The organism is Promicromonospora soli (assembly GCF_014653785.1).
Lineage (GTDB): Bacteria > Actinomycetota > Actinomycetes > Actinomycetales > Cellulomonadaceae > Promicromonospora > Promicromonospora soli.
Window position 1 is genome coordinate 288607 of record NZ_BNAS01000002.1, and the last position, 113632, is coordinate 402238.

A 113632-nucleotide genomic window follows, 5' to 3' on the forward strand; every position below is an offset into this window, starting at 1 on the left:
CGCGCTGTAGTCCGCGTAGTCGACGACCAGTTCGGACTCTGCGGTCGTCACTGTTTCTGGCGTGGGCAGGACCGTCACCCTACCCACCCACGATGTCGAAGCAGCCGGCCCCTCGGACAGATAGTCGACACGAACCCGCTGGTTGCCACCGACGGGAAGAACGCTCGTATCGATCTTCAGGCGCCCCAGATAGGAGCTTGTGCTCAGTGCCTCACCGGTGGCCTCGGCGATCACCCTGAGCGAGCCGCCCTCGGTCGAGGCACCGCCTTCGGCCGTCACGTGGGTCTGCACGTAGACACCGGACTCACCCACACGCCAAGACTCGGGCATGTCGACAGTGAGCGTTGAAGGCTGCTGCGGACGCACGACGAAGTCGACGGGGAGCTCGGTCGTCGTGAACGGCGGACCGTCGAACCTGAGCATCCTGTGGTAGGTGCCCTCGGGGTACGCCTTGAAGCTGAACGTCACACGACCGTCCACGACACGCTGCGGAGCGTCCTCCCACCACGTCGTACCGTCGTCGAGCAAGTAACCGAGTCGCACCACGCCCGTCGGAGAGACCTGCCCCGCCATGACCCTGACCTCGACGTCCGTCCGCTCGTTGTAGTTCACGGTGGTGGACGACGTGACCTCCATCTCGACCGAGACGGGGTTGCCCCTTCGGATCAGCCACTTCTCCGAGCTCGAGCTCGAGAGGGCGGCGAAGCCCGGCACACCCGGGATCTCGGGCGGCAGATCGGATTCCGCACCGCCCCAGGTCATGACCGTTCCGTCGTCGAGCACCGCAGCCCCGCCAGGAATTGGCTCCCCGTTGGTGGAGCGCTCGTACGCCGCCAACCCGACGACGGTTCGTCCCAGCGGCACCTGGGCGGGCGCAGGAGCGAAGCCGAATGCGGTGATCGCGCCGTCGTCGCGTGCCGCATAGCCATAGTTCCGAGTGGTGTCGTTGGCGCCCCGGGTGACCTTGACACCCGTGTATCGAGTCCCGACGTCCGGCACGAGCACCTCGGCGGCCGAGCTGCCCCAGAAGCAGTACACGACTGCGCCATCGGAACGCAGAGCGGCCCAGCTGAGATGGTCGACGTTGATCGCGGTGTACTTGAGACCTGCCGGGGGAGAGAACGCGTCAGCGCAGGTCAAAGGAAGTGAACTACTCCAACCTGCCTTGAAACCTACGATCTGACCGTCAGAACGGACCGCATACGCACCGGCAAGGCCGGCGTCAACCGCGACATAGGACATCCCAGCGGGTAAGGCTGGGATCTGCGGGACGGGCACCGTCCCCCGAAGGACCGTGATGAGCTCGCCGTCTGACCGAAGAAGGAAGCTCGCGCCGCTCTCGCCGGCGGAGACTGCCGTGTACTCGAGGCCGTCGGGAAGCGCAGGGATCACCGGCTGGGAGAATCGATCATCGTCCACCATGCCGACGACCTGGCCGTCACTGCGCAGCATCATCGCCAGACCAGCGGAGCCCGCGCTGCCCGTCGAGATCGCTGTGTGCGTCACACCGGAAGGCAGCTCCCATGCGTACCTGGTGTCGCCCTCGCCCCTGAGTCCGAGACCGGCTCCCCAGGGCACCGCCTGGCCGCCGACCTCGACCGGGGTGCCCTCCTGAACGAACCGGGGCGCATCCGCAGAAGGAGCCACTACGACAGGTACGGCCGTCGCCCCGGGTCCCAGCCCGACGACCAGGGCACTTGTCGCGCCGAAGGCAACAAGTGACGAGAGCGCCCGTCGCGACAGCGACGGGCCTTCGAACGAGCGTGACATGACTGCACTCCGAGGATGTACGTGAGGGGTGCTCGGAATGTATCGGCTGAGAAGCCGCAAAACCGTCGAGGACGGGTGAATCAGCGGGTGAAGTGGGTCGCCCTCAACGGAGCATCATCGGGACCCGGCCCCACACGCCCCTTGAACGGCACCGGATACGAACCGGTCTACGCGCCGCCGCACCCCGGTGCGACACTGTCCGCGTGCCCGACGTCTCCACCCACCCCCTCCTCGAGGTGCTCCTCGCGGGTGAAGCGCGCGCCGGCCGGCTGACGGCGTCGCGCATCTTCCCGGAGCGCACGGCGGAGCACGCGGCCTGGCCCCGCTGGGCCGACGCGACGGTGGTGCAGGGGTACCGGCGGCTCGGCGTCGACCGGCCGTGGACGCACCAGGCCGTGGCCGCCGACCTCGTCCACCAGGGCCGGCACACTGCCCTGGCCACGTCGACGGGGTCGGGCAAGTCGCTCGCGTTCTGGCTCCCCGCGCTGTCCGCGGTCCGGTCCGCTGCCGCCGCCGCGGCGCTCGACCCGGGGAACATCGAGTCGGCGCACGTCCGCCCCACGACCATCTACCTCAGCCCCACCAAGGCGCTGGCCGCGGACCAGCTCAACGCGCTCGAACGAATCCTCGAGGCGGCCGGCACGCGGGACGTCCGTGTCGCCACGTGCGACGGCGACACCTCGCGCGAGGAGCGCTCCTGGGTGCAGGACCACGCCGACGTCGTCCTCACCAACCCCGACTTTCTGCACTACGCCCTGCTGCCGAACCATCGGCGCTGGTCGCGGTTGTTGAAGGGGCTGCGGTACGTAGTCGTCGACGAGGGGCACGCCTACCGTGGCGTCTTCGGCGCGCACGTCTCGCTGGTGCTGCGGCGGCTCGCGCGTCTCTCGGCGCGGTACGGAGAGGGCTCGCCCACGTTCGTCGTCGCCTCGGCGACGACGGCGGAGCCAGCAGTCAGCGCGGCGCGCCTCATCGGCGTGCGGCCCGACGACGTCGCCGCCGTCACCGAGGACGCCTCACCCTCCGGACGCCGCACCGTTGTGTTGTGGCAGCCGCCGGAGATCGTGGGCTGGCGCCCGCCCGCCGACGTCGGCCCCGGCGCCGAGGTCGGTGCTTCGCATCGAGATCGGCCCACCGATGGACCGATCTCGATGCGACCTGCCGATCTCGCCGAGCCGGATCCCTGGGCCCTGCCCGCTGCCGAGCCGGATCCCGAGGCCGACGCCGTCGCCACCGAGGCCCCGCCGGAGCACCCTCGCCGGTCGGCGACCGCCGAGGTCGCCGACCTGCTCGCCGACCTCGCGGCGGCCGGCGCCCGGACCCTCGCGTTCACCCGGTCGCGGCGCGGCGCGGAGTCGGTGGCCCAGCAGGCCCGCGACCACTTGCGCCACGCGGCGCCCGACGCCGCCCGCAGGATCGCGGCGTACCGCGGCGGCTACCTGCCGGAGGAACGCCGCGAGCTGGAGCAGGCGCTCCGCACGGGTGACCTCCTCGGCCTGGCGACGACCAACGCGCTCGAGCTCGGTGTGGACATCTCCGGCCTCGACGCGGTGCTCATCGCAGGGTGGCCGGGCACTCGCATGTCGCTGTGGCAGCAGGCGGGCCGCGCCGGGCGGGCCGGTGCGGACGGCCTGGTCGCGTTCGTAGCGCGCGAGGACCCGCTCGACACCTATCTCGTGACCCACCCCGAGGCGGTGTTCGACGCCCCGCTCGAGGCCACAGTGTTCGACCCTGCGAACCCGCACGTGCTTGCGCCCCACCTGTGTGCGGCGGCCCAGGAGTCGCCGCTGCGGTCCGAGGACCTTGCGGCGTTCGGCGACCCCGCCCATGTGCGGGGGATCCTTGACGTGCTGGTCGCCCGGGGTGCGCTCCGGCGTCGGACTTCGGGGTGGTACTGGACCCACCACCAGGCCGCCGCGAGCCTCACCGACCTGCGCGGCGCGGGCGGGTCGCCCGTGCGGGTGGTGGAGCAGGGGACGGGCCGGATGCTGGGGACGGTCGACGCGGCGTCCGCGGACGGCCAGGTGCACGACGGCGCCGTCTACGTGCACCAGGGCACCACCTACGTGGTGACGCACCTCGACCTGGCCGACCACACCGCAGTCGTGCAGCGGCGGCGGCTCGACTACGGGACGTGGTCGCGCTCGGTCATGTCGGTGGCGATCGAGGGCTGGGACCAACACGCCGAGGCGCCCGACGAGGCCGCCGCGCCCCGGGGCGAGGACGGCCCGGGCCACGACCTGGTGACCCTGGAGTGGGGGCCGGTCACGTGGGGCCTCGGGCCGGTCGAGGTGACGTCGCAGGTGGTGAGCTTCCAGCGGCGGCGCATCCCGGACATGCAGGTACTGGGCACGGAACAGCTCGACCTGCCCGAGCACACCCTCGGCACCGTCGCCGTGTGGTGGTCGGTGCCCGAGTTCGTGCTGCGGGCCGCCGACATCTCCCCCGAGCAGGCGCCCGGCGCGCTGCACGCCGCGGAGCACGCGTCGATCGGGCTGCTGCCGCTCCTGGCGACGTGCGACCGCTGGGATCTCGGTGGGGTATCGACCGAGCTGCACCCGGATACGGGCGAGGCCACCGTGTTCGTCTACGACGCGTACCCCGGCGGAGCAGGCTTCGCGGAGCGGGCCTACGACCTGGGCGCGACGTGGCTCCGGGCCACCCGCGACGCGATAGCGGCCTGCCCCTGCGCCGACGGGTGCCCGGCATGCGTGCAGTCGCCGAAGTGCGGCTCGTACAACGCCCCGCTCGACAAGGCAGCGGCGGTGCGACTCCTGGAGGCCGTGCTCTCGCACGCGCCCCAGGGCACGCCTGACGGCAAGGCGCACGGCTAGCTCTTGGCTATTCGCCGAGCCGCCTGAACGGTGTCGTCGAGAACACGACCTCGACGGCGACGCCGAAGTACTCCGCTATCCGCAGCGCGAGGTGCAGCGATGGGCTGTACTCGCCCCGCTCGAGATACCCGACGGTCTGGTAGTGGACCCCGAGCGCCTCGGCGAGCTCACGCCGCGAGACGCCGCGCTCGGCACGCAGCATCGCTATGCGGTTGTGGACGACGTCGGACTGCTCTGCCACCACTCAGTACCCCTTGGCCATGTAGCGCTCCCGGGCCGCGGCCACCGTGGAACCCGATTCTCTGCGGGCCATCTTGCGGAGCACGATCGGCGCGAGCACCATACCCACGACTGCCCAGACGCCGAGCACCGCGAACATCTCGAACGTGCGCCACGACTCGCCGATCTCCGCCGTGACCATGCTCTCCGGGAGCATCGCCGACCGCGCACCCAGCCCGAGCCAGTAGTACGGGAACGCCTGCCCCACCCACTGCAGCCACTCGGGAAGCGCGGTGATCGGGTAGAAGATCCCGGAGGGGACGATCAGGAGCATCGACGCCAGGAACAGCAGTCCAGTCTGTCCAGCGGTCTTCAACAGCGAACCGAGCGCGACGCTGATCGGTACGGTCGCGAGCATTCCGACACCGAAGATCAGTACCAGCAGGAGCCAGGTGCGGGCGTCCAGCCGCAGGTCGCCCGCGACCGTGACGGCGGGGATGACCAGCGCGACCAGGCTCATCAGCGTGGTGAGTGTGAACATCAGGATCTTGCCGACGAGATAGCCGACCATCCCGTTGGGTGTCGCCTTCGCCCGTAGCAGCGTGCCGTCCTCCCGGTCGACCGCGATGGTGCCGGCCGGTCCCTGCAGCCCGCCGAACGCGATCGACATGCCGACCAGGCTCGGTAGCACCATGGCCCCCAGCGCGAAGTCGGTGCCGGGTACGGTGCTGCCCCGCATGAACAGCATGACCACCACGTAGATGACAGGGAACGCCAGGTACCAGATGAAGTCGCTCGGCTCCTGGATCGAGTACTTGGTCTCGAGCAGACCTCGAGAGACCCCTGCGCGCACGGCCGCCCATCGCGCGTCGGGCTTTGTGGTCGTGGTCATGACTGCACCTCCTCGGCCGGTTCGGCCTGCTCGATCTGCCCCGTCTGCTGTGCCTGCTCCGTCTCGGCTCGGTGGACGAGCGACATGTAGGTGTCCTCGAGGCTTGCCCGTCGGACCTCAAGCTCCGTGACGCCACGGTCGTCCGCCAGCAGCTGGCGGACGAACCCAGTGGGGTCGCCTTCCATCACGGCGTGGACGTGCCGGCGCCCCTCGGACGTCCAGCGCACCTCCGCCTGAGTGGTCAGCTCGCGCGCGAGCTGCTCCGCGGAACCGTTGGCGACGATCGTGCCCTCGTCGAGCACGAGGATCCGGTCGGCCAGCTTCTCGGCCTCGTCCAGGTCGTGCGTCGTGAGCAGGACCGTTGTGTTCTCGAAGTCCGCCAGGCGGTGCACCAGGTCGTGGAACTCCCGCCGGGCGTGCGGGTCGAAGCCCGCCGTCGGCTCGTCGAGGAACACGAGCTCCGGCCGGCCGACGATGCCGATCGCCACGTCCAGGCGCCGCCGCTGGCCGCCCGACAGCGTCTGCACCTTGGCGTTCGCCTGCTCCGTCAGGCCCACCACCGCGATCAGCTCGTCCACGTCCCACGGCCGCGAGACCTCGGGAGTCGCGTACGGCGCGTAGAACCGGGCGAGGTACCCGAGCAGGTCCCGCACCCGCCATCGGCCGTGATCACGCCACGACTGGAGGACGACACCCAGCCGCGCGCGCCACGCCTCGTCACCGTGTGCCGGATCGTGCCCGAGCACCGAGACCGAGCCGGCCGACCGCATGCGGAAGCCCTCGAGGATCTCGATGGTGGTGGTCTTGCCCGCTCCGTTCGGCCCGAGCAGGGCGACGACCTCGCCCCGGTGCGCCGTGAACGACACCCCCGTGAGCACGTCCTTCGTCCCGTACCGCATCCGTAGGTCACGCACGTCGAGCGCCACCTCGCCCGTCGGCGGAGGCGCACTGGGAGCCATCATCGCATCCTCCGTACTGTCCATAGCAGAAATACTACAAGTCGTAACGGAGCCATGTCATCCCATTTCCGCTCCCGGTCCATGTGTCCCAACGACCCGCGGCCCGGCTCGCGCAGACGCTCGCGCCTGGCCCAGGGCGCCGCTGAGCTCCCCGCCCGGTCCGGGCGCCTCCCGCGTAGCCACGACCCGCACCACGCCGCCGTCAAACACTTCACACGACGCGATCTCGGCACCGTTGCGGGCCACCGCGGCACGCGCCGTCTCGCACGGGTCGAACCCGTCACGCAGTGCGGTGGCACCGGCGAGCGCGCCGAGGTCCGCCGCGGCCTGCGTTGCGCCGCGGACGTTCTGGGCAGTGCCGAGCGCCGCGATCCCGAGCGCGAGCAGCAGGATCGCGGCAACGATCCCGAGAACCAGGACGGTGCCCGCGCCGCGTTCGGGATCACGCCGCCCGGCCCTCACGGCTCCACCCATGTAACCGCTGTGCCCGTGGCCCGCAGCGGCCCCGACAGCCAGCCGCCGGCGACCGGCCGCACAACTGTCACGCGGGCCCACTCGCCCTCGTGCACGAGCGACATCTCGGCCTCGGGTCCGCCGACCTGCGCCACAGCCGCTGCTACCGCCGACTCCGGCTCCCCGATCGCCACCGCCCGCGCCCCCGCACGGGCCGCGTCCAAGGCGCGCATCTGCGCCGTGGACGCGGCCGCGAGGGTGAGCACGGCAACCAGCACGAGGACCACGACGGGCAGGCCGATCGCCAGCTCCGCCGTGACGGTGCCCCGGTCCGACTCACGCTCCGCCATGGGTCAGCCGGTCGAGAGCGCCGACTGGATCAGCGACGTGAGCATCGCCTTCACGTCACCACCCTTGAGGATCGCCATCAGTGCGCCCGCAAAGGCGGCAGCACCGAGCGTCGCGATCGCGTACTCGGCGGTAGCCAGCCCTCTCTCCGACTCGCGCTCGTCGACCTCCGCCTGCGACCGCTCCTCCGGTTCGGGGCAGGCCACCACCGTCGTCATCGTCATGTCTCCTCCTTCTCCGCCCGTGTCCGGGCATCCCGGCCCGCACGCAGGCACCTTGTACGGCCCGCACGGCGGGCCCCGCCCGCCGTGCGGCGGGCGGCATCGGCGCACGCGGGGCGCGCGCCGAAGTCCTCTCTCCTGGGCGGCGTCGGACGCCGCCGTGCGACGCCGACGTCCGGCGCCGGCTCAGCCCGTGAGCAGGTCGATCCCCAGCGCCAGCAGCACCGGAACCAGGCCCACCAGCACGAACGCCGGCAGGTAGCAGGCGCCGAGCGGGAGCACGAGCCGCACCCCGAGCCGCGCGGCCGCAGTCCGTGCCGTGGAGCTCCGCTCGTGCCGCACCTCCTCGCCGGCAGCCCGGAGCGCCTCGCCCGGTGCGGCGCCGTCCAGCCAGGCACCCCGCAGTGCCCGGACCATCGGGGCGAGCGCCGCCGGGGCGTAGGCCCACGACCGCTCCCACGTGGCGCCGAGCACGAGGGCGTGGGCCGCCCGGGTGAGCACCTCGCCGTCCGGCCCACCGACCGCGGTGCCGGTCGCCTCCAGCGCCCGCGGCACACCTGAGCCGGCCCGCATCGCGGCAGCCACCAGCTCCAGCACCACCTGGACGTCCACACCGGGCGGATCGGCGCCGCGTGCGGCCGCCACCAGCCGGTCCGACCAGACGCGTCCCGCCACGAGCAGCACCACGCCCGCTCCGACCGCCGCCGTGCCGACACCACCGTCCGTGGCCGTCGCCACCAGGTCGGCGCCGAGGGCCCACCCGAGGAACCCGCCGGCGATCGGCAGCCACATGAGCAGCCGCCCCGTGGTCCGCGGACCGGCGAGCACCGCGTCCCGTTCGGCACGCGCCTCGGCCTCCGCCACCAGCGTTCCGGCCACCTGCTCCAGCACCCGCCCGAGCGGGGCACCGACGTCGAGCGCGAGCCGGGTCGCGGCCACGACCGCCTCCGCATGCCGGACGCCGAGCACCCGGGCCAGCGCCTCGACGTCGGGCACGCCCGTGAGGTCCACCCCGACGCCGACGGCGCGCGACCATGCCGCCCCGGGCGGCGACCCGGCCCTGAGCAGCGCGACCACCTGCAGCACGACCACCCGGACGTCGCCGCCGGGACCTCGTGCGGCCGGTCGACTGCGGACCCACGGAGCCGTACGCGTGCTCGGCACCGGCTCGGCGCCGGGGACCGCGCCGAGGACAGGGTCTGCGACAGCACCCCGAAGAGGACCCGACGGAACCAGCACCTCCCGTAGCCGGCGACCACCGCGCGCCAGCACCAGCCAGGCCCCGACCGCGACGAGCAGGCCCACGCCGAGCGACTCCGCGACCCTCACCACGGCCCGTACCTCCCGGCCAGCTCGCCCCACGCGTGCGGCTCGATCTCCCAGCCGCCGCTCCCGTCCCAGCGCGCGGCCGTCCGCACCTCCAGCTCCCCGCCCCGGGCGCGCCCCACCAGCCCGATCTCCGCCAGGTACCGGGCCCCGCGCGATCGCCTGAGGTGCAGCACCACGTCCAGCGCACCTGCGGCCTGCGCTGCCACGGCCTCCCGGGTCATCCCGGCCAGGCCCGCGAGCGCCTCCAGCCTCGCCGGCACCACGGCGACGGCGTTGGCGTGCAGGGTCGCGAAGCCGCCGTCGTGGCCGGTGTTCATAGCCATGAGGACCTCGCGCACCTCGGCGCCACGGCACTCGCCGAGCACTATCCGGTCGGGACGCATGCGCAGCGCGTTCCGCACGAGGTCGGCGAGGTCCACCGCCCCAGCGCCCTCGACGTTGGCGCGTCGGGCGGCGAGATGGACCACGTGCGGGTGCGCCGGTCGCAGCTCGCGCGCCTCTTCGACGGTCACCATCCGCTCGTCGTCGGGCACCAGGGAGAGCAGGGCGGCGAGCAGCGTCGTCTTGCCGGTGCCTGTTCCCCCGCTGACCAGCACGTTCGCCCGCCGCCGGACGAGCGACCGCAGGAGACCCGCCCACTGGTCGGGCAGGGCGCCACCGGCCACAAGCTCCTCGAGCGTGAACGCGCGGGCGCGCAGGACCCGTAGCGAGACCACGGCGCCTGTTTCGGCGAGCGGTTCCAGGACGGCGTGCAGGCGCGTGCCGTCGGGCAGGCGCGCGTCCACGGTGGGGCAGGCGTCATCGAGGCGCTGCCCGCCGAGCGCGGCCAGCCGGACGGCGAGCGCCCGCACCTCGGAGGCCGATCCGAGCTCCACCGGGACCCCCTCGAGCCCCGCGCCACGGTCGACCCACACGTCGCCGGGACCGTTGACGAGCACGTCGGTCACGTCGGGCGCGTCGAGCAGCGGCTGCAGCGGCCCGGCGCCCGTGAGCTCGGCCCGTGCGGCGCGCTCCAGGTCCTGCAGCGCGTCCGACCCGAGCACCCGCCCGCTGTCCCGCACCGCGTCGCGTACGGCCGCGCCCGCGCCGGTGCGACCGGACGCGAGCCGGGCGCGGACGTCGTCGAGCAGGGAGATCTCGACCGCCGGCGCGCTCACAGGGCGGCTGCCATGTCGGCTGCGAACCGGCCGAGCGTGGTCCGGTGTGCGATCGCCGGGCCCTCGCCCCGTTCGATCGCCCGGGCCAACCCTGCGTCCCGACCAACGGCCGCGACGACGGGCAGTCCCAGGGCTGCGGCGACGTCGTCCTCCTCGACCGCCCCGGGCGCCGGGCCGCGCGCAACTACCCGCACGTCGGGCACGCCGACTCGGCGCAAAGCGTCGCGAACCCGTTGCGCGCCGACGGTCGCCGGCAGCGTCAGCGGCACCACGAGCAGCACCGTCTCGCACTCCGCCAGCAGGGTGCGGACGGCGAGGCCGGCGTTGCCCGGCGCTTCGGCCGCCGGCCCGACGCCCCGCCGGGTCGCGGTACCCCAGGCGCCGGGACGCGGCAGGTCGAGCACCAGCGTCTCGCCGGCTCGCACGAGCCCGCGACAGACGTCGAGCACTACATCGTCGTCCGGTGGACCGCCTGACGCGGTACCGCTCAGCACGGGAACGACTCCCCATCGGGGCAACGCCGCGACCACACCGACGCCCTCGACGTCGCCGCGCGCCTCGACGAGGTCCGGCCAGCGCGCGCCGCTCCCGCCGTCGGACCCGAGCAGCAGGTCCGTCCCCGGCGCGTGAGCGTCGAGATCCACGAGGGTGGCGCGCTCGCCGCTCCGGCGCAGCCCATGGGCCACACATGCGGCCACCACGGACGTACCCGCGCCGCCGCACGCCCCGACCACGCCGATCACGCGCCCCGGCTCGGGCTGGACGCCGTCCACTGTGCTGACCATCGCGCCTCCTCCGCCTGGGCTGCCCCGGGCATCCGCCGGGCACCCGCCCGGCACGACCCGGGCACTCCACCCGGGCTCCGGAATCAGGTTGGGCGATCGGTGTCCCACCGCGATGGCCAGGCCGGCGCAGCTGTGCACAGACGGCGGAAAGCGGTGCCTGTGGTCGGACTCGCCCGCCTGTCCCGTCGTGGGCAGGGACCGCCGTTCGAACGGACGAGTTCATCCAGGTGCCCGAAAAACCTGCAAAGTGATGTCCGACGGCGAGCCCACCCCGTTAGGCTCGGGTGGTGACCGAGCAGGTTCCCCAGATCGCTCCCCGACCGCTGTCGCGGGCACCGCGCACCGCCGCGTTCTTCGATCTCGACAAGACGATCATCGCCACCAGTTCGTCGGCCGCTTTCTCCAAGCCGTTCATCGCGGGCGGGCTGCTCTCGCACGCCGATGTGCTGCGCAGTGCGTACGCCCACTTCGTCTTCATGATCGGCAACGCCGACGCGGACCAGACGGAGCGGATGCGCGCCCACCTCTCGTCGCTCGTCACGGGCTGGGACGTGGAGAAGGTCCGGCAGATCGTGACCCAGACGGTGCACGAGCTCATCGACCCGTACGTCTACGCGGAGGCGGTCGAGCTGATCGACGAGCACCACGCGGCCGGCCGGGACGTAGTGGTCGTGTCGGCGTCGGCCGCCGTGCTGGTGGAGCCCATCGCCGCCGCGCTCGGCGCGGACCATGTGCTCTCTACCGAGATGACGGTCCGGGACGGCCGCTTCACCGGCGGGATCGACTTCTACAACTACGGCGACAACAAGGCGGTGGGCGTCCGCCGGCTCGCCGCTCGCGAGGACTACGACCTCGCGCGGAGCTTCGCCTACTCGGACTCCATCACGGACGCCCCGATGCTCGCCGCCGTCGGCCACGCCTACGTGGTCAACCCGGACCGGGTGCTCAGGCGCCGAGCGCTGCGGTCCGGCTGGGGCGTGCTCGCGTTCACCCGCCCGATCGCCCTGCGTCCGCGCATCGAACCCGTCCCGCTCCTCGCGGTGGTGGGCGTGGTGGCGGTGGGCGTCACGGTCTGGCTGGTCTGGCGTGCCGCCCGGCGCCGGGCACGGCGCCGCTGAGGTCGAACCGCAAGACGGTGGTATTCCGGCTGCCGAACCAAAGCGCCGTATCCCAAGCCATGGGGTCGACCTAACTACCGCATCAGGTCAAGCCAAGGCAAGCCGAAGATTTTCCCCGCCAATTGCAGACATGACAGGAATTGGCAATTGTGAAGATCGGTCCGCTCAGGTTGCTTTTGTTTGCAGAAGGCAGTGTGATTGTGTTCACAGCAAGAATTCAGGGCGGAAGGGATCGTGCCCTGGGGTCGAAAGGGTCTAGGCCCTTCGGCGGCGAGCGAAGTGCACGGTCACCCCGCCAACTGGTGAGAGCGGTATCCGGCTTGAGGATGCTCCCGGACACCGTACTCGTGGGCCGAGATCTCGCCACCGCGGTGGCCGGGCCCTCGCACTTCCGGATAGCTGTCGGAAAATGCGAGGAGCCCGGCCGCACGGCGAATCGTTTCGCGGAATGCACGCCGGCTGGAAAAGAATCACCGGCTCGACATTCCTCCCGGCGTGAAGCGCCGCCGGACGGGATTCGCGCTCACCGCACAGCCGTCACCACCAGTCACCGCCACTGGGCGCGGTTGTACTGAGGCTGCATCCCAACCCCGGAATCCACGGGCAGCGTCCCTATCTTTTCGCCCAGAGTGTGCGCCGCGCGCAGCGGCCAGTACGGGTCGCGCAGGGCCTCGCGCCCGAGCATGACGGCGTCCGCCGAGCCCTCCACGAGGATCTGCTCGGCCTGGGCCGGGTCACTGATCAGCCCGACCGCGCTGACCGGCAGCCCCGTCAGCTCGCGCATCCGGCGCGCATGCGGCACCTGGTAGCCCGGACCGACGGCGATCGTCGCGGGTGCCACGCCGCCGGTCGAGACGTCGATGAGATCCGCACCCAGCCTGCCGAGGCGACCGGCCACGGCGGCGACGTCGTCCACGCCGAGCCCGTTCTCGAGCCAGTCGGTCGCGGACAGCCGCACGAGCACCGGCAGCTCGTCCGGCCATGCCGACCGCACGGCTCCCACCGTCTCCTCGACGAGCCGCGAGCGCCCCTCCGGCGAACCGCCGTAGGCGTCGGTGCGGAAGTTCGCGAGCGGCGACAGGAACTGGTGGAGCAGGTAGCCGTGCGCGGCGTGCACCTCGACCGCGTCGAACCCGGCCTCGCGGGCCCGGCGTGCGGCTGCCGCGAACTGCTCGGGAACGTCCGCCACCTGCGCAGGTGTCATCTCGTCGGGGGCGTCGTAACCCGGGTATGCGGAGGCCGACGGCCCGACGGTCGGCCATCCGCCGTCGGACGCCGGGACGGTGCCGTGCACGGGCGACCACGGGCGGAACGTGGACGCCTTGCGCCCCGCGTGGGCGAGCTGGATGCCGATTCGCGCCCCGCGCTCGTGCACGAAGTCGACTATGCGCTTCCATGCGGCGGTCTGCTCGTCGTTCCAGATGCCTGTGTCCTCCGGGGCGATGCGCCCCTCCGGCACGACGGCGGTGGCCTCGGTCAGGACCAGCCCGAACCCGCCCACCGCGCGGGACCCGAGATGGACGAGGTGCCAGTCGTTCGGGACGCCATCGACCGCGGAGTACTCGCACATGGGCGCGAGCCAGACGCGGTTGGGGAGGGACAGGCCGCGCAGGGCCATCGGTTGGAAGAGGAGGCTCACGTCAACCCGCAACGTGGCCGGTCGCCCGGCCATTCCGCGGCGGGCGCCCCCATCTCAGGACGTGACATCGGGTTGTGAGGGGTGTCACTGTCCGGGACTACACTCACCGGGCAGAGAGAACGCCAAGGCAGCGCCATGCACCTGCCCGTACGAACGCGAAGATGCGCACCGGAGGTCACCGTGACAGACACCAACCCGACGTCGGGCTCGGCATCCAGCCCCAGCCTCGAGAACCTGCTGCACGAGACCCGGAGCTTCCCGCCGAGCGAGGAGTTCGCGGCTCAGGCGAACGCGAAGGCCGACCTGTACGAGAAGGCTTCGGCCGACCGTCTGGGGTTCTGGGCCGAGCAGGCCCGGGAGCTCGTGACCTGGAACAAGCCGTTCACCGAGACCCTCGACTGGAGCGGTGCCCCCGTCGCGCGCTGGTTCGCCGATGGCACCCTGAACGCCGCGTACAACGCGGTGGACCGCCACGTCGAGGCCGGCCACGGCGACCGGGTGGCCATCCACTTCGAGGGCGAGCCGGGTGACACGCGCACCGTCACGTACGCCGACCTGCAGCAGGAGGTCTCCCGCGCGGCGAACGCCCTGACCGCGCTGGGCGTCAGGACCGGTGACCGCGTGGTCATCTACCTGCCGATGCTCGTGGAGTCGGTGGTGGCGATGCTGGCCTGCGCCCGTATCGGCGCCCCGCACTCCGTGGTCTTCGGCGGCTTCTCCGCCGATGCCCTGCGCAGCCGGATCGCCGACGCCGAGGCCACCCTCGTGGTCACGGCCGACGGCGGATACCGCCGGGGTGCGCCGTCGGCCCTCAAGCCGGCGGTCGACGAGGCCCTCGCGCCCAAGGAGGGCGCGCCCGCGACGAGCGTGCAGAAGGTGCTCGTCGTCCGGCGCACCGAGCAGGACGTGGACTGGGTCGAGGGCCGCGACGTGTGGTGGCACGAGGCGCTGGAGGCTGCGGACCCGGTGCACGAGCCGGTGGCCGTCGAGGCGGAGCACCCGCTGTTCATCCTGTACACGAGCGGCACCACCGGGAAGCCGAAGGGCATCCTGCACACCACGGGCGGCTACATCACGCAGGCCGCATACACCCACAAGAACGTGTTCGACCTGAAGCCGGAGACCGACGTCTACTGGTGCACGGCCGACGTGGGCTGGGTCACCGGCCACTCCTACGTGGTCTACGGACCGCTCGTGAACGGCGCTACGCAGGTCCTGTACGAGGGAACGCCCGACACCCCGCACCGCGGTCGCTGGTGGGAGCTGATCGAGAAGTACAAGGTCTCGATCCTGTACACGGCGCCCACCGCCATCCGGACCTGCATGAAGTGGGGCGACGACATCCCGGGCGGGTTCGACCTGTCCTCCCTGCGCGTCCTCGGTTCGGTGGGCGAGCCCATCAACCCCGAGGCGTGGATGTGGTACCGCCGCGTCATCGGCGGCGACAAGACCCCGATCGTCGACACGTGGTGGCAGACGGAGACCGGCGCCATCATGATCAGCCCGCTCCCGGGGGTCACCGCGACCAAGCCCGGCTCGGCGCAGGTCGCGATCCCCGGCATCGCGGCGACCGTCGTCGACGACGAGGCCAAGCCCGTGCCCGACGGCGGTGGCGGCTACCTCGTGCTGTCCGAGCCGTGGCCGTCGATGCTCCGCGGCATCTGGGGGGACCTGGAGCGCTACAAGGACACGTACTGGTCGCGGTTCGACGGCCTCTACTTCGCCGGCGACGGCGCCAAGAAGGACGAGGACGGCGACATCTGGTTGCTGGGCCGGGTGGACGACGTCATGAACGTGTCGGGCCACCGACTGTCGACCACCGAGATCGAGTCGGCCCTGGTCTCGAACGAGATCGTGGCGGAGGCCGCCGTCGTCGGTGCGGCCGACGAGACCACCGGCCAGGCCGTGGTCGCGTTCGTGATCTTGCGCGGCAGCCACGCGAACCGGGCGTCGACGGCGGAGGGCGCCGCCGAGGTGCAGAAGGAGCTGCGCGACCACGTCGGCAAGGAGATCGGCCCGATCGCGAAGCCGAAGAAGATCCTCGTGGTGCCGGAGCTGCCCAAGACCCGGTCCGGCAAGATCATGCGCCGCCTGCTGCGGGACGTCGCCGAGGACCGGGCGGTGGGCGACGCCACCACGCTCGCCGACTCCTCCGTGATGGACCTGATCACGGCTGGTCTGGCGGCGCCGACGGCCGCGTCGGAGGACTGACACCGCGCACGCCGAAGTAGAACTGTGGCGAGATAGAACCCTGGCGACGTAGAACTACAGCATCCCGCCGCGGTTCTATCTCGCCAGGGTTCTATCGCGCCAGGGTTCTATCGCGCCACAGTTCTACTTCGGCAGAGGGCTATCGCTGTTCCTCGGGCGCGCCGGCCGCACCGAGCTGATGGAACGCCCGGTCGAAGTGCACCAGCGCACGCCCCTGGTCGGACCTGGCGGAGTGCACCCGGACGACCCGCCCGACGAGCAGCACGTGGTCGCCGGCCTCGATCTCCTCCCAGGTCTCGCACTCGAGGATGTGGCGCGCGTCCTCGGGGAGGACGGGAATACCGCCCAGGCCGGGGCGGACCGCGAGGCCGGCGAACTTGTCCGGGGCCTTGGAGGCGAAGAGGGTCGCCACCTTCTCACGGTCGTGCGGCAGCACGTGCACGGCGAACCGCCGAGCCTCGCGCAGCGGCGCGAGCGTCCGGCTGGACGTCCCGACGCCGACGGCGACCAGCGGCGGCTCGAGGCTCACGCTCATCACCGCGGTGGTCGTCAGCCCGGCGGGGACGCCGTCCGCCGCCGTCGTGACCACGCAAACCCCGCTCGCCAGCCCGGCCATCGCGTCCCGGAAGCCGTCGGTGACGGAATCGCGAGGCGATGTTGATGACATCAACATATCTCCATCTTCGGTGCTCGATGTTTCGCCGGGATCACCCCCGCGCGCGGGTTCTGTTACGGGTACCGCGACGGCGGCAAAACCCCCGGTGGCACCCCCGTCCGGACGCCGCGTTCCCCTAACATCGAGGAATGGACGCGCTCATCGACGAGGACACCGACCCCCTCGGTCGCTCGGTCGCCCGCCTCGGGCGGAAGATTCGCGCGCTGCGGCGCGACCAGGGCCTGACCCTCGTCCAGCTCGCCGAGGCGACCGGGCTCTCGCACTCGTTCCTGAGCCAGGTCGAGCGGGGCCGGGCACGACTCAGCATGTCGTCGTTGTTCCGCGTCGCGACCACGCTGGGCACCACCCAACAGATCCTGCTCACCGAGGGCACCGCGCCCGCCGCCGGCGGCACGCCGGTGGTGCGCCGTACCGACGACGCGTCGGCGGCTTCGCCGGGCGGCGGCACGGTTCGCGCCCTCGCGCCGGCCGGCGACCGCCCGTTCGACCCGATGGAGTTCACAGGCACGTCGCGCGAACCGGGCCCGTACTGGGCGCACGACGAGGACGAGTTCGTCTACGTCGTGGAGGGTGACGCGCTGCTCGACCTCGACGGCACCCTGGAGCGCATCGGTCCAGGCGACTCCGCCTTCTACCGCGCCGGGACCCGCCATCGCTGGTCGAGCGCCGACGGAGGCCCCTACCGCCTGCTGGTCGTCAAGCAACGACTCGCGCGAGACGCCGGCTGAGCCCGCGGGCGACCTCGCGCTCGTCGGCCGCTACGAGGCGGCCGTCGCGCACGACGACGCGACCGCCGACGACCACATGGCGCGGCCGGCGGCCCGGCGAGGCCCACAACAGGCCCGCGACCGGGTCCGCCACCCCTGCGTCGGCGACCCCGCCGACGTCCCAGACGCACAGGTCCGCCGCCGAGCCTGGCTGGAGCCTGCCGAGCTCGGGCCTGCCGAGCCCGTCCGCAGAACCGGCGGTCGCGGCGTCGAGGAGCTCGCGCGCCGTGAGCTGGCGGCCGACGAGCGAAGAGACCTGCATGGCCAGCCGGGCGTCGGCGAGCAGGTGGCCGGCGTCGTTCGACCCTCCGCCGCTCGTGCCCAGGCCCACCACGACGCCCTCGGCGAGGAGCCGCGCCACCGGCGCGACGCCCCAGCCCATGGGGACGTCGCACCCGGGCGCATGCGTAGCGTGCGCGCCCGACGCCGCCACACGCGCGATCTCCTCGTCCGTGACGTCGCACAGGTGCGCGACCGTGACGTCGGGGGCGAGCCAGCCCCACTCGTCCAGCAGGTCCAGGGGGCGCCGGCCGTAGCGCTCGCGCGCCGCGGCGACGTCGACCTGCTCGTTGGCCTGGGTGCGGCGCCGCAGCCCGCGGCGCGCCGCCACCTCCCCCAGCAACCGGAAGGTCGCCTCGCCGTCGCTGTGCACCCCCGCCGGGCCGACGGCGACCTGCACGCCGCCGTCGGGCCGCACCCCGCCGGGCACGTCGCCGACCAGCTCCGCCGCGATGGCGTCGGCGCTCAGCGCCGCCGTCTCGGGGTCGTCCCCCGCGGTGCCGCGGACGACGACGAGGCGCGCCCCGAGCTCGTCTGCCGCGCCGGCGGCCGCCCGAGCGAGGTCGACCGTCTCCGCGGGGCCGAGCGAGACCGGCCAGGTCAGGTGGTGGTCCGCGACGGTGGTGACCCCGCTGAGCAGCGCCTCGGCGAGCCCGGCCCGGGCCGCGACACCGACCAGCTCGGCGTCCACCGAGGCGCGCCCGTACGCGGCGGCCATCAGTGCGAGCCACCGGCTCATGGGGACCCCACGGGTGCCGGGCAGCGTCCGGAACGCCGTCTGGAGCAGGTGGTGGTGCGCGTTCACCAGTCCCGGCGTGACGACGCATCCCGTCGCGTCGAGCTCCGGAACCCCCACTCCGCCGAGCGCAGCGGGTGCAGCCGCCGCCGCTCCGACGCTCACCACCCGCCCGTCGCCGCCGACGACGACGTCACCACCCGGCTCGTCCTCGCCCGCACCTGGCCCGGTCCGCACAGCGAGCGCGCCGCGGACGACCAGCAGCGGCGCCGTTCCGTCGACCTCGGGCATGTCGGCCTCGGGCGCGCTCACGCCCGGTCCCGCGCGCCCAGCGCGCCCGCGCCGTCGGCCGGTGTCGTGAACCGGGACGCCTCGACCAGCGTGCGCGCCAGCTGCTCGACCGCGTGCTCGAACAGCTCCTTGCCCGCCTCGGCGGTCGCGGTCGTCGGGTCGCCGATGTGACCTTCGGGACCGAAGTCGCTCGACAGCCAGCCGAACGACGTAGCGCGGCCGAACCCGATCTGCTCGTACGCGAGCAGGTCTTCCGGCACGCGACGCTCTGCGAGGTCCATGCGGACCAGCCCGGGGCGAAGGTGCAGCATGAGCGACGTCTCCCCGTGGCCCCCGTGCACGCCGAGCCCGTGCTCCGCACCCGAGGCAGGAACGCCGCCCTGGTCGCGCGGTGTCGCGACGTGCGCGAAGAACGTGCGCAGCCCGAACCGGCGGCGCAGCTCACGGTTCGCCACCTGGCCGAGCGCGGAGTTGCCGCCGTGGCCGTTGACGAACAGCAGCCGCGTGATGCCCGACGCCGCCAGCGACCGCCCGACGTCGATCAGGACCCGCATGAGCGTGTCCCACGACAGCCAGATCGTGCCCGGGAACCCCGCGTGCTCGTCCGACTTGGTGTACGCGAGCGGCTCCAGCAGCACGACGGAGGCCGCGCCGGAGGCGGCCACCGCCCCGGCCGCCGCTGTCGCCGCCTCCGTCGCGGTCACGAGGTCCGTCGAGACCGGCAGGTGCGGGCCGTGCTGCTCGACGGCGCCGAGCGGCAGGACCGCCACCGTGTCCGCGGGCAGCGCCTCGATCTCGCGCCATGTCAGGTCCGCGAACCGCGGGACCCGGGCCGCACCCATCAGCGCACCCCGATGTTGACGCGGGTGTCCACCGGCGGTGCGTCCACGAGCTTGCCGGGGTTGAGCAGGCGCTTCGGGTCCGTGGTCCGGGCCACCTCGCGGGCGAGGTCCACGTGCCGGTCCACGTACCACTGGTGCGGCGAGTGCACGCCGAGGCCGAGCGCCTCGAGGCGCGGTATCCCCGCGAGCGCCTCCTCCTCGGAGACGTAGTCGGCGACGACCATCGCGAGCGGGGCGCTGCCCATGAGCTCCAGATGGAGGTGGACGTCGCCGTCGTAGACCGCCCGGACGTCGTCCGGGCGCTCCCAGTGCGCGAGCCCGCCGGTCTCCATGTGGAACCACGTGCGGTCGGGATGCGCCTTCTGCAGGAAGTACACGGGGTGGTTGTACGACATCGACGACAGCTTGTCCGTCTCCGCGTAGTCGGCGAGGCTCGCGACGACGACGCCGCCCGCGGCCACCACCAGCGCCTCGATCTCCGTCGCGGTCGAGGCCTCCGCGATGATCCGCAGGCTGTGCTGCGCGGGGTCGAGCGCCACGGCGGCGGGCAGGCTGGGCACCAGAGCGGGCGGGTCGGCGGACGCGAGCCGGGGCAGGACCGGCAGGTCGAGCAGCGCGCGGTGCACGCCGGCCATCGACGCCCAGTCCTCGAACGCGGCGTAGACCGCTACCCAGTCGCGCGCGGGGTCGGTGGCGATCTCCAGCTCCACGATCACCCCCGTCACCCCGTACACGTGCACGTAGGGCATGACGTCCGGACCGGAGACGGTGAACGTAGTGCCGCTGCCGTCCATGGGCGCCACGGTGAGCGAGAGCACGAAGCCGTCGGAGGTGGACCCGTGCTCGACGGTCCCCGTCCCGGCCGACCCGCCGCCGACGAACCCGCCGATCGTGGACCCCTTGGTGGACGGGTAGATCCAGATGTCCCGGCCTACGGCCCGCGCCGCAGCGTCGATCGCGGTGATCTTCGCCCCGGCGCCCGCTGTCACGGTGCCCGAGTCGTTCACCCGGATCGTGTCCAGGCCGCGCAGGTCGAGCACGAGACCGCCGTCGAAGGGCGTCGCCTGCCCATAGTTGCCCGTGCCCGACCCGCGGGGCGTCACGGGGACGTCGTGCTCGTAGGCGATCCGCAGGACCCCGGCGACCTCGGCCGCCGAGCGGGGGCGGACGACGGCGTCGGGCAGGTACCGTCCGGCGGGCACCTTCTCCTGCAGGATCGGCGACATGCGCGACCAGTCGGAGGAGGTCTTGAGCAGCAGCTCCGGCTCGGTGGAGACGAGCTCCGGCCCGAACCGGGCGGCGATCTCCGTCGCGGCCCGCGCGGCCCGCTCGGGGGTGGTCGGCGTGGTGCTGGTCATCGGTCTCCTCCTCAGCTGCCCATCGAGATCGCGTCGTCGATGAACTCGTTCGTGTACAGCGACTCGGGGTCGATGTCCGCGGACTCGATCTGGCCGGCGTCCACGAGGATCGGGGCGAAGGTGTCGACGATCTCCGTCATGCGCTCGGGGTCGAGGCGGCCGAACACCCCGGAGGCCGGGTCGTCCGAGACGATGTCGAGGTCCTTCTGGGCCTGGACGGAGTAGTCGGCCACGCCGAGCGAGTAGGTCCATCCGGTCTGGTACTGGTCCACGAGGTCGACGATCAGCTCGTTCGTGGCCTGCGGGTCCTCGAGGTAGTCGATCTGCGCCTGCTGCATGATCGGCACGAGCTTGGCGAGGCAGTCGGCGTTCTCCTCGACCTTGTCCGCGCGCACCGCGAGCGCCTCCGGGTACACGGAGTAGCCGACGTCGGCAAGCAGCTGGTACCCGATCGGCTTGCCCCACTGGGGGATCTCGTTCTCGTAGATGTACGGCTCGGCCGTCGCGAAGCCCTGCTGCAGGATGCTCGGGTCGGAGACGAACCGCTGCGGCGTCCCCTCATAGCTGAGGTCGATCTGCGAGTCGTCGATGATGCCCTGGGAGGCGAGCAGCTGCGGGAACACGTCGCCGGAGGACACGATGGGGTCCCCCGCGGCGGCGGCCTCCTCGATCGTGGCCGCGCCGTCGTGGCTCTCGGGGTCCCACATGACGATCTGCGGGCTGTTGGTGAGCTGGGACGCCACGGTGACCACCGGGTTGTCGGCCAGGCCGGCGATCTGCGCGTCGGACGTCACCGCTCCGAGGAGGATCGACTCGTCCAGGTACATGAGCGACGGCACCGGCTGGAAGTTGACGTTCGGCCCGCCGGGACGCACCTCGACGTCCACCCCGGTGTCGAAGCCCTGGGCCACGAGGGAGCCGGTGACCGACTTGGCCTCGGCGTCCACCGTGTGGTCCGACCCGACGAGCGAGTACATCGACCCGTGCTCCGCCTCGGGCTGCCAGTCCTGCTGCATGACGACGGTCGCCGGGCACACGCCGGCGAGATCGAGCGGACCGTCCGCCTCCGCCGCCGGTACGTCGAGCTGGGTCGTTCCGCCCGCCTGCTCGTCGGCGCCGCCGCACCCGGTCAGGGCGACGAGCGGGACGACGGTCAGCGCGGCGAGGGCGAGTCGTCGGGGCCGGGAGAGGGACATCCGGGATCTGGAAAAGGACATGAGGACTCCAAGGTGTGGCTGGGGGTGGGGTTCAGGGGTGGTCAGGGTGCGCCGCGCCAGGCGGCGCCGTGGTCAGGGTGTGCCGCGGCCGTACCAGCGGCCGATGACCGCCCGGTCCAGCGCCGCGAAGACGGAGAACATCGCTACCCCGAACAGGGCGGTGAGGATGATGGCCATGAACAGGGCGTCCATGTTGAGCCGCAGCGTGTAGATGCGCAGCAGGCCGCCGACCCCAGGCAGGCCCTGCTGGAAGAAGAAGTCGCCGACTATCGCCCCGATGACGCTCAGGCCGGCCGCGTTGCGCAGGCCCGTGAAGATCGACGGGAGCGCCGCCGGGAACTGGAGCTTGAAGAGCCGTTGCGCGCGGGTGGCCCGGCTCAGCGTGAACAGGTCGTGCGCCGCGGGCCGGGCGGACTGGAGCCCGAACAGCGTGTTCGCGATCATCGGGAACAGGGCGATGATCACGCACACCACGATGCGGGCGCCGAACCCGTAGCCCATCCAGATCCCGATGAGCGGCGTGAGGGCGAGGATCGGGATGGTCTGCAGGATCACCGCGTACGGGTAGAGGACCTTTTCGGCCCAGCCCGACTGCGCCATGACCACGGCGTACCCGATGCCGAGGGCGACGGCGATCGCCAGGCCGGAAAGGGCCACGCCGACGGTCTGCCCCAGCGCGTCGAGCATGGGCGCCATGACGTTCGGGTTGCCGAGCGTGGTGCCGAGGACCTGGTGCAGCGGGGGTAGCAGGAAGCGGCGTTCGGGGCTGAGGACGACGTAGGTGACGAGGTACCAGACGGCGACGATGCCCGCGACGGCCGCGAGGAGCGGACCGACCTTGGCGCCGGCCGCGACCAGCCGGCGTCGGGCGCCGGTGCCGTTCTGGGGGCGTCCGTTCAGGTCGGCGGCGCTCACGAGTGCTCCCCGAGCGCCGCGGAGACCTCGCCGGTGAGCGCCGCGAACTCGGGCTCGTAGCGGAGCTCGGGCGGGCGCGGGTAGGACCAGGGGACGGGGATGTCGGCCACCACCCGGCCTGGGCGTCCGCTCATGACCACCACCCGCGTCGACAGGTAGACCGCCTCGGAGACGGAGTGCGTGATGAACAGCCCGGCGAAGTTCTTGAGCGCGAAGAGGCTCTGCAGCTCGGTCTGCATCCGCAGCCGGGTGATCTCGTCGAGCGCCCCGAACGGCTCGTCGAACAGCGCGAGGTCCGGCTCCGCGACGAGCGCGCGGGCGATCGAGACCCGCATCCGCATGCCGCCGGAGAGCTGCCGGGGGTGCTGCTTCTCGAAGCCGGACAGGCCCACGAGGTCGAGCGCCTCCTGCGCGCGCCGGCGTCGGTCAGCCTTCGGCGCGCCGCGCAGCTCGCCGACGAGCTCGACGTTCCGCAACGCGCTGCGCCACTCCAGGAGGGTCGCCTCCTGGAACACGTAGGAGGTCGAGGTGGCGTTCACCTCGATGCCTCCGCCGGTCACCTCGTCGAGCCCCGAGGCGAGGCGTAGCAGGGTCGACTTGCCGCACCCGGACGGGCCGACGACGGAGACGAACTCGCCGGCCGCCACAGAGAGGCTCACCCGCTCGAGCGCGACCGTGCCGGTGGGGAATGCCTTCGTCACGTCGTCGAGCACGAGCGTGCGCGTCATGGACTTCGGTCGTGGGGTCGTCGTGCTCACTGTGCTCACCGGTGTCACCTCACGAGCTGGTCGGGTTCAGGTACTTCCGTGGCGGCCGGCCGGGAGGCCGGCCCGAGGGCGAGGCTGCGGTGCACGCGCGTGTCCGCCACGACGCGGCCGCCGGCGAGGACCACGCGTGCGTGCTCCCCGCCGGCGAGCACGTCGCCGAGCGGCACGTCGGGCACGAGCACCAGGTCGGCCTGGTCGCCGGCGGACAGGCCCGCCGGCGGCAGGCCGAGCACCGTCCGCGCCCCCGCGGTCACGGCGTCGAGCGCCTCGCGGGCTGACAGGTGCGCCGCGGTCATGAGCAGCGACGTCGTCTCGAACGGGTCGCCGCTGCCTGCGGGGTTGAAGGGGTCGCGCATGTTGTCGGCCCCGGCGGCCAAGGGGATCCCGGCGTCCAGCAGGGCGCGGACGGCGGTCAGACCCCGGGGTGCGAGGTGCGTGGCGTCGCGACCCTGGAGGTAGAGGTTGGTGATCGGCAGCGTCACGACGCCGAGGCCGGCGCGCGCGACCAGCTCGACGACAGGGGCGAGGCGCTCCGGGGGCAGCGACCCGAGCCGGACGGCGTGGCTCGCGGTCACGCGCTGGGTCAGGCCGCGCGCTATCACCTGCCGGGCGAGCTCCTCGACGTCGAGCGCCCCGGCGTCCGGCAGGGCCGTCTGCTCGTCGGCGTGCAGGTCCACGGGGAGCCCGGTGCGTTCGGCGACGTCGAGCACCCGCGCGATCTCCGCGCGGGGGTCGGGGGCGAGGTGCGGGCAGCCGCCCAGCACGTCCACGCCGCGGGCGGCCGCCTCGGCGAAGACCTCCGTCGGTGTGTGCCACCCACCGAGGAGGCAGACCTGGAGCGTCACGGACCCGGCAAGCTCCTCGCGAAGGCCGAGGAGCGCGTCGAGCATGCGCAGCGGGTCGCCCTCGGCGGGCGCGTCGACGTGGGTGCGGATCGTGGTGATGCCCCGAGCGGCGTAGCGCTCGACGGCCATCCTGGCGCGGTGGAGGACGTCGGCGCCGTCGATCTGGGGCGCCAGCCCGCGCCACCGGGCGACCGCACCCACCAGGTCCTCCCCCGTTCCCGCGGGAGAACGCGCGGCGGTGAGCGCCTTGTCGAGGTGGGCGTGCGGCTCGCACGCGGCGGGCAGCGCGAGCCAGCCGCTCGCGTCCAGCCACAGGGCCGGGTCGCCGACCAGCGGTAGCGACCCGCTCTCCGCCACGGCGGCGACCCGGCCGCCGGCGATCTCGACGTCGACGACGTTGCCGTCGACCGTCCGCACACCCAGCAGGGCGGCGACGTGGACTCCCGCGAGCCGCGCGGCGCCGTCGGGCGGACCGACGGCAAGCGGCGCGGAACTCATGGCATCGTGCTGCACACGTCTCCTCTCAGAGGGCGTCGACCGATGTGAATGTTGATCAGAGGAACATTCCGAACGCTAGGGGCGACCTGTTTCCACCGCGTGTCCGGTGCGGCGCGGACGTGTGAAACGTCGGCACAATGGGCCCATGCGTATCGCCGCCCCCATCGAGATCGGCCCGCTCGACGCCGACGCCCAGCAGGCCGTCCGCGACCTGGCCAAGGCCGCGGAGGCGTACGACGGCGTCGCTCCACTCTCCGAACAGCCCCTCCTGAACCTGGGCACGGACGCGGAGTGGATCACGCACGTCGTCGCGCACACCAAGGCGGGCAGCACCATCGGCTACGCGCAGATCGACCGCTCGGGCGAGACCGCGAGCGCCGAGCTGGTGGTCCACCCGGACCATCGCAGGGACGGCCGCGGCCGCATGCTCCTGAAGACCGCCGAGCGGGACGCCACGCTCCCGTCCCGCTCGGGCGAGCCCGGCCAGCACGGCAAGCAGCTGCGGGTCTGGGCGCACGGCGACCTCGGGTCCGCCCGGGGCTTCGCCCGGGCGTCGGGCCTTCGCCCGGTGCGCGAGCTGCTGTTCCTCGCCCGCCCGCTTGCCCAGGCGCGCCCGCTCGCCCCGGTGGACGCGCCCGGGCTCCCGGAGGCGCCCCCCGGCTACCGCCTGCGCACGTTCCGCCCCGGGGCCGACGACGCCGCCTGGCTCCGGATCAATGCCCGGGCGTTCGCCACCCACCCCGAGCAGGGGCGGATGACTCTCGACGACCTGCGCGCGCGGCAGGCCGAGCCGTGGTTCGACCCTGAGGGCTTCTTCCTGCTCGTCCCCGAGGACGCGGCCGGGACCGCCGAGGGCACGGCCGACGGCGACCCGGTGGCGTTCCAGTGGACCAAGACGGAGCCGGGCCAGCCGGACGACGCCCGTGACGGCGAGATCTACGCGCTGGGCGTGGACCCGGACCACCAGGGCATGGGCCTGGGCCGGCTGATGACCGATGTCGGCCTCGCGCACCTCGCGCGCACCGGTGCCACGCGTGCCGTGCTGTACGTGGAGGGCGACAACACCCCCGCCCTGGCCACGTACGAGCGCGCGGGGTTCACGCGGGCGGCTGTACACGTGCAGTACGCCCGCCCGTGACGATTGCTCTCCGAGAGCGTTACCCCCTGTGTACCGATCAGTGACACCATGAACGACATGAAGGACAGCGCTGCGAACACCTCCACCTGGACCCGGGACAAGAACGGCCGATTCATGAAGCAGAGCCCCCGTACCGCGAGCGCAGAGCCCACGAACGGCAGGCCCGAGGGCAGCCGGAGCCCGGTGGACGAGTCCGCCGACGGCGTGCCCGCCGTCGCGGTCAAGCCCCAGCGGGTGCCGAGGCTGGACGAGTCGTCGGCCGACGACATCCTGGACCCGCACTCCCTGGACCCGAGCCTGGCCGCGCACATCGCGGAGCACATCGCGGAGAGCCCGGGCGGAACCAGCCTGCTGGACCCGCTGCTGGGCGAACCGCTGCCCATGGACCGGTTCGCGGACCGGGAGCTGAGCTGGCTCGCGTTCAACCAGCGCGTGCTGGAGCTCGCGGAGGACCCGCGCATCCCGCTGCTGGAGCGCGTCCGCTTCCTCGCGATCTTCGCGTCGAACCTGGACGAGTTCTTCATGGTGCGCGTGGCCGGCCTGAAGCGGCGCATCGCGACGGGCATCGCGGTCACGAGCGCCTCGGGGCTCAGTCCGCGCCAGGCGTTGTCGCGGATCTCGGACGAGGCGCACGCGCTCATGGAGCGGCACGCGCACGTGTTCGAGAACGACGTGCAGCCGGCACTGGCCGGCGAGGGAATCACGCTGGTGCACTGGGGCGAGCTGGACACCAGGGAGCAGGAGCGGCTGCACAAGTTCTTCCGCAAGCAGATCTTCCCGGTGCTCACCCCGCTTGCGGTGGACCCGGCCCACCCGTTCCCGTACATCTCGGGTCTCTCGCTCAACCTGGCGGTGGTGGTGGCGAACCCGGCCACGGGCAAGGAGCACTTCGCGCGGGTCAAGGTGCCGCCGCTGCTGCCGCGCTTCATCGCGGTGGACGCGTCGGGCAAGCCGCGCCGCCCCGGCACCAAGAAGGCCGACCCGCAGCGCGGGCCGCTCTCGTTCGTACCGCTCGAGGAGGTCATCGCGCAGCACCTCGACTACCTGTTCCCTGGCATGGAGGTGCGGGAGAACCACACGTTCCGCGTCACCCGGAACGAGGACGTGGACGTCGAGGAGGACGACGCCGAGAACCTGCTCCAGGCCATGGAGAAGGAGCTCCTGCGGCGCCGGTTCGGCCCCCCGGTGCGGCTTGAGATCGAGAAGGACATCAGCCCCCGCATCCGGGACCTGATCGTCCGCGAGCTGGGCGTGAAGGACGAGGAGGTCTACGAGCTGCCCGCGCTGCTGGACCTCACGGGCCTCAACCTCATCGCGGACCTCGACCTCACGTCGCTGCACTACCCGCCGTTCGTGCCGTCCACGCACCGGCACCTCGCGGAGGTGGAGAGCTCCAAGCCGACCGACGTGTTCGGCGCCATCCGCCGGCGGGACATCCTGCTGCACCACCCGTACGACAGCTTCTCCACGAGCGTGCAGACGTTCCTGGAGCAGGCGGCGGCCGACCCGCACGTGCTGGCGATCAAGCAGACCCTGTACCGGACGTCGGGCGACTCCCCCATCGTGGACGCCCTGATCGACGCCGCCGAGGCCGGAAAGCAGGTCCTGGCCCTGGTCGAGATCAAGGCCCGCTTCGACGAGGAGGCCAACATCTCCTGGGCGCGCAAGCTCGAGGAGGCGGGGGTGCACGTCGTCTACGGGATCGTGGGCCTCAAGACGCACTGCAAGCTGTCGCTCGTGGTGCGGCAGGAGCCGGACGGCTCCCTGCTGCGCTACTGCCACGTCGGAACGGGCAACTACCACCCCAAGACAGCGCGCCTGTACACGGACCACGGTCTCCTGACCTGCGACGCGGACGTGGGCCAGGACCTGACCCGCCTGTTCAACCAGCTCTCCGGGTACGCCCCGAAGTCGACGTTCCACCGCCTGCTCGTGGCGCCCCGCGCCGTCCGCTCGGGCCTGGTGGAGCGCATCGAGCGCGAGGCGACCGCAGCCCGCGCCGGCCACGTGGCGTGGGTCAAGATGAAGATCAACTCGGTGGTCGACGAGACGGTGATCGACGCCCTGTACCGGGCCTCCCAGGCCGGGGTGCAGGTCGACCTCGTGGTGCGCGGCATCTGCGCGATCCGCGTGGGTGTCCCGGGCCTGAGCGAGAACATCCGGGTGCGGTCCATCCTGGGCCGCTTCCTGGAGCACTCGCGCATCTTCGCGTTCGCCAACTCGGCGGGGCCCGCCATCGCGGAGGGCCCGCAGGCCGGACCTGAGGTGTACCTCGGCTCGGCCGACCTGATGCACCGCAACCTCGACCGCCGGGTCGAGACGCTCATCCGGATCTCCGACCCGAACCACGTAGGCGAGCTCCTCGGCCTGCTGGACGAGTCCATGGCGGACACGACGGCGTCGTGGCACCTCCTGCCGGACGGCCGATGGGAGCGCCCGGCGTCCGGTTTTGAGGGCAACGGCCTGCGTGACCTGCAAGCGGTCCTGATCCAGCGGCAGCGGCGTCGGCTCGAGCCTGTCCGGTGACGGTCCGGAGGCCGGTGGTGAGCACTCAGCCGACGGCGGCGGCCCCACCCGCCGCCACCATGCACACCCCGGTCGTCATGACGGCGGGCGCGCTCGTGTGGCGCCGCCGTGGCGGCGAGCTCCAGGTGCAGCTGGTGCACCGGCCCCGGTACGACGACTGGTCGTGGCCCAAGGGCAAGCTCGAGGTCGGGGAGTCCTTCCAGGGCGCCGCGATCCGTGAGGTCGGCGAGGAGACGGGCAAGGAGGTCGTGCTCGGCCGCCCGCTGCCCGGGCTGCAGTACCTCACGCCCGACGGCGGTGTGAAGCGCGTGCACTACTGGGCGTCGCGCCGCGCCCGCAAAGGTCACGACTCGGCCGCCCTCACGGCACGTGCGCCGATAGCCCCTGTCGACCGCGACGAGATCGACAAGGTGGAGTGGGTGGACATCGCCGAGGCGGGCCGGCGCCTCACCCGGACGTCCGACCGCGGACCGCTGGACGCCCTGGTGAACGCCGAGTCGGAGGGCCTGCTCGACACGCGCACGCTCGTCATCACGAGGCACGGCCGGGCGGTGCCACGCGCGTCCTGGCACGGCGCGGAGCGCGACCGCCCGCTCACGCCGCTCGGGCACGGCCAGGCCGCCGCGCTGGTGCCGGTGCTTGCCGCCTACGGCGTCGAGCAGGTGATCAGCTCCCGGTGGGAGCGGTGCGCCACCACCATCGACCCGTACGTGCGGGCAGCCGGCCTGCGGCCGACGTACAGCGAGCACCTCACCGAGGCGCAGCACGAGCGGTCGCCGTCGCGCGTCGCCGCGACCGTGCGGGAGCTGCTGGAGGAGACCGCGGAGTCGTGGGTGATCTGCACCCACCGCCCCGTCCTGCCCACCGTGCTGGACGTGCTCGCCCATCACGCCCCGCCCGCGGTGGCCAGCGGCCTGCCGACGCGCGACCCGTTCCTCGAACCCGGCGAGGCGCTCGTGGCGCACGTCGCGGACACGCCCACGGGACCGCGAGTGGTGGCCACCGAAAAAGTGAACCCGCCGGTCTGGTGACCGCGGTGGTGGACACACGCTCTACTTCGGCGCACTATCGGTCACCATGAGCAGTGACCAACGGCCGCCGAGACGGCCGGCCATGCTGGACCCCCGGGACGCCGAGGCGCTCCCGGGCGAGGTGGACCCCGCCCTGCGCGACGAGATCGCCCACGCGACGGCACACGCTCTCGTGAACCGCGCCCGCACCACCGAGGACCCGACAGTGGTGGAGCGGCTCATCCACCTCGTCGAGAACGAGGGCCTCGACACGGTGGCCGGCCTGTGGGCGGACGCCGCCGCCGTCTCCCTGCCCGGCTCGCTGTGGCGGCTGTACGTGCTGCGCGAGTGGGTCCGCCGGGACATGGCTACCGTCATGCTCAGGTATCGGCTCGGTGTGGAAGCGGCACCCGTCCAGGAGGCCGTGGCGGGCGTGCCGAGCCCGCCGGAGCCGGCCGACCTGCAGATCCTGGCCGACGCCGTGCTGTCCGGCGTCTTCACCGGCGACCTCGCCGTCGCGCTCGAACGGGCCGGCGCGTTCTGCCGCATCCTGTCGACCGGCGCGGCGTTCGACGCGGACTCCCGCGAGGTCGCCGACCCCACCGGCGCCACCCGGATGACCCGCAGCGCGAGCTCGCTCCTGCGCACCGCGGAAGAGCTGGAACGGGCCGGTGGCCTGTGGAGAACCGGCTCCCTGGAGTAGGCCGGAACGCTGTCAAGCCTGGTCGAACGCATGCCATGTGATGTCCGACCCCCTTGGCAGATCCCAGCACACGATTAGGATGGTGCAAGCGACGCCGGGCTGCGGATGCCCCGGGCTCCACCTCAAGCCGCTACGAGCGGCCCCGCGCCGAGAGGCGCTCCCGGTTCGGCGTCGCTCTCTTCTCCCACCTCCCAGCTGACGATGCCGTTGGCAGAGTCCTGCTCGCAGGTCAGTGGCCATTGTCACGGGTTGCCAAAGTGCGGCCTAGCAAATTGGCGATAGACAGCCACGGCTCTACGCTGAGGCTGTTCCAAAGCCCTCAGAACGGGAGCCCTCGTGCGCCTTACTCCGCGCGACACCAAGTACTTCGATCTTCTCGCCGCCTCGGCCCAGCACCTGGTCCGCGGCGCGTCTTTGCTGGCAGAGCTGCTCGGCGCGGACAGGGCAGGCCGCGAGAAGCTTGCCGAAGAGATGCACGACGTCGAGCACCTCGCCGATGAGGCCACACACTCGATCATGCGCCGCCTCAACCAGACCTTCGTCACGCCGTTTGACCGCGAGGACATCTCCGGCCTGGCGTCGGCACTGGACGACTGCATGGACGAGATGGACGAGGCCGCCGAGCTGATAGTGCTGTACAAGCTCGACGCCCTGCCGGACCGAGTGTCCGAACAGGTCCAGGTGCTGCAGCGGTGCGCGGAGCTGACGGCGGACGCCATGCCTCGCCTGCGCTCGATGGACAAGCTCGCGGACTACTGGGTCGAGGTGAACCGCCTGGAGAACCAGGCGGACAAGCTGCACCGCAAGCTGCTCGCCCAGCTCTTCGACGATTTTGCCGGCGACCCCGTCCAGCTCATGAAGCTGAAGGAGATCGTCGAGGTTCTCGAGAACGCCGCGGACAGCTTCGAGAAGGTGGCGAACATGGTCGAGACCATCGCCCTCAAGGAGTCCTGAGTTGGAGGCCGCTCTCGTCGTCCTCGTGGTGGCGCTCGCCCTGAGCTTCGACTTCACCAACGGCTTTCACGACGCCGCCAACGCGATCGCGACGTCGGTGTCCACGCGGGCGCTGACGCCGCGGGTAGCGCTCGTCATGGCGGCCGCCATGAACTTCACCGGTGCGCTGCTGGGCACCGAGGTCGCTGAGACCATCGCGACGTCCATCGTCAACCTCGAGGGCGTCGGCACGCATGGCGAGCTCACCGTCGTGCTGTGCGCTCTGCTCGGTGCGATCGTGTGGAACCTCATCACCTGGTGGTTCGGCCTTCCGTCGTCGTCCACGCACGCCCTTATCGGCGGGCTGGTCGGGGCCGGCGTCGCGGGCGGCATGAGCGTCTACTGGTCAGCGATCGTGGACAAGGTGGTCCTGCCGATGATCGTCTCGCCGCTGGTGGGCTTCGGGCTCGCCTTCGCGGTGATGGTCGCCATCCTGTGGATCTTCCGCAGCGCGGCACCCGCCAAGACGCACCGCCGCTTCCGGATCGCGCAGACCGCGTCGGCCGCCGCGATGGCACTGGGGCACGGGCTGCAGGACGCGCAGAAGACGATGGGGGTCATCTACCTCGCGCTGCTCACGGTCGGCTGGGCCACCACGGACCAGGGCATCCCGCTCTGGGTCAAGCTGTCGGCCGCGGCTGCCATCTCCGCGGGGACCTACTCAGGCGGCTGGCGCATCATGCGCACGCTCGGCCGCCGGATCATCGAGCTCGACCCTGCCCGCGGCTTCGTGGCCGAGTCCGTCTCGGCGCTCGTGCTGTACGTCAACGCGTTCGCCCTGCACGCCCCGGTCTCCACCACGCACACGATCACCTCGGCGATCATGGGCGTGGGCGCCACCCGCAGGCTCTCCGCCGTGCGCTGGGGAGTGGCCGGGAACATCGCCGTCGCCTGGGTCCTCACCATCCCCGCCGCGGCGCTGGTGGCCGCGCTCGCGACGTGGGCGCTCTGGCCCTTCCTCACCTAGCCGCCCTTGATGCACCTGCCCGGCCGCGGGGGGCCGCCGGCGTCGCCCTGACTAGGCACGTCACGCGGACCGTGTCGCGCGGATCACACCCCGGCCCTCGAATCGATTCCCGCAAAACCCTTGCAGTGGGCAACAATGGGGATACAGTTGCCTTAAGCAATCAATGCGAGGCAGCAGGAGTGTGCATGACCAGCCCCCAGCTCGAGTCCACTGTGGTCGAGCCCGACCACCTCCAGGGCGAACCACCCGCCATGACGCACAGCGAGGTCCTCCGGGCGCTGTCCGGGATCCTGCTCGGCATGTTCGTCTCGGTCCTGGCTATGTCGGTGGTGTCGTCGTCCCTGCCGAGGATCATCACCGACCTCGAGGGCGGGCAGTCGTCGTTCACGTGGGTGGTGACGGCCACGCTGCTGACGTCGACGATCTCCACCCCGATCTGGGGCAAGCTCGCCGACCTCACCAACCGCAAGACGCTGATCCAGGTCGCCCTCATCATCTCCGTGCTGTCGGCCGCCGCCGCCGGTTTCTCGCAGGACGTCGGCCAGCTCATCACGTTCCGCGCCTTCCAGGGCATCGGCGCGGGCGGCCTGCAGTCGCTCGCCGCCGTGCTCATCGCCGACATCATCAGCCCACGCCAGCGCGGCCGGTACATGGGCCTCATGGGCTCGATCATGGGTATCGGCATGGTCGGCGGTCCGATCCTCGGCGGCTTCCTCACGGACGCCATCAGCTGGCGCTGGAACTTCTTCGTTGGCCTGCCGTTCGCGGTGGCCTCGATCATCGTGCTGCAGCTGACGCTCAGGCTCCCGCAGCGGCCGCGCGGCTCCGCGAAGATCGACGTCGTCGGCGCCACGCTGATCGCCGCCGGTATCGCGTCCCTGCTGCTGTGGGTCACGTTCGCAGGCACCGAGCTCGACTGGATCTCGTGGCAGACGGCGGCCATGGTCGGCGGCTCGCTCGTGCTTCTCGCCATCGCCGTGCTCGTCGAGCTGCGGGTCAAGAACCCGCTCATCCCGATGTACCTGTTCAAGAACCGGACCCTGGTGCTTGCCGTCATCGGCTCGGTCGCGGTGGGTGTCGCGATGTTCGGCTCGTCCGTGTTCCTCAGCCAGTACATGCAGCTCTCGCGCGGCAAGACGCCCACCGAGTCGGGCCTGTACACCATCCCGATGGTCGTCGGCCTGTTCCTGTCGTCCACGGTCGGCGGGCAGCTCATCTCCAGGACCGGCAGGTACAAGCCCTTCATGGTCACCGGCGGCATGCTCCTGACGGGCGGCCTGCTGCTCCTGTCGACGCTCGACTACCACACGTCGTTCGTGCTGGTGTCGATCTACCTGTTCGTCCTGGGTGCCGGCGTCGGGCTGCTCATGCAGAACATGGTGCTGGCCACGCAGAACACGCTGCACATCAAGGACTCGGGTAGCGGCACGTCGACCGTGACGTTCTTCCGGTCGCTCGGCGGCGCGATCGGCGTCTCCGCGCTCGGCGCGATCCTCGGGCACAGCGTGAAGGTGAGCCTGCAGGACGGCGTCACCAAGATCGCGCCGCAGCTGGCGCAGCAGGGGATCGACCCCTCGACTGTCCAGTCCGGGGGCGGCACGCTGCCCGACCTCGCGGCGCTCCCGCCCATCCTGGTCGAGGTCGTCGAGAAGGCGTACGCGAACGGCATCGCCGAGATCTTCCTCGCCGCCGTCCCGCTCGCGCTGGTCGCCCTGCTCTGCGTCTCCCTCATCAAGGAGGTGCCGCTGGGCCACCGCTCGGGCATCGACCAGCTCAAGGACCTCAAGGCGTAGCCAAACCTGGTTGTGGGCGCGATCGTTGCGCCTAAGACGGACGAACAGTCGCAACGATCGCGCCCACAACCAAGGCGGCTCAGCACTTTCGGGTCAGCCGATGGTGACGACGACCTTGTCCGCCGCGCCGGGCGTCGCCGCGGTCACCAGAGCCTGCTGCGCGTCGTCGAATCCGAAGCGGTCGCTGATGATGACCTCGAACTTCTCCCAGTTCTCGGCGATCTCCTTGGTCACCTCGAAGATCTCCGTCGGGTACCCCATCGAGGTCACGATGTTGACCTCGGCGTCGAGGATCGCCCCGAAGTCGACCTCGACGGGCTTCTTGTGGACGGCGACGACGCCGATCGTCGCGTGATGCTTCGCGTTGGCCAGCGCGGTCTGGACCACTACCGGAGCCCCGGCCGCGTCGAGGTAGATGTCGGTGCCGGCGCGGGGCTTGCCGAACGCGGTCGTCCCGGTGCCGTGCAGCTCCGTGAGCCTCGTGGCCACGTCCTCCTTGCTGGAGTTGATGACGGCGTCGGCGCCCACGGCGAGCGCCTTCTCGAGGCGCGAGGGAAGCAGGTCGACGACGACCACGCTCTGCGCCCCACTGAGCTTGAACCCGATCGCTGCTCCCAGCCCGATCGGTCCGGCGCCGAACACCACCACCTTGTCGCCCGGCTTCACGCCGGTGCGGTTCACCGCGTGGCGGGCGACGGCCATCGGCTCGTTGAGCGCGGCGACGTCGAACGGAACGTCGTCAGGGATGATCGCGAGGCTGGTGCCGACCTCGGCGTTCTCGACCAGCAGGTACTCCGAGAGGGTCCCCTGAGGTCCGCCGCTGCCGATCATGCCGCTGCCCGGCGCGATGGGGTTGATGACCACGTGGTCCCCGACCGCGACGCCCTGTACCTCGGCGCCGACCTCGACGACCTCACCGGCGCCCTCGTGGCCGAGCGGAGTCTCCCCCTGGCGCGGTGGGATGCCGCCGATCGAGATGTAGTAGCTGTCCGAGCCGCAGATACCGCTCGCGCGCATCCGTACCAGGACGTCCTTCGGGCCGGCCGACGGCGTCGGCACCTCCCTGACCGCCGTGGTCCCGGGACCTGTGACGATTACCGTCTTCATGGCGACGGCCTCCCTCCGTGTTGTTGTGCTCGCTATCGACTATGATTACTAAATCGAATTAGTGCAACCATGCTGCGAACCGGAGGAGGGCGAATGGGTGAGCGTCGGGTCACCATGCGCGACGTGGCGAAGGCCAGCGGGGTCTCCCCCGCCACGGTCAGCTTCGTGCTGAACAACGTCACCGAGCAGCACATCTCGCCGGCCACCCGCGATCGGGTGACCACCGCGGCGCGGGAGCTCGGCTACGTCCCGCACGCGATCGCCAAGGCCCTGCGCGAGGGCACGTCACGGATCGTCCTGCTGGCTCTGCCCGCGGGCATCCGGGGCCCCGGGCTCGACGCCTATACCCGCGGGCTCGACGACGAGCTCGCACGGCACGGCCACGTGCTCCTGGTGCGGCACGGGTCCTCGCTCCACGGAACGCTGGCCTCGGTCATCGCCACGGTCTCGCCCCGCGCGGTCATCGACCTGTCCGGGCTGTACCGCGAGGCGGCCGATGGCCCCGCGGCCGAGCCGGTGACCTCGAACGACGGCGGCTGGATCGACGGCCTCGCGGCACACACCCTGGTCCAGCTGCGCCACCTGACTCGTGCCGGTCACACGTCCATCGCGGTCGCGCTGCCCCCCGACGACTCGGGCTGGGCGCGACTGGCCCGGGTGCGGCTGCACTTCGCTCGCGAGGCCGCAGCCCGGATCGGGCTGGCGGAGCCACCGACGCTCACGATCCCGGAAGACGCGGCGGAAGCCGCCCGGGCGGTACGGGACTTCCGGCGGGAGTTCCCGTCGGTGAGCGCGGTTGCGGCATTCGACGACGCGGTGGCCATGCACCTGCTCTCGGTGCTGCACGGGCTCGACGTCGCCGTGCCCGGCCAGCTCGCCGTGATCGGTTTCGACGCGGTGGAGTACGGCTCGTTCGCCACGCCGGCCCTCACGAGCGTGCACATCGATGCCCAGTCCTACGGCCAGCGGGCCGCGCGCACCGTTCTCGGCCTCGAACCGCCGTCCGAGCCCCCCGCGCCAGCGACAGTCATCGTGCGCGAGTCGGTGTGACGCCACCCCGGGTGGTCGACCTTGTCGAGACCCGGGTCTCGACCAGGTCGACCACCCGGGGGAGCAGCGGGGGAATTCCGGCCCGAGGCCTGTGATCCAGGCGCTCGACCCGTCATCATGGGCGCATGCTCTCGAGTAAAGGCAGGTCCGGCGCGGGCACGTCCCAGGACCATGGCGCCACCGGCAAGGGTGCCGAAGACGCGGTCCGGGACGACGGGGCCGGCCCGACGCCGTTCGAGGGCCTGGAACGCGAGCTCCGCCTGGTGATCCGCCGTGCGCAGTCCAGCGGGGCGTCCATCGCGCGGCGGGTGCACCCCGAGCTGGACGCCAGCGCCTACCCGCTGCTGGCGCACATCGCCGAACGGCCGGGCGCGCGCGGCTCCGACCTTGCCACCTTCTTCGGCGTCGGGCGCGCCACCGTGTCGCGACAGCTCAGCCGCCTGGTCGAGCTCGGGCTCGTCGAGCGCACCGTCGACCCCGACGACAGCCGCGGGCAGCGCATCACCCTGACGCCCGACGGCAGTGCCCGCTTCGAGCGGGCCCGCACCAGCCGGGTCGCCATGCTGGAGGGAGCGCTGGCGACCTGGGACCCCGAAGACGTCGCCCAGCTCGCCCGGCTCCTCAACCGCTACTCGTCGGACATCGTGGCCTGGAAGCAGAACGGGCGCTGAACCGGCCCGCTCGTCGTCACTTCTCCTCGAACGTGAGGCTCACCGAGTTCATGCAGAACCGGTCGCCCGTGGGAGTCTGCGGCGCGTCGTCGAAGACGTGCCCCAGGTGGGACCCGCAGTTCGCGCAGCGCACCTCGGTGCGCACCATGCCGACCGAACGGTCCTCGATCAGCTCGACGGCGTCACCCGCGAGCGGGCTGTAGAACGACGGCCACCCGCAGTGCGAGTCGAACTTGGTGTCCGACCGGAACAGCTCCGCATCGCACGCTCGACACCGGTACACGCCGGTGCGCTGCTCCTCGAGCAGCTCACCTGTCCACGGCCGCTCCGTACCCGCCTGGCGCAGCACCGCGTACTCCTGGGACGAGAGCTGCTCGCGCCACTCCTGGTCAGACTTGGAAACCTTGTAAGTCATCTCGACACCTCCGCGCTTACCAACCTTCCGCTGACCCCCAGTGTTCCCCACGCTGTCCCGAGCACGCGAGAGCCCCCGGCCCTGACGGGACCGGGGGCTCTCGCTCGTGCTACGAGGCGTCAGCTTGCGGCGGAGGCGTTCGGGTTGCCCGCGCCACGGCCACGGCCGCCACGCCGACGACGGCGGGGCGCGCCTGCACCGTCCGTCCTCGGGAAGTGGTCGGCGGCGCGCCCGCTGCCCGACGCCGGACGCGCGACCCCACGCTGTCCGGCCGCCTGGCCGCTGCCCTGGCCGCGCGCCTGGCCCTGACGGCCGCCGCCCTGGCCGTTGCTCTGGCCACCGCCCTGGCCGGAGCGCGAACGTCCGCCCTGGCTCCGGAGCTGGCCCTGGCGGCCCTGCGGCTGCGGGGCCGGCGGGACGTACTCGACGTACGGCGCGACCTCGCCGACCAGGCTGGTCACCGTCGCGTCGCCGGGGCGGACGTCCTGAGGGCGAGCGGTGATCTTCGCCTTGCGGGTCAGGTCACGCACGTCGCCGCGCTCCTCGGGCAGCATGATCGTCACGACGTCGCCGCCGGAACCGGCTCGCGCCGTCCGCCCGGAGCGGTGCAGGTACGCCTTGTGCTCTGCGGGCGGGTCCACGTGCACCACGAGCTCGACGTCGTCCACGTGGATGCCGCGCGCGGCGATGTCGGTCGCCACCAGCACCCGCACCTCGCCGGACGAGAACGCCGCGAGGTTGCGCTCACGCGCACCCTGGCCGAGGTTGCCGTGCAGGTCGACGGCGGGCACGCCCGCGGCGGTGAGCTGCTTGGCGAGCTTCTTGGCCTGGTGCTTGGTCCGCATGAACAGCACACGCCGGCCGGTGCCCTGCGCGAGCTGGTGCACCACGTTCTTCTTCGCGTCCTTGTCGGCCACGGCGAGGATGTGGTGCGTCATCTGCGGGGGCGGCGCGGCGGCGTCGTCCACCGAGTGGGTGACCGGCTGGTGCAGGTAACGCTTGACCAGCACGTCCACGCCGTTGTCCAGCGTGGCCGAGAACAGCAGGCGCTGGGTGCGCGAGGACGTCCGGTCGAGGATGCGCTTCACACCGGGCAGGAACCCGAGGTCGGCCATGTGGTCGGCCTCGTCGAGCACGGTGATCTCGACGTCGTCGAGCGTCAGGTGCCGCTGGCCGAGCAGGTCCTCGAGCCGGCCGGGGCAGGCGATGACGATGTCGACGCCCGCACTCAGTGCGGTGACCTGGCGCGACTGCGCAACGCCGCCGAAGATGGTGGTGGTCTTCAGGCCGAGCGCCTGCGCCAGGGGTGCGATCGACTCGTCGATCTGGTTGGCGAGCTCACGGGTGGGAGCCAGGATCAGGGCGCGGGGACGGCCCGCCGCACGGCGGGGCTGCCCGGACGCGGCGGAACGAGCGCCGGACGTCGCGAGGCGCGTCACGACCGGCAGCGCGAACGCGAGGGTCTTGCCGGAGCCGGTGCGGCCGCGGCCGAGCACGTCGCGACCGGCGAGGGAGTCCGGCAGCGATGCCGTCTGGATAGGGAACGGCGAGGTGATGCCGCGGTCCGTCAGGATGCGCAGAACGGGCGCAGGCAGACCGAGGTCGGCAAAGGTAGTCAAAGGAGATGGGCCTCTCGGGCTCGGTGGCGGCGCGTCTCGCGCCGGTGGTCCGCCGTGCTCACACCAGGCGGCGGGGTGCTAACCCGGGCCGGGGCCACGACGTCGGGCGGCTGAAGTCGCCCACGACCACCCACTATCTCACGTCATCGTCACCATTGGCTGCGGCGAACGTCACGTTCGGTGTGGTTCGGTGTGGTTCTATGTGGCGCATGATTCCCGCAGCGACCAGCTCCGCCGGCCCGTTCGCCGCCATCGGCGACGTGCTCGGCACCATCTGGACCAACGCGGTCACCCCGGTCGACCCGCCGTCGAACCTCATGGTGCTCGGCATGTGCGCGATCGCCCTGGTGGTCGTGCTCTTCCGGCCGCTCTGGCACACGACGCGGCACGTGATCACCATCGCTCACGAGGCGTCGCACGCCCTCGGCGCCCTGCTCACGGGCCGCAAGCTCGAGGGCATCCGGCTGCACTCCGACACCTCAGGCCTCACCGTGTCGCGCGGCAGGCCCCGCGGGCCGGGCATGGTCATCACGGCGTTCGCCGGGTACGTCGGGCCGGGCATCATCGGCCTCGGCGCGGCATGGCTCCTCAAGCTCGGCTACGCCGTCGGGCTGCTGTGGCTGCTCGTGGCGGTGCTCGCCCTGCTGCTCCTGCAGATCCGCAACTGGTTCGGCCTCTGGTCGATCCTCGTGAGCGGCACTGCGCTCGTGTTCGTCACCTGGTTCCTGGAGCCCGAGGTGCAGAGCGCCGTCGCCTACGCCGTGACCTGGTTCCTGCTGCTCGGCGCGGTGCGCCCCGTGTTCGAGCTGCAGGTGCAGCGCTTCCGGGGACACGCCCGGACGTCGGACGCCGACATGCTCGCCCGCCTGACCGGCGTCCCCGGCCTCTTCTGGGTGGCGATGTTCCTGCTGGTCACTCTCGGTGCGCTGACGCTGGGCGGCGCGTGGATCCTCGGAGTGGCGCTGTAGTTCCGGAGACAGCGAACGAGCCCCCGAGAGACCGCCTGGCCGGCGGTTTCTCGGGGGCTCGTCGCTTGTCTCGGCACCCGCTCACGGGTGCCGGATGTCACGCCTTGGGCGTGAGAACGAAACCCGGACCCTCGGCACCGGGGTCGGTGTCCAGGGTCAGCGCGTCCAGAGCAGGTGCGGCCTGCGCCTCGACGAACACGTTGGTGGCACCCGAAGCATCGACGACCTGGTCGTCGGGCTGCGGCGCCGGAACCAGCGCGAGCTCGAAGTTCCCCGGCTGTCCGGAAGCCTGCGCGATGCGCAGTCCACCCTCGACCGGCACTCCAGCCTGCTGGGCGAGATCCTGGACGGCCGTACGGGCGTTGTCAGTCACGGTGAGCACGTTGAGCTCCTCACATTGGTTCTCCGCGGTCCCGTCCACCGAACCAAGCCCGCACGCCCAACGCAAGCGTGAGACGCATTTAACCCGATATCTCCCACTGGCTGGGACAGCGCGTGACAGCCGCGATCAAGAGACGTATGGTGCCCCGCTCGGAGGGCTCCACCACATTGCAGTACCTGACAGGTAGGCTTTCTACTCGCGCCGCCCGGACTCCGGGCACGCGGGCCTCTAGCTCAACTGGCAGAGCAGCGGACTTTTAATCCGCGGGTTCCGGGTTCGATCCCCGGGGGGCCCACCCTGACAGCCCCGTCACCAGGCAATTTGCACCCAGCGCCTCGGCCAGATCGCTTCCGAACCACCGTACGGGTGACAACGCGGGTGACGACGTCTCCCCCGATCACGCAGCGTCCCCGTCCGTATCGGCATTCCTGGCCGGGCCTTCTTCGTTGGTCGACGCGAACAGACCATCGAGCGGACTCGTCACCTGCCCCACGATCTTGCGACCCATGTACACGTCCTGCGTCATCGACGGGCGCGCGTGTCCGAGCTGGTCAGCGATGGCCCGCGCGCTGAGCCCCTGGACGTCGAGCAGAGTCGCCACCGTTCGCCGGGCCGTGTGCGACTTGACCCAAGCAAACTCCTCGCCGCGAGCCTTCCGCAGGTCCTTCCCCGTGTTCCCGACATCCCGAAGCCCACCCTTCGCATCGGTAAACACGAGGGCGTCCGGGGCCTGGCCCACAGCACGCCGGCGCAGAATCTCCACGCACCAGATCGGCAACTGAAGCGAACGCTCAGACGTCTCGGTCTTGACAGGACTGCGCACCAGCCCCCGCCCCTTGACCCGCGTGACCGTCCAATCGATCTGGACCACCTGCGCTTCGAGGTCAACTTCGGACCACTGCAACGCAAGCGCCTCACCGATCCGAACCCCGGTCGCCAACAGGAAACGCATCAGGTCCGGAAGGTCGCGGCGCCGGGCGAACTCGCTGCCATCGAGCATCGCAAGGAATCGGGCAGCTTCATCGATACTCAGCGCACGCGGGGCCTGCCGGCGGCCCTGTTCGAGGCGCGCAACATCTCTCACAGGGTTGTACCGAAGGACGTCCCGGCGAACGAGCATCCCGCACGTCCCGTTCAGGATCGAACGAACCGCCTTTGCAGTCGCGAATCCCTTGCGACCACGCAGGTCAGCGATGAACTGATCGACCCGGCCAGTCGTCAGATCCGAGATGCGCGTTCGTCCGATCGTCTTGTAGATCTCAACGCGCGCGTAGCGCTCGTATTGGTCGAGCGTCGTCGGCGCACGTGAGCCATCAGCCACGAGCGTTCGATATGTCTTCAGCCACTCCCGGACCGCGACCTCCAGGAGAGTGCCCTTCTTGAAGGTCTCGCCGTCCGATGCAATGGCAGCATCGATGTTCCGTTTCGCCGTTCGCCGGGCCGCGTCCTTTGTCTTTCCGACGCCCGTGCCCTTACGTCGGCGCCCCGCGTTGTCGCGGTAGTACTGCACTGCACGCCACCCAGCCGAAACAGCCTCGTAGTAGACCTCACCGCGCTCCCCCGGCTCCAGTCGCTGCTTCATGACGCCACCCCGACGGGAAGAGCCGCAACCCATGCACGCACGTCATCAGGGCGGTAGCGCACATATTTGCCGATGCGACGAGCATCAGGACCCTTGCCGGTGGACCTCCAGGCGTAGAGCGTGCCGACGGGCACACCGAGAAACGCCGAGACGTCCTGCACTGTCCACAGGCGATCAGTGATTGGCGTTGCCTTGTCCGTAGTCATCTCCCTGCCCTTCCTCCCTGTCGGTTCTGGTCGGCTTTCCACCTGGCGTATTCGCGTGCTCGAGCTGCGGCAGCCTCGGCGAGCTCCTTCTCGCCGTTGGTGGGCCAGCCGGTCCCGACGTAGGACCACGAGCCGTCGACCACGAGGGTTGTTTCGTCGTCGTCGGCCAGCAGGCGGCGTTCCAGGTCGGTCACGTCCAGGGGTTCGCCAGCGCGTTGGGCGTCTGCCTGGAGGCGGGCGAACCGTGCCCGTGCCTGCCGCAGCCGCCCGAGCGTGACGGAGTAGCGCCGGCTCTTGGTGGAGAAGTGGCCGCGGAAGCCGAGCATGTGTGCCCACTTCGCCAGCAGCCGATACGGCGACTCGATACAGGTCCCGCAGACACAGCCGTCTTCGTCCTCTTCGGGCTCCCACCCGGGCAAACGGCAGGCGGTGACGGCCCGGTCTGCCAGGCGACGGCACTCCCTGGTGAGCCGGGCCAGGTGCGGCCGGGGCGATGCCGGGTCGACGTCGGTCGACTTCGTGGCGTACTTGGCGAGGTAGCCGGCGACCTGTTCGGGCACGAGCGTGTCGGAGGTGCGGGCGTCCTCGGCAGGGCTGTCCGGTAGGCCAATGCGCACGGTCCGCGCGTCGAGCTGGGACCCGAAGGCCAGCACGCGCGGCACGTCTGCACCATCGACCGGAGGAACGTCAACCCGCACACCACGCGCCGCCGACCCGATCAACTCAGCGAGCGTCACCCCATCCACAGGCGCCGGCGAGCCGGGACCATCGGGGCCGTCGAGGCGGACCAGGGCGTGGAAGTGGATCAGGCCGCGGGCCTGGTACTCCCCGACCTTGGCGTACTGCACCGACGCGGCACGCTTCAGCTCCGAGTCGGTCAGACCGAGGTAGCCCGCTAGGGCACGTCGGAGCGCGATCGTGAAGCGGCGCCAGAGCTCAGGGGCGTGCCACTGCCACACGACGGCGGAGGTCCAGTCGTAGCAGTCCCAGCACAACGGCGAACCCACCGCGGTATCCGTCTCGGTGTGGGCCCCCATGCAGGACTTGGACCGGCCGTGCTCGCACACCTTGTTGCGGTCGTAGGGGCGGCACATCCCGCCGGCCTTGTGCCCGTTCTTGGCGCGGATGCCGTGGACGTGACCGAACGAGGGAGCGGTCAGGGTGGCGAACACCAAGGGGTTGTCGGCCACGGTCTCGGGCACGGTCTTGCCGCCGAGGAGCCCGGATCGGATCATCGCGAACGTGTCCCGGGCATAGACCCGGGAGCAGGCCGGGCAGACGTCCTCACGCCGGTTCCCGCACGGGCGGTACAGGAGGCCCATGGGGGCGTCATCGGAGGAGTACTGCCCGACGACCTCGCCGGTGGTGGTGTCGATCGTCATGGACGAGCCGGAGAGCTTGACCGGGTGGGAGCAGTACCCGACCGCGGCGGCAGTCTCGGAGAACGCTTCGAGGGCCCCGCGCAGGGACCGGCCCCGGGCGGACTGGGTAGCGAACCCCAGTGCACCGGGACCGACCTCCAGCGGAGCGTGATCCCCGTACCCGGGAAACGTCGGTTCGGAGTTCATGCGGCCACGCCAGCCACGAGGGCCAGGTCTTCGAGGAGCTGGGCACCGATGAACCGGGTGTAGGCGGGCGGGACGGCTTGTGCCTGGCCGTGAAGGGTCATCCAGTCCACGCCCCCGAGCAGTTCCGAGCGAACGGGCTTGGTCGGGGTGTATCCGCCGTTGCGGCCTCCTGCGCGGCGGTGTCGGCCGTCCTGGCGGCGGTCGGTGGGTCCGCTGCCGTAGACGCCGGCGACCTGCACCCGCCGGGTGTGGCGGCATCCGCCTGCACCGAGGAGGAACACGTTCGACTCGAACAGGCGGTGCCGCTCCAAACGGAGGGGTGTGCCGTCGGTGTCGGTCGCGGTCAGGTCGAACTCACTGCCGCACAACATCAAAGGCTCGACCAGGGGCGCCCCCACGACGTTCTCGATCACGTACGGCAGGCCCGTCGCGACCAGGCCGGCGCGGGTGGGCTCGACCAGCTCAGGGTGGGCGTTGTCGTGGGTGTGCTTGGTAATCGAGTACGCCTGACACGGCGGCGAGGCGTGCACCGCGGCGAAGTCGGCCAGCGTCAGCCACTCGACACGGCCGTCACGGTGGTGGAAGTCGAGCGCACCACCGGTCAGCAGCGTGGTCAGGGCAGTGAGGACGTCGCCCTGGTGGAATGCGAACGGGTAACGCGGCTGGGGCTCGATGTCGATGCCGTAGACCGTGTAACCCGCCTGGTGGTAGCCCATGCCGGCGCCACCCTGGCAGCAGTACAGGTCCAACATCTTCGGCCGATTCATGCCGCCACCCCCGCCACAACGGAACGGGGCAGCTCCAGGCCGGGCAGCGTGTCCTGGACAGGTTCGAGCGCCTCGCGCCAGGCGGTGCGGTCGTGACCGGCCCAGAACCCCGCCGTGGTCTCCGTCGTCGCCACTTCGAGGGCGCAGGTAGCCAGGACCGGGCAGGAGGTGCACACCCGGGCCATACGGGCCCGTGCCAGGGCCGAGGCGTCCTCAGCGGTCCAGGGCAGGTCTTGGTTCTCCGGGCGGGCGCAGGCGGCGCCGAGCATCGAACCGGTCGAGGCGATCATGCTTCGGCCCCAACCGTGTTCAGACCGAGGTCCAGGGCGTCCTGGGTGACCGGACGGACCCGACCCAGACGCGGACGACGAGCAGCAGGAGCGGCACCGACCGAGGCACGCGCCGGCACGGGCTCCACAGCAACGGGCGCAGCGGGGACGGCAGCAGGTTCGATAGCGGCCGGCGCCGGCGTGACCGCGACGGGCTCAGCAGCGGCCGGGACCGGCTCTGCCACGGGGACGGGCTCCGGCTCGACGGCGGGCCCGTCCGCGACCACGAGCGAGGCCAGGGCGTGGGTCGAGGTGAGCACCGACAGCGGGGCCAGTGCCACCAGGACAACGCCGACGAGGACCTTGACCTCTTGCGGGACGTCGTAGGCGTGGGCGGCGTTGGCGCCGATGGACACGACCGTGAAGAAGAACATCAAGGTCCAGGCCCAGACGCTGGAGCGCCCCCGAGCCCGCAGCACCAGGGCCACCAGGCCGTAGACGAGCACCGAGGCATCGATCACGACCGGGACGAGGAACGCCAGGGCCTCCGGCACTCGACCCCACAGCGCCGCATCCCGCAGGGAGGCGAACGACAGGGCGAACGAGGCCAGGGCGACGGCCACGGTCAGCACGACGGTGAACGTCAGCACCGGGCGGGAGTCGGCAGCGATCCGGACGACGGGCCGGGCGGTGGGGCGGGTCATGACGGGACCTCCTCAGTCGCAGGCGCCTTGGCGGCGGCTTGGCGGGGTGCGCGCGGCGCACGAGGCTTACGGGGAGCGCGAGGCTTGCGCTGGCGCGGTGCCGGAACCTCGTGGTCGTCGCCGGCGGGCAGGCGTACGGCAGCCTTGGCCGACGCGGTAGCCCAGGCGTTCACGGCGTCATCCCCACCACGGGGCAGCGGCGCGGTGTGCTCGGCCGGTGCGGCGTAGTGCAGCGCCGTGAGCCGGATCAGGTCGTCGGGCCAGTAGTCGAACCGGACGAGCTGCGGCGTGCCGTCCTCGGTGACGAGGTAGGCGGTGCCGGGGTCGTTCCGGTTGATCGTGTGCGCCGGCGCCAGGTCGACGAGCCCGCCGAGCACCATTTCCGTCTCGCTGTCACTGTCGAGGCGGAGGGCGATCTTCTGGGTGTAGAGCGACCGGGTGCCGCCCAGGGAGTCCTGCCGGGGGTTCTGCACACAGGCCACGACCACCACACCCAGCGCTCGGCCCTGGGTCAGGATCTTGGACACCAGCCGCTCAGCCTCACGCCGGATGTCCGAGTCGGAGTACGCCATCAGGTCGGCCAGCTCATCGATCACCAGGACGTGCAGCGGGTCACCCGCGGCCGGGACATGCAGCCGCGAGACACCACGCATCGCCGCGCCGCGCTCATCGATCACCCGCAGCAGGGCACGCAGGACCTGCAGGGCGTCCTCGGCGGAGTCGGCGGCGTGACCGAACAGCGCTCGACCGGTCCAGACTTCCAGGCCCTTCTTCAAGTCGACGCCCCACAGGCGGACGATCCCGGCGTGGATCGCGGGGGCGAGACCGCCGACGACGGACCAGAGCACCGAGCCCTTCCCGGCACCCGAGACACCGACCACGAGCGTGTGTCGGCCGATGATCTGCATGGTGCAGGGCTCACCGCCCCGGGTGCGACCCACCGGCACGACATCGGTCGTGACCCGGGCGGGATCGGGCAGCACCGCGTCACGCCGGGCAAGGCGGGCCGTGCTGAACAGCACCAGATCGATCACTCGAGGCTTGACCGCCACGGTGTCGTACCCGTACGCCCCGTACGCGGTGGCGATGGCCGGCGCGGCGCGGCGCACGGTGTCCAGGGTCTGGCCGGCGAACGTCTCCACGCGGAGGACGACGGCGCCGGCCTGGTGAGTCACCTTGCGGAGCTTGGAGAGTCGGAGCGTGCCGTCGCGCTCAGTACGGCCCAGACCGCAGTCGTTGGCGTTTGCGGGCCAGGCCCGGCGGATGTCCCGGGCGTTCATCGTGCGCCGGTAGTGCCGGGGGAACGATGCGGCCCACACCCCGAGGAACAGGCCCGGGACCATGGCGGCGACCAGGAGCAGCAGCGGACCCGTGGTCCGGTCCCCGGGCCACTCCGCCAGCGTGAGAACCCCGTACCAGAGCATCGCCAGGACCAGGCCGATGACCGGCAGGCCGGGGTTCTTGACCGCCCACGTGCCGGACGCCCTAGTGAACATCCACGACCGGCGCGCGGTGAACGCGACGACGCGAACCAGGACCCGCCAGGCGAGACCAGCCCTGCCCGGTCGGCCGGTCGTAGCGGCGATGATCCGGGCCCGGGCCCGAGCGTCGTAGTCACGGAACGCGGCGGCGGGGCTCATCGGCCGTCCCCGTCCCGCTCGGCGGCCAGGCGGGCGCGCAGCTCGAACCCGGCATCAGCCGCGCGAACCCACGCGTGGTTGACCTGGTCGGCCAGGTCGTCGTGCAGACGCGTCTCTGCCTGCACCGCGTCCATGGCCTTTGCTGCCTGGCGCAGCTCGTCGGTGCCGCGCTCAGCGGCGCGAGTCGCAATCTCCAGTGCTTCCACGACACGGCGGTTAACCCGTCGCGTGGTGCGCATCGTGCGTGCCATCAGTGCTTCTCCGTCCCATCCGTGCGCCCGACCCACCGGCCGGACTCGTCGTAGAACTCGGGGCGTTCCGCCCGGTGCGCGACCGAGGCCGCGAGACTGATTTCCGTATGCAGGGACTTGGTCCCGTCGTGCAGGCGCTGTGCCTGATCGGATGCGCCGAGGACGCCGGCGCGGTCGAGGACCCTGGCGGCGCCATCCAGGCCGCGCACGGCGTCGGACAGGTGCTGGGTCGCGACGCTCAGCGACTCGGCGCGCGTCATCAGGCCACCGCCTGCGCGTCGTCGGCCGTGTCCTCAGACCAGCGGTACGGGCGGCGGTGCGGCATGCCGCCCAGGGCCAGCGGCGCCCTCAGGAACACCGGCACCAGGCCGGACTTGCCGGTCCAGCACGAGAAGCCCTCCGGCCGGTGGCCCGGACCGTGGTCCGAACGCGGGTCCAGGCCGAGCAGATGCGCGACCGTCTCCCCGTGCGCCGTGTCGAACACCTCCACGTAGAGCTGGGGCTTGTCCGCGTGCCAGGACACGTCACCCACACGGTCGTCCCCGATCAGCTCCGCCACGTACGCGGCGAACCGGAGCACATCCCCCGCCGAGGGGGCGGGAACCGAAGCCCCCGCCACCCCCGACGTACGCAGGTCCGCGGTCATCACGCAGCCGCCGACCCGGCGTCGGGACGGGCCGAGGTGGGCACGTCGGCCTTGCCGGGCTCGCACAGGTCGTCCGCCTTGTAGGACCAGGCCAGGCGCGGCCGGGTCCCGTTGTCGTCCACGTACGGCAGCGCCGTCAGGCCGACGAACTCGATCGGCGTCCACGGGAACGGCGTCTTGTTGGCCGGCGGGACCGGCTGGAACTTCGCCGCGATCTTCACCGTCACGGCCGTGTCCTTCTTGCCCGCCTCCTCGTCAGCGTCCAGGACCACCACCTGCCACAGCGGCAGACCCGTGTCCTTGTCCAGCTGCTGCGGACGCGACCCGTCCTCCCGCTTCGGACCGTTGAAGTCGGCCACCGGCTCGACCTCACCCTTCAGGAACGCCCCCTTGGGGAACACGTCCTCGTGAGCCACCGCAAACCGTCGCTGCATCGCCATCGTCTTCTCCTCTTGTCGTGAAGTCCTCATTAGGACTCTCGGTGACCAGAGAAGCACGGCGCCAGGATGTAGTCAAGTCCTCATGAGGACTACTGTGGGATCAGCAGAAATTTGCGGATAGCGACACGAACGTGTGGATCGACTCACGAACATGCGGCCGAGCCGCGAGAACTCGAACCGGATACAGGACTGGAAGAGGAGAGACTCGAGATGGCAGACGGCGGTTCGCGCGCGAAGAAGTACCACCAGATCGCAGACGCGATCCGCGCACAGATCAGGGCAGGAGACCTGCCCGTGGGTAGCAGGCTGCCCGCCGAGACCGCGATAGCTGTGGACCACAACACGAGCGTCCCGACCGTGCGTCAGGCGATGGGCGTGCTCCGAGCCGAAGGGCTCATCGAGTCCCGCCACGGCGTCGGGACGTTCGTCCGCGAGACACAGCGGTTCGAGCGCAGATCGCGTCACCGGTACGGCGCGGCCCGGGCGCGCACAGGTCTGATGAACAACACATTCCGACACGACATCGTCGGCGCAGGCCCGGAGCCTGCCCCCGAGCGGATCGCATCCGCAATGGGCATCCCCGCTGGAACCGAAGTGATCGTGCGCCGGCGCGACTTGTACGACGACAAGAGCGAGCTGCAAGAGATCGGGGCGTCCTACCTCCCCGCCGACTTCGCCGCGGGCACCTATCTCGCAGAGCCGAAGGTCGTGCCCAAGGCACTGTTCCGCTGTGTCGAGGAAATCACCGGACGGCGATACGCCTATGCACTCGACCATTGGATCGCGCGACCGGCAGCCGTCGAGGAAGCGGAAGCGTTCGGGCTCCCGCTCGGCGCTTACGTCGTGCACATCGTCCACACCGCAACCGACGAGAACGGAGACGTGCTAGAAGTCTCCGAGAGCATCTGGCCTGCTGACCGGCTGGCCTTCATCGATGAGTACGAGATTCCGGCCGAGGCCGACCCCGACGCGCTGAAGTCCGACATCTGATGACCGACTACGCCGCGCTCTACGCAGACCACGACACCATGACCAACCACTGGTGGTGGCGCCCGGGCTGGCAAGTCGGAACCAGGTTCTACGCCTGGCACATCACCCAGGACGACCAGCCCAACGTGTGGGACCTGGTGCGCCGGTACCGCGACGCCGTGGGCACCTTCGACACTCTCGATCCGATCCCGGATAGCTGGCTACACATGACCTTGCAAGGCGTCGGCCACGTCGAGAACATCGACACCGCGACGCGCGACCGCGCGACCAACAGCGTGGCCCAGCGACTGCGCACGCTCGCGCCGATCACCACGACCTACACGCGCGCCCACATCGTTGGCGAAGCCGTGATTCTCCCGCCGGACAACCCTGAGGCGTTCGCTGACGTACGCCGAGCCATCCGGGCGGGCATCACCGACGCACTTGGAGAGTGCCCGGAGTCCGAAGACGGGTTCCGAGCTCACATATCAGTGGCGTATAGCAACGCCACCACAGACGCCGCACCGATCCGAGCCGCCCTAGACCGTGCCGAGCCGACGACCCCCGCGCCCGCGACCTACACGCATGTCTCGCTGATCCGCATGCACCGAGACCACCGGATGTACGAATGGGACACCATCCGCACGGTGCCGCTGGGCGGTTCGTGACGGCAATGTCGCCCTCGCGCGAGGCTCCAAACTCGAACGCATGTTCTATGCTTGGCCGATGGGCAGACGGCAGGCCACTACTCCACTCCCGAACGCCGAGGCGATCGCGTGGACCAAGCGTGGCGCACCCACCCGCTACATCGACCGCTCGGGACGGCCGGACGACGCATGGCTGCGGGTTGGCGCCCCGATTCGGGGAACCGCTGAACCAGGCAGGCCGGCTGGGGCCTTCACCGGGGTACCCACGGTGACGCACGGGCCGGCGATACCAGGACTTCGCCCACCTGCCCAGCGCCGAAACACGGTGTCGTGCCAGGAAAGTACGACGTGCGCGGATAGTGTTGCCCGCGTGACGGAGCCCCTGCCTACGGACCTGCCAACGATGACGGACGACGACGGCTACGAGCTCAAAATCTCGCGCCTTACGATCGACAAGCTCGGAGTGAAGCTATACGACCGCGTCAGCGCGGTTGTGGCGGAACTTGTCGCCAACAGCTACGACGCAGACGCCACGCAGGTCAACGTTATGTTGCCGCTGGCAACAATGCTCAACGTCAACCACGCCGACGGATCCGAGTGGACGGTATCGGTGGAAGACAATGGGCACGGACTGACGCCCGCTGAGGCGCGAGCCTTTTATCTCCGCGTGGGTGCGGACCGCAGAAAGACCGGCGCCGGAGCGCTCAGTCGTCACCTCCGGCGGCCGGTGATGGGGCGCAAGGGGATCGGAAAGTTGGCCCCATTTGGAATCTGCCGACGCATTGAAGTCATTTCGTCTGGCGGCGACGAGACTCCCAATGGGTACCTGACAAGCCATTTCATCATGGACTTTAAGCGAATCGTCAGTGAAGACACTGACATTCCGGTGCCGCTAGATAAGGGTGATCTGGACGGCACCTATCGGCCTAGATCTGGAACGGAAGTCATTCTCTCTGAGTTTCTGCCGAAAAGGGTCCCAGATGGTGACACGTTCATGCGCCAGCTTGAGCGCAGATTCGCCCTGGCCAGTCCAGAGTTCAACGTGGTCGTATTCAACTCGCGCGACTCGGATTTGCCGTCGCGACCCATGGAGAAATTCAAGATCGAGATCGAGGAGACCACTCGAATCGAGCTCGCCACGCGGCCAGTCCCGATGCTGGACGGGACATATATGCCCGTGAGCGGGTGGGTGGCAATGGCCAAGGAATCGTACCGAAACGAAGAGATGGCCGGGGTGCGCATATATGCACGCGGGAAGATTGTCGCCACCACTCGTGACTTCGAACAGCCAGCGGGCTTTACCGGAGAATTCGCGACCCGCTCATACATGGTTGGCGAGATTCACGCCGACTGGCTCGATGACGACAGCGACGAAGACCTAATCCGCACCGATCGTCAGTCCATTCTCTGGGAATCGGATAAGGGTTCGGCACTGCGTTCCTGGGGAGCGGAGATCGTCAAGCAGATCGGTCGTAAAGGGCGGCAGCCGCGGCGCGCGAAGCTTCGACTCCAATTCCGGAAGGTCGCAGACCTTGAGCGTCGTGCACGCGAGCGATTTGTGGACGAGTCAGTCGTTGAAACCGTTATGCGTCTGGGCGATGCAATCGGTGGCTTTGCCGCCGAGGATGAATTGAGTGATAGCGACTATGTGGAAGGCCTGGCGAACGTAATCCTATCCGTGGCTCCACACCAAGCGATTGTGAGCGCGTTCCAAGACTTTGAGCGCACCCGCACCGGCGGCGAAGAACCGAGCCTGGAAGCGCTATTTGATCTGTTTGGAAAAACGCGAGTCGCTGAGGCGGCTTCCTACGCCCAAATTGCCAGCGAACGCGTCCAAGTGCTGGAAGAGCTCGACAGTATCGTATTCAGCACATCTCGCGACGAGGAAGCGCTTCAAAGAATCATCACCGAAGCGCCTTGGCTAATTCAGCCTGACTGGACGGTCATAACTGCTAATCAGACACTGAAGACGTTCAAGACAGCCTTTGAACAATACCTTCAGCGCGAACTAGGGATTCAGGCCGACCTCGCCATCGAATACGAGAGGAAGCGCCCGGATTTCACGCTCGTTTCCGTTGGAGGGATGCTGCATTTCGTAGAGATCAAGGCATCCGGACACGCTCTGGATAACGAAGATTTCAAAAGGCTCTACCGCTACGTTGAAGCTCTAACGAACTTCTTCAAGGCAAATCCGGGCATGGCGGCCGAATTTCCAAGGAAGTGGCGCATCGATCTCGTGGTGGACAGTGTGAACTTGACGGACGCCATTTCCGCGCGCGCGTTCCGCGAAGCCGTCGAGGACAACGAGATTTCGCAGTACTCGTGGGACGATTTTAGGGCCCGGGCACGTAAAGCCAACGAGGCATTCCTTCAGGTGAGAGACAACGCACAGGCGGCGGCTAAGGCGGCTGGTCAGCAGAACAAGGGCGATGACCATGTTGAAGGCAGTTAGTCTTTTCTCCAACTGCGGCGCCGGCGACGTGGGATATCGGCAGGCGGGCTTCGAATTTCGAGTGATGGCAGAACTGGAATCGAAGAGACTCTCCGTGGCCCTCGCAAATCACCCTACGGCCGTGGGCGTGCCCGGCGACCTGCGCCACACATGGCAGACGGCGGTCACAAAGTGGCGTGAGCTGGAAGGAGATCGGCAGCCCGATCTACTGGCGGCCTGCCCTCCATGTCAGGGAATGAGCAGCGCTCGTGGCGGACTTGGCCGCCACGACGACGCCGCCGCGGGAGGCAGGGATCCGCGCAACCTCCTGGTTTCTGTGATCCTCCTGGTGGCGGCCGAGCTGAAGCCGCGTGCGATCGTGGTCGAGAACGTCCCAGCCTTCTTGACTCGCTCCGTGCCCCACCCCGAGACAGGGGGACCGGTTAGTGCAGCCCTCATCCTTCTGGAAGGGTTGCGTGCGGACTATGAGGCATTCTCGATGGTCGCCGATCTCGCAGACTGGGGCGTTCCACAGACGCGAAAGCGGTCGTTCATCACATTTGTCCGCAAGGGGGAGCCGGGTCTGCAGGGCAACGGCGGTGCGGTTGCATTCCCTCAGCCCACGCACGCAGCGGACTGGGGCGGCACTCCTACGACAATCACCGAAGCACTCCATGACTTGTCGCCGAGACCCCTAGACGCTGCTTCGCCCGATACGGCGGCTGACGAGGAAAATCCGATGCACTTTGTTCCCGTCTGGGGGGATCGTCAGTACAGGATGGTTTCCGCTATTCCTCCCAATTCCGGCAAGGGTGCTTGGGCCAACGAAGTCTGTTCGTCGTGCTCGGGGCGGACGTCGGATTTAAGCGTCGCCGTATGTGCGCATTGTGGAGACCCACTGTTGCGACCAGTTGTAAAAGACGACGAAGGTTGGAGACTGGTGAAGGGGTTCCGGAAGTCGAGCTACACCAGGATCCGGCCAAATGCGCCGGCTGCAACGATAACAACGGCCAGCGGTCATGTAGGTAGCGATAATACGGTTCATCCCTGGGAGAACCGGGTGCTGAGTCCGTACGAATGTGCATACATTCAAACGCTTCCCGAGGACTTCAATTGGGGGGATGCTCTCCGGCAGTGGGGGCACACAAACGTTCGTGAGATGATCGGGGAAGCCGTTCCACCACGGTTCACGCGGCTCCACGGTTTGGCAATTCGCGCGTTCCTTGGCACGGAGGCAGACGCGCGCTTGCTTCCGAACAATGATTCCCGCGTGGTGAAGGCTCATCAGTATCTGGACCGGGCACGTGCGCGAGCCGCCAAGATCGGCTTCGAGCTATCACCCACGGAGGCTCCAGCCGCCTGACGGCCAAGCCTCGCTTTGAGCCGTCGCTTGTGAGGACTTTCTTTACTGGCTCAAGGCGCCGCTCCGCGGCGCGGGGCCATGCCGGCGGCGGGGCCCCGCGACGGGGACCCCCGCGCGGCACTCGCATACGCTCGCACCGCGCACCCCCGTCGCACCCCACCACCGGCACGGCCCCAGACATGACGGAGACGGTCCCGGTTTCAGCACCAGGACCGTCTTGTTCTTCGCGAGGCCGAGTCAGGCCGGCGTGTGCAGCTCGTCACCGCTCGTCGGGCGGTCGACGCCGCACGTCGCTCTTGTCCACCCAGACGCCTTTGCACTCGCTGCGGTGGTCGAGCACCGTGACGTGGACCAGGTCACCCGACCATGCGTTGGCCGTCGTGTCGAGCAGCTCGACGCCGTCACGCTCCCAGACCAGCCGCGCGGTGACCGCGATCCTGCAGTCTCGCTGTGAGCGACGCGGCGGGATGTCGTGCGAGTTCGTGATCGTCTGCCAGACGTCGCGGTACTGGTCCCACGAGCCCATGCCATCGCCTCTGCCTTCCACGGTTCGATTGTATGTTCGAACAGACAGTGCTTGATCAGGTCCGTAAGTCGCGGACGGTCACGGCGGGCGGCGCCCGTAGGCGAACCGGCCGAGCACCCGCCTAACAACCGCCCGCCCGACAGCGACGAGGTTGCGCCGAGCTGAGGCCCGGCAGCTCTCACGAGACAGGCAACGACCGGCTCTCGGAGATTCTTATCGACGCCGGACCGCATCAAGGGCGCTACGCGTCGCACGCGATGGGCTCCGCCCACCCTTGACCCGATCCGACGTCGACAAGACGTGGCAGGGAGCCGGGCGATGCCCACCCACGGCCGCGGCGAGAAGGGTGACGTCGCGGGTGACGAGTAACCGCAAACGTCCATGACGAACCGCAGCACACACCGAGCGATCACCGGCCAAAAGTCCTCACGTCCGCACTTCGACAGGACTCCGCGGGTTCCGGGTTCGATCCCCGGGGGGCCCACCGTCACCCAGGTCAGGACTAACTTCCGACCTGAGGTGACCGCGTTATTGGGTTCGGATCCAGCGGAAACCCATCGCTAGCGCGCGGTAGCGGCCAGGCACCCTTCCCGACGACGAGGGCACGGTCTTCACCTCTGGAATCAGTGCGGTGGGACGCGCGGGTCGTTAGCGTGGCGAGCGTGCGTAGACACTTCGATCCGGAGCCGCCAGCACTCCCCGATCCAGTGACGTTCGTCAAGACGGCAACCATCGTCGTGGACACGAGCGCTCTCCTGGAGCCGTACCGCTACAGCGTCGGCACGCGCGACACGGCGCTGGAAGCCCTTGAGGCCGTCCAGGACCGCCTGTGGATGCCGTACCAGGTGGGCGTGGAATTCTTCCGCAATCACGAGAAGAACAGATCGGCGCTTTCGCAGGCGTACGACCAAGCCCTTGCGATCCTGGAAGAAGCACGGAGGGACGTGCGTGAGGTGTTCGGAACCGGCAAGAAGTTCCAGGAGAGTCGCGGGGCGGTCGGTAAGAAGGTCGACGGCTCGCTCAACAGGCTGAAGACCACGCTCGGAAAATTGCGGGACCGGGATCGGGCCATCATCGACGAGGACGATGACCCGGTTGTCTATCGCCTCACCGAGCTGTACGGCGATCGGTTGGCACCAAAGCCCGACCCGCTCACGTTGCGTAAGCGCGTGGAGGACTTTCACCAATGGCGCGTGCCCAACCAGATCCCCCCAGGGTTCCGTGACATCGAGACCAAGACTCACCCGACTCGTGCGGCGGGCGACTACCTGATCTGGGCGGAAGTGCTCGAACACGCCGCGCAGTCAGAGTGCGATGTCCTTCTCGTGACTAACGATTCGAAAAACGACTGGTGGGAGCAGGTTCCGGGTGGGCGTCCGCGCCCGAGACGGGAACTTGTCGAGGAGTTCGCCGAGCAGACCGGGCATGCCTACCAGCAACTGAGCCTGCTCGAGTTCATTAAGACCGTCAAGGCTGCATATGGCGTGACCGTCGAGGCAGGGGCTGTCGACGAGATCGCCGAGATTGAGGAGCAGGATGCTCAACGCCGAGCAGTCGAGTTCGCCGAGAAGAGTCTTGCGGACAGCGAATCCTCGCGTCGCGCCCGGGAGCCAATCCGCAGGGTCTTGGAGTGGGAAGGCGGGCTTCCACTTTCTGCACTCGCTGGCTACACGTCCGAGCAGGATCGCATCTTAAAGGCGCTCGACTCGGTAGGCGGACTGTCCAAGGTCGCTGGCTACACGTCCGAGCTGGAACGCATCCAAAAGGCGCTCGACTCGGTAGGCGGACTCTCCAACCATGAACCTGGTGGTCAAGCGCGCGGTACGACCCTCGACGACGAGGGCGCCGACGACGATTGACCCGGGCCGCTGTGGCTTGCTTCGACTTGAGAGTAAGTCGGTGCACGTACAGCGACCCGCGATGTGGATGGACCTATCGAACGTGCGTACGGGCCCCACCACACCGACGGCGATTCGTCAAAACATAAACCTGACCTGCAGGGACGCCAATAACCGGGGACGGAACTGCAGCTTGCGGATAGGTGCATGGGGACAAGATCACAGGGGTTATCCACAGGTCTACAGGTCAATACACAGATCCATGGGCGAGCGTGCGGGCTCGGGCGGCCGGGTCCATGTCGGCGCGGACATGGACGGTGCGCTTGAGCCATATCGGCAGCGCTCACGGAACGCGGGTTGCGCCAGACAGTCCGCATCGTGGAGCGCTGGGTGACGTCGGGTGCACGCGATGCGCGGACCGCGTCGGCGGCCACAGGCGAAGGATTGGACGCCGGAATGGTTGCCGCCACAAGTCGCCTGCAAGGTTCCTGCAAGGTTCCTGCAATCGTTGACGCCTAGATTTCGTGTCGACACCCGAAGCGGTCTGACTACCGAGAATTGCCGGAGACTGGCAGTGGTCAAGAACGGTGCCCGGGTGTGGTTTACATGCATCCGTACATTCAAAAGATGGGGGAGTTGATCTCAAATGCGCACTCGAAAAAGGGCGGGAGCGGCCGCGATCGTGCTCGGCCTCGCTCTGGCTCTGGGCATTGCTGCACCCGCTCACGCGGTGGAGGAGTACGACAGGGCGGACAGCACGAGCCCTTCGGGGACGATGGAACTCTGTATCGGGACACCGACTCCCGGCGGAGGTGGATGTTTCAAGAAGTACGGCGACAAGATCTTCGTGCACGACGGCGAGCCCGATGGCTGGTCCGTCTACATCCTGTGGTCGAACAACCTCCGCGACAGCAACTACGAATGGCAGCCCTACCGCACGGGGCGCTGCGAGTTCTATGGCGGCTATCCCAACTGGGGCGAGTGCAACAAGGACTTCTACGAGCACAGCACCTCCCCGAACGCAAAGGGCGGCAAGGGCAGTCGGGTACGCATCAAGGCGTGCGTCAACCGGACGAACCTTACCGACTTGTGCAGTGAGTGGAGCGGCTACGCCTACAACGATAAGTAACACCACAGGTCGGGTAGCCGGGAGGTAGTACCTCCCGGCTACCACGGAAGTCGTAACTCTTCACCGACGCCGTGGCAGAGCTGCTGAGTTCGGACATCGTGAAGCGGGAGGACCGCGTCCTAGACGGCGGCCTGGAAGCATGTCGGTGGCAGACCCGCCACGCGGGCTATTTGGCCGTTCTCCGGGTCCCGCGCCGCTCAACTTCGTCGCGGTTCTCGATGAGGTCTACGACGAGCCCACAGCCTGGCACCGCGACGGCGACTCGCCCATGTGGGCCACGGGCCAGGGGATCGGTGGGCAAGCCTCCTGGACCTCGAAGGATCGCAGTGATCAGGCCGGGATCATCGTCCGAGGACTCGACGGTGACCTCACCGAAATCATGAGCCTTGCAGCAGAAATAGCCCAGTCTGAGTGACACCCGGCTTATGGTTTCGCGCTGGCGACGCTGCCCCATGCAGGCTCATCGGCACTGTACGGCGTTGGCCCACACCCAGACGAACCCCTCCCGGCCAAGGGGATCGATGTACCGCACCGAGACCTGATCGTTGGTCCAAGCTAGCGCCTCCGCCTTGGCCCTGTAGTCCCCCGCCTCGCGCAGGACAAGCCACACCCACACCGGTATCGGCTCGGCGGCTCTCGCGCTGGTCAATTCGCGCCTTACCAGGCGCTCCCTGGGCATCGGCCCGCATCGGCACAGGGTCCAGGCCAGCGCCCCGACCGATGTACCGATTGCCGCCGCTCACAGGATCATTGTGCACCGTCATTCGAACACATGTAGCAAGGTGCCTTCCAGCCGCGGGGTTCGACCGCCCAGCGGATACCCAACGGAATGACCGGCAGGCGCTGAGCATGTATGTATATCTACAGCACTGCCGTCAGCCGCTCCGCTGCACCGTATGGCACCTGTCGCGACCCAGCGGTTATCGGATGGGACCGTCCGGTTCATAATCCGCGGGTTCCGGGTTCGATCCCCGGGGGGCCCACCTCTGTAGTGCTCTGACCAGGGCAGTCATCGCGAGGCCCAACGCGACGCGGCGAACCACCGGCCGAAATGTGCGACGAGATGTGCGACGTCGCCCAGCGGCTCATGCCGACTCCCCGACATCGATGCTGCCCTCTGCCTGCGGAAACAAGCCGTCGAGCGGACTCTTCAGCGCACCCATGATCCGCCGCCCCATGTATACGTCTTGCGTCATCAAGGCGCGGCTCCGCCGCGCGTTCGGCCCGCCTGGGCGGGGCCCCGCGATGGGGCCCCGCGCTGCGGCGCTTCGCGCCTCCGCGCACCCCACCGCACCCCACCCAGCGAGCCGAACCCGAGAACGACGAAGCGGCCCCGGACTCAGCTCCGGGACCGCTTCATTTCAAGCCAGCGCAGGCGTGATCACCCATCGCCCCGCCACAGTGAGAGACTCCGCTCATGACGACACCAAGTGCTGCGAACAGCGCTCGGTTCTTCACCGAAGCGATCCGCGACGGAGCGGTCTGGACCGTCCGCGACGCCGACGGGATGCCCGCGCCAATGAACGCTAGCGGTGAGCGGGCCATGCCCTTCTGGTCTCTCCGTACTCGCGCGGAACGAGTACGCGAGATCTCGCCGGAGTACCACCCGTTCGAGGTGGTCAGCATCCCGCTCGACGACTTCCAAACCAAGTGGCTCCCCGGGCTCAGCCGCGACGGACTCAAGGTCGGAGTCAACTGGGCCGGAGCACGCGCCACCGGGTATGACCTGTCGCCGGAAGAGGTCGAAACGAGGCTCGACATAGAGCGTGCCTCCGGCGGGCACCCGGGAATCAAGAGGATCGAGGGAACCGCGGGGTCCCTGCCCCTCCGCCATCCATCGGCTTGATCGGGACCCTGACACCGAACCCGCCGGNNGCACCACCGCACCCAGACCTGGCGGGCGGGACCTGTTGCACTACCGGCAGAACCGATGTCCGAGACGTGCCCCGCGCCAACGGATGACGGAGGATCAGGGACCCCGAGCTGGGAACATGACTGGGACACAAGCCCGCACAGGCAGCCGATCCGATGTGCGATGTTGTGTGCGACGTCCGCCCAAGACCACACAGAACGACCGGGAACACCACTGCGAGTCCAGGCCGCAGAACTCCTCACGAGCCGCACGTTCCACTTCTCCGCGGGTTCCGGGTTCGATCCCCGGGGGGCCCACCCACGCCGCCGTCAGCGGTCAGACCCTTGCCAACACTTAGCCCTTGCGCTAAGTGTCTTCTCAGGTCGATACTTAGCCGCATGGCTCAGCATTCAGCCGTGCTCGACGGCGTCTTCGAGGCACTCGCCGACCCGACGAGGCGCGCAGTGGTCCGGCGGCTCGGTCGCGGGCCGGCGAGCGTCGGAGAGCTCGCCGGTGACGCCCCCATGACCTTGCCCTCGTTCATGAAGCATGTGCGCGTGCTGGAGTCGAACGGCCTGATCCGCACAGCGAAGTCGGGCCGGGTCCGCACCTGCGAGCTCAACCGGGAGCGCTTCGCGCTCGTCGAGGACTGGCTCGCGGAGCAGCGGCGCATCTGGACCGACCGCACCGATCGCCTGGAGAAGTTCGTCACCGAGGAGGAGTCATGAATCCCGAGCTCGATCTCGGCATCGACCGGATCATCCGCGCACCCCGCAAGCAGGTCTGGGACGCGTGGACCGATCCGGCCAAGCTCGCGCAGTGGTGGGTGCCCGCCCCGACGCACTGCCGCGTCGAGCGCCTCGACGTCCGTCCTGGCGGCGGATTCGTCACGTCCATGAGCGACGACGGCGCGGCGTTCGTCCCCCACCTGGACGCCTGCTTCCTCGTGGTGGACGAGTACGAGCGGATCGTGTTCACCAACGCGGTCGACGGCGGATGGCGCCCCGCGAGCCCCGCACCGGTCGCCATGACCGCCGAGGGCGTCCTGCGGGACCACCCGGACGGCACCGACTACCGGATCATCGTGCGCCACGGCGATCCCGCCGCCCGCGCCCGGCACGCCGAGCTGGGCTTCGCCGAGGGCTGGGGCACCACTACCGCACAGCTGGCCGGGCTGGTCGAGAGCTGAGCCGGACGATGAAGGTCCGGCGTCACGAGCGTCCGGTGGTACACCCTCACCTGCGCGAAAGCACTGGTCCCGGCCATGCGCTTCGGTGTAGCGTCAGCGACGCCCGGCGAGTCGTTCGCCGATTTCGATGGACCGGTGCCGCCGCTGAAAGGCACCTACACATGTTCATTCTTCCTGGAGCCCCCTCCACGATCTGGTGAGCGGGGCCAAGTCGAAGCCCACCGAGCTCCGCCGACGACGACGCTCTCGGCAGCACGGATGCTGGGGCCACCTCATCGTCGCTCCGCTCTGGGTGGCGTACGACGCGAACCTCGGGACGTTGCTGCGCACCTGCGACGCCGTCGGCGCATGTCTCGCCGTCCCCCGAACTCCCCACTACAAGGAAGCCCTGGCACGGGGAGACACCCTGCGACAGCGTCGACCGTGCATCCACTGGGTGGCGCCGTCGAAAGAGGGCTGGCTCGGCGAGCAGCGTGCCCGCGGCTTCCGGCTCGTCGCCGTCGAGCTGGCCGACGGCGCCACGCCGCTGCCTCGTCTCGAGCCCGCCCGGACCCCGACCGTCCTTCTGCTCGGGCACGAGCACCACGGCGTCCCCGACGAGGTACTCACGGACGTCGACGAGTGCGTCGAGATCCCCATGGCCGGATGGGGTGCGAGCCTGAACGTCGCGGTGGCCGGCAGCCTGGTGGTCTACCGCCTCGCAGGCCTCTCGTGACATCAGGTCATCGCAGGGGCGGCGGGTCAGGGAATGCGCGGTCATGCCTAGCGGCCAGCTCCCCCAGCGGCCCGAGCGCCGGGGCGTGCCCGACGCTCGACCGGACGGTCTCCAGCGGCTCCGCGAACCGGCCGACGCCGAACCGCGACCAGTACCGCGCTGCGGCGCGGACGACGTCCGCCTGCATGTAGTCGTGGAATCCCTGTGTGGTGAACGCCGCGAGCATGCGCAGCTTCGTATCGAGGTACTCCTCGACGTCGACGAACCGGTCGGGCCGGAAGTCGATGGTCGACGACGGGCTCTGGAAGCACGCGACGTTCGGCACCCCGCGCGCCGCGATCTCCACCGATTCGTGCGTGGCCCGGTGGTCGGGGTGCCGGTCATGGACGCTGTGCGTGTAGACCCGGTCCGGCCGCAGCTCGGCGATGGCCTGCTCGACAGCGGCGATCAACCCGGCGGCCACGTCGAGCCGGGTGTCCTCGAAGTCGAGGTGGATCAGCCGGGCGCCGACGACCCCGGCCGCGGCGCGCGCCTCCGCGTGGCGCTCCCGTGCCCCGCTACCGACGGAGCCGCCGCTCAGCGTGAGGATGGTGACCCGGTCCCCTGCGGCCTGGTGCGCGGCGAGCGTTCCCCCGGCACCGATCTCGACGTCACCTGGGTGGGCGCCGATGGCCAGCACTCGGTCGGGGGAGCCGTTCATCCCTCGACGGTAGGCGGGAAGCGGCGCCGATGCCGGGTGGGCGCCCGGCGGGCCGCGGGTCTGCGGCGCGTCAGCAGAGCTTCTCGTACTCCTTGAGGCCCTCGACCGTCGACGCGATGTCGAGCTCGACCTGTCCCGTCTCAGCCAGGTCGAGCGTCTCCTGCAGCTGGAGAAACGGCGCCCGGATCTTCTCGACCGGGCTCTGAAACTCCTCAGGCACGCGCGGCTGGAGCCGCCCGAGCTCGATAGCCATCGCGTGCATCTGGTCGGCGGACGCGGCGTCGAGCCCGTCGCTCGCGCCGACGAGCGCGGTGCCGATGCGCTCCTCGAGCGTCTTGTCGCCGTCGACGTACATGGCGGCGCACGCCTGGTCCGCGCTCAGGGGCGCGTCCCGGTCGGGACTCTTGGTCGGCGTCGCGCTCGCGCTGCCCGACGACGACGTGCTCGCCGCGGCGTCCGCCTCGCCGTCGGCTCCGCCCGTGGAGCAACCAGCGAGCAGGACGAGCGTCGCGGTGACAGCCGCGAGCGCTCCGCGGGCCCGGAGGCCGGGAGAAAGGTGCGTAACGGTTCGGACCATGGCCCACATGAAACCACCCGGCGCTGGGAGTCTGCGCATCCGGCGGGTTTCGCCCGGGTGGCCGACGCGGCGTCATCGGGGCCGCCGGGTGAACTGCCCTGGAACTCTCCCCGAATTCGCACGGTGGTGCTGGGAAGGGCGTCCGTCGGAGGCTTAACGTGGCGACAGAACCGCCGAACCGGAGGCCAGCATGACCGCTCGTCCCGCAGTCATCGCCCACCGCGGATACTCCGCGGTGGCCCCGCAGAACACGCTCGCCGCGGTCGAGGCCGCGTGCCGCGCGGGCGCGGACGCCGTCGAGATCGATCTCCAGCCCACGGCCGACGGCGTGGGCGCCGTGATCCACGACGAGACCGTCGATGCCACCACCGACGGCACCGGCAAGGTCTCCGCCCTGACCGCGGACGAGGTGCTCGGGCTCGACGCCGGATCGTACTTCTCCCCCGCGTTCTCGGGGCAGCGTGTCCCCACGCTCGGTGACGTGCTCGGCGTGCTCGCCCGCCACCCGGACACCGACCTGCTGCTCGAGCTCAAGGGTTCGTGGGGCGCGGAGCAGGTCGAGCGGGTCGCCGGGACGATCAGCGGCGCCGGGTTCGACGGCCGGGTCCTGGTGCAGAGCTTCCGGCCGGGCACCGTTGCCACCGTGCGCGACGTGGCGCCGCACCTGCCGGGCGGCCTGCTCGTCTCGTTCGACCCGCCGGGCCTGTTGCGCCTGTGCGAGCGCCTCCATGTCGTGGCCTGCAACCCGTCGGTCTCGACCGTCGCCGGCAGCCCGCGCCTCGTGTCCCGCCTGCACGCCGCGGGCCTGCGGGTCATGTCCTGGACGGCGAACGACCCCGCCGCATGGACGACACTCGTGACCGCCGACGCCGGCGCAGGCGTCGACGCGGTCATCACCGACCGCCCCGAGCGGCTCGCCGGCTGGCTCGCGGGGCGGACCGACCGCGTCGCGCCCCTGCCGGTGCCGGGCCGGAGCGGGATTCGGATGCGGCGGACGCGGCACGCGCCGGTTCAGCAGCCGGTGGCCGCGGGCCGGGCCTGACGCGAGTGTCGGACGTCCCAGGGCACCGTGTGACCTGGGCGTCCGGCACGTCGGGCGCTACGTCCGGTGCAACCAGCCGTGCAGGCGCCGGGTCACCCAGGGCAGCACCCAGTACGCCATGATCGGCGTCAGGATCAGGGTCGAGATCAGCACCTTGAGCACGAGGGGCACGTCTCCCCACCCGGGCACCAGGTAGGTGAACAGGGCCGTGAACAGCAGGTTCACCGGGAAGAACCCGAGCCAGATGCTGGTGGCCTGCTTCCACCGCGGCGGCACGACGGAGGCCGCGACGTCGGCCGGCTCGTCGGTGCGGGCCGGATCGTCGAACCAGCCCTCGATGCCGGTCCGCTGCTGGTAGCGCAGCTCCTCGACGAGCCCGGTGCCCCGTGCGAGCCAGTCGCCGCGCTCGGCGGACCGCTCCCAGGCGGCGAGCCGGTCGGCGTCGGCAAAGCGGTAGAGCATGTGCCAGTCGCGTGATCCCTCGGCGGCGCGGATCCAGCCCGAGCCGAGGAAGCCGTCCCAGCGGTTGGCGAGGTTGACACCCGACTGCACCCAGCGGGTGACCTCGGGAATGTGGTCGGGGTTGACTATGCGGTGGATTGAGACGGTCACGGGTTGTCCGGCGGGGGTGGGCACGGATCCGTTCGCGGCCTGATCTTGGTGGGCCATGCTCGAAGTCTCGTGCATTGGCCCCCGCGCGCCTAAATGTGAGCGCTCACACCCGGGTTGTCCGCCCTTCACGCGTACGCCACTGTCTGCGCGCAGCTTTTGTGAGGCATGCCTCCACAGAGGGGGTTACATAACAGTTGGACGGTCGTTCAACATGGGAGCGCTGCCATGAAGAGCTGACCCCCTGGGCCTTCGAGCCAAGCTCTTCGTGGCACCGCCATGACACCGCGACACGTCGCGCGCCGTGGCCTGACAGCAGCCGGAGCATGCGACGCCATCCGCCCGAGGGATTCGCCCCTCACGGTGTCGCCCGTGCCGAGCCGCAGAACGGAAGTCCAGCGTGCCCCAGACGCCGAACCCCGTCGCGCACCGCAGCGTGTGCCTTGTCCCTGCCCCCCAGTGTCTGGAGCGCCCTTGAGGCACACCGACCACGTCCTCGTCCCCCGTCGTACGCGACGCCCGGGCGCTCAGGGCGCGCATGCAGCAGTCCCCGCTGCAGGACACTCCGCTCGATCCAGCCACGTGGTGCGCCGCTCGTCCTTCGCGCTCGCGGCCGCCCTCTCCACGGTCGCCCTGACCACCACTGCGGCGGTCAGCTTCACCGGGCACGACGGCGACGCCGCCTCCCCGGTCTCCGCTGAGCCGGCCGTGCAGCCCACCGCCGTCGCCATCACCAGCGCCGTCGTCACCGACCCAGAGGTGAGGTCCGCCTCTCAGAAGGCGGACGCCGTCCTGACCGACGCCGAGTATGTCGCCCGCGAGGGCGACCTCAGCGCCAAGGACCGCAAGCAGCTCCGAGCGGCCACCGACGACCTGCGAACCGTGCTGGCACAGGCCCGCGCCGCCGGTACCGCCGTCGGGACCCGTCAGACCGGCGCCGCCTCCAGGAACAGCGACCGCGCGCCGCTCGCGGAGCGCGCGACGGACGTCGCGGCCACTGCCGAGGCCGACAACGCCGCAGCGCCCGCTGCTACCAGGCCGACGAACCTGGCCGGCGCGGCGACGGGCGTCACCCCGATCATCGAGCAGACGGCCGTCGATCTTCCGATCTTCAGCACACCGCTCGCGGACCAGGTCGAGCTGAACCCCGAGGCCGAGGCCGCGGACGAGGAGACCTCGGACACGGTGGACACCGCGGAGGTGTCGGTGACCACGGCGGCGCCGTCGGCCGACCGGATCGCGAAGGCGACGACGTCGCTCCAGCGGCTCATCACCAGGACCGACGGTGACGCTGTCGTGTCCGTGAAGGCCGGCCCCACGCCCGAGGAGATCGCCGCCGCGCGAAAGGCCGTCCTTGAAGCGCGCGCCGCCCGTGCGGCTCGCTCCGCCGAGCGCGCGGCCCTTCGGGCCAGGAAAGAGGCCGCTGCCCGAGCCGCGGAGGCCAAGGCCATGGCGGAGGCCGCGAAGGGCTACGGCAACGGCCAGATCCCGTCGAGCGTGCTCTGCGATCTGAGCTGGGTGCCGGGCGAGCAGCTGCGGTGCGACGCCGCGGCCGCGCTCGAGGACCTGAACGGCGCCTTCCGTGCCGCGTTCGGCCGGAACCTGGGGGTGGCCGACGGCTACCGCTCCTACGCCGACCAGGTGGCGGTCGCCGCCTCCAGGGGTGCCCTGGCCGCCGTGCCAGGCACGTCGAACCACGGGCTGGGCCAGGCGGTCGACCTGTCGGGCGGCATCGAGTCGTTCGGCAGCGCCGAGTACAGCTGGATGGCCGCCAACGCCGGGAAGTACGGCTGGGAGCATCCGGCCTGGGCCGAGCCCGGCGGCAGCAAGCCGGAGCCCTGGCACTGGGAGTACGGCACCACGTACTGACCCGCGGCATCCCTGCCTACGCAGCAGAGCGCCCGTCCGGCACCGCCGGGCGGGCGCTCTGCTGTGCGCGGGGCGGGCGGTCAGGCCCAGCCGAGCTCGTGGAGGCGGTCGTCGTCGATCCCGAAGTGATGGGCGATCTCGTGCACCACGGTCACGGCCACCTCCTCGATGACGTCGTCGCGCGTCTCGCAGATCGCGAGCGTGGGGTTCCGGAAGATGGTGATGCGGTCCGGCAGCGCACCGGCGGCCCACATGTGGTCGCGCTCGGTGAGCGGCACACCCTCGTAGAGCCCCAGGAGCTCGGGGTCGTCCGCGGGCGCGTCGTCCTCGACGAGCACCACCACGTTGTCCATCTGCGCCGCGAGGTCCGGCGGAACGAGGTCAAGACCCTCGCTCACGGCCGTCTCGAAGTCCTCCCGGGTCATCTCCACCACACACCCATCATCCCCGACCAACGGCAGGTGGGGGCCCAGATCCGGACCGTGCAGCGGGGCCTCCGAGCGCCTGTAGACTTGCCAGGTCCCAGCCCCCATCGTCTAGCGGCCTAGGACCCCGCCCTTTCACGGCGGTAGCACGGGTTCGAATCCCGTTGGGGGTACGCAAGGGCTCGCAAGAGCCGAGTTTGGTTGCTGTGAGGCAGTTCATCCGAGCGGTGTCCGAATCTGATTTCAGATTCGGGCCCGCGGTGGGTTAGGATCCTCACGGTTCGAAACGAGCCCCCCGGTCGCGGGTAGCGACCAAGGCCCTGTAGCGCAGCTGGTTAGCGCGCCGCCCTGTCACGGCGGAGGTCGCGGGTTCAAGTCCCGTCAGGGTCGCGCGAGAGGCGCCCGGATCGTCGGTCTCGACAATCCGGGCGTTCGCGCTAGGGCTCTGTAGCTCAGTTGGTAGAGCGTTCGACTGAAAATCGAAAGGTCACCGGATCGACGCCGGTCGGAGCCACATCAAAAACACCGCTTGACCTGCGGTAACGGGGCGGCCCGCACACTCCGAGAGTGTGCGGGCCGCTCCGTTTTGATCTTGCATGACAAACTGCATGACATTCGGTGCCCGCTCTACCGGGGAGCGTCGCTCAGGACTTCCCCCACTTGAGCATGGGGTCAGCCGACGCAGACCAGATCGAAGCGGTCGACCCTCACCGTATCGGTCGAGAGGTCGAGCACGAAGATGCCCTTCGCCTGGATGCGATCGCCCTCGTCGTTGGTCAGCATGTCGATGAAGTGGAACCTCTCGACTTGGCTGTTGCCCGTGAACGAGGCCGTCCCCTGTCCAGAGAACCCTGTGCTCGTCGAGATGACTGAATCGCCGGTAAAGACCTCCGTGCCCTGGTGATCATGCACGGAGAAGGTTGTGGCGATGGTCACCGTGTGAATGAGACCCGTGCACGGGTTCACGTCGTCGAAAACATCCAGGGGCTGGACCTCTTCCGTGGGCGGATCTGCAGCCGCCGGAGCGACCCCCAAGAAGAGCAGCGGAACCGCCAGAAGACATCCAGCCACCAGTCGGTTCCTGGTCGGCCTAGCGTTGGTTTTTCTTGCGTCCATGTGTGCCTCCTCCGTAGAAGACCAGTCTCATCGGAGCCGGCGCCGCTCACATCTTCTTCGAGACCTGGAGCCAGGAGACAGTGCGGTCAAGACGCCTCGGGAGGCCAACGGGCCTGCCAATGACCAAGCCGGTGGGTAGTCTCGGAACCGCGCTACACCGGCCGCCGAAGCCACTCGACGAGGAGAAGTTATGGCTACCTTCACCAGGTCCGACGAGTTGCAGGGAGCGGAGTTCGTCAACGCGAACCTGCGGGGTGCCCGTTTCCGCGAGTCCGATCTGTCCGGCGTCGTCATGCGCGGGGTCGAGGTGCAAGGGGCGGACATCGACGCACCATGGCTCGTCGACGGCGGAGGCACCTTGCGCGTCAACGGTGTTGACGTGATCCCCTTCGTCGACGCCGAGCTCAACCGCCGCTTTCCCGGCCGCGCCGACCGGCACGCCGGAGATCCAGACGGCCTGCGCGCGGCCTGGGCCGCACTCGGGCGCACCTGGGCGGCCACGCTCGAGCGCGTCGCGGCGATGCCCGCCGGCACCATCGACGTGTCGGTGGACGGCGAGTGGTCGTTCGCGCAGACGTTGCGGCACCTGGTCCTTGCCACCGACATGTGGCTGGGCCGGGCAATCCTGGACCTGGAACAGCCATTTCACCCCATCGGTCAGGTCGACGCTGCCAGCGCCGGGGAGGACGGCTTGGACATGTCGATCTTCATGGCGGCTGCGCCGTCGTACGCCGAGGTGCTCGAAGTCCGGGCAGGGCGCGTCGCGATCGTGCGCGACTTCCTCGCCACGGTCACATCCGACACGCTGGCCGCGACGCGGCCGAATCCACACGACCCCCAGTACCAGGAAACCGTCCTCGCCTGCCTGCACACGATCCTCGAGGAGGAGTGGGAACACCACAGATACGCCGTACGCGACCTCGACACCATCGAGGCGACGTCCGCCTAACCCACATCCTGAAGAGGGCCTGTAGAGCTCGTTTGAGAATGACTGGCCGGGCAGTTTCCGCCAGCAGATGATGGCGCAGGCGAGGTGTATGAGGCCCAGGTGTAGGTCGGCGCAGCGCTCGTGGCGGGAGCGTAGGCGTTTGAACTGGTGCAGCCAAGCGAAGCCGCGTTCGACGACCCACCGCGTCTTGCCGAGTCCCGAGCCGTGGGCGGTGCCCCGGCGGGCGATCTTGGGGTGATGCCGCGGGCGCGCAGCTTGCGGCGGTAGATGTCGTAGTCGTAGCCGCGGTCGGCGTACGGCCGTCTGGGTTTGCGCCGGGGCCGGCCGACCACGCCGCGGATCTGGGGCAGGGAGTCGACCAGCGGTAGCAGCTGGGTGACGTCGTGCCGGTTCTCGCCGGTCAGACTCACCTGCAGCGGGGTGCCGTTCGCGTCGGCGCCTTCAGCTGAGATCGGGCGGTTCAAGGCGCGCGGCGGTCGGCCGCTAGGCGCGCTCAGTCGGAGTGGCGTTTCCGGCTCGCGGTGCCGACAACTGCCATTGCCGTCGCGAGCACGGTCACGATCATGGCCGCGGTCAGGATCGCTGCGTCGTCCGGGAGCATCGGGCAGCCAGCGGACGCATCGTCGTCAGGGCAGGTTCGCCAGGGCTGCAGGAAGTAGATGAACGACACCACCGCTCCGATCACGGCGAGCGTTGAACCGCCGATGATCAGCGCCAACGATGTTCGTGTCCTCATCCGGCGAGGGTAGGGCATGGCGAGATATCCCGTCGGTAACCGGGAAGGACTCCACCCATGGCCGTCGGGGTCCGGGGGTTCTTCGTGTTCTCCCGTCGATGTGCCGACGCGAGCGGTGAGCGAATGAGCTCGCGAACCGTTCCTGAACATCGGGTGTCGACCGCTCCGAAGCAGTGCTCGTTCCACTGCCCGCGCGTTAGCGTGAGCCCGACGAGGGCCACGGAATCGTGCTGCTCTATCGCGGCGAGGCATTGCTCCGCGGCGGCGACGCCGGCAGCACCATCGCAGAGGCGATCCGCGCCGCGAACCCGCCCTACTGATCGACGGCCCCCGCCCCCTCAGTTCTTCTCCGGGGCAATTCCTTCCAGCATTTCCGAATTGACGCGCGGTTCGCTTCACATCTATTCCTCGAAGCCACGCCGCGCCAGGAATTGCCCCATGGGCTCTTGACCTGTTGAGTTGTCTTCAGCGGCACATGCCGGAACCGGTGGCACGGGAGGGCAGATGATCGAGGAAGTGAAGGTCGACAGCCAGACGGGGACAGCAGGTAGCGCCCCGACAGGCACGCCAGGACCTGACCGGCAGGCCTCTTTGGGCAAGCTGGTCGAACAGATCTCCGAGCAGGCCTCCCGCCTCGTGCGCGCGGAGCTCGCCCTCGCCAAGGCCGAGCTCACCGAGAAGGCCAAGAAGTCCGGCATTGGCGCCGGGCTGCTCATGACGGCGCTCCTGATCCTTGCCTACGCCGTCGGCGTGCTGCTCCTGGCGGCCGTGTACGGCCTGGGAACGGTATGGCCGCTCTGGCTGTCCGCGCTCGTCATCGGCGGCTTCATGCTGCTCATGACAACCGTCCTGGCGCTGGCAGGAGTCCAGCTGCTGAAGAAGGGCACCGCTACTCCCGATAGCGTCCAGCGCGTGAAGGACGACATCACGTCGATCAAGGAGGGGATGCACCGATGAGCGATCCGACCCCGCCGCCCAGCAGTCGCGAGCTCGAGGCCGAGGTGCTCCGCACCCGCGCAGACCTCGCAGCAGCCATCGACGAGCTGACCACCCGAGTCAGCCCTGGCTACCAGGCGTCCCGCATCGCACGCGAGACAAAGCAGGCCGTGGCCGACGCCGGCGCGATGGCCGCCAGGCCTTTCGGCAACAAGAACGGCCCGGCGCAAGATCCGCGCCGGGCCCGCAACGCCAAAGCCCTGATAGGAGCCACGCTCGTAGTTGCACTTGGTTCCGTTGTCGTCGTCACCGCTGTGCTCAGGCGCGCGCGGGGCTGAGCTAGGGGGCAGCACCCGGCGCGCCTTCGTCCTGCCTGCCGACCAATCCGTCAAACGATGTCCGACTAGTTGTCGGCCTCGCCCGAGCTGTCCGCCGCCGCGCCGAGCAGCGCCCGAACCTCGGACTCCTTGTAGCGGCGGTGGCCGCCAAGTGTCCGGATCGACGAGAGCTTTCCCGCTTTTGCCCAACGCGTTACTGTCTTTGGGTCAACACGGAACAAGCTCGCTACCTCGGCAGGCGTGAGCAGGACCTCGGATTCTCCGTGGATGGACATCCCCGCACCTCCTCCGGAACGGTGCCGGCCTGGCCGTACCAGGCGGTTGACGACACCCGCTCTTGCACCATTGTTAGCAGCAAACGGGATTTAGGCGACTTGGGGACGCGGTTTATTTCCTCACTTTCTCCGCTGCTCGCCACGCGCGTCCGTTTCGGGCGAGTCTCGGACACGTGCGACACGGCGGCGACACCATCCGCCGATACTTCACCCCAGCACGCCGGTCCCGACGTCGCGGAGCGCGCCCGACTCGATCAGGTCGCCCAGGAGTCGGCAAAGCGTCCGCGCCGACTGACCGGACTCCGCACGTGCCATTGCCCGGACGGCAAGCACGGGCCGTGACCGGATGCGCGGCCAGGACTGCCTCATGGCAAACGAATCGCCAAGACAGAACCAAGTCCGCGACGACGGTGGGGCACGCCGAGGGACCCCGTTCGACTCGAATGTCACATCGGAGGATGGGACGAATCACGTCCACGGACTGGAAGAAACGCCGTTCCAGCATGTAACGTTGGAACCTGGACAGACGAAACGCTACGGGGCCGCACGTCCATGCACGGTGCCGCCCCGCTCCTACGTTGAGGGGGTCGGAGCCATGGGCCGCGGCCGTCAGAAGGCAAAGCAGACCAAGGTTGCTCGCGAGCTGAAGTACTACAGCCCGGACACCAATTATCGCGCCCTCGAGCAGGAGCTCAGCGGGGGTTCTCACACGGATGTGGCGACAGATTCGCGATGGGGAGCCCCGGAGGACGAGGAGTACGACAACAGGTACTCCGACTGGGCAGAGCAGGACGGCAACACGCGCTGAGGGTGCCGGCGCGTTTGCGCCGGCCCCGCGCCCGGCTCTCGGCCGGGCATGTCAGTGCGCTACAGGCGGTAGTCGTTCACCAGCCTGACGGCGCCGCCGGACACACCCTTCGTCCCCGTGACCAGGTCTTCCTGTGCCGTGGAGGCGTCCAGCGTCTCGACGGTTCCTAGCGTCCATGCGGGCACGCCCAGAGCGGACAGCCGCGTCAGTGCTGCCTCCGCACCATCAGCGCCCACGACGGCCACCATGCCGACGCCCAGGTTCAGCGTGTTCTCGATGTCCCGGCGCGGCACGCCGCCGAGGTCGCGCACCATGCGGAACACGGCGGGCACGTCCCAGGATGCACGGTCGACCGTGGCCACGAGCCCATCCGGGAGCACCCGCGCCAGGTTGGCGGCAAGGCCGCCTCCGGTCACGTGCGTGAACGCGTGGACCTGTGCCGCTTCGTCGGCGGCCAGCGCCAGGCAGTCCGAGGCGTAGACGCGCGTGGGCTCGAGCAGCTCCTCGCCCAGTGCGCGCCCCAGGTCGTCCACGTGCCGGTCCAGTGACCAGCCGGCGTGCTTGATCACGGCACGCACCAGGGAGTACCCGTTGGAGTGCAGGCCGCTGGAAGCCATAGCGATCAGCACGTCGCCGTGCTGCACCCGGTCCGGGCCCAGCACCTTGTCGGCCTCCACGATGCCCGTGGCGGCGCCGGCGACGTCGTACTCGTCCGGTTCCAGCAGGCCCGGGTGCTCAGCCGTCTCGCCGCCGACCAGGGCGGTGTCCGCCACCTCGCAGGCCTGCGCGATGCCGCGCACGATGTCGGCGATCCGCTCCGGCACGACCTTGCCGGTGGCGATGTAGTCGGTCATGAAGAGCGGCTTGGCTCCCATCACGACGATGTCGTCCACGACCATGCCCACCAGGTCGAACCCGATGGTGTCGTGCTTGTCCATCGCCTGCGCGATCGCGACCTTGGTGCCGACACCGTCCGTGGACGTCGCAAGGAGGGGCGCGCGGTAGCCCTTGAATGCCGACAGGTCGTACAGGCCGGCAAACCCGCCCACGCCGCCGAGCACGGCCGGACCCTGCGTGCGCCGCACGGCGTCCTTCATGAGCTCGACGGCCTTGTCGCCCGCCTCGGTGTCCACGCCGGCGGCGGCGTACGTCAGGCCTTCGGAAGTCACTGGTGCTCCATAAAGTGGTGGTGGCGGGTCACGGATGGTCGAGCGCGGTCGAACCGCCGGTGCTCACGGCGAGCTGCTTGAGTCCGTCCTCGGGCTGGCCGAGCGGCAGCTCCGCCTGCTCGAGGAGGTGCTTGCCCAGCTGGTCGTCCGGGGGCAGCTCGATCGGGTACTTGCCGGTGAAGCACGCCGCACACAGCTGCGAGCTCGGCTGCTCGGTCGCGGCGATCATGCCCTCGGTGGTGATGTAGCCGAGGCTGTCGGCGCCGAGCGACTGCCCGATCTCGTCGACCGCAAGGCCGTTGGCGATGAGCTCCGCGCGCGACGCGAAGTCGATGCCGTAGAAGCAGGGCCACTTCACCGGCGGTGACGAGATGCGCACGTGCACCTCGGCGGCGCCCGCCTCTCGGAGCATGCGGATCAGGGCGCGCTGGGTGTTGCCACGGACGATCGAGTCGTCCACGACCACCAGGCGCTTGCCCTTGATGACCTCGCGCAGCGGGTTGAGCTTCAGGCGGATGCCGAGCTGCCGCAGCGTGTCGGAAGGCTGGATGAACGTGCGGCCCACGTAGGCGTTCTTCGTGAGGCCCTGCCCGAACGGGATGCCGGACTCCGCTGCGTAGCCGACGGCGGCCGGCGTGCCGGATTCCGGCGTCGGGATCACCAGATCGGCCTCCACCGGGTGCTCGCGCGCCAGGATGCGGCCCATCTCGACGCGCGCCGAGTGCACCGAGCGGCCGTTGATGGTGTTGTCCGGGCGGGCCAGGTAGACGTACTCGAAGACGCAGGCGGCGCGCTCGGCCTGGGCGAAGCGCACCGAGCGCATGCCGTCGGCGTCGATGCAGATGAGCTCGCCGGGCTCGACGTCGCGCACATAGGAGGCACCGACGATGTCGAGGGCCGGGGTCTCGCTCGCGACCACCCAGCCGCGCTCGAGGCGACCGAGCACGAGCGGACGCACGCCCTGCGGGTCACGCGCCGCGTAGAGCGTGCTCTCGTCCATGAAGACCAGGGAGAACGCGCCGCGGAGGCGCGGCAGGACCTCCAGGACGGTGGCCTCCAGCGTGCGGTCCGCGTCGCCCGCGAACAGCGCCGTGATCAGGGCGGTGTCGGTGGTGTTGCCGCGGGCGAGCTCGCCCCGGCGCTGTGCGCCGTAACGCTCGGCCACGAGGTTGACGAGCTCAGCCGAGTTGGTCAGGTTGCCGTTGTGGCCCAGGGCCACCGTGCCCGACGCCGTCGCCCCGAGCGTGGGCTGGGCGTTCTCCCAGGTCACACCGCCCGTGGTGGAGTACCGGCAGTGTCCGACGGCGATGTGACCGGTCAGTGCGTTCAGGGCCGTCTCATCGAAGACCTGGGAGACGAGTCCCATGTCCTTGTAGACGAGGATCTGCTCGCCGTTGCTGGTGGCGATGCCCGCGGACTCCTGCCCGCGGTGCTGCAGTGCGTACAGGCCGAAGTACGCAAGCTTGGCGACCTCCTCGCCGGGTGCCCAGACTCCGAAGACGCCACATGCGTCCTGGGGGCCCTTCTCGCCGGGCATGAGGTCGTGGTTGAGGCGGCCATCTCCGCGCAGAGGCATGTTCCGAGTATCCCATGCGGCTGGATCGAAGTCGCCAGCCCCGGCTGTGACCTCTGTGTCAGGGCCGGCGCAGGCTCCGGCGGTCCGCGATCACCGCGAACAGGCCGGCCAGGAGCGTCGTCACCATCGTGACGAACGCGGTCAGCACCGTGACGTAGACGCCCGGCTTCATCATGGCGGCGCCCGAGGGCGAGCTCACCAGGTAGAGCGAAAGGGCCAGCCCGAGGACGATCCCGACCAGGGCGCCCGTCCAGAAGAAGGCCTTGTACCGCGGCGCACGGCGCACGGTCGCCGGGTCGATGACATCGCGCACCTCCACGTCGTCGGAGGTATCGAGTGGTGTCTGGGCTTCATCCACGAAGCCAGGGTACGCGCCGCCTGTCGCCGAAGTAGAACCAGGGCGAAGTAGAACTGCAGCACACACGTGCTGTGTGTGCTGCAGTTCTATCTCGCTGTAGTTCTATCTCGATGCAGTTCTACTTCGCCCTGGTTCTACTTCGGCGTGAGGGGGGTTACCCCACGAGCTTCCAGGGGCTGCGCTTACCTACGCCCGGGATCTGGAGGATCGTCGGGCGGGTCGCCTCGTAGATCGCACCCTTGTAGGACACGGTGTCGCCCCACCAGTAGAGCTTCCACGGCTGCCACGCCGGAGCCTCCGGCTCCGCCGCCTCGACGGTCAGCGCCAGCCGGGCAGTGGTGCCCGACGGCGACGCCGTCACCAGGAGCTGGTACGCGCCCGGCGCCGTGCCGGCCGGGATGGTGACCGAGGACGACGTCGCGCCGTCGGCCACCGTGGCAGTGCCCAGCGAGACGCCCTCCGCGGCCTCGCCGCCGGACGGGACCAGGAACGTCTCCACGGCGGTGTTCTGCGGCGAGCCGAGCGAGGTCAGGTCCAGGCCCGACAGGCTCACATCGGTCGAGGCGCCCGCCTCGACCGTGCCCGGCAGGCTCGCGGCGACCGTGCGGGTGCGGGCGAAGCTCGGCGTGACCGGCGAGGACTCCTTCAGGTACGAGATCCACGCCTCGCGGTCCACCAGGCCCGAGTCGCGGCCGTTCGTGCCCTGAGTGAAGACCCGGAAGTTGTCACCACCCGAGATCAGGAACGAGAACGTCGCGACCCGGTACTCCGCGGCGGGGTCCACCGGCACACCGTTGATCGTGATCGACGAGACGTTGTCGCCAGGCGTCGCGTTCGGGTCGGCCGTGGACACCGTGTAGGACACGTTGTCCGACAGGCCCAGCGCCAGGTACGGGCGCGACGGACGGTTGCCGTTCGCATCCGTCTGCCACTGCTGCTCGAGCAGGGTGTCGAGCTGTGCGCCCGTGAGCGTGGTTGTCCACAGGTTGTTGACGAACGGCAGCACGGCGTTGGCCTCGGCGTAGGTGATCACACCGTCCTCGCCACCGGAAGCACCAGCAAAGTACAGCTCGTTGCGCAGGCCACCCGGGTTCACGACGCCGATGTCGGCGCCGCCCCGCTCCTCGGCGGCGAGCGAGTCACGCAGCGAGTTCGCCACGAGGTTGCCGAGCGCCGACTCCGACGCACGGTTGTCACGGTTGCCGCCGGTGTAGACGCCGTTCGTGTAGGTACCGCCCGAGAATGCGGTGGTGATGTCGGCGGTCACCTTGCCGATCGGCTCGGCGCCGATCTCCTGGGCCTCGGCCAGCGCGGCGTCCACGATCGTGTCCACCTCGGCGACCACCGGGTAAGTCGCGATCAGCTCGGCGGCCGGGGTGGCGGTACGTGCCACGTTCTCGACGGTGTAGTCGGTGACCTCGAAGGTCTCCGTGTCCACCGTGAGGGAGACGTGGCCCAGGAACTCGCCGTAGTTGCCGGTCTGGATGATCGGACGGGTCTCCCCCTCCGCACCCGGGACCGGGGCGTCCCACGCGTACTGCTTGTGGGTGTGACCAGTGAAGATGGCCTTGATCCGCGGGTCGGTGTCCTGCACCAGCGCGGCGAACGGACCGCCGGCGGCGATCTCCTCCTCCAGCGTGGCGCCGTCGGGCGTGCCCCCGCTGGCGCCGTCGTGCGCGAGCGCGACGACCAGGTCGGCCTCACCGTTCGCGGCGTCGCCGTCGAGCAGCTCGTCCGTGACCCGGTTCAGCGCCTCGACGGGGTCGCCGAACTCGAGGCCCTCGATGCCGGCCGGCGTGACCAGCGTGGGCGTCTCCTGCGTGACGACGCCGACGAAACCGACGTCGACCCCGTTGACCGGCACCACCTCGTACTCGGGCAGCGCGGGCTCGCCCGTGGCCGCGTCGTAGACGTTGGCACCCAGGTGGTCCCAGTCGGCGTTCTCCGTGACGCGGCCGGTGAGGTCCGCCATGCCCTGGTCGAACTCGTGGTTGCCGACCGCCGAGGTCTTCAGGCCCAGCGCGTTCAGCACGTCGAGGGTGGGCTGGTCCTGCTGCAGCGCGGACGCGAACAGCGAGGCGCCGATGTTGTCGCCCGCCGAGACGAACGCGGTGCCCTCGGGGTTCTGCGCCCGCAGCTGCTCGACGGTGCCCGCGAAGTTGACGGTGTTCCCGTCGATGCGGCCGTGGAAGTCGTTGATGGCCACGAGGTCCAGGTCGACGGAACCGGGGGTCGCGCCCGCGAGGTCCAGGCCGACCAGGACCGGGTCGTGGTCGGACGACCGGAACGGCGTCTCGTCGTAGAGGATCGACGCGTTGTAGTTGTACCGGCTGTACTCGTTCGCCACCGGCTCGTACGCGTTGATGTTCCAGATGTCCGTGCCGGTCACGAGCCCAGCCGCCGCCGGGGAGGCCAGCACGTGGTCGAGCGAGCCGACCATGCCGTCGAAGTTGTACGAGTACTCGCCGGTCGTGGGGCCGAGGTCGACGTAGCCGGCGTCGGTGAGGACCTTGATCGGGTCCTCTTGCTCGTAGGCATTGAAGTCGCCCACCAGCAGGACCTTGTCGGTCTGGGCCACACTGGCCTGGGCCTCGGCGAAGGCCGCGAGAGCGGTCGCCTGCCGTGTGCGGGACTCGTTCGAGGCCCCCTGGCCGTCACCCTTGTCCGGGTCGCCGGGCCATGGGCCGGCCGAGCCCTTCGACTTGAAGTGGTTGGCGATCACCACGACGTCGTCGTCGGCGTCGGCGGTGCCGCCCGCGGGCTGGAAAGTCTGCGCCAGCGGCTGACGGGCATTCTGGAACGCCTCGTCACCGACCAGGATCGTCGACTCACCGACCGGCTCCGCGGTGGCGGTCCGGTAGATGAAGGCGTTGCGGATGACGTCCTCGGCGTCGGGCACCTCGGCCGGGGAGGCCGCGTAGGCCCACGTGCCGGCACCCTCCGCGGCGTTCAGCGCGTCCACCAGGTTGGCCAGGGCCTGGTCCCGTGGCCCGCCCAGCGCCGAGGTGTTCTCGATCTCGAGCAGTGCGACGACGTCCGCGCCGAGCGCGGAGATCGCCGCGACGATCTTGGCCTGCTGGCGCTGCAGGTCCTCCTCCTCGGCCGCGCCGCGAGCGTCGCAGCCGCCTGAGACGGTCACCGGGTCGCCCGCGCGGTCAGTGAAGTAGGTGCAGCCCGTGAGCTCGTCACCCGTGGTGCTGAAGTAGTTGAGCACGTTGAACGTCGCGACCTGCAGGTCGCCGCCGACGTCGGCGGGCGCGTCCTCGCGCGTGTTCTCGAACGTGGCCGGCTGGACCGTCGACGCGACGTCGGGCGTCAGCTGCTTCAGCGGCTGGAAGCCCCATGCGCCGAAGCGGTAGTCGAGGACCACCGGGGTGGTGAACGTGACCCCGGCGCCCACCCGCAGCGGTGCGCCGCCGGTCAGGTAGGGCAGCGGCTTCGACTTGTTCGCCGTCGAGTTGTAGTTCAGCGTCGACCCGTCGTCGAGCAGCACCGCGCGTGCGGCGTTGTCCGCGATCTGCGCGTCGTACTCCGCCGACAGCGGGCGGCCCACGGTCGTGGGCTGCACCAGCGGGCTGTCGCCCGCGGCCAGTCCGACCGTGCCGTAGTAGTTGGTGTCGTAGTTGTCCGTCACCGTGAACTCGCCCTGCGGCGCGAGGAGCATGCCCTCGAGCGCCTCGCGGCCGGCGGCGCCCGCAGGCCACGCCGTCGGCGTCGGCTGCACGGTGGCGGCCGTGTCGAGGACGGTCCAGCCGCCCGAAGCGGGCGTCAGCTCCGTCAGGCCGTTGTACTCGGACACGACGCCGGTGACCTCGACGTGGTCGCCGACGGCCACGCCGGCGGCCGCGGCCGTCGAGAAGACGAAGACTGCGTCCGACGCGCCGGGCGTGGCGTCGGTGTCGCCGCCCGTTCCGGCGGTCTGCAGATAGAAGCCGTTGAAACCGCCGGTCGGGTAGGCGGCGGTGACGACGCCCTGCGTGGTGACGGTGCTGCCCACCAGCGGGCTGGCGTCACCGGTGCCCTGGATGTCGGCGATCGGCGTGACGTCCAGCGCCATTGCAGGCGCCATGCCGGCGAGTGTGGTCGGGACCGCGAGGGTCGCGGTCAGCGCTGCGGCGACGGCGGTGCGGGCCGTCCTCGCAGACAGTGGTGAGGATCGGAGCGTGCTGGGTGCCACGCTGACTCCTTCTGCAGTTGAAGAGGGGGGTGCTCGGTTCATGCCACGAGCGCACCCAACCAACCACGGCACGATGAATGCACGGTTACAAACGGGGACCAAGCGGAAAAACTCCGCGAGGTCCCCGAGTCAACGCACTGATCGTTGTGCTCGCCGCGGCTCGTCGAGGAGCGCGCGCGGCCGAGATTAGCGCGAGCCACCGACACGAGCCGCCAGACACGCTGGCCGTTACTGACTCAACGGCAGCAGGTGGGAGATGTCCGAGCGTTCGCCCGAGGCGTGCACCCGCCCGTCCGCGACGGCGTCCGCCCAAGTGACGGTGCCCGTGGCCAGACCCAGCCAGGTGTCGGGGTCGGTCTCGACCACGTTCGGAGGCGTCCCGCGCGTGTGCCGCGGCCCGGCCACGGCCTGCACCGCACCTGCCGGCGGCACTCGCACCTCCACGGAGTTGCCAGGGGCGACGTCGGCCAGCTCCTCCAGCGTGAACCGCACGGCGGTGGTCACGTCGCGGCGCTCCGCCTCCCCCTGCGCCCAGGCAGCGACGGCGGTGCGCCCTGCGGCCGGATCCGTCCGGCGCCGCGGGGGCACTACCGCACCGCCAGGGAGTCGCCGAACCGCGTCCAGCCGGACCGCTCGAGGCTGGTGAAGTCGGTGGCGGCACCGGGCACAGCGTTGGTCATGGCGTCAGTATCGCGGACCGCGGCGTCAGTACCGGTACGCGCGCGACGCCGGGCCCTCCACCGCCAGCATGTCCGCGGGCGCGACCACCGGCAGCTCGAGCGACGACACGGCCGGGTACCTGGGGACCTGTACGACGTCAGGAAGCGCTCCCGCCTCGACCGCGGGCACGGGCTGCGACTGCGACCCCGTGCCCGGCGCAGGCCGCGGCCAGGGTTCGGACAGTGGTATCTCGTCCTTGACCTGGGGACGCACGGGCCGGCTCACCGGCAGATTGCTCGCGCCGTGCGCGGGGCGCGTCAGGTCGCCCAGCGCCGCCTCGGCACCCGGCCGCCGTTGCGGCCCTGGAAGCGGGCTCGGCTGCGGCTGCGGCTGGGGTCCGGGCTGGGGCTGGGGGGTAGGCCGGGGTCTGGGAGTCGGGCGCGGCCCCGGGCTCGGGCTCGGCTGCGGCTGGGGTGCGGGCTCCGGCGGCTCGGCCGACTCGGGACCGGGCGCCTGCCTGGGCAGCACGACCGTCCCGTGCGCGTGGGCCACCCCATCTGCCGGGACGGCGAATGGCCCGGGCGCCGCGGCGCCCGCTCCGGCGTCCGCTGTCGAGCGATGTGCCGCCGACGAGCGCGGTCCCGCGAGCTCGGGAGTGTCGGGCCGGCCGGCCGCCGGGTCGACCGTATGGCCCCCGAGCAGCTTGAACATGACCCGGCGCTCGGACACGTCGGCCTCGGTGAGCTTGACCCGCACCTCGTCGCCCAGCGGAAGCCGGGGACCCACCACACGCGCCCGTACCGCGGGCTCGCGCAGCACGATCTGGCCGCGCTGCACCTCCTTGGCCGGCTCGTCGACGTCGACCACCACGCCGTCGAACTCCTCGCCCAGGCTGTCGGCGAGCAGCGACGCCTCGACGATGTCGACGCACTCGCGCTGGAACGACGAGGCACGCCGGCCCGTCTCGACCATCACGGCGGGCAGGGCGAGCATGGCCTGCAGCACCCAGGCAGGCACGGCGGTGCCCGCCTGGATCGCGAGGCAGATCTCGGTCGCGTAGCGGTCCGCCAGGCGACGCAGCGGTGCGGTGACGTGCGCGTAGTCGGCGGCGATGGCGGCGTGCCGCGTGTTCTCAGGCTGCGGCACGACGACGCCGTCGGGCCCCGGCATGCCGAACGCGACGTACCCGGCGCCGCGGAACAGCGTCGTCGCCTCGTTGAGGAACGCCGCGTGCTCCGGGATGCGTGACTCGAGGGTTGGGACCAGGCGCGCGTACGGAAGGTCGTCGGGCCATTCGATCCGGAGCGCGCGGGCCGTACGGCGCAGGCGCGCCAGGTCGCGCGGGTCCGCCTCAGGGAGGGTGCGCAGGATGCCCACGCCTCCCTGACGCATGATGGTGGCGGCCACGATGCCCGTGAGCAGCGAGATCTGGGCGTTCCACCCCTCCACCGGCAGGTTGCGGCGGAACGACAGCGCGAACGTGCCGTCCTCGCGCTGCTCCACCTCCTGCTCAGGCACCTCCAGCGAAACCCCGCCGCGCTCTGCCTCCAGAGACTGGCGCAGCCTTCCGACGTCGGCCAGCAGCTGCAGCGACTCGCTCGCCGTGCCGGCGTCGAGGCCGGACTGCGCCTCGGCGTAGGTGAGCCGCTCACGGCTGTGCACGAGCGCACGCTCCACCGCGGCGTCGGTGATGACGCCGCGCGCGTCCAGGGTGACCGTCCACAGCACGGCCGGGCGGTCCTCCTCGGGCAGGAGGCTCGCCGCGCCCTCGGACAGGGCCTTCGGGTGGAGCGGGGTAGGCGCGTCCGGCCCGTAGACGGTCATGCCGCGCCGGCGCACCTCCTCGTCGAGGGCGCCGCCCGGTGTGACAAAGGCGCCGAGGTCCGCGATGGCGTAGTGCACCACGTACCCCTCGCCCGACGGTTCCACGTGAACCGCCTGGTCCAGATCCTTGGAACCGGGCGGGTCGATGGTGACGAACTCGATGTCGCGGCGGTCGGTCCGACCTGCGGAGACGTCCTTCTCGGCGGCTGCTCGGGCCTCCTCGAGCACGTCCTGCGGGAACATCGCGGGCAGGCCGACCTCGGCGCGGAGTGCTGCGAGCGCACCGCTCACGTCGTCGGGGGCAGCGGGCGCGAGGCGCATCTGACGGGTTGGCACAACTGCGAAGATAAGCCGGTTTCGCGCTCCCCGCGCGGCGTCGCTGTGCTATTCGACGACGACGGTGGCCACCAGCGCCCGATGGTCCGTGCCGGGAACCTGCATGGAGACGACGTCGGAGACCGGCATGTCGTTCTCCACCACCACGTGGTCCAGCGCGAAGAGCGCCGGCACCGGGCTGCCCTCCGGCCAGGTCACGGCAGGTCCCGCGCCCCATTCCCGGGTGGCGTCGGAGAACCGCGAGCCGAGCAGATCGCGGAAGCTCGCGTGGTCGTAGGTGGCGTTGAAGTCGCCGGCCATGATCTGGGGCGTCTCGTCCGAGTGGACCTGCTCCGTGAGCTCGACGAGATCGGTGCGCCACGTGGCGATCTCGGTCGGCATCGGCGGGTGCGGATGCACCACGGTGACGCGGACGGAGGTGCCGCCCACGGCGACGAGGGCGGACGGCATCGCGAAGCTCGTGCCGCTCAGCTGGTCCTCCTCGGTCAACGGCGTGGACGACCAGAGCCCGCTGCCCGCCGGGCTGTCCTCGGCGGGGACGGTGAAGCTGTGCCCCAGCAGGTCGCCGAGGCCGGCATCGGCGAGCGCCTCCTCGAAGGCGGGGGTCAGCTCCTGGACCGCGAGCACCTCGACATGCTGCGACTCCACCAGGTCGACCACGATCTCGGCGTCGGCCTGCCCGTACAGGGCGTTGACCGTCATGACCCGCAGCGTGCCGGCGTCGGCCGGGTCGGCCGCCGTGGACGTCTCCGGCGGCACGAAGAAGGGCGCCGTCCAGTACACGAAGCCCGCCAGCGCGGCCGCGAGCAGCAGCGTCAGCACCCAGCGCCGTGAGAACAGCGCGACGATCAGCAGCGGCAGCGTCGCGAGCGTGGCCCACGGCGTGAACGCCACGAGCTGCGGCAGGGAGAGCAGGTTGTCGAACGGGAGCGCCCTGGCCAGCCCCACGAGGAGCAGGGGGATCGCGATGATCCAGAGCACGAACGAGATGAAGCCATGGACAAATCGCACCCCCGGACCCTACCGGCAAACACCGGAGTAGAGCGCCTGCCCGGTCTCGACAGGCTCGACCACCGGTGGTCGAGCCTGTCGAGACCCGTGCGCTCGGGTCAGAGGGTCAGCCGAAGATGCGCGGGAGCGTGCCCTCGTGAGCCTCGCGGGCCTCGGCCAGCGGGATCTCGAACTGGCCCTCGATCACCACGGCGTCGCCACCGGTGGTGCCGAGGCGAAGCACCGGCACGCCGGCGTCCTCGGCGAGGTGGGTCAGCTCGCCCTCGTGCTCGGGATCGACGGCGACGACGACCCGGCCCGTCGACTCCGAGAACAGAGCGACGAACGGGTCCACCTTGTCGCGACCGGTCACGCCCTCGAGCGCCACCGACGCGCCGACACCGAAGCGCAGCGACGCCTCGAGCAGCGTCTGGATCAGGCCGCCCTCGGACAGGTCGTGCGCGGCGGCGGCGAGGCCGGTCTTCCGCGCCTCCACGAGAGCCGAGGCCAGCGCCTTCTCGGCGGCCAGGTCCACCCGCGGCGGCAGACCACCGAGGTGCGAGTGGACGGCGTCGGCCCAGGCCGAGCCGTCGAGCTCGTCCCGCGTCGTGCCGAGCAGGAGGAGCGACAGCCCCTCGGTCCGCCAGCCGGACGGGAGGGCGGTGCTGACGTCGTCGAGCACGCCGAGCACGCCCACCACCGGGGTGGGGTGGATCGACGAGTCGATCTGGCCGGGCTCGCCCGTGCCGTTGTAGAGCGAGACGTTGCCGCCGGTGACCGGCACGCCGAGCTCCTGGCAGGCGTCGGCAAGGCCCTCGATCGCCTCGACGAGCTGCCACATCGAGTCGGGGTGCTCCGGCGAGCCGAAGTTGAGGCAGTCGGTCACGGCGAGCGGCTTGGCGCCGGACGTGGCGACGTTTCGGTACGCCTCCGCGAGGGCCAGCGCGGCGCCCGTACGCGGGTCGAGCTTGCCGTAGCGGCCGTTCGCGTCGGTGGCGAGCGCGACGCCGAGCCCGGTGGACTCGTCGACGCGGATGACGCCGCCGTCGTCGGGCTGGGCGAGCGCCGTGTTGCCCTGGACGAAGCGGTCGTACTGGTCGGTCACCCACGCCTTGGACGCGAGGTTGGGCGAGGCCAGCAGCGTCAGCGCGGTCTTCCGCAGCTCGGGCCCGGACGCCGGGCGGGCGAGGCCTGCAGCGATCGTCGTGTCGGCCTGCAGGCCGTCCTGCCAGACCGGACGGGCGAAGGGCCGGTGGTACACGGGCCCCTCGTGCGCCACCGTCTTGGGGTCCACGTCCACGATCCGCTGGCCGTGGTGGTCGATGGTGAGGCGGCCGGAACCGTTGACCTCGCCGATCACGGCGGTCTCGACCTCCCACTTCCGGGTGATCGCGAGGAACGCGTCGAGCTGGTCGGGCCGCACCACGGCCATCATTCGTTCCTGCGACTCCGACATGAGGATCTCGCCGGCGTTCAGCGTGGGGTCACGCAGCAGCACGTCGTCGAGGTCGACGTGCATGCCACCGTCCCCGTTGGAGGCGAGCTCCGAGGTGGCGCAGGAGATGCCGGCGGCACCGAGGTCCTGGATGCCCTCCACGACCTTGGCCGAGAACAGCTCGAGGCAGCACTCGATGAGGACCTTCTCCATGAAGGGGTCGCCCACCTGGACGCTCGGGCGCTTGGCGGGTACGCCGTCCTCGAACGTCTCGGACGCGAGGATCGAGGCGCCGCCGATGCCGTCGCCGCCCGTACGTGCGCCGAACAGCACCACCTTGTTGCCGAGGCCGGTGGCGTTGGCGAGGTGGATGTCCTCGTGTCGCAGCACGCCGAGGCAGAGCGCGTTGACCAGCGGGTTGCCCTGGTAGGAGCCGTCGAAGACGAGCTCGCCCCCTATGTTCGGCAGGCCGAGGGAGTTGCCGTACCCACCGACGCCGGAGACGACGCCGTGCACGACGCGCGCCGTATCGGGGTGGTCGACGGCGCCGAAGCGCAGCTGGTCCATGACCGCCACGGGGCGCGCGCCCATCGAGATGATGTCGCGGACGATGCCGCCCACACCTGTCGCGGCGCCCTGATAGGGCTCGACGAACGACGGGTGGTTGTGCGACTCGACCTTGAAGGTGACGGCCCAGCCGTCGCCGATGTCCACGACGCCGGCGTTCTCACCGATGCCGACGAGGAGGTGCTCCTTCATCTCGTCGGTCACCTTCTCGCCAAACTTGCTCAGGTGCACCTTCGACGACTTGTAGGAGCAGTGTTCGCTCCACATCACGGAGTACATCGCGAGCTCGGCCGCGGTGGGGCGGCGGCCCAGGATGTCCTTGATGCGCTGGTACTCGTCCTCCTTGAGTCCGAGCTCTCCGTACGGCTGCACCTCATCGGGGGTGGCCGCGGCGGTCTCTACCGTGTCCAGTTTCGGAACGGCGACAGTCGGGCTGGAGGGTGCCTGGGACGCGGGCGCGGTCATGTAGTTCCTCGCGGTGCGGGGTAGGTTTCTGGGCGCTGAAGCGCCCCGCCAGTCTACGACGCGCGACGCGGCAGGGCGGTCCTCCTGTCCATCGACGGCCGTCCTGCCTCCGGACGACGGCTGGGCTGAACGTCAGGACCGTTCAGCCCCGCTGAAGAGTCAGGCAGTGATACGCGATGGACGTGCAGGGTCGGCCCGGTCACGATGGCCGCATGCCCCTGCGCCACTCGCTTCTCGCCGTGCTCGTCATGATCATCTGGGGCACCAACTTCCTCGCTATCGACGTCGGCGTCGACGACGTGCCGCCCGTGCTCTTCGTCGCGATCCGGTTCGTCGTGGTGCTGATCCCGGCGATCTTCCTGGTCCCCCGCCCCGCGGCCGCCATGAAGGACGTCCTGGTGGTGGGCCTGTTCCTCAGCCTCGGCCAGTTCGCCCTCATGTACACGGCGATCTGGCTCGACATGCCGCCCGGCCTGGCCTCGCTCGTGCTCCAGGCGCAGGTCGTCCTGACCGTCCTGTTCGCGAGCGTCGCGCTCCGCGAGCGCCCGACGCCGCCGCAGCTCGTGGGTGTCCTGCTCGGCGCGGTCGGTCTGGTGATCGTGGGCCTCGGCCGGTCGGCGGCGACGCCGGGACTCGCGTTCCTGCTCACGCTCGCGGCCGCGGCGTCGTGGGCGACCGGCAACGTGATCGTGCGGCGGCTCGGGTCGGCGACACAGGCGGCCGGAACGCGCCAGAGCCCCCTGGCCGGCCTGTCCATGACGGTGTGGTCGGCGCTCGTGGTACCGGTGCCGATGTTCGCCCTGGCGCTGGTGCTGGACGGGCCTGCCGCCGTGGGGTACTCGCTCACCCATCCCACCTGGGCCGCCGTGCTGTCCACCCTCTACACGGCGTGGCTCGCGAGCCTGGTGGGCTACGGCATCTGGAACACGCTGCTGGACCGCTACCGGGCGAGCGCGGTCGTACCGTTCACGATGCTGGTGCCCGTGGTCGGCATGACTGTCGCCTGGCTCGTGCAGGGTGAGGTGCCGAACGCGGCTGAAGCCGGCGGCGGGCTGCTGCTCCTGCTGGGTGTGGCGATCACCTCAGGGCTGCTGCGGTGGCCGGGGGCGTCGCGCTACGGCTCGAGCACGTAGCAGAGCAGGTCCACGCCGGGCACGGGCGCCCAGTCCCGGGCGGGCTCGCGGACGAAGCCGAGCCGCTCGTAGAGCCGGTGCGATCCCACGGCCACGGTCTGGGTGGAGAGCACAATCCGCCGCGCGTCGGCGGACCGCTTGATGCACTCCCGCATCAGCGCCGTCCCGGCGCCTCGCCCTTGCGCGTCGGGCGCGACGCCGAGCATGCGGATCTCCGCCTCGCCGTCCCGGGCGATGTCGGCCATGGGGCCGCCGCGCGGCACGAATGTCACGCCACCAACCACCGCGCCGTCGTCCAGGGCGACGATGATCTCCGCGGCGGCGGCGCGGCCGGCGACGTCCCGCAGGACGTCGGCGTAGAAGGCCGAGTCGGGCGCTTCGAGCTGCCCGTCCGCGTAGAACGCCTCGGCGACGATCTTTCCGACCGCCTCGTACTCCGCGGGCCGTGCGTCCCGCACCTCGATGACCCGTTCCTCGATGCTCATGCAACAACGGTAGGCCGCGCCCCTGACAGCGACCGAGGCGCTCAGGGACGCGACTCGGCGAGCACTGGCACACTCAGCCAGGCTATTGAGAGATCGCGTAACAAAGATGTCATCGGGGGGTTCCCGGCGTTTACCCGATAGTGGTTTCATTCGGGCATGAAGATGCTCCGGACTTTTCCGAAGGTTGCCTTCGAGTTCGGGCTGGCCTCGTGGAAATGGCTGGGGATACGCGAGCAGACGCCGCGCTTCGCCACCTGCTTCGGCGACATCTTCCTCGAGTCGCTGGACGGATGGTGGTTCCTGGACACCGTCGAAGGCACGCTCGACCTCCGTTGGAACTCCGCCGTCACGATGTACGAGGAGCTGGAGTCACCCGAGGGCCGCGCCACCTACCTCATGGACGACCTGGTCCGCGATGCGCGGAGCCGCGGCATCCGCCTCGGTGAGGAGGACGTCTTCACCTTCAACCCGCACCCTGCTCTCGGTGGTGAGCTGAGCGTGAACGGCCTCGGGACCATGCGCTTCGAGCTCGCGCTCAACTGGGTGGGGCAGATGCACGACCAGGTGCTGCACAGCTCGGGCGAGATCAGGCTGCCCCCGATGCCCGACGGCGGCCGCCGAGCCGCGGCTTCACCCGTCGCCGAGCCCTGGGACCCGGCATGGTCGGACGACGAGACCTTCGACGTCCCGTTCGAGCAGTACCTGGCTACCACCACCTTCGCTGCGGTCGCCGCCCCGCAGCGGAACGACGACGGCTTCCCGTCGCTCCCGCCGTCGCGGAGCCGCGACCAGGACGGATCCGGTAAGGCGCCGTACGCCGCGCAGAGCTATGGCGCCCACAGCTACGAGACGCCCGGCAACCCGGCGCAGCCGTGGTCGGGACAGAACCTGTCCGCACCGCTCTGGTCCGGGCAGACCGAGTCGGCGCAGCCCTGGCTCGAGCCGTACCAGGCGGCCCAGCCCGCGCCACCGGCCGAGGGGTACGACGCTCCGAACGACCCTGCATACCCGGCCGCCCCCGAGCAGTACGAGACCGGCGCGACCGATCAGCAGCCCGGCGGACAGTACGCCGAGCAGAGCTGGGCCCCGTACAGCGCCAACCCGAGCAGCGCCGTCCAGGGCACCGGCGGCCAGGACCTGCACGGTCAAGCGGTGCCGACCTGGGATATCCCGTCCTGGGGTGGTCAGACGCCGACGGCCGCCGCGGGCGGTCGCCAGCAGCCCAACCCACCCACCGAGGACCCGTTCACCGCGTGGGACGACCTGTGGGGGAAGCGCTGATCCGCTGACGCCCCGACCTGCCCTTCCGGGGTCCGATCCGCGGTTCCGTGCTGCGTTCCGGGCGCAGCCGGCGCTCGCGCTCCGTACGCGCGACGAGGCTCAGCTCTCCGGGTGTCGTGGTCCGTGCATGCTTGAGCAGGCGGGTCTCCAGCGCCACCCGGTTCGCCCGGCGCAGCCCGTCCGTGTAGCCGAGGATCGTCTGTGCGTGCGCGTGCGTGATGTGCCCGCCCCGCAGCGCGGCGAGCGTACGCGGATGCTCGTGCACCAGCGCCCGGGACTCCTCGATGAGCGCGACGGCCGACCCCTCGGGCATCCGAAGCGCCTTCGCCAGCTGCTCGACGAGCTCGGGCGCCAGCCCCGCGACGTCGTCCGCCTCTACCTCGGGGGCGCCGAACCGCTCCGGCTGGTCGGCCGCCCACTCCCGGACCGTCTCCATGAGGACGGCACGTGAAGCCGCGAGCGAGGCAAGGAGGGAGTCGACCGCTGCCACAGCATCGACCGCCTCCGTGAGGTTCGCGAAACCGCCCGCGAATCCCGACCCGCGCGGCGCAGCTGCACCACGCGGAGACTGGTCCGGCACGTTGGCCGGACCGCGAGTCACCAGCACCTTGTTCGAACGCATGTTCTAAACATAGAGGGTGACACCGACGCGCGCCACCCGGCACGCCGACCTGTGATCGGCGACCAGCTACCCGCACAATGGGCCTGTGCCGATCCGACCAGCCGTTGCGTCGCCCCTGGCCGCGTGCGCGGCCGTGGCCACACTCCTCGCCCTGAGCGGCTGCAACCTGGCCGAGCCGGCGGAGGGCTGGGACGGAGCCTCAGGAGAGGAGACCCCCACAGCCTCCGACTCGCCACTGACACCCGTGAAACCGCAGGCCGGCGCCGGGCCGAAAGCGCACACCAGCACGGTCACCGTCGACGGCATCACCCTGCACATCAGCTCGCGAAAGGCCGCCGACGTACAGGCCGACGACAGTGGGCCGGGCACGCGGACGGTCACCCTCAGCCTCGCGCCCGGCAGATCAGCACGCCTGGAGCTCGCCTCCCCCGGCGAGCTCGACGTCGACTCCGACGGCAGCATCAGCGTGCTCGACGGCAACGGCGCGCCCATCGCGGCGGTCAGCCCGCCGGCCCTGCCGTCCGACGCCGGTAAGGACGCACCGCGCATCGAGGTCACGGACACCGACGCGACCCACGCACTGGTGGAGGTCGACGCCCGGACAGAGTTCGGCGCCGAGCAGGTCCCCGCCGAGCCGCTACGCGTCACGTTCGTGGTCGGCACGCAGGCCATCGAGGGCGCAAGCTGGGGGGAGAACGAGGGCGGTCGCTCGCTCGCCGTCGACCCGACGGACTGGGCCAGGCACGCGGGCGAGGCGGGGCTCGAGCTGATCCGCACCCAGCTAGTGGCCGCCGAGCCGGACGCTGACACCCGGACCATGGAGCATCAGCTCGTGTGCCACGCGGTGGGCGCGCCCGACAAGGCCACGTGGAACCTCGAACCCTGGCGGCCCGACGTCGGACTGATCCTCACCGCCACCGCGCACTGCAACCCCACGTGAGCGCGCCGCGCCCGAAACCCGGGTCGTGACCCAGTCGTGACCAGCGCCCGGGCGATTCGACGTGCGGACTCGCGCGGCTTGGGGTTTCCTGGAAACCGACGGCGAGGCAGGCTCGCCGACAATCTATTGAGCCCCAGCTCAGCCGGACTCCGGTGTATGTCGTCGTGCGCTCCCAGACGCCCGGCCGTCATCTGCAAGAGCTCGGCATGCACGGAGTTCCCCCTGGGGTCAGGCACTTTGCTCCTCGGCGACACCTCGGCAGGGAGGCTCCTGATGACCCGTGTCATTGTCCTTGGATCGATAGTCGCAATAGGTGGCGGCGCGTTGCTCGGATTGACGCTCGCTTACCAGCACATACCGCTCACGGTGCTCGCCGTCCTCCTCGGACTGGCGGGCACTTTCGCTGTCATACGAACAACACCCGAGCCGGCGCCCGTACTGCGGGATCCGGTCACTCTCGGCGGCCCGCTCGCGCGCCCCGCCGACAACGAGGACGAGGAGTCCGCAACCGAGCCCGTCCCGGCTCCGGTGCAACACTTCCCCGTCCCGGTCGTCGCCGCAGTACCCGACGCCGCGTGACCGTCTCGCCGAGATAGAACCGTAGCGAGATAGAACTGCAGCGCGACGTCTCCCGGGATACGGGACGCGTCGCGCTGCAGTTCTATCTCGCTGCGGTTCTATCTCGGCGTGCTGGCCTCCTGCTTGCGCAGCTCCTTCTCGCTGATCGGCGCCGTGCCGCTCGCGCGCAGCTCCCGGTAGTACGCGCGCGCCTCGTCCTGGCGCACCTTCTCCGAGCCGTTGGCGATCGGGGCGCGCAGGTGCTCCTGCGTGAAGCCCCAGGCGTCGATGACGTCGAGCACGTGCGGGCGGAGCTCCTTGAGCAGGCGGTCGATCGTCGACGTCACGGCCTTGGCACGCCCCGCCGAGAGGCGGCCGTTGGCCAGGTGCCAGTCGAGGTGGCGCTCGATGATGGTCAGTCCGTAGATGTCGCGGAGCAGGGTCAGCACCTTGCGGGTACCGGCGTCGGACACCTTGCCGATGGCCTTCGTGAAAGCGTCCCAGCGCACGAGCTCGGCCCATGCCTCCGCGGACGCGAGGAGGCGCACCTGGTGGTCGTCGAAGATCTCCTGCGCCCTGACCGAGTCGGCCTTGAGCGCGGGCCGCATGCCCATCGCGACCTCCGCGACCATGCCCTCGTAGCGGCCCGCGATCAGCGCCCGCTGCAGGTCGGCGTCCAGCAGGCGGTCCGCCGAGCGCGCGCCGCCGCCGTCGGCCATCGACTGGCCGAGCCTCTTCAGCGGGACCTTGTGCAGCAGCGCGTCCTTCGCCTGACCGGCCACGATGCCCGCCATACCGGCCGGGGACTTGGCCGCCCTCGCCATCTTCTTGCCGTAGTCGCCCACGAGGCGCTTGGCCGCGAGCTGCAGCAGCACGTGGTTGTCGCCCTCGAAGGTGGCGTAGATGTCGAGGTCCGCGCGCAGGCTGGTGAAGCGGTTCTCGGAGAGGAAGCCGGCGCCGCCGCAGGCCTCTCGGCACTCCTGCAGGGTGTCGAGCGAGTACCAGGTGGAGGTCGCCTTGAGCGCCGCCGCCGTCGTCTCGAGGTCCTCGCGCATCGCGGTGGTGTCCTCGCGGCCCGAGAACACCGCGTCGAACAGGTCGAGCAGCTCATCGTGCGCGAAATGCATCGCGTACGCCTCGGCGATGCGCGGGAAGAGGCGACGGCGGTGCGTCGCGTAGTCGAGCAGTGTCAGCTCGTCGGCACCGGCCGACGGCGAGAACTGGCGACGCTGGTCGGCGTACTTCGTGGCGATCGCGAGACCGAGCTTCGCCGCGGTGATCGCCGCGCCGTCGAGGGACACGCGGCCCTGCACCAGGGCGCCGAGCATCGTGAAGAAGCGGCGGCCGGGGCTGTCGATCGAGGAGGTGTAGGTGCCGTCCGCGGCCACCTGGCCGTAGCGGGCGAGCAGGTCCCGACGGGCCACGCGCACGTTCGTGAAGTGCAGCTTGCCGTTGTCGATGCCGTTGAGGCCGCCCTTCTGGTCGTCGTCCTCGCCACCGACGCCGGGCAGGAACTCCATGGTCTGCGGGTCGCGGATCGGCACGTAGAAGCAGTGCACACCGTGGTCGACGCCGTTCGTGATGAGCTGTGCGAACACGGTCGCCGCTACGCCGTGCGCGGCCGCGTTGCCGAGGTACTGCTTCCACGCGCCGCGGAACGGAGTGTTGAGCAGGAACTCCTCGGTCTCCGGGTCGTACGTCGCCGTGGTGCCGATGGAGGCGACGTCGGAGCCGTGACCCGTCTCGGTCATCGCGAAGGCGCCGGGGACCGACAGGTCCATCGCGCCGGGGAGCAGGCGGTCCTGCTGCTCTTCCGTGCCGAGGTGGAGGATCGCCGAGGCGAAGAGGCCCCACTGCACGCCGGACTTGATCTGCAGCGACGGGTCGGCGACGACGAGCTCCTCGAAGCCCACCAGGTTGGCACCCGCCTCGCCGCGGCCACCGAGGCGCTCCGGAAAGGCCCTCAGGACGTGGCCGTAGGGCACCATCTGCTTCATCTGGGCGAGGGTGATCTCCCGGTGCTCCTCCTTGGTGATCCCCTCCTTCTTCCAGAGCTCGGGGTGCTCGGCCACCATGCGACGGGCCTCGGAACGCGCCTCGGGCCAGCGGCCGAGCAGCATCTGCCGCAGGGCGGGCACGTCCACCCGGGTGCCCGACGCCGGACTGGTCGCCTCGGGCGTGGGTGCTACGGCCTCGGGCGCGATGCCGGTGGTCACGGGCTCGGAGGTGGTCGTCATCGGTTCTCCTCGGTGTTCGGCCGGTGGGCCAGGTACAGGGTTTCGGAGGGTAGGTCGAAGAGTGGTCGGGAGGACGGGTCGGGGTCAGGCGGTCGCGGGTGCGGCGCCGGGGCGGTCGTGGTGCAGCACGCCCACGGGGCCGGTCCAGAGCCAGAGCGTCACGCGTTCGGTCAGCTCTTCGCGGGTCAGCGGCTTCGTGTCGATGTTGCGGTGGCCGAGCCACCACTCGCCGGAGCCCCGCACGAAGCCGACGGCGCCGGCGGCCCAGGCTGCGGCGTCGGCGTGCGGGACATCTGTGGCCCGAGCGAACGGCTCGGCGACGAGCTCGATCACCGAGTCGAGGTAGGCACCCAGGGGGTGCAGGTCGCCGGGCGAGGTGGGCGCCACGGCGTCGTCGGCCGGGACCGCGGGGCGACGGCCGCGCCGTCCGCTCTCGACGGGTGCCGGCTCGTTGCCGCCGATCGCGGTCCGGGTGACGAACCAGTAGACGTTGGGCGACTGCTCGATCATCTCGAGGTAGACCCGCACCATCTCGCGCAGTGCCATCTCCGGGCTGTCCGCGCGCTGCGCCGCGGCGCGCAGCGCGTCGTGCATCTGCATCACGACGGTCTCGGCGACGGCGAGCCGCAGGCCCGCCTTGTCGTCGAAGTACCGGTAGACGATGGACTTCGACGTGCCCGCTGCGGCGGCGATCTCGTCCATCGAGACCGCAGGTCCGAGGCGATGCACCGCCTTGCGCGCCGCGCGGACGAGCTCGGCCCGACGGGCCGTGCGGTGGTCGTCCCAGCGCGTCGAACGACCGTCGACTCCGATGCTCATCGGTCCGCCTCCCCGCCTTGGCACGCTAGAGATCTTGTGATTCGTCTCACGAGACTGAGAGTATCAGGTACTGTGAGTCCTGGGCACCATCCCGGGCGAACCGGGTCGCGGCCCGCCCCGGTCTCGACGAGGCTCGAACCAAGAAGCCCCTGCCCGACGATGAGTGAGAAGGAACAGCGACGTGTCCACTACCCCCTCCCCCGTCCCGTCCACGCGCGAAGCCGTGATCATCGGCGGCAACCGCATCCCGTTCTCCCGCGCCGGCAAGAAGTACGTCCGGACCAGCAACCAGGACATGTTCACCGCGGCGCTGGAGGGCCTCGTCGCCCGTTTCGGCCTGCAGGGCGAGCGCCTGGGCGAGGTCGCCGGCGGCGCCGTGCTCAAGCACAGCAAGAACTTCAACCTGATCCGCGAGAGCGTGCTCGGCTCCTCCCTGTCGCCCGCCACCCCCGCCTACGACGTGCAGCAGGCCTGCGCCACCGGGCTCGAGGCCGCCATCGCGGTGACCAACAAGATCAAGCTGGGCCAGATCGAGTCCGCGATCGCAGGCGGCACCGACACCGTGTCCGACGCGCCGATCGTCGTCAGCGACCGCCTGCGCGCCGCGCTCCTGGACGCGAACCACGCCAAGACGACCGGCGCGAAGATCAAGGCGCTGCTTCCCGTGCTGAGCCACCCGAAGTGGCTGGCGCCGGTCTCCCCGAGCACGGGCGAGCCGCGCACCCACCTCTCGATGGGCGAGCACCAGGCAATCACCACGGCGAAGTGGGGCATCACCCGCGAGGACCAGGACGAGGTCGCGTACAGCTCGCACCAGAACCTCGCCCGCGCCTGGGAGTCCGGCTTCTTCGACGACCTGGTCACCCCGTACAAGGGCCTGACCCGCGACGACAACCTGCGCCCCGACACCTCGCTCGAGAAGCTCGCGAAGCTCAAGCCGGTGTTCGGCACTTCGCTCGAAGGCGCGGCGACGATGACCGCCGGCAACTCCACGCCGCTGACCGACGGCGCCTCCACCGTCCTCTTCTCGTCGCGCGAGTGGGCCGAGGAGCGCGACCTGCCGATCCTGGCGAAGTTCGTGGACGCCGAGACCGCGGCCGTCGACTTCGTGCACGGCCACGAAGGGCTCCTCATGGCACCCGCCGCTGCGGTGCCGCGCCTGCTGGCCCGGAACGGGCTCACGCTGGAGGACATCGACTTCTTCGAGATCCACGAGGCCTTCGCCTCCACCGTGCTGACCACGTTGGCCGCGTGGGAGGACGAGGAGTACTGCCGCACCGAGCTCGGCCTCGACGGCGCCTTCGGCAAGATCGACCGCAGCAAGCTCAACGTCAACGGCTCCTCGCTCGCCGCGGGCCACCCGTTCGCCGCGACCGGCGGCCGCATCATCGCCACCGCCGCGAAGCTCGTGGCCGCGAAGGCGGCCGAGACCGGCCGTCCGGCGCGGGCGCTGATCTCGGTCTGCGCCGCCGGTGGCCTGGGTGCGGTCGCGATCGTCGAGTCCGCCTGAGCCCAGCGCGCAGCGGAGAGTGAGGGCCGAGGAACGAGGCACTCGCCCGCAGCGAAGCAACGGGCTCAGGCGGCAGACAACACGGCCTGAGCCTCTCTCCAAGAACCGGAAGGAAATCGTGGCTGACAAGTCCGCTCCCACAGACAAGTACACGGTGGCCGTGAACCGCGGTCTCACCAAGACGATCGCGAAGAAGCTGGGCCTCCCGCGCCCGGCGATCCTGCGCCGCTACGCCCCCGACGCCCCGCTCACCGTGGGCCCGGTGCTCGTGGTCTCCGACGACGCCTCGGCCGCCGACGCCGACGCGATCGCCAAGGCCCTCGTGTCCTGGGATGTCGACGTACGCCGCTCGGCCGACGGCGGCGACGATCTCCGCTGGGGCGGCGTCGTGCTCGTGGGCACGGCAGCCGAGTCCCCGGAGGCCGTCTCTGAGGCGGTACTCGCCCTGGGCGGCACGCTGCGCAAGCTCGCCGGCAACGGCCGCGTCGTCGTCGTGTCCCGTGCGCCCGAGGCCGGCGACTCGCCGACGCTCGCCGCGACCCGGGCCGGCTTCGAGGGCTTCACGCGCTCGGTCGGCAAGGAGCTGCGGGGCGGCGCGACGGCGAACGGCGTGCAGCTGACCGGCGGGGCGGCCGTCGACTCGACCTCCGCCCTCGGCGCGCTGCGATTCTTCCTGTCCGCCAAGTCGGCGTACGTCGACGGCCAGGTGCTGCCCGTCGGCCCGTCGGACGCGCAGGCCGACGTCGACTGGAAGCAGCCGCTGGCCGGCAAGGTCGCCGTCGTCACCGGTGCCGCGCGCGGTATCGGCGCGGCGATCGCACGCACGCTGGCCCGCGACGGCGCCAAGGTGATCGTCGTGGACGTGCCCGCAGCAGGCGAGTCGCTGGCCGCCGTCGCGAACGAGATCAGGGGCACCGCCCTGCAGCTCGACGTGACCGCCGCCGACGCCGGCACCAAGATCCTGGAAGCCACCAAGCACCTCGGCGGGATCGACATCCTGGTGCACAACGCGGGCATCCTGCGCGACAAGCTGCTCGCGAACATGAAGCCCGCGCAGTGGGACGCCGTCATCGCGGTGAACCTCGCCTCGCAGCTGCGCATCAACGAGCAGCTGCTGGCCGCCGGGGTCGACGGGTTGCGCATCGTGTCGCTCGCCTCGACGTCGGGCATCGCGGGCAACAAGGGCCAGACCAACTACGCGTACTCGAAGTCCGGCGTGATCGGCCACACGGCCGCCACCGCGCCGCTCGTGGCGCAGCGCGGCGGCACCGCGAACGCGGTCGCGCCGGGCTTCATCGAGACCGAGATGACCCGGTCGATCCCGTTCGCCACGCGGGAGGTGGGGCGCCGCATCATCCCGTCGCTCCAGCAGGGCGGCCTTCCGCTCGACGTCGCCGAGGCCATCGCGTTCCTCGCGTCGCCGGTGGCCGTCGGCGTGAACGGTCAGGTGCTGCGGGTGTGCGGCCAGTCGATGTTGGGCAAGTGACAGTGGGACGAACGGGCGCGCCGGCGTCGTACGGCGTGAGCGAGCTGGCCCGGCTGCCGAAGCTGGGCGGGCTGTTTGCAAAGGGCGTGGCCGGGTCCGTCGGCAAGCGTCCGAAGGACGCGGTCCGGCTGCCCGAGGTGACCTACCGCGTCGTAGGCGTGGACACCACGGCCGAGGCGGCGCACCTGGCGGCGTACCTGCGCCTGGTGGGTGAGCCGTCGTCCGACGTGCTGCCCGCCGGGTTCCTGCACGTGCTGGCGTTTCCGCTGGCCACGGCCGTGATGGTGCGTGGCGACTTCCCGCTGCCGCTGCTCGGCCTCGTGCACCTGAGGAACGTGGCGCGCGTGCTCCGGCCGGTGCGGCTGGGCGAGACGCTCGAGGTCCGGGCCTGGGCACAGGACGCCCGCGCGCACCGGCGGGGCGTCCAGGTGGACCTGGTCGCGGAGGTCCTCGTGGACGGCGACCTCGCCTACCGGGGCGTCTCGACGTACCTCGCCAAGGGCTTCACGGCGCCGGACGGCGCGGCTTCGGCCGACGAGTCCCCGCGCGAGGAGTGGGCGCCGCCGCTGCCGACCGCGCGCTGGAAGCTCGGCGGCGGAACCGGGCGGGCATACGGCGCGGTGTCGGGTGACCAGAACCCGATCCACACCTCGAAGCTGGGCGCCAGGGCGTTCGGATTCCCGCGGGCGATCGCGCACGGGATGTACGTCGCGGCGCGTGCGCTGGCCGAGGTCGGTCCGGCGCGGCGCGGCGAGACGTACGAGTGGACCGTCGAGTTCTTCAAGCCGGTGCTGCTGCCGGGGACCGTGGACGTCTCGATCCGAAACGTGGCTGATGTGGACCCGACGGGCTCGGCAGGCGGGTCCGGCCCGGCCTCCGGGTACGTGTACGACGGCTGGAGGTCCGGCAAGAACACCCGCCACTTCGGCGGCACCGTCCGACCCGTCTGACGGGATGCGCGTGGTTGTGGGCGCGATCGTTGCGACTACACGTCCGCTTTAGGCGCAACGATCGCGCCCACAACCAAGCGCGTCGGGGGTCAGCGGGCTAGGCGGGGGAGGAGGAGCCTCTCCCAGAGGATCGCGCGCTTCGGACGGAAGAAGCCTGAGTGGCCGATGCGGCTCAGCCCGTGGTCGGCGGCCCGCATCTCGACGAGCTCGAACTCCGTTCCCGGAAACTCCCGGCTCCAGTACCGGATCGAATCGGGGGTGATGAGCTCGTCGTCAGCGGTCCAGAGGGCGGAGACCGGCGTCTCGACCTTCGCGAAGCGGTCCCGCAGCTCGGGGAGCTCGCTGAACAGGTAGTCCGGGTGCAGGCACCAGCGGCCCCACTGGCGCATGACTCCGCCGGGCAGGTCGTCCAGGATCCGGAGCCAGCGGCCGGGGTAGTAGCCCAGCACCGCGACCGCGGCCGGCGCGATGACTCGCCACAGCAGCGGCGACCAGGTCTTGATCATCGGCGCGGCCTTGCCGCGCCAGCCGGTCCCCGAGGCCACCATGACGCACCGGTCCACGCCGACGTCGGACAGGAAGCCCAGGCTCTGGCCGCCGAACGAGTGGCCGAGCCAGGTGAGCGGGGCGCCGACGGCGTCGGCCCGATCGCGGGCGTGGACCGCGGCCGCCTCGGCGTCGTGGTACCAGTCCAGGGCGGTCGCGGCGGAGTCCCGCATGGGGCCGTAGAGCTCAGGCTCCGATCCGCGGTACGAGAACGTGAGCACCGCGAACCCCCGCTCCGCGAGCCAGGCCGCGGTGTGCCGGTAGAACCGCATGGGCATCGCCATCGCGGGCGCGATCGCCACGACGCCGACGACGTCGCCGTCCGGCAGGAACCAGAGGCCGGCGACCGGCTCGCCGTCCTCGGCGGGGAACCTCGTGTCCTCGGTGATCACGTGCGGGAGGCTACCAATCGAACCCTGTCCAGCGCGGGTCGCGACAACCGCGAACCGGCGAAGCGTGACGTAGCTCCAGCTGGGCCGGCACGCCGCACGTAAGGGCTGGATCTGACAAGTCGCTCCATGACAGCGTGTGGCCATGACCACACTGGCGTGCATCATCCGACCGTCCACCCCGCCGTCCCGTCTCATCCCGCTCGCCCGCGCCGTCGAGGCCGCCGGCATCGAAGAGATCTGGCTCTGGGAGGACTGCTTCCAGTCGGGCGGGATCTCCGCCGCGAGCGCGATCCTTGCCGCCACGGAGCGTGCACGCGTGGGGATCGGCGTCATGCCGACGCCGCTGCGGAACGTGGCGCTCACCGCCATGGAGGTGGCGACGGTCGACGGGATGTTCCCGGGCCGGCTGATCCCCGGGATCGGGCACGGCGTCCAGTCGTGGATGTCGCAGGTGGGGGCCAAGGCGGCGTCGCCGCTGACCCTCATGCGCGAGTACGCGACAGCACTGAGCGCGCTGCTCGCCGGGGAGCGAGTGACGACGTCGGGCAAGTACGTGTCCCTGGACGACGTCGCACTGGACTGGCCGCCCGCCCGGCCCGTGCCGGTGCCGGTCGCCGCGACCGGGCCGAAGTCGCTGCGCGTCGCAGGGGAGGTGGGCGCCGGCGTTGTGCTCGAGGGGTCCGTGGGCCTGCCCGGGCTGCCGGCAACGCTCGAGCGGATCGCCGAGGGCCGGGCAGCGGCCGGCAAGGATGGGCTCGACGGCTTCCCGGTGATCCAGTTCGTGTCCGGTGGGACCGGGCCCGGCGCCACCGAGCGCCTGCGCGCGGAGGTCAACGGAGCGGGCTCGGACGTGGCCGACGACGAGCAGCTGGCCGGCTACGCGGTGTGGGGCGACGCCCAGGCGCTGGCCGACGGCGTGCGGCGGTTCGGGGCGGCCGGCGCGGACACGGTGGCGGTCTACGCGACGGACGACGACCCGGACTTCGAGCGGCTCGTCGCGGTGCTGGGCGAGGCCAACGAGCTGCTGGGCAAGGACTCGTAGCGCCCGCCGCCTGCGGCCGAACGCATAGCCTGTCCGGATGGATGCCCTCCACGAGCGGACCGCCGTTGAGCTCCGCGACCTCCTCGCCGCCGGGGAGCTCACGCCCGCCGAGGTCACCGAACACTTCCTCGCCCGGGTGGAACGGCTGAACCCGACGGTCGGGGCCTTCGCCACCGTTACCCCCGAGCTCGCCCGGAAACGGGCGGCGGCGCTCCAGGAGTCCGGCGGCCACGGCCCGGGCGAGGACACGCCGCCCGGCAGCCTGTGGGGCATGCCTACCGGGGACAAGGACCTGTGGAACCGCGCGGGCGTGCCGACGGGCTTCGGTTCGCGCGCCTTCACGGGACTGCCGCCGGCCGAGGTGAGCGATGAGATCGTGGAGGTGCTCGACGCCGCAGGCATCGTCAGCCTCGGCAAGACCGCCGCGCCCGAGCTGGGCTTCCCCGCCTACACCGAGCCGGTGGGCGCCCCGCCCGCGCGCACCCCGTGGGACCTGACCCGCGGCGCGGGCGGGTCCAGCGGCGGGGCCGCCGCGGCGGTGGCGGCGGGCATGCTGCCGTTCGCCCCTGGGTCCGACGGCGGCGGCTCGATCCGTATCCCCGCGGCCGCCTGCGGCGTCGTCGGCCTCAAGCCGACGCGCGGCCTGCTGCCGGCGGGCAGCGGCATCGACTCGCTGGGCGGGCTGGTCGTGAACGGGCCGATCGCGCGCACCGTTGCCGACGCCGCCCTCCTGCTCGAAGGGATGCTCCCGAGGCGGGCCGGGGGCGGCGTCGCGCACCCGTACACGCTGCGCGCGCCGTCGCACCCGGCGGGGGCATATCTCGCGGCCGCGCAACATGCCACGTTACCCACCTCCACCACCGGAACGGGAGCCGGGCTCAGCGGCGGCGGCGCTCGGATCGGGGTGACCACCTCGTCCGCGTGGGACGGGTTCTACGACATCACCGTGTCGCGTGAGGCCCGGGCCGGGTTGGACGCCGGCATGCGCGCACTGGCCGGTTTCGGGCACGAGTTGGACGAGATGGCCCTGGACTTGGCCCCTGAGTACGCCCCCGCGTTCCGGACCCTGTGGATGGGCGGCGCGTCGGCGGTGCCGATCGACGATCCGCTGACGCTCGCGAAGCTGGAGCCGCTGACGCAGTGGCTGATCCGGGCAGGCCGCGAGGTGCCCGCGCGCCGGCTCGCCGAGGCCGTGCGCACGCTCACCGGGTACGAGCGGTCGCTGGTCGCGCAGGTCAGTGCATACGACGCCGTCGTGACGCCCGCCCTCGCGCTGACGCCCCGGCCCATCGGCTGGTACGACGCAGAGAACCCGGAGCGGAACTTCGAGCAGCAGTGTCAGTACACGCCGTTCACGTCGATGCTCAACGTCTCCGGGCTGCCCGCGATCACCGTGCCGACGCACTGGACCGCCCCGACTTCCGAGGCGCCCGCCGGGCTGCCTATGGGAGTGCAGATCATCGGCCGCCCGGGCGGTGAGCTCACGCTGCTGGCTCTGGCCGCCCAGCTTGAGGCGACCCTGCCCCGCCCGCGCGCGTTCCCTCTCTGACGCGCGTCAGACCTCGTCCGGGAGGCAGCCGAAGTCCTCGTCGAAGCCCAGGGCCGCGGTCGACAGGAGACCCGCGAGGCCGGAGCCCTCGGGAACGGGACGCGGGTCGTCGGTCACCACCCAGAGCCCGTCGACGACGTCGTACCCGGCCTGGGGGCCTTCCGCCACCAGGCGGCCGACGGCGGCGATCAGGCGCTCGACCTCTTCGCCCGCAGTGCCGACGCCGACCGAGGCGCGCACCGCCCCGGCGTCGAAACCGAGGCGGCCGAGCAGCGGGTGGGCGCAGAAGCGGCCGTCCCGCACGCCGATGCCGTGCTCGGCGGACAGGTAGGCGGCCACGAGGCCGGGGTCGTAGCCGGTCACGGTGAAGGTCACGACGCCAACGGGGTCGACGGCGTCGGCCCACACGCGCACGACCTCGACGCGGTCGATCGCCTCGAGCCCCGACACGAGCCGACGGCGGAGCGCATTCTCGTGGGCCACGACGTCGGCCGGGTCGAGCGCCGCCAGCTCCTCGCACGCCGCCGCCAGCGCCACGGCGCCGATCACGTTCGGCGAGCCGGCCTCGTGCCGGGCGGGGCCCTCGTGCCAGTCGGTGCCGGCCACCCGCACGCGCCGCACCGCGCCGCCGCCGGCGAGGTAGGGCGTGCCGGCGTCGAGCCAGTCGCGGCGGCCCACCAGGGCGCCCGCGCCGAACGGAGCGTAGGTCTTGTGCCCGGAGAAGGCGAGGTAGTCCACGCCGGTCGACTCCAGCGAGATCCGGCGGTGCGGGACGAGCTGGGCGCCGTCGAGCAACACCCGCGCGCCGAACTCGTGGGCGATCGCGACGATCTCCCCGACCGGGAGCGACTCCCCGGTCACGTTGGAGGCGCCGGTGAGGGCGAGGAGGGCGAACGGCCGGCCCGCGGCGGCGTCGGCCAGCTCCTCGCGGATCTGGGCGAGCGTCTCGGCCACGGTGGAGCCGCCGGTCAGCACGGTCGCGTCGGTGCCGCGCTGCCAGGGCAGCAGGTTCGCGTGGTGCTCGACGTCGAGCACGAGCACGCGGCCCGGCTCGCCGTCGGGCTGCGCGGGTACGCACCCGGCGAGCAGGTTCAGCGAGTCGGTGGTGTTCCGCGTGATGAGCGTGAGGTCGTCCTCGCGGGCGCCGACGAATGCGCCGATGGTGCGGCGGGCGGTCTCGTAGAGCGCCGTGCTCACCTGGGAGAGGTAGCCCGCGCCGCGGTGCACGCTGGCGTACAGGGGGAGCACCTGGGTGACGCGGTCGGCGACGGCCTGCAGGGCCGGGGCCGACGCCGCGACGTCGAGGTTCGCGTACGAGACCCGGGTGCCGTCCACGAGCGGGACGAGCGTCCCGCCGCCGACCACAGGGCGGAGCGGTGCGACGTCGGTCACCGCGGCGTCACGGGTGAGGGTGGTTGCAGACATGGCGTCCTCCAGCAAAGTCCTGGGGGAGGTTCCCCCGCGCTTGCCGCGCGCGGGCTGCGCGCGGCCAGGTCGTCACCCGGGGCACCCCACCGCGGAGGGAGGGTTGCCGGCCAGCGAGCCGGGGCTTGGCGCTGGCGCTCATGACCTGACGTCATCCTGTGGTGCGGCAAAAGCTCTGTCAACGCGTGTCTCAGATATTGGTCTCACGATCCGGTCGTTGTGCGGGCGTCATGAGGCCATCGATGCGGGCGGCGTCCGCGCGGTACATGGCGGCATGCTCCCGCAGCTCGGCCGGGCCGCCGCTGTCGGCCCGGGCCGCGGACCAGGCGGCCAGGTCGCGCAGCTTGTCCACCATCGCGCCGAACACGTCCGTACGTGAGAACGACAGCCCGTACGCCCTGGTCAGGGTGTCGAGCCGTGCCATGGGATCCAGGCGCCCGACGCCGTACGACGCCCCCGCGAACGCGTCGCCCGACAGCGGCGCGATCCGGTAGGCGAGATACGCGAGGTCAAGGATCCGAGGGCCCGGCGAGGCGGTGTCGACGTCGATGAGGCCGACGAGCCGGCCGTCGCGGAACACCATGTTGTAGGGCGCCGCGTCGTTGTGGCAGATCACCTCGACGGGTTCGGTCGCCGGGAGACGCCATTCGGCGTCGGACAGGTCGAATCCGGCCGTGGCGTCGTGGAAGCGCCGCAGCAGGCGGCCGGCGTCGGCAAGGACGCGCTCCGACCAGAGCCACTCCGGGGCGGGCCAACCGGGCACGTCGCCGGGCAAGAACGAGACGACCTCCCGGCCCTGGCTGTCGAGGCCGAGCGGCTCGGGCACCTCCGTCATGCCGGCGGACCGGACATGGGCGAGAAGCCGCTGGATCGTGGGTGTCCATGGGCCCGCCTCGCGGTGCACGGTGTTGCCGACCCGCACGACGGCGGTGGTGTTTCCGCCGGTCAGCTCCTGCTCCACGTCCGCAGCCTCATCCACACCGGGACCCTAACGTGCCCGGCCTGCGAGACAGCATCCCACCCACCGGACGGGGTGTCGTACGATCGCAAACGACCATCCCGAGCGGCCGAGTGACGTGGCACGACGACGCCGCAGCAACCCAGCGTTCCCACCTTACGGTGAGAACGGACGAGGGTGCTACCGCCACGACCGATGGAGGAACACATGAGCGTCCCCGCGCACATCGAAGCCCGCCCCGCCGACGGCTACGCCGGCGACATCACGCCCCAGCAGGCCTGGGACCTGCTCGCCGCTGACCCGGCCGCCACCCTCGTGGACGTCCGGACCGAGGGCGAGTGGCGCGCGATCGGCGTCCCCGACACGACGTCGCTCGAGAAGGAGCCCGTATTCAGCGAGTGGGTGCAGGCCGGCGGCCGCCCCAACACGCAGTTCCTGGAGGAGCTCAAGGCGGCCGGTGTCACCGGCGGCCCCGTCGTGTTCCTGTGCCGTTCGGGCCAGCGCTCGATCGGCGCGGCGCGCCTCGCCACGGCGGCGGGAATCGCGCCGTCGTACAACGTGCTTGAGGGCTTCGAGGGCGCGCCCGGCGCCGACGGCGTCCGCGACCAGAAGGGCTGGAAGGTCGCCGGGCTGCCCTGGACGGAGGACGCCAAGTGACCGTCACCGGCGCGTTCCCGCCCGATGCCAACCCAGGCGGATCAGGTCGCAAGCCGCTCCCCCGCAGCGTCCGGCCCGCGACGCTCGCCTTGCGCGGCGGCCACCAGCGTACGGAGTTCCAGGAGACGAGCGAGGCGCTGTTCCTCACCCAGGGCTACGTCTACGACACGGCGGCCGAGGCAGAGGCCGCGTTCTCGGGCGACGTCGACCGGTTCGTCTACTCGCGCTACGGCAACCCGACGGTGCACACCTTCGAGGAGCGGCTGCGCCTGCTGGAGGGAGCCGAGGCCTGCTACGCGACCGCGACCGGGATGTCGGCGATCTTCACCGCGCTGGCCGCGCTCGTGAAGTCGGGGTCACGGATCGTGGCAGCCAGGGCCCTCTTCGGGTCCAGCGTCGTGATCTTCGAGGAGATCTTCAAGAAGTGGGGAGTGCGCACCGACTACGTGGACGGGCACGTGCTGTCCCAGTGGGAGGAAGCGCTCTCGACGCCGGCCGACGTGGTGTTCTTCGAGACACCGTCGAACCCGATGCAGGACATCGTGGACGTGCGCGGCGTCGTGGACCTCGCGCACGCCGCCGGGGCGACGGTGGTGCTCGACAACGTGTTCGCCACCCCGCTGCTCCAGAAGCCGCTGGAGCTGGGCGCGGACGTCGTCGTCTACTCGGCGACCAAGCACATCGACGGGCAGGGGCGCGTGCTGGGCGGCGCGATCCTCGGTACCGCCGAGTACGTGACCGGACCCGTGCAGACGTTCATCCGCAACACCGGGCCGTCGCTGTCGCCGTTCAACGCGTGGACCCTGATCAAGGGGCTGGAGACGCTGCCGGTGCGCCTCGCGGCACAGGGCGCCAACGCGCTCGCCGTGGCGAACGCCCTGGAGGCGCTCCCCGCGGTGGGCGCCGTGCGGTATCCGTTCCTCGACTCCCACCCGCAGGTCGACCTGGCAAAGGCCCAGATGAGCGGCGGCGGCACCATCGTGACCTTCGACCTGGCGGTCCCCGAGGGGGCCGACACAGAGACTGCGAAGAAGCAGACGTTCGCGTTCCTCGACGCCCTGCAGGTGATCGACATCTCGAACAACCTCGGCGACGCGAAGTCCCTCATCACGCACCCCGCGACGACGACGCACCGCAAGCTCGGTGCCGCCGGCCGGACCGCCGTCGGCATCACGGAGACGACGGTCCGCCTCTCGGTGGGCCTCGAGGACACCCGGGACATCATCGAGGACGTCGAACAGGCCCTCGCCTCCACGCAGTAGAGCTCACTCCAGGCCCGACCTCGCGTCGACCAGCAGGCGGTGCGCCAGACCCTTGCGCCCCTCCAGCAGCGCGACGTCCGACGTCGCTATCGCCTCCGACGCCGCCGGCGGCACGCCGTTCACCGGGTCGAGCACCGCGTCCTGCAGCTGGGTGCGGTGCTCGTCGAGGTGCGGCGTGCGGCCGCCCGTCGTCAGGCCCCACCCGAACGGGAACAGCGGGTCGTAGTCCTGGTCGCCGACGTTCACGACCGGGTCGTCCGCGGACCGCGGCCACGAGACCGGCAGCCGGCCCGTGAACCGCCGCTCGCCGAACAGCACGTCCGCGACGCCGGCGCCCTCGGTGCCCGGGAGCCACGACGCGACGAGCGCGTCGATCGACCCGAGCTGCTCGGTGAGCACCTGGGGTCGCCCGGAAACGACCAGGACAACGCAGGTCTCGATCTCGGCGCAGACCTTCTCCACGACCTCGACGTCGCCGGGCTGCAGCGACATCGACTTCTCCTCGCGGGAGACCCCGCCGTCGGCCGGGTCCCAGGCCCATTCGGGCCCGCCGACGTCGCCGAATCCCTCGGCGTACGGGGTCTCGCCCACGACGACGACGCCGACGTCGGCCCCGCCGGTCGGCGCGGAGGCGTCCTCGCTGAACGTGACGTCGTCGGCTGCCGCCCGGATGCCCTCGAGGATCGTGGTGCCCTCGGTGACCTCGCCCGAGAAGCCCTGCCAGGTGCCTGTCCAGCCGCCGGCCTGGTTGCCCAGGTCGTCGGCGTTGCGGCCCGCGACGTACACGCTCTCGCCCGAGTCCAGCGGCAGCGCGCCGCCGTCGTTCTTCAGCAGCACCTGCGACTTGGCGACGGCCTTGCGGGCGATCGCCCGGTGCTCGGCGGAGCCGATCTGATCGGCGTGCGACCGGTCGGCGAACGGCTCCTCGAACAGCCCCAGCTCGAACTTGGCTGCGAGGATCCGCGACACGGCGTCGTTGATGCGCTTCTCGGAGACCTCGCCGTCCTGCACCGCCGCGACCAGCCTCGTGTGGAACCGCTCGAACTGCGACGGCTCCATGAACATGTCGATGCCCGCGTTCACGCCGGTCCCGATCTGCTCGGTGGTGGGCGAGTCCCCGGCGAACGGCGGGATCTGGTGGATGCCCTGCCAGTCGCTGATCACGAAGCCGTCGAACCCCTGGTCGTCCTTGAGCCAGCCCGTCAGCAGCGCCTTGTTGGCGTGCATCTTCACGGGGTTGCCGAGGCCGTCGTCGGTCCAGTCGATGCTGGAGAAGCTCGGCATGACCGAGCCGACGCCGGCCGCGACCGCGGCCATGTAGGGCGGTAGGTCCACGGCCTCGACGTGGTCGCGGCTCTGCTCTGTGATGCCCTGGTCGATCGTGTACTCGCCCTCACCCGTGCCGTAGGCGGTGTCGCCGTCGGCCACGAAGTGCTTGGCCGTCGCCAGGACGGACCTGCTGCTGTCCAGGCGCTTGCCCTGGAACCCGAGGACGGCGGACGTGCCGAGCACGGTTGCCAGCGCGGGGTGCTCGCCGAAGGACTCGTAGGTGCGGCCCCAGCGGTCGTCGCGCACCACGCACACGCAGGGGGCGAACGTCCACGGGATGCCGGTAGCCCGCGTCTCGGTGGCGACCATGCGCTCCGCCCTGGCCACGAGCAGCGGGTCACGCGTCGCCCCGAGGCCGATGTTGTGCGGCAGGATCGTGGCGCCGTCCAGGTTGCCGTGCCCGTGCACGGAGTCGACGCCGTAGATCAGCGGGATCTGCAGCCGGGTCGCGAGCGCCTGCGTCTGGAAGCCGTCGATCGCGTCGGCCCAGCCCCCGGGCGTGTTCTCGGCGGGCGTGGAGCCGCCGCCGCTGAGGACGGAGCCGAGCCCGAGCTCGGTGATGACCGCCGGGTCGCCGGTGACGCTGCCGCGCTCCGCCTGGGTCATCTGCCCGACCTTCTCCGCGAGCGTCATGCGGCTCACGAGGTCGGCGACTCGCTTGTCGGTGGACAGGCGCGCATCGAGGTACGGCAGGTCGTGCGCCCGCACGACGACGGTGGGCTTGCCGGAGACCTGGGCGTCTCGCGACTCCAGACTCAGGGGGACGGTCTCTGCCGTCTCGCCGGCGTCCGACTCCCGGGTCGGGATCTTGAGGGAGCGCTCGGCTCCGGACGGTGTTCCCGCCGCGAACGCGAGCGTGCCGGAGGATGCCGCGTAGTCCGCGTCGGCCGTGGCCGTGCCGGAACCCGTCCTCCAGTCGACCTTGACGGGCTCGGCGAGCGCGGTGTCGTCAGCCGTCTGGACGGTGAGGGTGACGGTTGCTGTGTCGCCGTCGTCCACGAAGACGACGGGACCTGCGCTGACGACGATCTCGGCGGCGGCCGCGGCGGCGGCTGTGGGCACAGTGGCTGTGGGCGCGAGCAGAGCGGGCGCGGCGAGTGCTGCCGCGGCGACGAGTGCAGGGATCCTGCGGGCACGGGGGTGCTGCGCAGCGCCTGAGGTGGCGGACATCCGGGCGTCCTCTCTCGTCGTCGGGAGGTGATTTACCGATCACACACCGGAGTTAGCCCGGGCACAACCCGTGGTGACCACTGGCTAGGGTGATCATGTGGACCTCATCGCCCCCTTTGCGAGGATGCTGCGAGCTGACAACCCGGGCCCGATGACGCTCGACGGAACCCGGTCGTACGTGCTGCGCGCCCCCGGTTCGCCGAACTGCGTGGTGGTGGATCCAGGGCCCGAGCTGGAACCGCACCTGGCCGCGCTGGCCTGGGCGGGTCCGGTGGACCTCGTGCTCGTGACCCACCGGCACGGTGACCACACCGGCGGGCTGGCGCGGTTCCGGGAGCTGACGGGAGCCCCGTCGCGGGGCGCGCTGCCGGAGTTCTGCGTTGGCGGCGTGATCGGCGCGGGCGGCGCGATCGGCGCCGGCCCCGGCGTCGGGCCGCTGGTCGACGGCGAGGTCCTGGACGTCGCGGGCCTCCGCATCGAGGTGCTGGCCACGCCGGGGCACACCGCGGACTCGGTGTGCTTCGCGGTGTCGGACGGCTTGTCGTCCGCGGTCCTCACCGGCGACACCGTGCTCGGTCGCGGGACCACCGTGCTGGCGGAGCCGGACGGCTCGCTGCGCGACTACCTGGGCTCGCTGGACCGGCTCGCATCGCTGGACGTGCAGGGACTGCCCGGGCACGGGCCTGTCATCCCCGACCTCGGCGCCGTGGCGCGCGCGTACCGCGAGCACCGCCTCGAGCGGCTCGACCAGGTGCGCTCTGCGCTCGCAAACCTCGGGGCGGAGCTGCCCGACGCCGGAGTCCCGCTCCCTGGCTCACTCCTGGACGCGGTGACCGGCACGGTGTACACCGACGTCGACCCGTCCGTGCTGGTCGCGGCGCGCTCGTCGGTGCGGGCGCAGCTGGAGTACCTGCGGTACGAGTAGTCAGCCATGCCGGGCTCCGAGCGAGAGCGCGCCATGCGTGGCAGGATGAATTTTCGGCCGATCAACTCGTTGGCCTTCATTTCAGCCAGCTACCTGGGCCGGGGAACCGTCATGACCGAAGAACGCATAGCGGCTCTCTGGGAGAGGTTCCGTGGCACCACGACACGGAGAGTGCAGACTCTCGAGGCCTGGTACGCCGGCGAGCTCGACCACCAAGCCGCGCTCACCGACGCCCACAAGCTCGCCGGAGTTTTCGGCACCTACGGACGCCCGGACGGCTCCCTGGCCGCGGCCCAGCTCGAACAGATGCTCAGATCACACCTCGAGGACGCACAGGGCGACCCTCGAGGCGACCCGAACGTCCCCCAGCTGCTGGACAGGATTCGCGCCTGCCTCGCATGACGGTCCCTAGCCGGTCGGGGGCGTGCCGGCGGGGGCGATCTGGTTCCGGCCGGCCAGCTTCGCCTGGTAGAGACGGGCGTCGGCGAGCTTGACCATGGCCTCATAGGATCCGAAGGGGCCGAGCGCGCAGCCGCCGCTGACGGTGACGGTGATGCTCTGCCCGTCCGCACGCACTGGCTCCGCGGCCGTAGCCGAGCGGATCCGCTCCGCGACCGCGAAAGCGCCCTCCAGATCGGTGCGCGGCAGGATGAGAAGGAACTCCTCCCCGCCCCAGCGCCCGCCGACGTCCCCCGCACGCAGCTCCCGGTGCAAGCGGCCCGCGAAGGCACGCAGCACCTCGTCACCCGCCGAGTGCCCGTACGTGTCGTTGACCAGCTTGAAGTGGTCGACGTCGAGCAGCACCACCGACAGCGGATACCCGTGCCGGAGCGAGTCGCTGTGCCGGCGAGCCAGCTCCTGGTCGAGATACCGCCGGTTGTACAGACCGGTCAGCGAGTCGATACGGCTGAGCTCCTCCAGTGCGGCATTGCGCTCCTGGAGCTCGTCCTGCAGCTCCTTGACGTGCGACGCCGCAGCGACACGGGCCAGCAGCTCCGCTCCCTCGAACGGCTTCTTGAGATAGTCGTGCGCACCGCCGCGCAGCCCCGACACCACATCGTCCATCGTGCTCCGGGAGGTCAGGAACACGACCGGGATGTCCCGCAGCTCGCTGTCGCCCTTCAGCTCGGTCAACACCTGATACCCGTTCAGCCCAGGCATCTCCACATCGAGCAGCACCAGGTCGGGCGGGTCCGCACGACACTGCTCGACCGCGTCCAGCCCGTCCACAGCCTCCACCACGCGGTAGCCCTCGGTCTCCAGGCCGTCGCGGACCACGGCGCGGATCATCTCGTCGTCGTCCACGATCAGGACCGTCCGGGCACTCATCGTGGTCCTGCCAGTGCAACCATCGTCGTCATCGAGTGACCCTTCACGCTCTGGGAGTCGAGCAGCTCGAGGGCCTCGGCCGCCCAGTAAGGCACGCCGCGCCGAACCTTCGCCTGCCGCGCAGGTCCACGCAACCACGGCGACCAGAGAAGAGCCAACTGATGTCACCTCATTCGAGCTCAGCAGCTCTCACGCCACAGCGTTTCCGTCTGGCGAACCGGGATCACAGAGAGCGCCGCGCCTGGTGATGTGAAGGCCGCCATCCAGACACAGCCGGGGTTCAGAGCGCCTTGCCCAGGAGCAGGAGCACCGCGTTCTCGGGATCGTCGTGCGGCGGGAACGGGAGCACCGGCCGGTAGCCGAGCCCCACGTAGAGCCGCAGCGCCTCCGGCTGCCGGACGCCGGTCGCGAGGTACAGCGCGAGCCCGCTCCGGCGTCGGGCAGCGTCCTCGACCTGCCGCACCAGGGCCGTCGCCACGCCCGCTCGCCGGGCAGTCGGGTCGACGAAGACGCTCCGGACCTCGAAGCCGCCGGGGTCTTCGGCGCTGAGGTCGCCGCCCAGAGGGGGGAGGCCGGTGATGCCGTCCAGCGGGTTCGTCGTGAGGTGCGCAGGCCCGACCTGGGCCGCCGCGAGCGTCGCACAGCCCACCGGCCGCCCGTCGAGCGTCGCCAGGAAGGTCACGAGCGCGGCACGCCCGTTCTCGGCGTCGACGACGTCGTGGCCGCCACGCGCCGCGACGTCGCGCGCCAGACCGGGGTAAAGCTCCCGCAGGAACGCCCACATGTCGCGCCGCAGCGTTGCCGCGTCGGGGTCGTCCCAGGGCACCTCGCGGACCTCGGGGCCGGGCGCCGGGGTACCGACAGGCTCGACCACCGGAGCCTGCTCCGGGTGGCGCCCGGAGTGCGGCGGCAGCCACTTGCCGAAGCACCGCGACCCGGGATCGTCCGCGAACACGCCGAACGGTTCGACCGGGTCGTAGCCCAGCCGCAGGTACAGCCCGAGCGACTCGGGCTGCATGAGCCCGCTCTCCAGGATCAGGTGTCGCACGCCAGCGGCGCGGGCCGCGTCCTCGGCCGCGTTCATCAGGGTGCGGGACAGGCCACGGCCACGGAAGGCAGGAGCCACGTACACACGCTTGACCTCGGCCGTGCCCTCGGGGTGCAGGCCGCCCTGGTGGTCGTCGCGGCCCGACAGGTCGCGAATCGCGGCGTGCCCGCCAGGCTCGCCGTCGACACGCAGCAGCAGGGTCGCGAACACGTTCGAGGGATCCACGCGATCGCGCGGGTCCGCCCCCGGGGCGGCGTCCGATCCGGCCGCCGAGGGCATCCCCGGCTCCGAGTACCGCAGGTCGATCTCGCGCTGCTGCTCGTCGCGGAGGCGGACGGCGTCGGTATGGTCCCAGCGGACCGTCTCGATGCTTGTCCCCGCGAGAACCTCAGCGGCCATGCACGCCTGCCTCGACCGAACCGAGGGTCACGCGTGGACCAGCGACGACAGGACGGACGTGAAGAACGTCAGCCCGTCGACACCGGAGCGCGGCCCCTCGGCGGACGCCGGGCCGAAGCCGGCCTCCACCGCGTGCTCCGGGTGCGGCATGAGCCCCACCACGTTGCCGCGGTCGTTGCTGATGCCCGCGATGTCGCGACGCGACCCGTTCGGGTTCCAGCCGTCGTAGCGGAAGACGACGCGGCCCTCGCCCTCGAGCTCGTCGAGGGTGCGCTCGTCGGCGACGAACTGGCCGTCCTGGTTCTTCAGCGGGATCGTGATCTGCTGCCCGCGGCGGAACTCGTTGGTCCACGCCGTGCGCGCGTTCTCGACGATCAGCGACTGCTCCCGGCACACGAAGTGCAGGTGGTCGTTCTTGACCATCGAGCCGGGCAGCAGGTGCGCCTCGGTGAGGACCTGGAAGCCGTTGCAGATGCCGAGCACCGGCATGCCGCCCTTGGCGGCGTCGACCACGGCGGCCATGGCCGGCGCGAACCGGCTGATGGCACCCGCGCGCAGGTAGTCACCGTAGGAGAATCCGCCGGGCAGCACCACGGCGTCGACGTCGTGGAGCGACGCGTCCGCGTGCCAGAGCGACACCGCCTCGCCGCCGGCCAGACGCACGGCACGCGCCGCGTCCCGGTCGTCGAGCGTGCCGGGGAACGTGATGACACCGATCCGGGCGCCGCCGATCCCGGGCGCGGTCGTCGTGCCGGACGTCGGCTCGATCGCCGACATCAGGCGCTCACCGGCGCGCCGCTCGCCTCGCCGGAGACCTCGGCGGCGTCGGCGACGGAGACCACGTCCTCGATCACCGGGTTGGACAGCAGCGTTGCCGCTGCCTCCCGAGCGGCGGCGAGGATCTCAGGCGTCACCTCACCGTCCACCTCGAGCTCGAACCGCTTGCCCTGACGCACACCGGAGAACTGGGTGAAGCCGAGGCGCGGCAGCGCTCCGACCACAGCCTTGCCCTGGGGGTCCAGGATCTCGGGCTTGGGCATGACCTCGACGACGACGCGTCCCACGAAGGCTCCTTGAAGGTGAGGGAATTCCGGGGAAAGTCTACTTGCGCTGCGGGGTGCCTCGCCGACCAGGAGGAGTGACCTACGCCGCGTCGCCTCAGGCGGTCAAGTACTGGTCCGCCCAGGCGCTGATGATGCGGGCCGCCCGCTTGGCCTGACCGGGCGCGGTGAGCAGGTGGTCGGCGCCCTCCAGGGACACGAACGACCGCGGGTGCCTGGCCTCCCGGAAGATCTCCCCGGCGTTCGAGATGTCCACGGTGCTGTCCGTGGGCGAGTGCATCACCAGCAGCGGCGACCTCAGCTCCCGGATCTTCGACCGCAGGTCAGCCCGCCGGACGTCCTCCACGAAGTGCCGCTTCAGCGTCAGCGCACGCCCGCCCACCATCCACTGGGCGTGGCCGTCGTCGAACACGCGGCCCAGGACGGCGTCGTAGTTGTGCTCCGCGTGTCGCGGCTGGATGGGGGCGCCGATCGTCGCGACGGCCTGCACGCCAGGGACGTCCCCGGCGGCCGCGATCACTGCCGCACCGCCGAACGAGTGCCCCACCAGGAGGTGCACCGGCCGCCCCTGGTCGGCCATGAACTTGGCGGCCTGCACGGTGTCCGCGACCTTGTGCGTGAACGAGCCGTCGCCCCAGTCGCCTTCGGAGTCGCCCAGGCCCAGGTTGTCGAAGCGGAGCATGCCGATGCCCTCGGTCGCGAGCTGCTTGCAGATCCGCGCCGCGGCCGGCGAGTCCTTGCCGAGCGTGAACCCGTGGGAGAACACGCCCCAGCCGCGCACCTCGCCGTCGGGCCGATCGATGATGCCCGCGAGGCGCGGCCCCGTAGTGCTCTCGAACGTGACGCGCTCAGCCACCGCTACTCCCCTGTCGACAGGCGGCGATATTAGCGCCACGCGAGTTTCCCGGGGATGAACCCGACGCGCAGCGAGACGGACCGCGCGCGGACCGCCGCCGGCGGGGCCCCGGCGACGGCACGCGAGCCGAGGGTCCTACGAGACGGCGACCTCGCCGCGCTCCGCCTTCAGCGCGATGTCCGTGCGGTGGTGCGAGCCCTTGAGGTCGATCTTCGCGACGCCCTCGTAGGCCCGACGCCGGGCGTCCGCCAGGTCGCGGCCCAGCGCCACAACCGACAGCACGCGGCCGCCCGCGCTGACCAGCTCGCCAGTCTCGGAGAGGCCGGTGCCGGCGTGCAGCACGTGCACGCCGGCGAGCGACTCCGCATCCTCGATGCCGGTGATCGGGTCGCCCGACCGTGCCGACGCCGGGTAGCCCTCGGACGCGACGACCACCGTCACCGACGCCTCCGGGCGCCAGCGCAGCGGCTCCAGCTCGGCGAGCGTGCCGCGGGCCGCCGCGAGCATGACCTCGGACAGCGGCGTC

Annotated in this window: 108 protein-coding genes, 4 tRNA genes, 1 pseudogene and 2 riboswitches (2 of these 115 running past the window's edge); of the genes and pseudogenes, 48 read left to right on the top strand and 65 right to left on the bottom strand. The window is 70.6% G+C overall.

Features of this window, described 5'->3' with window-relative positions:
- Positions 1-1770, bottom strand: partial view of a hypothetical protein gene (locus IE250_RS07065; RefSeq protein WP_189668587.1) — the 5' portion only. 1401 nt of this gene lie to the left of the window's left edge; 1770 of the gene's 3171 nt are visible here — the first part of the coding sequence; it begins with the start codon at positions 1768-1770; the stop codon falls past the left edge of the window.
- 203 nt (positions 1771-1973) lie between these two features.
- On the opposite strand from IE250_RS07065, the gene IE250_RS07070 reads away from it, so the two are divergent.
- Positions 1974-4604 (top strand): DEAD/DEAH box helicase, encoded by a 2631-nt coding sequence (locus IE250_RS07070; RefSeq protein WP_229872227.1) that lies wholly within the window; start codon positions 1974-1976, stop codon positions 4602-4604.
- A gap of 7 nt (positions 4605-4611) precedes the next feature.
- Here IE250_RS07070 and IE250_RS07075 read toward each other — a convergent pair whose 3' ends face one another.
- The 9 genes from IE250_RS07075 to IE250_RS07115 form a co-directional block, all read right to left on the bottom strand.
- Positions 4612-4845: a helix-turn-helix transcriptional regulator gene (locus tag IE250_RS07075; RefSeq protein ID WP_229872228.1), complete on the bottom strand. Its 234-nt coding sequence runs from the start codon at positions 4843-4845 to the stop codon at positions 4612-4614.
- 3 nt (positions 4846-4848) lie between these two features.
- A complete protein-coding gene (locus tag IE250_RS07080; RefSeq protein WP_189668588.1) occupies positions 4849-5715 on the bottom strand; it encodes an ABC transporter permease in 867 nt (288 codons plus the stop codon).
- Positions 5712-6674, bottom strand: coding sequence for an ABC transporter ATP-binding protein (locus IE250_RS07085; RefSeq protein ID WP_229872229.1), 963 nt, complete (start codon positions 6672-6674; stop codon positions 5712-5714). The genes IE250_RS07080 and IE250_RS07085 overlap by 4 nt, the downstream gene beginning before the upstream one ends.
- 57 nt (positions 6675-6731) lie before the next feature.
- Complete coding sequence (locus tag IE250_RS07090) at positions 6732-7148, bottom strand: Rv3654c family TadE-like protein (RefSeq protein WP_189668590.1); 417 nt, start codon at positions 7146-7148, stop codon at positions 6732-6734.
- Positions 7133-7477 (bottom strand): TadE family type IV pilus minor pilin, encoded by a 345-nt coding sequence (locus tag IE250_RS07095; RefSeq protein ID WP_189668591.1) that lies wholly within the window; start codon positions 7475-7477, stop codon positions 7133-7135. The genes IE250_RS07090 and IE250_RS07095 overlap by 16 nt, the downstream gene beginning before the upstream one ends.
- Positions 7478-7480: 3 nt before the next feature.
- The gene (locus IE250_RS07100; RefSeq protein WP_189668592.1) at positions 7481-7699 is read right to left on the bottom strand and encodes a DUF4244 domain-containing protein; all 219 of its coding nucleotides are present in this window, start codon (positions 7697-7699) and stop codon (positions 7481-7483) included.
- A gap of 183 nt (positions 7700-7882) precedes the next feature.
- Positions 7883-9028: a type II secretion system F family protein gene (locus IE250_RS24400; protein WP_229872230.1), complete on the bottom strand. Its 1146-nt coding sequence runs from the start codon at positions 9026-9028 to the stop codon at positions 7883-7885.
- The gene (locus IE250_RS07110) at positions 9022-10182 is read right to left on the bottom strand and encodes a TadA family conjugal transfer-associated ATPase (protein ID WP_189668593.1); all 1161 of its coding nucleotides are present in this window, start codon (positions 10180-10182) and stop codon (positions 9022-9024) included. Before IE250_RS07110 ends, IE250_RS24400 begins: the two co-directional genes overlap by 7 nt.
- Positions 10179-10967, bottom strand: coding sequence for a CpaE-like family protein (locus IE250_RS07115; RefSeq protein ID WP_189668594.1), 789 nt, complete (start codon positions 10965-10967; stop codon positions 10179-10181). Before IE250_RS07115 ends, IE250_RS07110 begins: the two co-directional genes overlap by 4 nt.
- A 287-nt stretch (positions 10968-11254) precedes the next feature.
- Here IE250_RS07115 and IE250_RS07120 point away from each other — a divergent pair, with 287 nt between their 5' ends.
- On the top strand, positions 11255-12085 hold the full coding sequence (locus tag IE250_RS07120; protein ID WP_189668595.1) for an HAD family hydrolase: 831 nt from the start codon (positions 11255-11257) through the stop codon (positions 12083-12085).
- 547 nt (positions 12086-12632) lie between these two features.
- Here the strand turns inward: IE250_RS07120 and IE250_RS07125 are convergent.
- A complete protein-coding gene (locus tag IE250_RS07125) occupies positions 12633-13724 on the bottom strand; it encodes an NADH:flavin oxidoreductase/NADH oxidase (RefSeq protein ID WP_189668596.1) in 1092 nt (363 codons plus the stop codon).
- A gap of 135 nt (positions 13725-13859) precedes the next feature.
- Between IE250_RS07125 and acs the strand changes: the two genes are divergently transcribed.
- Entirely contained in the window at positions 13860-15935 is a 2076-nt protein-coding gene (acs, locus tag IE250_RS07130; protein ID WP_373301616.1) for an acetate--CoA ligase, read from the top strand.
- 139 nt (positions 15936-16074) lie between these two features.
- Here the strand turns inward: acs and IE250_RS07135 are convergent, their stop codons facing one another.
- On the bottom strand, positions 16075-16602 hold the full coding sequence (locus IE250_RS07135) for a flavin reductase family protein (protein ID WP_189668598.1): 528 nt from the start codon (positions 16600-16602) through the stop codon (positions 16075-16077).
- Positions 16603-16739: 137 nt separating this feature from the next.
- Here IE250_RS07135 and IE250_RS07140 point away from each other — a divergent pair, with 137 nt between their 5' ends.
- Positions 16740-17339: a helix-turn-helix domain-containing protein gene (locus tag IE250_RS07140; RefSeq protein ID WP_189668599.1), complete on the top strand. Its 600-nt coding sequence runs from the start codon at positions 16740-16742 to the stop codon at positions 17337-17339.
- On the opposite strand, the gene IE250_RS07145 is transcribed toward IE250_RS07140, so the two are convergent.
- The 7 genes from IE250_RS07145 to IE250_RS07175 all read right to left on the bottom strand — a co-directional run bounded on the left by IE250_RS07145 (position 17308) and on the right by IE250_RS07175 (position 25126).
- A complete protein-coding gene (locus IE250_RS07145) occupies positions 17308-18705 on the bottom strand; it encodes an amidohydrolase family protein (RefSeq protein WP_229872231.1) in 1398 nt (465 codons plus the stop codon). The two genes, IE250_RS07140 and IE250_RS07145, sit on opposite strands and share 32 nt — an antisense overlap.
- Complete coding sequence (locus IE250_RS07150) at positions 18702-19526, bottom strand: creatininase family protein (RefSeq protein ID WP_189668600.1); 825 nt, start codon at positions 19524-19526, stop codon at positions 18702-18704. Before IE250_RS07150 ends, IE250_RS07145 begins: the two co-directional genes overlap by 4 nt.
- Positions 19526-20884, bottom strand: coding sequence for an FAD-binding oxidoreductase (locus tag IE250_RS07155; protein WP_189668601.1), 1359 nt, complete (start codon positions 20882-20884; stop codon positions 19526-19528). Before IE250_RS07155 ends, IE250_RS07150 begins: the two co-directional genes overlap by 1 nt.
- A gap of 11 nt (positions 20885-20895) precedes the next feature.
- A complete protein-coding gene (locus tag IE250_RS07160) occupies positions 20896-22101 on the bottom strand; it encodes a substrate-binding domain-containing protein (RefSeq protein WP_229872232.1) in 1206 nt (401 codons plus the stop codon).
- Between the two features lie 72 nt (positions 22102-22173).
- Positions 22174-23016 (bottom strand): ABC transporter permease, encoded by an 843-nt coding sequence (locus IE250_RS07165; RefSeq protein WP_189668602.1) that lies wholly within the window; start codon positions 23014-23016, stop codon positions 22174-22176.
- On the bottom strand, positions 23013-23744 hold the full coding sequence (locus tag IE250_RS07170; protein ID WP_189669135.1) for an ABC transporter ATP-binding protein: 732 nt from the start codon (positions 23742-23744) through the stop codon (positions 23013-23015). Before IE250_RS07170 ends, IE250_RS07165 begins: the two co-directional genes overlap by 4 nt.
- A 44-nt stretch (positions 23745-23788) precedes the next feature.
- Positions 23789-25126 (bottom strand): amidohydrolase family protein, encoded by a 1338-nt coding sequence (locus tag IE250_RS07175; protein ID WP_189668603.1) that lies wholly within the window; start codon positions 25124-25126, stop codon positions 23789-23791.
- Positions 25127-25271: 145 nt separating this feature from the next.
- On the opposite strand from IE250_RS07175, the gene mshD reads away from it, so the two are divergent.
- The 7 genes from mshD to IE250_RS07210 all read left to right on the top strand — a co-directional run bounded on the left by mshD (position 25272) and on the right by IE250_RS07210 (position 34256).
- The gene (gene mshD / locus IE250_RS07180; RefSeq protein ID WP_189668604.1) at positions 25272-26264 is read left to right on the top strand and encodes a mycothiol synthase; all 993 of its coding nucleotides are present in this window, start codon (positions 25272-25274) and stop codon (positions 26262-26264) included.
- A 57-nt stretch (positions 26265-26321) separates the two neighbouring features.
- Positions 26322-28790, top strand: a complete 2469-nt coding sequence (locus tag IE250_RS07185; RefSeq protein WP_229872234.1) for an RNA degradosome polyphosphate kinase — start codon at positions 26322-26324, stop codon at positions 28788-28790.
- 17 nt (positions 28791-28807) lie between these two features.
- Positions 28808-29821 carry an NUDIX hydrolase gene (locus IE250_RS07190; RefSeq protein WP_373301619.1) on the top strand — a complete coding sequence of 338 codons (1014 nt, stop codon included), beginning with the start codon at positions 28808-28810 and terminating at the stop codon, positions 29819-29821.
- Between the two features lie 82 nt (positions 29822-29903).
- Positions 29904-30503 carry a hypothetical protein gene (locus IE250_RS07195; RefSeq protein ID WP_189669138.1) on the top strand — a complete coding sequence of 200 codons (600 nt, stop codon included), beginning with the start codon at positions 29904-29906 and terminating at the stop codon, positions 30501-30503.
- 336 nt (positions 30504-30839) lie between these two features.
- On the top strand, positions 30840-31457 hold the full coding sequence (locus IE250_RS07200) for a DUF47 domain-containing protein (protein ID WP_189668605.1): 618 nt from the start codon (positions 30840-30842) through the stop codon (positions 31455-31457).
- A 1-nt stretch (position 31458) separates the two neighbouring features.
- Positions 31459-32463 (top strand): inorganic phosphate transporter, encoded by a 1005-nt coding sequence (locus IE250_RS07205; RefSeq protein WP_189668606.1) that lies wholly within the window; start codon positions 31459-31461, stop codon positions 32461-32463.
- A 185-nt stretch (positions 32464-32648) separates the two neighbouring features.
- Positions 32649-34256, top strand: a complete 1608-nt coding sequence (locus tag IE250_RS07210; RefSeq protein WP_189668607.1) for an MDR family MFS transporter — start codon at positions 32649-32651, stop codon at positions 34254-34256.
- Between the two features lie 93 nt (positions 34257-34349).
- Here the strand turns inward: IE250_RS07210 and IE250_RS07215 are convergent, their stop codons facing one another.
- Complete coding sequence (locus IE250_RS07215) at positions 34350-35363, bottom strand: zinc-dependent alcohol dehydrogenase (protein ID WP_189668608.1); 1014 nt, start codon at positions 35361-35363, stop codon at positions 34350-34352.
- A 93-nt stretch (positions 35364-35456) separates the two neighbouring features.
- On the opposite strand from IE250_RS07215, the gene IE250_RS24930 reads away from it, so the two are divergent.
- Together IE250_RS24930 and IE250_RS07225 are read left to right on the top strand one after the other, a co-directional pair.
- Positions 35457-36413: a LacI family DNA-binding transcriptional regulator gene (locus IE250_RS24930; protein WP_308434115.1), complete on the top strand. Its 957-nt coding sequence runs from the start codon at positions 35457-35459 to the stop codon at positions 36411-36413.
- Between the two features lie 125 nt (positions 36414-36538).
- The gene (locus IE250_RS07225) at positions 36539-37084 is read left to right on the top strand and encodes a MarR family winged helix-turn-helix transcriptional regulator (RefSeq protein WP_189668610.1); all 546 of its coding nucleotides are present in this window, start codon (positions 36539-36541) and stop codon (positions 37082-37084) included.
- 16 nt (positions 37085-37100) lie between these two features.
- Here the strand turns inward: IE250_RS07225 and msrB are convergent, their stop codons facing one another.
- A complete protein-coding gene (gene msrB, locus IE250_RS07230) occupies positions 37101-37499 on the bottom strand; it encodes a peptide-methionine (R)-S-oxide reductase MsrB (RefSeq protein ID WP_189668611.1) in 399 nt (132 codons plus the stop codon).
- Between the two features lie 119 nt (positions 37500-37618).
- Positions 37619-39118, bottom strand: coding sequence for a DEAD/DEAH box helicase (locus IE250_RS07235; RefSeq protein ID WP_189668612.1), 1500 nt, complete (start codon positions 39116-39118; stop codon positions 37619-37621).
- A 200-nt stretch (positions 39119-39318) separates the two neighbouring features.
- Between IE250_RS07235 and IE250_RS07240 the strand changes: the two genes are divergently transcribed.
- Positions 39319-40086, top strand: coding sequence for a M50 family metallopeptidase (locus tag IE250_RS07240; RefSeq protein WP_189668613.1), 768 nt, complete (start codon positions 39319-39321; stop codon positions 40084-40086).
- 97 nt (positions 40087-40183) lie between these two features.
- Here IE250_RS07240 and IE250_RS07245 read toward each other — a convergent pair whose 3' ends face one another.
- Entirely contained in the window at positions 40184-40468 is a 285-nt protein-coding gene (locus tag IE250_RS07245) for a HesB/IscA family protein (RefSeq protein WP_189668614.1), read from the bottom strand.
- Between the two features lie 222 nt (positions 40469-40690).
- Here IE250_RS07245 and IE250_RS07250 point away from each other — a divergent pair.
- Positions 40691-40763, top strand: a tRNA-Lys gene (locus tag IE250_RS07250).
- Positions 40764-40865: 102 nt separating this feature from the next.
- On the opposite strand, the gene IE250_RS07255 is transcribed toward IE250_RS07250, so the two are convergent.
- The 11 genes from IE250_RS07255 to IE250_RS07305 are packed head-to-tail and all read right to left on the bottom strand — an operon-like array spanning position 40866 to position 48541.
- Entirely contained in the window at positions 40866-42050 is a 1185-nt protein-coding gene (locus IE250_RS07255; RefSeq protein WP_189668615.1) for a site-specific integrase, read from the bottom strand.
- Entirely contained in the window at positions 42047-42256 is a 210-nt protein-coding gene (locus IE250_RS07260; RefSeq protein WP_189668616.1) for a helix-turn-helix transcriptional regulator, read from the bottom strand. Before IE250_RS07260 ends, IE250_RS07255 begins: the two co-directional genes overlap by 4 nt.
- A complete protein-coding gene (locus IE250_RS07265) occupies positions 42253-43824 on the bottom strand; it encodes a replication initiator (protein ID WP_189668617.1) in 1572 nt (523 codons plus the stop codon). Before IE250_RS07265 ends, IE250_RS07260 begins: the two co-directional genes overlap by 4 nt.
- A complete protein-coding gene (locus IE250_RS07270) occupies positions 43821-44591 on the bottom strand; it encodes a DNA cytosine methyltransferase (protein ID WP_189668618.1) in 771 nt (256 codons plus the stop codon). Before IE250_RS07270 ends, IE250_RS07265 begins: the two co-directional genes overlap by 4 nt.
- A complete protein-coding gene (locus IE250_RS07275) occupies positions 44588-44881 on the bottom strand; it encodes a WhiB family transcriptional regulator (protein ID WP_189668619.1) in 294 nt (97 codons plus the stop codon). The genes IE250_RS07270 and IE250_RS07275 overlap by 4 nt, the downstream gene beginning before the upstream one ends.
- Complete coding sequence (locus tag IE250_RS07280) at positions 44878-45564, bottom strand: DUF2637 domain-containing protein (protein ID WP_189668620.1); 687 nt, start codon at positions 45562-45564, stop codon at positions 44878-44880. The genes IE250_RS07275 and IE250_RS07280 overlap by 4 nt, the downstream gene beginning before the upstream one ends.
- A complete protein-coding gene (locus IE250_RS07285; protein ID WP_189668621.1) occupies positions 45561-47204 on the bottom strand; it encodes an FtsK/SpoIIIE domain-containing protein in 1644 nt (547 codons plus the stop codon). Before IE250_RS07285 ends, IE250_RS07280 begins: the two co-directional genes overlap by 4 nt.
- A complete protein-coding gene (locus IE250_RS07290) occupies positions 47201-47455 on the bottom strand; it encodes a hypothetical protein (RefSeq protein WP_189668622.1) in 255 nt (84 codons plus the stop codon). Before IE250_RS07290 ends, IE250_RS07285 begins: the two co-directional genes overlap by 4 nt.
- Positions 47455-47715 (bottom strand): hypothetical protein, encoded by a 261-nt coding sequence (locus IE250_RS07295; protein ID WP_189668623.1) that lies wholly within the window; start codon positions 47713-47715, stop codon positions 47455-47457. The genes IE250_RS07290 and IE250_RS07295 overlap by 1 nt, the downstream gene beginning before the upstream one ends.
- Positions 47715-48101: a hypothetical protein gene (locus IE250_RS07300; RefSeq protein WP_189668624.1), complete on the bottom strand. Its 387-nt coding sequence runs from the start codon at positions 48099-48101 to the stop codon at positions 47715-47717. The genes IE250_RS07295 and IE250_RS07300 overlap by 1 nt, the downstream gene beginning before the upstream one ends.
- On the bottom strand, positions 48101-48541 hold the full coding sequence (locus tag IE250_RS07305; protein ID WP_189668625.1) for a plasmid replication, integration and excision activator: 441 nt from the start codon (positions 48539-48541) through the stop codon (positions 48101-48103). The genes IE250_RS07300 and IE250_RS07305 overlap by 1 nt, the downstream gene beginning before the upstream one ends.
- Positions 48542-48652: 111 nt before the next feature.
- On the opposite strand from IE250_RS07305, the gene IE250_RS07310 reads away from it, so the two are divergent.
- From IE250_RS07310 to IE250_RS07325, 4 genes are all read left to right on the top strand, one after another.
- Positions 48653-49531: a GntR family transcriptional regulator gene (locus IE250_RS07310; protein WP_189668626.1), complete on the top strand. Its 879-nt coding sequence runs from the start codon at positions 48653-48655 to the stop codon at positions 49529-49531.
- On the top strand, positions 49531-50178 hold the full coding sequence (locus IE250_RS07315; RefSeq protein ID WP_189668627.1) for a 2'-5' RNA ligase family protein: 648 nt from the start codon (positions 49531-49533) through the stop codon (positions 50176-50178). The genes IE250_RS07310 and IE250_RS07315 overlap by 1 nt, the downstream gene beginning before the upstream one ends.
- A gap of 382 nt (positions 50179-50560) precedes the next feature.
- Positions 50561-52609 (top strand): ATP-binding protein, encoded by a 2049-nt coding sequence (locus tag IE250_RS07320; protein ID WP_189668628.1) that lies wholly within the window; start codon positions 50561-50563, stop codon positions 52607-52609.
- Positions 52587-53951 carry a DNA cytosine methyltransferase gene (locus IE250_RS07325; RefSeq protein WP_189668629.1) on the top strand — a complete coding sequence of 455 codons (1365 nt, stop codon included), beginning with the start codon at positions 52587-52589 and terminating at the stop codon, positions 53949-53951. Before IE250_RS07320 ends, IE250_RS07325 begins: the two co-directional genes overlap by 23 nt.
- A 259-nt stretch (positions 53952-54210) precedes the next feature.
- Here IE250_RS07325 and IE250_RS07330 read toward each other — a convergent pair whose 3' ends face one another.
- The gene (locus tag IE250_RS07330; RefSeq protein ID WP_189668630.1) at positions 54211-54498 is read right to left on the bottom strand and encodes a hypothetical protein; all 288 of its coding nucleotides are present in this window, start codon (positions 54496-54498) and stop codon (positions 54211-54213) included.
- A gap of 641 nt (positions 54499-55139) precedes the next feature.
- Between IE250_RS07330 and IE250_RS07335 the strand changes: the two genes are divergently transcribed.
- The 7 genes from IE250_RS07335 (at position 55140) to IE250_RS07365 (ending at position 61200) form a co-directional block, all read left to right on the top strand.
- A complete protein-coding gene (locus tag IE250_RS07335; protein ID WP_189668631.1) occupies positions 55140-56336 on the top strand; it encodes a PIN-like domain-containing protein in 1197 nt (398 codons plus the stop codon).
- Between the two features lie 625 nt (positions 56337-56961).
- Positions 56962-57444, top strand: coding sequence for a hypothetical protein (locus tag IE250_RS07340; protein ID WP_189668632.1), 483 nt, complete (start codon positions 56962-56964; stop codon positions 57442-57444).
- Positions 57445-57583: 139 nt separating this feature from the next.
- Positions 57584-57859, top strand: coding sequence for a hypothetical protein (locus tag IE250_RS07345; protein ID WP_189668633.1), 276 nt, complete (start codon positions 57584-57586; stop codon positions 57857-57859).
- Between the two features lie 1002 nt (positions 57860-58861).
- Positions 58862-59290 (top strand): DUF2750 domain-containing protein, encoded by a 429-nt coding sequence (locus IE250_RS07350; protein WP_189668634.1) that lies wholly within the window; start codon positions 58862-58864, stop codon positions 59288-59290.
- Between the two features lie 404 nt (positions 59291-59694).
- Positions 59695-60024 (top strand): ArsR/SmtB family transcription factor, encoded by a 330-nt coding sequence (locus IE250_RS07355; RefSeq protein WP_189668635.1) that lies wholly within the window; start codon positions 59695-59697, stop codon positions 60022-60024.
- The gene (locus IE250_RS07360; protein ID WP_189668636.1) at positions 60021-60485 is read left to right on the top strand and encodes an SRPBCC domain-containing protein; all 465 of its coding nucleotides are present in this window, start codon (positions 60021-60023) and stop codon (positions 60483-60485) included. The genes IE250_RS07355 and IE250_RS07360 overlap by 4 nt, the downstream gene beginning before the upstream one ends.
- A gap of 196 nt (positions 60486-60681) precedes the next feature.
- The gene (locus IE250_RS07365) at positions 60682-61200 is read left to right on the top strand and encodes a TrmH family RNA methyltransferase (RefSeq protein WP_189668637.1); all 519 of its coding nucleotides are present in this window, start codon (positions 60682-60684) and stop codon (positions 61198-61200) included.
- Positions 61201-61207: 7 nt separating this feature from the next.
- Here the strand turns inward: IE250_RS07365 and IE250_RS07370 are convergent, their stop codons facing one another.
- Both IE250_RS07370 and IE250_RS07375 read right to left on the bottom strand, forming a co-directional pair.
- Positions 61208-61900, bottom strand: a complete 693-nt coding sequence (locus IE250_RS07370; RefSeq protein ID WP_189668638.1) for a PIG-L deacetylase family protein — start codon at positions 61898-61900, stop codon at positions 61208-61210.
- Between the two features lie 70 nt (positions 61901-61970).
- Positions 61971-62477, bottom strand: coding sequence for a hypothetical protein (locus tag IE250_RS07375; RefSeq protein WP_189668639.1), 507 nt, complete (start codon positions 62475-62477; stop codon positions 61971-61973).
- A 190-nt stretch (positions 62478-62667) separates the two neighbouring features.
- Here IE250_RS07375 and IE250_RS07380 point away from each other — a divergent pair, with 190 nt between their 5' ends.
- Complete coding sequence (locus tag IE250_RS07380; protein ID WP_189668640.1) at positions 62668-63519, top strand: glycerophosphodiester phosphodiesterase; 852 nt, start codon at positions 62668-62670, stop codon at positions 63517-63519.
- 57 nt (positions 63520-63576) lie between these two features.
- On the opposite strand, the gene IE250_RS07385 is transcribed toward IE250_RS07380, so the two are convergent.
- Positions 63577-64131 carry a putative antibiotic biosynthesis monooxygenase gene (locus tag IE250_RS07385; protein WP_229872236.1) on the bottom strand — a complete coding sequence of 185 codons (555 nt, stop codon included), beginning with the start codon at positions 64129-64131 and terminating at the stop codon, positions 63577-63579.
- A 582-nt stretch (positions 64132-64713) separates the two neighbouring features.
- On the opposite strand from IE250_RS07385, the gene IE250_RS24415 reads away from it, so the two are divergent.
- The gene (locus tag IE250_RS24415) at positions 64714-65997 is read left to right on the top strand and encodes a M15 family metallopeptidase (protein WP_229872237.1); all 1284 of its coding nucleotides are present in this window, start codon (positions 64714-64716) and stop codon (positions 65995-65997) included.
- Between the two features lie 80 nt (positions 65998-66077).
- Here IE250_RS24415 and IE250_RS07395 read toward each other — a convergent pair whose 3' ends face one another.
- A complete protein-coding gene (locus IE250_RS07395) occupies positions 66078-66422 on the bottom strand; it encodes a metallopeptidase family protein (RefSeq protein ID WP_189669140.1) in 345 nt (114 codons plus the stop codon).
- A 100-nt stretch (positions 66423-66522) separates the two neighbouring features.
- Between IE250_RS07395 and IE250_RS07400 the strand changes: the two genes are divergently transcribed.
- The 3 genes from IE250_RS07400 (at position 66523) to IE250_RS07410 (ending at position 66936) form a co-directional block, all read left to right on the top strand.
- Positions 66523-66595: transfer RNA gene (locus IE250_RS07400), tRNA-Glu, on the top strand.
- Between the two features lie 143 nt (positions 66596-66738).
- A tRNA-Asp gene (locus tag IE250_RS07405) sits at positions 66739-66812 on the top strand.
- A 51-nt stretch (positions 66813-66863) separates the two neighbouring features.
- Positions 66864-66936: transfer RNA gene (locus tag IE250_RS07410), tRNA-Phe, on the top strand.
- A gap of 158 nt (positions 66937-67094) precedes the next feature.
- On the opposite strand, the gene IE250_RS07415 is transcribed toward IE250_RS07410, so the two are convergent.
- Complete coding sequence (locus tag IE250_RS07415; RefSeq protein WP_189668642.1) at positions 67095-67538, bottom strand: hypothetical protein; 444 nt, start codon at positions 67536-67538, stop codon at positions 67095-67097.
- 190 nt (positions 67539-67728) lie between these two features.
- Between IE250_RS07415 and IE250_RS07420 the strand changes: the two genes are divergently transcribed.
- Positions 67729-68487, top strand: a complete 759-nt coding sequence (locus IE250_RS07420; RefSeq protein WP_189668643.1) for a DinB family protein — start codon at positions 67729-67731, stop codon at positions 68485-68487.
- 51 nt (positions 68488-68538) lie between these two features.
- On the opposite strand, the pseudogene IE250_RS07425 reads toward IE250_RS07420, so the two are convergent.
- Positions 68539-68921 (bottom strand): annotated as a pseudogene (locus IE250_RS07425) (IS5 family transposase); the annotation flags it as partial.
- A gap of 59 nt (positions 68922-68980) precedes the next feature.
- A complete protein-coding gene (locus tag IE250_RS07430) occupies positions 68981-69205 on the bottom strand; it encodes a hypothetical protein (RefSeq protein ID WP_229872238.1) in 225 nt (74 codons plus the stop codon).
- Between the two features lie 522 nt (positions 69206-69727).
- Between IE250_RS07430 and IE250_RS07435 the strand changes: the two genes are divergently transcribed.
- Positions 69728-70180: a phage holin family protein gene (locus IE250_RS07435; protein WP_189668645.1), complete on the top strand. Its 453-nt coding sequence runs from the start codon at positions 69728-69730 to the stop codon at positions 70178-70180.
- The gene (locus tag IE250_RS07440; RefSeq protein WP_189668646.1) at positions 70177-70497 is read left to right on the top strand and encodes a DUF3618 domain-containing protein; all 321 of its coding nucleotides are present in this window, start codon (positions 70177-70179) and stop codon (positions 70495-70497) included. Before IE250_RS07435 ends, IE250_RS07440 begins: the two co-directional genes overlap by 4 nt.
- Before the next feature lie 65 nt (positions 70498-70562).
- On the opposite strand, the gene IE250_RS07445 is transcribed toward IE250_RS07440, so the two are convergent.
- Positions 70563-70772 carry a BldC family transcriptional regulator gene (locus IE250_RS07445; protein ID WP_189668647.1) on the bottom strand — a complete coding sequence of 70 codons (210 nt, stop codon included), beginning with the start codon at positions 70770-70772 and terminating at the stop codon, positions 70563-70565.
- A gap of 595 nt (positions 70773-71367) precedes the next feature.
- On the opposite strand from IE250_RS07445, the gene IE250_RS07450 reads away from it, so the two are divergent.
- The gene (locus IE250_RS07450; RefSeq protein ID WP_189669141.1) at positions 71368-71580 is read left to right on the top strand and encodes a DUF3073 domain-containing protein; all 213 of its coding nucleotides are present in this window, start codon (positions 71368-71370) and stop codon (positions 71578-71580) included.
- A 59-nt stretch (positions 71581-71639) separates the two neighbouring features.
- Here IE250_RS07450 and purM read toward each other — a convergent pair whose 3' ends face one another.
- From purM to purL, 8 genes are all read right to left on the bottom strand, one after another.
- Positions 71640-72749 (bottom strand): phosphoribosylformylglycinamidine cyclo-ligase, encoded by a 1110-nt coding sequence (purM, locus tag IE250_RS07455; RefSeq protein ID WP_189668648.1) that lies wholly within the window; start codon positions 72747-72749, stop codon positions 71640-71642.
- Positions 72750-72777: 28 nt separating this feature from the next.
- Positions 72778-74325, bottom strand: a complete 1548-nt coding sequence (gene purF, locus IE250_RS07460) for an amidophosphoribosyltransferase (RefSeq protein ID WP_189668649.1) — start codon at positions 74323-74325, stop codon at positions 72778-72780.
- A gap of 58 nt (positions 74326-74383) precedes the next feature.
- Positions 74384-74683 carry a hypothetical protein gene (locus IE250_RS07465; protein WP_189668650.1) on the bottom strand — a complete coding sequence of 100 codons (300 nt, stop codon included), beginning with the start codon at positions 74681-74683 and terminating at the stop codon, positions 74384-74386.
- A gap of 154 nt (positions 74684-74837) precedes the next feature.
- On the bottom strand, positions 74838-78860 hold the full coding sequence (locus tag IE250_RS07470) for an ExeM/NucH family extracellular endonuclease (RefSeq protein WP_229872239.1): 4023 nt from the start codon (positions 78858-78860) through the stop codon (positions 74838-74840).
- Between the two features lie 228 nt (positions 78861-79088).
- Positions 79089-79448, bottom strand: a complete 360-nt coding sequence (locus IE250_RS07475; RefSeq protein WP_189668651.1) for a sterol carrier family protein — start codon at positions 79446-79448, stop codon at positions 79089-79091.
- Between the two features lie 117 nt (positions 79449-79565).
- The gene (locus tag IE250_RS07480; RefSeq protein WP_189668652.1) at positions 79566-81680 is read right to left on the bottom strand and encodes an RNB domain-containing ribonuclease; all 2115 of its coding nucleotides are present in this window, start codon (positions 81678-81680) and stop codon (positions 79566-79568) included.
- A 48-nt stretch (positions 81681-81728) separates the two neighbouring features.
- Positions 81729-82691 carry an endonuclease/exonuclease/phosphatase family protein gene (locus tag IE250_RS07485; protein ID WP_189668653.1) on the bottom strand — a complete coding sequence of 321 codons (963 nt, stop codon included), beginning with the start codon at positions 82689-82691 and terminating at the stop codon, positions 81729-81731.
- Between the two features lie 106 nt (positions 82692-82797).
- Positions 82798-85137: a phosphoribosylformylglycinamidine synthase subunit PurL gene (gene purL / locus IE250_RS07490; RefSeq protein ID WP_189668654.1), complete on the bottom strand. Its 2340-nt coding sequence runs from the start codon at positions 85135-85137 to the stop codon at positions 82798-82800.
- A 212-nt stretch (positions 85138-85349) separates the two neighbouring features.
- Here purL and IE250_RS07495 point away from each other — a divergent pair, with 212 nt between their 5' ends.
- Complete coding sequence (locus IE250_RS07495; RefSeq protein WP_189668655.1) at positions 85350-86270, top strand: EamA family transporter; 921 nt, start codon at positions 85350-85352, stop codon at positions 86268-86270.
- On the opposite strand, the gene IE250_RS07500 is transcribed toward IE250_RS07495, so the two are convergent.
- The gene (locus IE250_RS07500; protein WP_189668656.1) at positions 86252-86755 is read right to left on the bottom strand and encodes a GNAT family N-acetyltransferase; all 504 of its coding nucleotides are present in this window, start codon (positions 86753-86755) and stop codon (positions 86252-86254) included. The two genes, IE250_RS07495 and IE250_RS07500, sit on opposite strands and share 19 nt — an antisense overlap.
- A gap of 156 nt (positions 86756-86911) precedes the next feature.
- Here IE250_RS07500 and IE250_RS24420 point away from each other — a divergent pair, with 156 nt between their 5' ends.
- A complete protein-coding gene (locus IE250_RS24420) occupies positions 86912-88036 on the top strand; it encodes a T6SS immunity protein Tdi1 domain-containing protein (RefSeq protein ID WP_229872240.1) in 1125 nt (374 codons plus the stop codon).
- Here IE250_RS24420 and IE250_RS07510 read toward each other — a convergent pair.
- On the bottom strand, positions 88002-88658 hold the full coding sequence (locus IE250_RS07510) for a hypothetical protein (protein WP_189668657.1): 657 nt from the start codon (positions 88656-88658) through the stop codon (positions 88002-88004). The genes IE250_RS24420 and IE250_RS07510 overlap by 35 nt on opposite strands.
- Before the next feature lie 85 nt (positions 88659-88743).
- On the opposite strand from IE250_RS07510, the gene IE250_RS07515 reads away from it, so the two are divergent.
- On the top strand, positions 88744-89598 hold the full coding sequence (locus IE250_RS07515) for a DUF2599 domain-containing protein (RefSeq protein ID WP_189668658.1): 855 nt from the start codon (positions 88744-88746) through the stop codon (positions 89596-89598).
- A 273-nt stretch (positions 89599-89871) separates the two neighbouring features.
- A complete protein-coding gene (locus tag IE250_RS07520) occupies positions 89872-90177 on the top strand; it encodes a hypothetical protein (RefSeq protein ID WP_189668659.1) in 306 nt (101 codons plus the stop codon).
- 98 nt (positions 90178-90275) lie between these two features.
- Here the strand turns inward: IE250_RS07520 and IE250_RS07525 are convergent, their stop codons facing one another.
- On the bottom strand, positions 90276-92393 hold the full coding sequence (locus tag IE250_RS07525; protein ID WP_189668660.1) for an acyl-CoA dehydrogenase family protein: 2118 nt from the start codon (positions 92391-92393) through the stop codon (positions 90276-90278).
- 84 nt (positions 92394-92477) lie between these two features.
- Entirely contained in the window at positions 92478-93212 is a 735-nt protein-coding gene (locus tag IE250_RS07530; RefSeq protein ID WP_189668661.1) for a TetR/AcrR family transcriptional regulator, read from the bottom strand.
- A 181-nt stretch (positions 93213-93393) separates the two neighbouring features.
- Between IE250_RS07530 and IE250_RS07535 the strand changes: the two genes are divergently transcribed.
- The 3 genes from IE250_RS07535 (at position 93394) to IE250_RS07545 (ending at position 97158) form a co-directional block, all read left to right on the top strand.
- A complete protein-coding gene (locus IE250_RS07535; protein ID WP_189668662.1) occupies positions 93394-94722 on the top strand; it encodes an acetyl-CoA C-acetyltransferase in 1329 nt (442 codons plus the stop codon).
- Positions 94723-94840: 118 nt separating this feature from the next.
- Positions 94841-96208, top strand: coding sequence for a 3-oxoacyl-ACP reductase (locus IE250_RS07540; RefSeq protein ID WP_189668663.1), 1368 nt, complete (start codon positions 94841-94843; stop codon positions 96206-96208).
- Entirely contained in the window at positions 96205-97158 is a 954-nt protein-coding gene (locus IE250_RS07545; protein ID WP_229872241.1) for a MaoC family dehydratase, read from the top strand. The genes IE250_RS07540 and IE250_RS07545 overlap by 4 nt, the downstream gene beginning before the upstream one ends.
- Positions 97159-97247: 89 nt before the next feature.
- Here IE250_RS07545 and IE250_RS07550 read toward each other — a convergent pair whose 3' ends face one another.
- Positions 97248-98096: an alpha/beta hydrolase family protein gene (locus tag IE250_RS07550; protein ID WP_189668664.1), complete on the bottom strand. Its 849-nt coding sequence runs from the start codon at positions 98094-98096 to the stop codon at positions 97248-97250.
- A 142-nt stretch (positions 98097-98238) separates the two neighbouring features.
- Here IE250_RS07550 and IE250_RS07555 point away from each other — a divergent pair, with 142 nt between their 5' ends.
- Both IE250_RS07555 and IE250_RS07560 read left to right on the top strand, forming a co-directional pair.
- Entirely contained in the window at positions 98239-99138 is a 900-nt protein-coding gene (locus IE250_RS07555) for an LLM class flavin-dependent oxidoreductase (RefSeq protein WP_189668665.1), read from the top strand.
- A 37-nt stretch (positions 99139-99175) separates the two neighbouring features.
- Positions 99176-100687, top strand: a complete 1512-nt coding sequence (locus IE250_RS07560) for an amidase (protein ID WP_189668666.1) — start codon at positions 99176-99178, stop codon at positions 100685-100687.
- A 6-nt stretch (positions 100688-100693) separates the two neighbouring features.
- Here the strand turns inward: IE250_RS07560 and IE250_RS07565 are convergent, their stop codons facing one another.
- Both IE250_RS07565 and IE250_RS07570 read right to left on the bottom strand, forming a co-directional pair.
- Entirely contained in the window at positions 100694-102112 is a 1419-nt protein-coding gene (locus IE250_RS07565) for an aminotransferase class V-fold PLP-dependent enzyme (protein WP_189668667.1), read from the bottom strand.
- A 31-nt stretch (positions 102113-102143) separates the two neighbouring features.
- A riboswitch (SAM riboswitch) is annotated at positions 102144-102258 on the bottom strand.
- A gap of 44 nt (positions 102259-102302) precedes the next feature.
- Positions 102303-103091 (bottom strand): phosphotransferase, encoded by a 789-nt coding sequence (locus IE250_RS07570; RefSeq protein WP_229872242.1) that lies wholly within the window; start codon positions 103089-103091, stop codon positions 102303-102305.
- A gap of 72 nt (positions 103092-103163) precedes the next feature.
- Positions 103164-103272: riboswitch (SAM riboswitch) on the top strand.
- A 5-nt stretch (positions 103273-103277) separates the two neighbouring features.
- Between IE250_RS07570 and IE250_RS07575 the strand changes: the two genes are divergently transcribed.
- Positions 103278-103727, top strand: a complete 450-nt coding sequence (locus IE250_RS07575) for a rhodanese-like domain-containing protein (protein WP_189668668.1) — start codon at positions 103278-103280, stop codon at positions 103725-103727.
- The gene (locus IE250_RS07580) at positions 103724-104989 is read left to right on the top strand and encodes an O-succinylhomoserine sulfhydrylase (protein ID WP_189668669.1); all 1266 of its coding nucleotides are present in this window, start codon (positions 103724-103726) and stop codon (positions 104987-104989) included. Before IE250_RS07575 ends, IE250_RS07580 begins: the two co-directional genes overlap by 4 nt.
- A 3-nt stretch (positions 104990-104992) precedes the next feature.
- Here IE250_RS07580 and IE250_RS07585 read toward each other — a convergent pair whose 3' ends face one another.
- On the bottom strand, positions 104993-107488 hold the full coding sequence (locus tag IE250_RS07585) for a glycoside hydrolase family 3 protein (protein ID WP_189668670.1): 2496 nt from the start codon (positions 107486-107488) through the stop codon (positions 104993-104995).
- Positions 107489-107612: 124 nt separating this feature from the next.
- Here IE250_RS07585 and IE250_RS07590 point away from each other — a divergent pair, with 124 nt between their 5' ends.
- Positions 107613-108413 (top strand): MBL fold metallo-hydrolase, encoded by an 801-nt coding sequence (locus IE250_RS07590; protein ID WP_189669144.1) that lies wholly within the window; start codon positions 107613-107615, stop codon positions 108411-108413.
- A 111-nt stretch (positions 108414-108524) separates the two neighbouring features.
- Positions 108525-108815 carry an Hpt domain-containing protein gene (locus IE250_RS07595; protein WP_189668671.1) on the top strand — a complete coding sequence of 97 codons (291 nt, stop codon included), beginning with the start codon at positions 108525-108527 and terminating at the stop codon, positions 108813-108815.
- 6 nt (positions 108816-108821) lie between these two features.
- Here the strand turns inward: IE250_RS07595 and IE250_RS07600 are convergent, their stop codons facing one another.
- The 6 genes from IE250_RS07600 to purD form a co-directional block, all read right to left on the bottom strand.
- The gene (locus IE250_RS07600) at positions 108822-109742 is read right to left on the bottom strand and encodes a diguanylate cyclase (protein WP_189668672.1); all 921 of its coding nucleotides are present in this window, start codon (positions 109740-109742) and stop codon (positions 108822-108824) included.
- Positions 109743-110022: 280 nt separating this feature from the next.
- The gene (locus tag IE250_RS07605; protein WP_189668673.1) at positions 110023-111189 is read right to left on the bottom strand and encodes a GNAT family N-acetyltransferase; all 1167 of its coding nucleotides are present in this window, start codon (positions 111187-111189) and stop codon (positions 110023-110025) included.
- A gap of 27 nt (positions 111190-111216) precedes the next feature.
- Complete coding sequence (gene purQ, locus IE250_RS07610) at positions 111217-111966, bottom strand: phosphoribosylformylglycinamidine synthase subunit PurQ (protein ID WP_189668674.1); 750 nt, start codon at positions 111964-111966, stop codon at positions 111217-111219.
- On the bottom strand, positions 111966-112253 hold the full coding sequence (gene purS, locus IE250_RS07615; RefSeq protein WP_189668675.1) for a phosphoribosylformylglycinamidine synthase subunit PurS: 288 nt from the start codon (positions 112251-112253) through the stop codon (positions 111966-111968). The genes purQ and purS overlap by 1 nt, the downstream gene beginning before the upstream one ends.
- A gap of 94 nt (positions 112254-112347) precedes the next feature.
- On the bottom strand, positions 112348-113106 hold the full coding sequence (locus tag IE250_RS07620; RefSeq protein WP_189668676.1) for an alpha/beta hydrolase family protein: 759 nt from the start codon (positions 113104-113106) through the stop codon (positions 112348-112350).
- A 135-nt stretch (positions 113107-113241) separates the two neighbouring features.
- On the bottom strand, positions 113242-113632 hold the 3' end of the coding sequence (gene purD, locus IE250_RS07625; RefSeq protein WP_189668677.1) for a phosphoribosylamine--glycine ligase. The gene runs 899 nt beyond the window's last position; the window shows 391 of its 1290 coding nt (coding positions 900-1290); the start codon falls outside the window, past its right edge; the stop codon is at positions 113242-113244.

Bases quoted from the DNA above. Each gene is read 5' to 3' on its own strand.
- IE250_RS07080 (WP_189668588.1), bottom strand. From the start codon at position 5,715: ATGACCACGACCACAAAGCCCGACGCGCGATGGGCGGCCGTGCGCGCA.
- IE250_RS07085 (WP_229872229.1), bottom strand. From the start codon at position 6,674: ATGGCTCCCAGTGCGCCTCCGCCGACGGGCGAGGTGGCGCTCGACGTG.
- IE250_RS07090 (WP_189668590.1), bottom strand. From the start codon at position 7,148: ATGGGTGGAGCCGTGAGGGCCGGGCGGCGTGATCCCGAACGCGGCGCG.
- IE250_RS07095 (WP_189668591.1), bottom strand. From the start codon at position 7,477: ATGGCGGAGCGTGAGTCGGACCGGGGCACCGTCACGGCGGAGCTGGCG.
- IE250_RS07100 (WP_189668592.1), bottom strand. From the start codon at position 7,699: ATGACGATGACGACGGTGGTGGCCTGCCCCGAACCGGAGGAGCGGTCG.
- IE250_RS07115 (WP_189668594.1), bottom strand. From the start codon at position 10,967: ATGGTCAGCACAGTGGACGGCGTCCAGCCCGAGCCGGGGCGCGTGATC.
- acs (WP_373301616.1), top strand. From the start codon at position 13,860: ATGCACCTGCCCGTACGAACGCGAAGATGCGCACCGGAGGTCACCGTG.
- IE250_RS07135 (WP_189668598.1), bottom strand. From the start codon at position 16,602: ATGTCATCAACATCGCCTCGCGATTCCGTCACCGACGGCTTCCGGGAC.
- IE250_RS07140 (WP_189668599.1), top strand. From the start codon at position 16,740: ATGGACGCGCTCATCGACGAGGACACCGACCCCCTCGGTCGCTCGGTC.
- IE250_RS07150 (WP_189668600.1), bottom strand. From the start codon at position 19,526: ATGGGTGCGGCCCGGGTCCCGCGGTTCGCGGACCTGACATGGCGCGAG.
- IE250_RS07155 (WP_189668601.1), bottom strand. From the start codon at position 20,884: ATGACCAGCACCACGCCGACCACCCCCGAGCGGGCCGCGCGGGCCGCG.
- IE250_RS07160 (WP_229872232.1), bottom strand. From the start codon at position 22,101: ATGTCCTTTTCCAGATCCCGGATGTCCCTCTCCCGGCCCCGACGACTC.
- IE250_RS07170 (WP_189669135.1), bottom strand. From the start codon at position 23,744: ATGACGCGCACGCTCGTGCTCGACGACGTGACGAAGGCATTCCCCACC.
- IE250_RS07175 (WP_189668603.1), bottom strand. From the start codon at position 25,126: ATGAGTTCCGCGCCGCTTGCCGTCGGTCCGCCCGACGGCGCCGCGCGG.
- mshD (WP_189668604.1), top strand. From the start codon at position 25,272: ATGCGTATCGCCGCCCCCATCGAGATCGGCCCGCTCGACGCCGACGCC.
- IE250_RS07185 (WP_229872234.1), top strand. From the start codon at position 26,322: ATGAAGGACAGCGCTGCGAACACCTCCACCTGGACCCGGGACAAGAAC.
- IE250_RS07195 (WP_189669138.1), top strand. From the start codon at position 29,904: ATGCTGGACCCCCGGGACGCCGAGGCGCTCCCGGGCGAGGTGGACCCC.
- IE250_RS07210 (WP_189668607.1), top strand. From the start codon at position 32,649: ATGACCAGCCCCCAGCTCGAGTCCACTGTGGTCGAGCCCGACCACCTC.
- IE250_RS07215 (WP_189668608.1), bottom strand. From the start codon at position 35,363: ATGAAGACGGTAATCGTCACAGGTCCCGGGACCACGGCGGTCAGGGAG.
- IE250_RS24930 (WP_308434115.1), top strand. From the start codon at position 35,457: ATGGGTGAGCGTCGGGTCACCATGCGCGACGTGGCGAAGGCCAGCGGG.
- IE250_RS07225 (WP_189668610.1), top strand. From the start codon at position 36,539: ATGCTCTCGAGTAAAGGCAGGTCCGGCGCGGGCACGTCCCAGGACCAT.
- msrB (WP_189668611.1), bottom strand. From the start codon at position 37,499: ATGACTTACAAGGTTTCCAAGTCTGACCAGGAGTGGCGCGAGCAGCTC.
- IE250_RS07240 (WP_189668613.1), top strand. From the start codon at position 39,319: ATGTGGCGCATGATTCCCGCAGCGACCAGCTCCGCCGGCCCGTTCGCC.
- IE250_RS07255 (WP_189668615.1), bottom strand. From the start codon at position 42,050: ATGAAGCAGCGACTGGAGCCGGGGGAGCGCGGTGAGGTCTACTACGAG.
- IE250_RS07260 (WP_189668616.1), bottom strand. From the start codon at position 42,256: ATGACTACGGACAAGGCAACGCCAATCACTGATCGCCTGTGGACAGTG.
- IE250_RS07265 (WP_189668617.1), bottom strand. From the start codon at position 43,824: ATGAACTCCGAACCGACGTTTCCCGGGTACGGGGATCACGCTCCGCTG.
- IE250_RS07270 (WP_189668618.1), bottom strand. From the start codon at position 44,591: ATGAATCGGCCGAAGATGTTGGACCTGTACTGCTGCCAGGGTGGCGCC.
- IE250_RS07275 (WP_189668619.1), bottom strand. From the start codon at position 44,881: ATGATCGCCTCGACCGGTTCGATGCTCGGCGCCGCCTGCGCCCGCCCG.
- IE250_RS07280 (WP_189668620.1), bottom strand. From the start codon at position 45,564: ATGACCCGCCCCACCGCCCGGCCCGTCGTCCGGATCGCTGCCGACTCC.
- IE250_RS07285 (WP_189668621.1), bottom strand. From the start codon at position 47,204: ATGAGCCCCGCCGCCGCGTTCCGTGACTACGACGCTCGGGCCCGGGCC.
- IE250_RS07290 (WP_189668622.1), bottom strand. From the start codon at position 47,455: ATGGCACGCACGATGCGCACCACGCGACGGGTTAACCGCCGTGTCGTG.
- IE250_RS07295 (WP_189668623.1), bottom strand. From the start codon at position 47,715: ATGACGCGCGCCGAGTCGCTGAGCGTCGCGACCCAGCACCTGTCCGAC.
- IE250_RS07300 (WP_189668624.1), bottom strand. From the start codon at position 48,101: ATGACCGCGGACCTGCGTACGTCGGGGGTGGCGGGGGCTTCGGTTCCC.
- IE250_RS07305 (WP_189668625.1), bottom strand. From the start codon at position 48,541: ATGGCGATGCAGCGACGGTTTGCGGTGGCTCACGAGGACGTGTTCCCC.
- IE250_RS07315 (WP_189668627.1), top strand. From the start codon at position 49,531: ATGACCGACTACGCCGCGCTCTACGCAGACCACGACACCATGACCAAC.
- IE250_RS07320 (WP_189668628.1), top strand. From the start codon at position 50,561: ATGACGGACGACGACGGCTACGAGCTCAAAATCTCGCGCCTTACGATC.
- IE250_RS07325 (WP_189668629.1), top strand. From the start codon at position 52,587: ATGACCATGTTGAAGGCAGTTAGTCTTTTCTCCAACTGCGGCGCCGGC.
- IE250_RS07340 (WP_189668632.1), top strand. From the start codon at position 56,962: ATGCGCACTCGAAAAAGGGCGGGAGCGGCCGCGATCGTGCTCGGCCTC.
- IE250_RS07345 (WP_189668633.1), top strand. From the start codon at position 57,584: ATGTCGGTGGCAGACCCGCCACGCGGGCTATTTGGCCGTTCTCCGGGT.
- IE250_RS07350 (WP_189668634.1), top strand. From the start codon at position 58,862: ATGACGACACCAAGTGCTGCGAACAGCGCTCGGTTCTTCACCGAAGCG.
- IE250_RS07355 (WP_189668635.1), top strand. From the start codon at position 59,695: ATGGCTCAGCATTCAGCCGTGCTCGACGGCGTCTTCGAGGCACTCGCC.
- IE250_RS07360 (WP_189668636.1), top strand. From the start codon at position 60,021: ATGAATCCCGAGCTCGATCTCGGCATCGACCGGATCATCCGCGCACCC.
- IE250_RS07370 (WP_189668638.1), bottom strand. From the start codon at position 61,900: ATGAACGGCTCCCCCGACCGAGTGCTGGCCATCGGCGCCCACCCAGGT.
- IE250_RS07375 (WP_189668639.1), bottom strand. From the start codon at position 62,477: ATGGTCCGAACCGTTACGCACCTTTCTCCCGGCCTCCGGGCCCGCGGA.
- IE250_RS07380 (WP_189668640.1), top strand. From the start codon at position 62,668: ATGACCGCTCGTCCCGCAGTCATCGCCCACCGCGGATACTCCGCGGTG.
- IE250_RS07395 (WP_189669140.1), bottom strand. From the start codon at position 66,422: ATGACCCGGGAGGACTTCGAGACGGCCGTGAGCGAGGGTCTTGACCTC.
- IE250_RS07415 (WP_189668642.1), bottom strand. From the start codon at position 67,538: ATGGACGCAAGAAAAACCAACGCTAGGCCGACCAGGAACCGACTGGTG.
- IE250_RS07420 (WP_189668643.1), top strand. From the start codon at position 67,729: ATGGCTACCTTCACCAGGTCCGACGAGTTGCAGGGAGCGGAGTTCGTC.
- IE250_RS07435 (WP_189668645.1), top strand. From the start codon at position 69,728: ATGATCGAGGAAGTGAAGGTCGACAGCCAGACGGGGACAGCAGGTAGC.
- IE250_RS07440 (WP_189668646.1), top strand. From the start codon at position 70,177: ATGAGCGATCCGACCCCGCCGCCCAGCAGTCGCGAGCTCGAGGCCGAG.
- IE250_RS07445 (WP_189668647.1), bottom strand. From the start codon at position 70,772: ATGTCCATCCACGGAGAATCCGAGGTCCTGCTCACGCCTGCCGAGGTA.
- IE250_RS07450 (WP_189669141.1), top strand. From the start codon at position 71,368: ATGGGCCGCGGCCGTCAGAAGGCAAAGCAGACCAAGGTTGCTCGCGAG.
- purF (WP_189668649.1), bottom strand. From the start codon at position 74,325: ATGCCTCTGCGCGGAGATGGCCGCCTCAACCACGACCTCATGCCCGGC.
- purL (WP_189668654.1), bottom strand. From the start codon at position 85,137: ATGACCGCGCCCGCGTCCCAGGCACCCTCCAGCCCGACTGTCGCCGTT.
- IE250_RS07495 (WP_189668655.1), top strand. From the start codon at position 85,350: ATGCCCCTGCGCCACTCGCTTCTCGCCGTGCTCGTCATGATCATCTGG.
- IE250_RS07500 (WP_189668656.1), bottom strand. From the start codon at position 86,755: ATGAGCATCGAGGAACGGGTCATCGAGGTGCGGGACGCACGGCCCGCG.
- IE250_RS24420 (WP_229872240.1), top strand. From the start codon at position 86,912: ATGAAGATGCTCCGGACTTTTCCGAAGGTTGCCTTCGAGTTCGGGCTG.
- IE250_RS07510 (WP_189668657.1), bottom strand. From the start codon at position 88,658: ATGCGTTCGAACAAGGTGCTGGTGACTCGCGGTCCGGCCAACGTGCCG.
- IE250_RS07520 (WP_189668659.1), top strand. From the start codon at position 89,872: ATGACCCGTGTCATTGTCCTTGGATCGATAGTCGCAATAGGTGGCGGC.
- IE250_RS07525 (WP_189668660.1), bottom strand. From the start codon at position 92,393: ATGACGACCACCTCCGAGCCCGTGACCACCGGCATCGCGCCCGAGGCC.
- IE250_RS07530 (WP_189668661.1), bottom strand. From the start codon at position 93,212: ATGAGCATCGGAGTCGACGGTCGTTCGACGCGCTGGGACGACCACCGC.
- IE250_RS07555 (WP_189668665.1), top strand. From the start codon at position 98,239: ATGACCACACTGGCGTGCATCATCCGACCGTCCACCCCGCCGTCCCGT.
- IE250_RS07560 (WP_189668666.1), top strand. From the start codon at position 99,176: ATGGATGCCCTCCACGAGCGGACCGCCGTTGAGCTCCGCGACCTCCTC.
- IE250_RS07565 (WP_189668667.1), bottom strand. From the start codon at position 102,112: ATGTCTGCAACCACCCTCACCCGTGACGCCGCGGTGACCGACGTCGCA.
- IE250_RS07575 (WP_189668668.1), top strand. From the start codon at position 103,278: ATGAGCGTCCCCGCGCACATCGAAGCCCGCCCCGCCGACGGCTACGCC.
- IE250_RS07585 (WP_189668670.1), bottom strand. From the start codon at position 107,488: ATGTCCGCCACCTCAGGCGCTGCGCAGCACCCCCGTGCCCGCAGGATC.
- IE250_RS07590 (WP_189669144.1), top strand. From the start codon at position 107,613: ATGCTGCGAGCTGACAACCCGGGCCCGATGACGCTCGACGGAACCCGG.
- IE250_RS07595 (WP_189668671.1), top strand. From the start codon at position 108,525: ATGACCGAAGAACGCATAGCGGCTCTCTGGGAGAGGTTCCGTGGCACC.
- IE250_RS07600 (WP_189668672.1), bottom strand. From the start codon at position 109,742: ATGAGTGCCCGGACGGTCCTGATCGTGGACGACGACGAGATGATCCGC.
- IE250_RS07605 (WP_189668673.1), bottom strand. From the start codon at position 111,189: ATGGCCGCTGAGGTTCTCGCGGGGACAAGCATCGAGACGGTCCGCTGG.
- purQ (WP_189668674.1), bottom strand. From the start codon at position 111,966: ATGTCGGCGATCGAGCCGACGTCCGGCACGACGACCGCGCCCGGGATC.